Source organism: Aggregatibacter aphrophilus ATCC 33389 (genome assembly GCF_900636915.1).
GTDB classification, from domain to species: Bacteria; Pseudomonadota; Gammaproteobacteria; order Enterobacterales; family Pasteurellaceae; genus Aggregatibacter; species Aggregatibacter aphrophilus.
The window spans coordinates 1,900,894-2,016,236 of sequence record NZ_LR134327.1 but is presented as its reverse complement, the minus strand read 5'-3'; the positions used below and the strand labels follow the sequence as shown (position 1 = coordinate 2,016,236).

108 protein-coding genes, 1 tRNA gene and 1 pseudogene (2 of these 110 only partly in view) are annotated in these 115,343 nt (G+C 42.6%); 65 read left to right on the top strand and 45 right to left on the bottom strand.

Features of this window, described 5'->3' with window-relative positions; genetic code table 11:
• The 5 genes from EL144_RS09675 to EL144_RS09655 form a co-directional block, all read right to left on the bottom strand.
• Positions 1-1,429 carry the 5' portion of a hypothetical protein gene (locus EL144_RS09675; RefSeq protein WP_005703944.1) on the bottom strand. It extends 779 nt beyond the left edge of the window, so only the first 1,429 of its 2,208 coding nucleotides appear in the window; the start codon lies at positions 1,427-1,429; its stop codon lies off the left edge, out of view.
• Positions 1,430-1,642: 213 nt separating this feature from the next.
• Positions 1,643-2,689 carry a ferric ABC transporter ATP-binding protein gene (gene fbpC, locus EL144_RS09670; RefSeq protein ID WP_005700953.1) on the bottom strand — a complete coding sequence of 349 codons (1,047 nt, stop codon included), beginning with the start codon at positions 2,687-2,689 and terminating at the stop codon, positions 1,643-1,645.
• A 30-nt stretch (positions 2,690-2,719) separates the two neighbouring features.
• Complete coding sequence (locus tag EL144_RS09665; protein ID WP_050332809.1) at positions 2,720-4,777, bottom strand: ABC transporter permease; 2,058 nt, start codon at positions 4,775-4,777, stop codon at positions 2,720-2,722.
• 65 nt (positions 4,778-4,842) lie between these two features.
• Entirely contained in the window at positions 4,843-5,877 is a 1,035-nt protein-coding gene (locus EL144_RS09660) for an ABC transporter substrate-binding protein (protein ID WP_005700950.1), read from the bottom strand.
• A gap of 154 nt (positions 5,878-6,031) precedes the next feature.
• Positions 6,032-7,072 carry an ABC transporter substrate-binding protein gene (locus tag EL144_RS09655; protein ID WP_005700949.1) on the bottom strand — a complete coding sequence of 347 codons (1,041 nt, stop codon included), beginning with the start codon at positions 7,070-7,072 and terminating at the stop codon, positions 6,032-6,034.
• Between the two features lie 270 nt (positions 7,073-7,342).
• Here EL144_RS09655 and udk point away from each other — a divergent pair, with 270 nt between their 5' ends.
• From udk to EL144_RS09630, 5 genes are read left to right on the top strand one after another with little or no spacing between them, the layout of a single operon-like run.
• Complete coding sequence (udk, locus tag EL144_RS09650; protein ID WP_005703950.1) at positions 7,343-7,993, top strand: uridine kinase; 651 nt, start codon at positions 7,343-7,345, stop codon at positions 7,991-7,993.
• 9 nt (positions 7,994-8,002) lie between these two features.
• Positions 8,003-8,587 carry a dCTP deaminase gene (gene dcd / locus EL144_RS09645; protein ID WP_005700947.1) on the top strand — a complete coding sequence of 195 codons (585 nt, stop codon included), beginning with the start codon at positions 8,003-8,005 and terminating at the stop codon, positions 8,585-8,587.
• Positions 8,588-9,790, top strand: coding sequence for an AsmA-like C-terminal region-containing protein (locus EL144_RS09640; protein WP_005703952.1), 1,203 nt, complete (start codon positions 8,588-8,590; stop codon positions 9,788-9,790). It begins immediately after the preceding gene.
• A gap of 2 nt (positions 9,791-9,792) precedes the next feature.
• Positions 9,793-10,983, top strand: coding sequence for a sugar transporter (locus EL144_RS09635; RefSeq protein WP_005703953.1), 1,191 nt, complete (start codon positions 9,793-9,795; stop codon positions 10,981-10,983).
• 18 nt (positions 10,984-11,001) lie between these two features.
• Entirely contained in the window at positions 11,002-12,825 is a 1,824-nt protein-coding gene (locus EL144_RS09630) for a DUF4153 domain-containing protein (protein ID WP_005703954.1), read from the top strand.
• Positions 12,826-12,865: 40 nt separating this feature from the next.
• On the opposite strand, the gene der is transcribed toward EL144_RS09630, so the two are convergent.
• Positions 12,866-14,395 (bottom strand): ribosome biogenesis GTPase Der, encoded by a 1,530-nt coding sequence (gene der / locus EL144_RS09625; RefSeq protein ID WP_005703955.1) that lies wholly within the window; start codon positions 14,393-14,395, stop codon positions 12,866-12,868.
• 279 nt (positions 14,396-14,674) lie between these two features.
• Here der and hscB point away from each other — a divergent pair, with 279 nt between their 5' ends.
• Positions 14,675-15,634: a Fe-S protein assembly co-chaperone HscB gene (gene hscB / locus EL144_RS09620; RefSeq protein WP_050332811.1), complete on the top strand. Its 960-nt coding sequence runs from the start codon at positions 14,675-14,677 to the stop codon at positions 15,632-15,634.
• A 22-nt stretch (positions 15,635-15,656) separates the two neighbouring features.
• On the top strand, positions 15,657-15,947 hold the full coding sequence (locus tag EL144_RS09615) for a chaperone modulator CbpM (RefSeq protein WP_005700939.1): 291 nt from the start codon (positions 15,657-15,659) through the stop codon (positions 15,945-15,947).
• A 284-nt stretch (positions 15,948-16,231) separates the two neighbouring features.
• Here EL144_RS09615 and lysS read toward each other — a convergent pair whose 3' ends face one another.
• Together lysS and prfB are read right to left on the bottom strand one after the other, a co-directional pair.
• Positions 16,232-17,740, bottom strand: a complete 1,509-nt coding sequence (gene lysS / locus EL144_RS09610) for a lysine--tRNA ligase (protein ID WP_005703958.1) — start codon at positions 17,738-17,740, stop codon at positions 16,232-16,234.
• Positions 17,741-17,795: 55 nt separating this feature from the next.
• Positions 17,796-18,894 (bottom strand): peptide chain release factor 2 gene (gene prfB / locus EL144_RS09605; RefSeq protein ID WP_187146683.1). Its coding sequence is split into 2 segments (ribosomal slippage): positions 17,796-18,818 and positions 18,820-18,894, totalling 1,098 coding nucleotides; the frame shifts between segments, so codons are not numbered across the junction.
• A gap of 167 nt (positions 18,895-19,061) precedes the next feature.
• Here prfB and dsbC point away from each other — a divergent pair.
• From dsbC to EL144_RS09535, 13 genes are all read left to right on the top strand, one after another.
• Entirely contained in the window at positions 19,062-19,745 is a 684-nt protein-coding gene (dsbC, locus tag EL144_RS09595) for a bifunctional protein-disulfide isomerase/oxidoreductase DsbC (protein WP_005703959.1), read from the top strand.
• Between the two features lie 12 nt (positions 19,746-19,757).
• Positions 19,758-21,479 carry a single-stranded-DNA-specific exonuclease RecJ gene (gene recJ / locus EL144_RS09590; protein ID WP_005703960.1) on the top strand — a complete coding sequence of 574 codons (1,722 nt, stop codon included), beginning with the start codon at positions 19,758-19,760 and terminating at the stop codon, positions 21,477-21,479.
• A gap of 8 nt (positions 21,480-21,487) precedes the next feature.
• Positions 21,488-22,162 carry a thiol:disulfide interchange protein DsbA/DsbL gene (locus EL144_RS09585; protein WP_005700933.1) on the top strand — a complete coding sequence of 225 codons (675 nt, stop codon included), beginning with the start codon at positions 21,488-21,490 and terminating at the stop codon, positions 22,160-22,162.
• A 12-nt stretch (positions 22,163-22,174) separates the two neighbouring features.
• Entirely contained in the window at positions 22,175-22,867 is a 693-nt protein-coding gene (locus EL144_RS09580) for a 5'-methylthioadenosine/adenosylhomocysteine nucleosidase (protein ID WP_005703962.1), read from the top strand.
• A gap of 160 nt (positions 22,868-23,027) precedes the next feature.
• On the top strand, positions 23,028-23,723 hold the full coding sequence (locus tag EL144_RS09575) for a DUF4198 domain-containing protein (RefSeq protein WP_005703963.1): 696 nt from the start codon (positions 23,028-23,030) through the stop codon (positions 23,721-23,723).
• A gap of 6 nt (positions 23,724-23,729) precedes the next feature.
• Positions 23,730-24,236, top strand: coding sequence for a hypothetical protein (locus tag EL144_RS09570; RefSeq protein ID WP_005703964.1), 507 nt, complete (start codon positions 23,730-23,732; stop codon positions 24,234-24,236).
• Positions 24,236-24,889 (top strand): cobalt transporter CbiM, encoded by a 654-nt coding sequence (gene cbiM / locus EL144_RS09565; RefSeq protein ID WP_126379419.1) that lies wholly within the window; start codon positions 24,236-24,238, stop codon positions 24,887-24,889. The genes EL144_RS09570 and cbiM overlap by 1 nt, the downstream gene beginning before the upstream one ends.
• The gene (locus EL144_RS09560) at positions 24,886-25,551 is read left to right on the top strand and encodes a CbiQ family ECF transporter T component (protein ID WP_050332813.1); all 666 of its coding nucleotides are present in this window, start codon (positions 24,886-24,888) and stop codon (positions 25,549-25,551) included. Before cbiM ends, EL144_RS09560 begins: the two co-directional genes overlap by 4 nt.
• Positions 25,548-26,171, top strand: a complete 624-nt coding sequence (locus tag EL144_RS09555) for an energy-coupling factor ABC transporter ATP-binding protein (RefSeq protein ID WP_032995195.1) — start codon at positions 25,548-25,550, stop codon at positions 26,169-26,171. Before EL144_RS09560 ends, EL144_RS09555 begins: the two co-directional genes overlap by 4 nt.
• Positions 26,172-26,249: 78 nt before the next feature.
• Entirely contained in the window at positions 26,250-27,056 is an 807-nt protein-coding gene (gene hypB, locus EL144_RS09550) for a hydrogenase nickel incorporation protein HypB (RefSeq protein WP_005703970.1), read from the top strand.
• Positions 27,057-27,081: 25 nt separating this feature from the next.
• Positions 27,082-28,194, top strand: coding sequence for a hydrogenase formation protein HypD (gene hypD, locus EL144_RS09545; RefSeq protein ID WP_005700924.1), 1,113 nt, complete (start codon positions 27,082-27,084; stop codon positions 28,192-28,194).
• Positions 28,194-29,207, top strand: coding sequence for a hydrogenase expression/formation protein HypE (gene hypE / locus EL144_RS09540; RefSeq protein WP_005703971.1), 1,014 nt, complete (start codon positions 28,194-28,196; stop codon positions 29,205-29,207). Before hypD ends, hypE begins: the two co-directional genes overlap by 1 nt.
• A gap of 381 nt (positions 29,208-29,588) precedes the next feature.
• Complete coding sequence (locus tag EL144_RS09535) at positions 29,589-29,888, top strand: helix-hairpin-helix domain-containing protein (RefSeq protein WP_005703972.1); 300 nt, start codon at positions 29,589-29,591, stop codon at positions 29,886-29,888.
• 135 nt (positions 29,889-30,023) lie between these two features.
• On the opposite strand, the gene EL144_RS09530 is transcribed toward EL144_RS09535, so the two are convergent.
• The 4 genes from EL144_RS09530 to hypF all read right to left on the bottom strand — a co-directional run bounded on the left by EL144_RS09530 (position 30,024) and on the right by hypF (position 35,019).
• A complete protein-coding gene (locus EL144_RS09530) occupies positions 30,024-30,509 on the bottom strand; it encodes a hypothetical protein (protein WP_005700919.1) in 486 nt (161 codons plus the stop codon).
• Between the two features lie 297 nt (positions 30,510-30,806).
• Positions 30,807-31,628 carry an aminoglycoside 6-adenylyltransferase gene (locus EL144_RS09525; protein WP_005703974.1) on the bottom strand — a complete coding sequence of 274 codons (822 nt, stop codon included), beginning with the start codon at positions 31,626-31,628 and terminating at the stop codon, positions 30,807-30,809.
• A 113-nt stretch (positions 31,629-31,741) separates the two neighbouring features.
• Positions 31,742-32,557: a shikimate 5-dehydrogenase gene (locus EL144_RS09520; protein WP_005703975.1), complete on the bottom strand. Its 816-nt coding sequence runs from the start codon at positions 32,555-32,557 to the stop codon at positions 31,742-31,744.
• Between the two features lie 173 nt (positions 32,558-32,730).
• Positions 32,731-35,019 carry a carbamoyltransferase HypF gene (gene hypF, locus EL144_RS09515; protein ID WP_050332815.1) on the bottom strand — a complete coding sequence of 763 codons (2,289 nt, stop codon included), beginning with the start codon at positions 35,017-35,019 and terminating at the stop codon, positions 32,731-32,733.
• 291 nt (positions 35,020-35,310) lie between these two features.
• Here hypF and EL144_RS09510 point away from each other — a divergent pair, with 291 nt between their 5' ends.
• The 11 genes from EL144_RS09510 to hycI all read left to right on the top strand — a co-directional run bounded on the left by EL144_RS09510 (position 35,311) and on the right by hycI (position 46,859).
• A complete protein-coding gene (locus EL144_RS09510; RefSeq protein ID WP_005703979.1) occupies positions 35,311-35,910 on the top strand; it encodes a 4Fe-4S dicluster domain-containing protein in 600 nt (199 codons plus the stop codon).
• Between the two features lie 37 nt (positions 35,911-35,947).
• A complete protein-coding gene (gene hyfB, locus EL144_RS09505; protein ID WP_005703980.1) occupies positions 35,948-37,969 on the top strand; it encodes a hydrogenase 4 subunit B in 2,022 nt (673 codons plus the stop codon).
• Between the two features lie 10 nt (positions 37,970-37,979).
• Positions 37,980-38,942, top strand: coding sequence for a respiratory chain complex I subunit 1 family protein (locus EL144_RS09500; protein WP_005700910.1), 963 nt, complete (start codon positions 37,980-37,982; stop codon positions 38,940-38,942).
• An 11-nt stretch (positions 38,943-38,953) separates the two neighbouring features.
• Entirely contained in the window at positions 38,954-40,399 is a 1,446-nt protein-coding gene (locus tag EL144_RS09495; protein WP_005703981.1) for a hydrogenase 4 subunit D, read from the top strand.
• A gap of 15 nt (positions 40,400-40,414) precedes the next feature.
• Positions 40,415-41,053 carry a hydrogenase 4 membrane subunit gene (gene hyfE / locus EL144_RS09490; protein WP_005700907.1) on the top strand — a complete coding sequence of 213 codons (639 nt, stop codon included), beginning with the start codon at positions 40,415-40,417 and terminating at the stop codon, positions 41,051-41,053.
• Positions 41,054-41,057: 4 nt separating this feature from the next.
• The gene (locus tag EL144_RS09485) at positions 41,058-42,596 is read left to right on the top strand and encodes a hydrogenase 4 subunit F (protein ID WP_005703983.1); all 1,539 of its coding nucleotides are present in this window, start codon (positions 41,058-41,060) and stop codon (positions 42,594-42,596) included.
• A gap of 19 nt (positions 42,597-42,615) precedes the next feature.
• On the top strand, positions 42,616-44,346 hold the full coding sequence (locus EL144_RS09480) for a hydrogenase large subunit (protein ID WP_005703984.1): 1,731 nt from the start codon (positions 42,616-42,618) through the stop codon (positions 44,344-44,346).
• A gap of 12 nt (positions 44,347-44,358) precedes the next feature.
• Positions 44,359-45,006: a formate hydrogenlyase complex iron-sulfur subunit gene (locus EL144_RS09475; RefSeq protein WP_005703986.1), complete on the top strand. Its 648-nt coding sequence runs from the start codon at positions 44,359-44,361 to the stop codon at positions 45,004-45,006.
• Positions 45,003-45,779 carry an NADH-quinone oxidoreductase subunit B family protein gene (locus tag EL144_RS09470; RefSeq protein WP_005700903.1) on the top strand — a complete coding sequence of 259 codons (777 nt, stop codon included), beginning with the start codon at positions 45,003-45,005 and terminating at the stop codon, positions 45,777-45,779. Before EL144_RS09475 ends, EL144_RS09470 begins: the two co-directional genes overlap by 4 nt.
• Positions 45,780-46,003: 224 nt before the next feature.
• Positions 46,004-46,411: a formate hydrogenlyase maturation HycH family protein gene (locus EL144_RS09465; protein ID WP_005700901.1), complete on the top strand. Its 408-nt coding sequence runs from the start codon at positions 46,004-46,006 to the stop codon at positions 46,409-46,411.
• Entirely contained in the window at positions 46,401-46,859 is a 459-nt protein-coding gene (gene hycI, locus EL144_RS09460; RefSeq protein WP_032995198.1) for a hydrogenase maturation peptidase HycI, read from the top strand. The genes EL144_RS09465 and hycI overlap by 11 nt, the downstream gene beginning before the upstream one ends.
• Positions 46,860-46,959: 100 nt before the next feature.
• Here the strand turns inward: hycI and EL144_RS09455 are convergent, their stop codons facing one another.
• The gene (locus EL144_RS09455; RefSeq protein WP_005703988.1) at positions 46,960-48,057 is read right to left on the bottom strand and encodes an ATP-binding protein; all 1,098 of its coding nucleotides are present in this window, start codon (positions 48,055-48,057) and stop codon (positions 46,960-46,962) included.
• Positions 48,058-48,316: 259 nt separating this feature from the next.
• Between EL144_RS09455 and fdhF the strand changes: the two genes are divergently transcribed.
• Positions 48,317-50,470 (top strand): formate dehydrogenase subunit alpha, encoded by a 2,154-nt coding sequence (fdhF, locus tag EL144_RS09450; RefSeq protein WP_080987871.1) that lies wholly within the window; start codon positions 48,317-48,319, stop codon positions 50,468-50,470.
• A gap of 113 nt (positions 50,471-50,583) precedes the next feature.
• On the opposite strand, the gene EL144_RS09445 is transcribed toward fdhF, so the two are convergent.
• The 4 genes from EL144_RS09445 to EL144_RS09430 form a co-directional block, all read right to left on the bottom strand.
• Complete coding sequence (locus tag EL144_RS09445; protein WP_005703990.1) at positions 50,584-51,342, bottom strand: iron ABC transporter ATP-binding protein; 759 nt, start codon at positions 51,340-51,342, stop codon at positions 50,584-50,586.
• Between the two features lie 11 nt (positions 51,343-51,353).
• Positions 51,354-52,295, bottom strand: coding sequence for an iron chelate uptake ABC transporter family permease subunit (locus tag EL144_RS09440; RefSeq protein WP_032995200.1), 942 nt, complete (start codon positions 52,293-52,295; stop codon positions 51,354-51,356).
• Entirely contained in the window at positions 52,285-53,250 is a 966-nt protein-coding gene (locus EL144_RS09435) for an ABC transporter permease (protein ID WP_005703992.1), read from the bottom strand. Before EL144_RS09435 ends, EL144_RS09440 begins: the two co-directional genes overlap by 11 nt.
• A gap of 76 nt (positions 53,251-53,326) precedes the next feature.
• Entirely contained in the window at positions 53,327-54,226 is a 900-nt protein-coding gene (locus tag EL144_RS09430) for a siderophore ABC transporter substrate-binding protein (protein ID WP_005703993.1), read from the bottom strand.
• 242 nt (positions 54,227-54,468) lie between these two features.
• On the opposite strand from EL144_RS09430, the gene cpdB reads away from it, so the two are divergent.
• From cpdB to EL144_RS09395, 7 genes are all read left to right on the top strand, one after another.
• Entirely contained in the window at positions 54,469-56,445 is a 1,977-nt protein-coding gene (gene cpdB, locus EL144_RS09425; RefSeq protein ID WP_005703994.1) for a 2',3'-cyclic-nucleotide 2'-phosphodiesterase, read from the top strand.
• A gap of 130 nt (positions 56,446-56,575) precedes the next feature.
• The gene (locus EL144_RS09420) at positions 56,576-58,903 is read left to right on the top strand and encodes a hypothetical protein (protein ID WP_005703995.1); all 2,328 of its coding nucleotides are present in this window, start codon (positions 56,576-56,578) and stop codon (positions 58,901-58,903) included.
• 8 nt (positions 58,904-58,911) lie between these two features.
• Positions 58,912-59,589: a hypothetical protein gene (locus tag EL144_RS09415; RefSeq protein ID WP_005703996.1), complete on the top strand. Its 678-nt coding sequence runs from the start codon at positions 58,912-58,914 to the stop codon at positions 59,587-59,589.
• Positions 59,590-60,230: 641 nt separating this feature from the next.
• The gene (locus tag EL144_RS09410) at positions 60,231-61,157 is read left to right on the top strand and encodes an SPFH domain-containing protein (RefSeq protein WP_005703997.1); all 927 of its coding nucleotides are present in this window, start codon (positions 60,231-60,233) and stop codon (positions 61,155-61,157) included.
• 20 nt (positions 61,158-61,177) lie between these two features.
• Complete coding sequence (locus EL144_RS09405) at positions 61,178-61,630, top strand: NfeD family protein (protein WP_005703999.1); 453 nt, start codon at positions 61,178-61,180, stop codon at positions 61,628-61,630.
• Between the two features lies 1 nt (position 61,631).
• The gene (locus EL144_RS09400) at positions 61,632-62,243 is read left to right on the top strand and encodes an NAD(P)H-dependent oxidoreductase (protein WP_005704000.1); all 612 of its coding nucleotides are present in this window, start codon (positions 61,632-61,634) and stop codon (positions 62,241-62,243) included.
• Positions 62,243-62,815: a TorD/DmsD family molecular chaperone gene (locus tag EL144_RS09395; RefSeq protein WP_005704001.1), complete on the top strand. Its 573-nt coding sequence runs from the start codon at positions 62,243-62,245 to the stop codon at positions 62,813-62,815. The genes EL144_RS09400 and EL144_RS09395 overlap by 1 nt, the downstream gene beginning before the upstream one ends.
• A 47-nt stretch (positions 62,816-62,862) precedes the next feature.
• On the opposite strand, the gene EL144_RS09390 is transcribed toward EL144_RS09395, so the two are convergent.
• The gene (locus EL144_RS09390; protein ID WP_005704002.1) at positions 62,863-63,798 is read right to left on the bottom strand and encodes a Kdo(2)-lipid IV(A) acyltransferase; all 936 of its coding nucleotides are present in this window, start codon (positions 63,796-63,798) and stop codon (positions 62,863-62,865) included.
• Positions 63,799-63,926: 128 nt separating this feature from the next.
• On the opposite strand from EL144_RS09390, the gene hldE reads away from it, so the two are divergent.
• Positions 63,927-65,357 carry a bifunctional D-glycero-beta-D-manno-heptose-7-phosphate kinase/D-glycero-beta-D-manno-heptose 1-phosphate adenylyltransferase HldE gene (gene hldE, locus EL144_RS09385; protein WP_005704003.1) on the top strand — a complete coding sequence of 477 codons (1,431 nt, stop codon included), beginning with the start codon at positions 63,927-63,929 and terminating at the stop codon, positions 65,355-65,357.
• 59 nt (positions 65,358-65,416) lie between these two features.
• Here hldE and EL144_RS09380 read toward each other — a convergent pair whose 3' ends face one another.
• Genes EL144_RS09380 through EL144_RS09370 form a run of 3 tightly spaced genes read right to left on the bottom strand, consistent with a single transcriptional unit; the run spans position 65,417 to position 67,497 of the window.
• A complete protein-coding gene (locus EL144_RS09380; protein ID WP_050332817.1) occupies positions 65,417-65,797 on the bottom strand; it encodes a SufE family protein in 381 nt (126 codons plus the stop codon).
• Positions 65,794-66,993, bottom strand: coding sequence for a cysteine desulfurase (locus tag EL144_RS09375; protein WP_005700873.1), 1,200 nt, complete (start codon positions 66,991-66,993; stop codon positions 65,794-65,796). Before EL144_RS09375 ends, EL144_RS09380 begins: the two co-directional genes overlap by 4 nt.
• 3 nt (positions 66,994-66,996) lie before the next feature.
• Positions 66,997-67,497, bottom strand: a complete 501-nt coding sequence (locus EL144_RS09370; protein ID WP_005704006.1) for a thermonuclease family protein — start codon at positions 67,495-67,497, stop codon at positions 66,997-66,999.
• A gap of 368 nt (positions 67,498-67,865) precedes the next feature.
• Here EL144_RS09370 and EL144_RS09365 point away from each other — a divergent pair, with 368 nt between their 5' ends.
• The gene (locus tag EL144_RS09365; protein WP_005704009.1) at positions 67,866-68,081 is read left to right on the top strand and encodes a hypothetical protein; all 216 of its coding nucleotides are present in this window, start codon (positions 67,866-67,868) and stop codon (positions 68,079-68,081) included.
• A gap of 39 nt (positions 68,082-68,120) precedes the next feature.
• Here the strand turns inward: EL144_RS09365 and EL144_RS09360 are convergent, their stop codons facing one another.
• The 7 genes from EL144_RS09360 to EL144_RS09330 all read right to left on the bottom strand — a co-directional run bounded on the left by EL144_RS09360 (position 68,121) and on the right by EL144_RS09330 (position 71,957).
• Positions 68,121-68,648 carry a hypothetical protein gene (locus tag EL144_RS09360; RefSeq protein ID WP_032995204.1) on the bottom strand — a complete coding sequence of 176 codons (528 nt, stop codon included), beginning with the start codon at positions 68,646-68,648 and terminating at the stop codon, positions 68,121-68,123.
• Positions 68,638-69,009 (bottom strand): STAS-like domain-containing protein, encoded by a 372-nt coding sequence (locus EL144_RS09355; RefSeq protein WP_111297367.1) that lies wholly within the window; start codon positions 69,007-69,009, stop codon positions 68,638-68,640. The genes EL144_RS09360 and EL144_RS09355 overlap by 11 nt, the downstream gene beginning before the upstream one ends.
• Positions 69,010-69,011: 2 nt before the next feature.
• Positions 69,012-70,001: a hypothetical protein gene (locus EL144_RS09350; RefSeq protein WP_005704012.1), complete on the bottom strand. Its 990-nt coding sequence runs from the start codon at positions 69,999-70,001 to the stop codon at positions 69,012-69,014.
• An 86-nt stretch (positions 70,002-70,087) separates the two neighbouring features.
• The gene (locus EL144_RS09345; RefSeq protein WP_005704013.1) at positions 70,088-70,312 is read right to left on the bottom strand and encodes an excalibur calcium-binding domain-containing protein; all 225 of its coding nucleotides are present in this window, start codon (positions 70,310-70,312) and stop codon (positions 70,088-70,090) included.
• Positions 70,313-70,314: 2 nt separating this feature from the next.
• On the bottom strand, positions 70,315-71,202 hold the full coding sequence (locus tag EL144_RS09340; protein ID WP_005704014.1) for a BRCT domain-containing protein: 888 nt from the start codon (positions 71,200-71,202) through the stop codon (positions 70,315-70,317).
• A 226-nt stretch (positions 71,203-71,428) separates the two neighbouring features.
• On the bottom strand, positions 71,429-71,560 hold the full coding sequence (locus EL144_RS11710; RefSeq protein ID WP_005704017.1) for a hypothetical protein: 132 nt from the start codon (positions 71,558-71,560) through the stop codon (positions 71,429-71,431).
• Positions 71,561-71,871: 311 nt separating this feature from the next.
• A tRNA-Leu gene (locus EL144_RS09330) sits at positions 71,872-71,957 on the bottom strand.
• Positions 71,958-72,210: 253 nt separating this feature from the next.
• On the opposite strand from EL144_RS09330, the gene EL144_RS09325 reads away from it, so the two are divergent.
• From EL144_RS09325 to EL144_RS09295, 6 genes and pseudogenes are all read left to right on the top strand, one after another.
• A complete protein-coding gene (locus tag EL144_RS09325) occupies positions 72,211-72,621 on the top strand; it encodes a CidA/LrgA family protein (protein ID WP_032995209.1) in 411 nt (136 codons plus the stop codon).
• Positions 72,621-73,313, top strand: coding sequence for a CidB/LrgB family autolysis modulator (locus tag EL144_RS09320; RefSeq protein WP_005704019.1), 693 nt, complete (start codon positions 72,621-72,623; stop codon positions 73,311-73,313). The genes EL144_RS09325 and EL144_RS09320 overlap by 1 nt, the downstream gene beginning before the upstream one ends.
• 8 nt (positions 73,314-73,321) lie before the next feature.
• A complete protein-coding gene (locus EL144_RS09315) occupies positions 73,322-74,674 on the top strand; it encodes an anti-phage deoxyguanosine triphosphatase (protein WP_005700863.1) in 1,353 nt (450 codons plus the stop codon).
• A gap of 102 nt (positions 74,675-74,776) precedes the next feature.
• Entirely contained in the window at positions 74,777-76,720 is a 1,944-nt protein-coding gene (locus EL144_RS09310) for an ABC transporter ATP-binding protein (protein ID WP_005704020.1), read from the top strand.
• Between the two features lie 139 nt (positions 76,721-76,859).
• Positions 76,860-77,612: pseudogene (locus EL144_RS11735) on the top strand (HipA family kinase).
• Positions 77,609-78,436 (top strand): DUF3037 domain-containing protein, encoded by an 828-nt coding sequence (locus tag EL144_RS09295; RefSeq protein ID WP_005704024.1) that lies wholly within the window; start codon positions 77,609-77,611, stop codon positions 78,434-78,436. The pseudogene EL144_RS11735 and the gene EL144_RS09295 overlap by 4 nt, the downstream one beginning before the upstream one ends.
• Before the next feature lie 106 nt (positions 78,437-78,542).
• Here the strand turns inward: EL144_RS09295 and EL144_RS09290 are convergent, their stop codons facing one another.
• Positions 78,543-79,295, bottom strand: a complete 753-nt coding sequence (locus tag EL144_RS09290) for a DUF4336 domain-containing protein (protein ID WP_005704025.1) — start codon at positions 79,293-79,295, stop codon at positions 78,543-78,545.
• A gap of 366 nt (positions 79,296-79,661) precedes the next feature.
• Between EL144_RS09290 and EL144_RS09285 the strand changes: the two genes are divergently transcribed.
• The 4 genes from EL144_RS09285 to EL144_RS09270 are packed head-to-tail and all read left to right on the top strand — an operon-like array spanning position 79,662 to position 83,097.
• A complete protein-coding gene (locus EL144_RS09285) occupies positions 79,662-79,931 on the top strand; it encodes a PTS sugar transporter subunit IIB (protein ID WP_032995211.1) in 270 nt (89 codons plus the stop codon).
• A gap of 35 nt (positions 79,932-79,966) precedes the next feature.
• On the top strand, positions 79,967-81,328 hold the full coding sequence (locus EL144_RS09280) for a PTS ascorbate transporter subunit IIC (protein WP_005704028.1): 1,362 nt from the start codon (positions 79,967-79,969) through the stop codon (positions 81,326-81,328).
• A 10-nt stretch (positions 81,329-81,338) separates the two neighbouring features.
• Entirely contained in the window at positions 81,339-82,163 is an 825-nt protein-coding gene (locus tag EL144_RS09275) for a transketolase (RefSeq protein ID WP_032995213.1), read from the top strand.
• Entirely contained in the window at positions 82,153-83,097 is a 945-nt protein-coding gene (locus EL144_RS09270; protein WP_005704030.1) for a transketolase family protein, read from the top strand. Before EL144_RS09275 ends, EL144_RS09270 begins: the two co-directional genes overlap by 11 nt.
• 116 nt (positions 83,098-83,213) lie before the next feature.
• Here the strand turns inward: EL144_RS09270 and EL144_RS09265 are convergent, their stop codons facing one another.
• From EL144_RS09265 to argR, 10 genes are all read right to left on the bottom strand, one after another.
• Positions 83,214-84,587: a sodium-dependent transporter gene (locus tag EL144_RS09265; RefSeq protein ID WP_005704032.1), complete on the bottom strand. Its 1,374-nt coding sequence runs from the start codon at positions 84,585-84,587 to the stop codon at positions 83,214-83,216.
• 24 nt (positions 84,588-84,611) lie between these two features.
• Positions 84,612-85,247 (bottom strand): endonuclease III, encoded by a 636-nt coding sequence (gene nth / locus EL144_RS09260; RefSeq protein ID WP_005704033.1) that lies wholly within the window; start codon positions 85,245-85,247, stop codon positions 84,612-84,614.
• 211 nt (positions 85,248-85,458) lie between these two features.
• Entirely contained in the window at positions 85,459-86,175 is a 717-nt protein-coding gene (locus EL144_RS09255) for an electron transport complex subunit E (protein ID WP_005704034.1), read from the bottom strand.
• Complete coding sequence (gene rsxG / locus EL144_RS09250) at positions 86,175-86,786, bottom strand: electron transport complex subunit RsxG (RefSeq protein ID WP_005704035.1); 612 nt, start codon at positions 86,784-86,786, stop codon at positions 86,175-86,177. The genes EL144_RS09255 and rsxG overlap by 1 nt, the downstream gene beginning before the upstream one ends.
• Before the next feature lie 10 nt (positions 86,787-86,796).
• Positions 86,797-87,876: an electron transport complex subunit RsxD gene (gene rsxD / locus EL144_RS09245; protein ID WP_032995215.1), complete on the bottom strand. Its 1,080-nt coding sequence runs from the start codon at positions 87,874-87,876 to the stop codon at positions 86,797-86,799.
• 10 nt (positions 87,877-87,886) lie between these two features.
• Positions 87,887-90,580 (bottom strand): electron transport complex subunit RsxC, encoded by a 2,694-nt coding sequence (gene rsxC, locus EL144_RS09240; RefSeq protein ID WP_050332819.1) that lies wholly within the window; start codon positions 90,578-90,580, stop codon positions 87,887-87,889.
• Positions 90,581-91,174: an electron transport complex subunit RsxB gene (rsxB, locus tag EL144_RS09235; protein WP_005700849.1), complete on the bottom strand. Its 594-nt coding sequence runs from the start codon at positions 91,172-91,174 to the stop codon at positions 90,581-90,583. It abuts the gene before it with no gap.
• Entirely contained in the window at positions 91,174-91,755 is a 582-nt protein-coding gene (rsxA, locus tag EL144_RS09230; RefSeq protein WP_005704042.1) for an electron transport complex subunit RsxA, read from the bottom strand. Before rsxA ends, rsxB begins: the two co-directional genes overlap by 1 nt.
• Before the next feature lie 163 nt (positions 91,756-91,918).
• Positions 91,919-92,803: a TIGR01777 family oxidoreductase gene (locus EL144_RS09225; protein WP_005704044.1), complete on the bottom strand. Its 885-nt coding sequence runs from the start codon at positions 92,801-92,803 to the stop codon at positions 91,919-91,921.
• Positions 92,804-92,821: 18 nt separating this feature from the next.
• A complete protein-coding gene (gene argR, locus EL144_RS09220; protein WP_005704045.1) occupies positions 92,822-93,289 on the bottom strand; it encodes a transcriptional regulator ArgR in 468 nt (155 codons plus the stop codon).
• A gap of 269 nt (positions 93,290-93,558) precedes the next feature.
• Between argR and mdh the strand changes: the two genes are divergently transcribed.
• Positions 93,559-94,494 carry a malate dehydrogenase gene (gene mdh, locus EL144_RS09215; RefSeq protein WP_005704046.1) on the top strand — a complete coding sequence of 312 codons (936 nt, stop codon included), beginning with the start codon at positions 93,559-93,561 and terminating at the stop codon, positions 94,492-94,494.
• Between the two features lie 123 nt (positions 94,495-94,617).
• Here the strand turns inward: mdh and EL144_RS09210 are convergent, their stop codons facing one another.
• Positions 94,618-95,637, bottom strand: coding sequence for a branched-chain amino acid aminotransferase (locus EL144_RS09210; RefSeq protein WP_005704047.1), 1,020 nt, complete (start codon positions 95,635-95,637; stop codon positions 94,618-94,620).
• Positions 95,638-96,101: 464 nt separating this feature from the next.
• Here EL144_RS09210 and EL144_RS09200 point away from each other — a divergent pair, with 464 nt between their 5' ends.
• The 6 genes from EL144_RS09200 to yfbR all read left to right on the top strand — a co-directional run bounded on the left by EL144_RS09200 (position 96,102) and on the right by yfbR (position 101,419).
• Positions 96,102-96,995: a transcriptional regulator GcvA gene (locus EL144_RS09200; RefSeq protein ID WP_005704049.1), complete on the top strand. Its 894-nt coding sequence runs from the start codon at positions 96,102-96,104 to the stop codon at positions 96,993-96,995.
• A gap of 4 nt (positions 96,996-96,999) precedes the next feature.
• Positions 97,000-98,088, top strand: a complete 1,089-nt coding sequence (gene rlmM, locus EL144_RS09195; protein WP_005704051.1) for a 23S rRNA (cytidine(2498)-2'-O)-methyltransferase RlmM — start codon at positions 97,000-97,002, stop codon at positions 98,086-98,088.
• Between the two features lie 112 nt (positions 98,089-98,200).
• Complete coding sequence (gene nrdR / locus EL144_RS09190; protein WP_005700838.1) at positions 98,201-98,656, top strand: transcriptional regulator NrdR; 456 nt, start codon at positions 98,201-98,203, stop codon at positions 98,654-98,656.
• Positions 98,653-99,777, top strand: a complete 1,125-nt coding sequence (gene ribD / locus EL144_RS09185) for a bifunctional diaminohydroxyphosphoribosylaminopyrimidine deaminase/5-amino-6-(5-phosphoribosylamino)uracil reductase RibD (RefSeq protein WP_005704052.1) — start codon at positions 98,653-98,655, stop codon at positions 99,775-99,777. Before nrdR ends, ribD begins: the two co-directional genes overlap by 4 nt.
• Before the next feature lie 7 nt (positions 99,778-99,784).
• On the top strand, positions 99,785-100,813 hold the full coding sequence (gene degS, locus EL144_RS09180) for an outer membrane-stress sensor serine endopeptidase DegS (protein WP_005704053.1): 1,029 nt from the start codon (positions 99,785-99,787) through the stop codon (positions 100,811-100,813).
• Positions 100,814-100,822: 9 nt separating this feature from the next.
• Positions 100,823-101,419 (top strand): 5'-deoxynucleotidase, encoded by a 597-nt coding sequence (yfbR, locus tag EL144_RS09175; protein WP_005704054.1) that lies wholly within the window; start codon positions 100,823-100,825, stop codon positions 101,417-101,419.
• 71 nt (positions 101,420-101,490) lie between these two features.
• Here yfbR and EL144_RS09170 read toward each other — a convergent pair whose 3' ends face one another.
• Positions 101,491-102,270 carry a TOBE domain-containing protein gene (locus EL144_RS09170; protein WP_005704055.1) on the bottom strand — a complete coding sequence of 260 codons (780 nt, stop codon included), beginning with the start codon at positions 102,268-102,270 and terminating at the stop codon, positions 101,491-101,493.
• A 234-nt stretch (positions 102,271-102,504) separates the two neighbouring features.
• Between EL144_RS09170 and modA the strand changes: the two genes are divergently transcribed.
• The 3 genes from modA to modC all read left to right on the top strand — a co-directional run bounded on the left by modA (position 102,505) and on the right by modC (position 105,113).
• Entirely contained in the window at positions 102,505-103,269 is a 765-nt protein-coding gene (gene modA, locus EL144_RS09165) for a molybdate ABC transporter substrate-binding protein (protein ID WP_005704056.1), read from the top strand.
• 67 nt (positions 103,270-103,336) lie between these two features.
• Positions 103,337-104,065 (top strand): molybdate ABC transporter permease subunit, encoded by a 729-nt coding sequence (gene modB, locus EL144_RS09160; protein ID WP_032995219.1) that lies wholly within the window; start codon positions 103,337-103,339, stop codon positions 104,063-104,065.
• Positions 104,052-105,113: a molybdenum ABC transporter ATP-binding protein ModC gene (gene modC / locus EL144_RS09155; RefSeq protein ID WP_005704058.1), complete on the top strand. Its 1,062-nt coding sequence runs from the start codon at positions 104,052-104,054 to the stop codon at positions 105,111-105,113. The genes modB and modC overlap by 14 nt, the downstream gene beginning before the upstream one ends.
• 106 nt (positions 105,114-105,219) lie before the next feature.
• On the opposite strand, the gene EL144_RS09150 is transcribed toward modC, so the two are convergent.
• From EL144_RS09150 to fdnG, 3 genes are read right to left on the bottom strand one after another with little or no spacing between them, the layout of a single operon-like run.
• Positions 105,220-105,933, bottom strand: a complete 714-nt coding sequence (locus EL144_RS09150) for a formate dehydrogenase subunit gamma (RefSeq protein ID WP_005700830.1) — start codon at positions 105,931-105,933, stop codon at positions 105,220-105,222.
• Complete coding sequence (gene fdxH, locus EL144_RS09145; protein WP_032995221.1) at positions 105,926-106,852, bottom strand: formate dehydrogenase subunit beta; 927 nt, start codon at positions 106,850-106,852, stop codon at positions 105,926-105,928. Before fdxH ends, EL144_RS09150 begins: the two co-directional genes overlap by 8 nt.
• A 1-nt stretch (position 106,853) precedes the next feature.
• Complete coding sequence (fdnG, locus tag EL144_RS09140) at positions 106,854-109,943, bottom strand: formate dehydrogenase-N subunit alpha (RefSeq protein WP_151212339.1); 3,090 nt, start codon at positions 109,941-109,943, stop codon at positions 106,854-106,856.
• 235 nt (positions 109,944-110,178) lie between these two features.
• Here fdnG and fdhD point away from each other — a divergent pair, with 235 nt between their 5' ends.
• Together fdhD and gntR are read left to right on the top strand one after the other, a co-directional pair.
• Positions 110,179-111,003 carry a formate dehydrogenase accessory sulfurtransferase FdhD gene (gene fdhD / locus EL144_RS09130; protein ID WP_005704063.1) on the top strand — a complete coding sequence of 275 codons (825 nt, stop codon included), beginning with the start codon at positions 110,179-110,181 and terminating at the stop codon, positions 111,001-111,003.
• Positions 111,004-111,053: 50 nt separating this feature from the next.
• Positions 111,054-112,052 (top strand): gluconate operon transcriptional repressor GntR, encoded by a 999-nt coding sequence (gntR, locus tag EL144_RS09125; protein ID WP_005704064.1) that lies wholly within the window; start codon positions 111,054-111,056, stop codon positions 112,050-112,052.
• A gap of 212 nt (positions 112,053-112,264) precedes the next feature.
• Here the strand turns inward: gntR and EL144_RS09120 are convergent, their stop codons facing one another.
• The gene (locus tag EL144_RS09120) at positions 112,265-112,783 is read right to left on the bottom strand and encodes a gluconokinase (RefSeq protein ID WP_005704065.1); all 519 of its coding nucleotides are present in this window, start codon (positions 112,781-112,783) and stop codon (positions 112,265-112,267) included.
• A gap of 214 nt (positions 112,784-112,997) precedes the next feature.
• Here EL144_RS09120 and EL144_RS09115 point away from each other — a divergent pair, with 214 nt between their 5' ends.
• Positions 112,998-114,347, top strand: coding sequence for a GntP family permease (locus EL144_RS09115; protein ID WP_005704067.1), 1,350 nt, complete (start codon positions 112,998-113,000; stop codon positions 114,345-114,347).
• Positions 114,348-114,514: 167 nt separating this feature from the next.
• On the top strand, positions 114,515-115,343 hold the beginning of the coding sequence (gene uvrD / locus EL144_RS09110; protein WP_005704070.1) for a DNA helicase II. It continues 1,346 nt past the right edge of the window; the window shows 829 of its 2,175 coding nt (coding positions 1-829); its start codon is at positions 114,515-114,517; the stop codon falls past the right edge of the window.

The window sequence follows — 115,343 nt, the reverse complement described above, 5'->3', positions numbered from 1 at the left end:
GGGCTTCAGGCAAGCTCAGTTTTTTGAAAGCAAAAGTTGAATTGCCGGTATATTGTCCATCTTCTTCCTTCGCTTCACCTTTGATAGCCAAGGCTTCTAGGGCAACATCGCCATAATTGAAAGACTGCAACGTGATTTCAGAACTGCCGTTACCACCGGACTCTTTTACCCATCTGTCTTTGAGTTTTAAGAGTTCTTTATTGTCTTCTTTCGGTGGATTTTTGGCAGCAAAAGCGTCTAAATAAAACGGGATAACGGCTAATTCATTTTCTAAATTCATGCCACTTAATTGATAAGATACTTTTGCCCCTTTTGCCTCCCATTGTTTGCTTTTTTCTTCCGGCGTCTGTTTCACACCGCCAACACTCAGTTGCAGGTTTATAGCTGCTTGGGAAAGCGCACGATTATCTAATTCGAGGCTAAGTGTCGTATCATTCAAATTGAAATAAGGCTTTTGATTTTTCGGCACCTCAATGGATTTCACGGAAAGGGAACCATTAAATGCTTGATTTTGGGTCAACACCGCCACTAAAAAATTGACGGCATTTTTTATATTTTGGTTTTCACCGGTGAGCTTTTTAAATTCATCAGCAAAATTAACCGCACTTGGCACACCTTGTTGTTTAATATTGAGCGATAAACCATTAATGATGGTTTGGCTTTCTTCCGTGGTGCGTTCTTTATTGGCGGCGCGAAGAACATCGCTGTTGAATTTGGTCATTAAATCGCGTTGCTGCACTTCTGCATTTTTCTTAACATCAAGCTGATATTTTGCATTTTTAAGTTGAAATTTGCTATTTTCACCGTTCATTAAACCCAATTCGGCGCTTTTAGCGTTTAGTTCAATGTTGTAAATATCATATTGATTGGTATCAACCTGAACGAGTTTGAGCTGTCCGTTAATTTGTTCTAATTTACTGTTTTTGTCGTAATTGAAGCCACTTAAATTGGTTTTGATATTAACGTCTTTGTTTTCCGCATTGAAATCCAGTGTTAGGGAAAGATTTTGTGATTTATTGGTAAAATCACGAAATTCGGTTAAGACATCCGATTGCAAATAATCACCCACGGGGGAGAATTTGCTGTTGATGGTATTTTTATCAATGGTGATATTGAGATCTTTATTTAATTGGCGTACCAATTGATCGGAAAGTTTGGATTCCGCCTTAATAAAAAAGGGCAGAGGAGTGAGTTTGGTTGAAATCACGTCGGTGTGTTTACCATCGTGGTTTTCAAGACTAAAAATTAAATCACGGCTGAAAAAGTTTTTGGCGGTTTCAGTAACTTTGAGGCTGAGTTGATTATCTAAAGAATAAGGGAATTTTTGTAAAACTTTATCCACTTGCTGATTAGTATAAAACTGCGCGCCCCCACCAATGGCGACGATAATAGCAGCGAGTGTTAAGGTAATTTTTCTTTTTTTACTCATGTTGTCCTCAAGTTTAGGTATAAGGGGAGGTTTTGTATATTCGGCATACAATTTAACCTACAGGATAAACAGTTTTCTTTCCTTCGTAAACGGAGGGAACAAAGGATGTCTCTGCAGTTTTTATTATTCAACGTTTAAAAAATACAACAAATAACAACCGCACTTTAATCTTTTGAATACAAAGTGCGGTTAAAATTTCAATTATTTTTAATTTTATTCATTTTTTAGTAGGAAAACACCTTGCTCGGAAAGTTGCACATAGGCTTCCTGTAATGCCGGGTTAAAATGTTCCGGACGACTGTTCACCAGCAAATCTTTGCCGTGCCATTGTGCCACAACTTCCCAGTGATTTCCCATATAAACTGCACTTTTTATTGTACAACGTTGTGCTTCAGTGCCATTTTCTTGAAGATAAACCGCCTCAGGACGAATTCCTACCAGGCAATCACCATCTGCTAAATTGAATTGATCTGCGTTCGTGAGTTGAACTTCATAACCCCCGATATTGACCGTATTTCCCTGCAAGGTCGCCGGGAGAATGCTGGACTCACCCATGAAGTTGGCAAGGAATAGCGAATTCGGGCGTTGATATAACTCTTTCGCCGGCGCTTTTTGCATGATTTTGCCTTTGTTCATCACGATAACCTCATCTGACACCGCAAAGGCTTCAGTTTGGTCATGGGTGACGTATAAAGAAGTGATACCAAGGCTTTGTTGTAATTCACGGATTTTTTCCCGCATAGCGCGGCGCAAGTTAGCATCCAGGTTACTCAACGGTTCATCAAACAGTAATACTTTTGGTTTGAGAACAAGCGCACGAGCAAGTGCCACACGCTGTTGTTGACCGCCGGAGATTTGGTCCACATAACGATCTTCAAATCCGGCTAAATCCACCAATTCCAAGGCTTCTTTGATACGCTGTTTGCGCTCTTCTTTATTTACGTTTTGCATCCGCAAACCATAACCTACGTTATCGCCGATACTCATGTGCGGAAATAATGCATAAGATTGGAACACGATACAAATGTCGCGGTTTTGAATAGAAGATTTGGTGACATCTTCACCATCAATGAAAATTTGACCGGAGGTTGGGTTTTCTAAGCCGGCAACCAAACGTAACACCGTGGTCTTTCCGCAACCGGAAGGACCAAGCAAGGTCACCATGGTGCCACGTTTAATGGTTAAATCTAAATTATCAATTACCACCGATTTACCAAAGGATTTGGTGATATTTTTTAGTACTAAGAAATCGTTGTTCATTTTATTACCTACATCTAAATGTTAATAAACTTAATTCATTTTTTTCGCTTTGGAACGGGAAATGCGGGTGTCACCGACAATCCAGTCGAAGAATAAAATAATCGCCATCATCACCACGATTAAGATGGAACCATATGCAATGGCTATCCCGTATTCGCCGTCTTCTACGCGGTTTAGGATGTATGCTGTTGCTACGCGGGTGTCGGCAGTAACCAAGAAGATAATTGCACTCACTGTCGTCATGGCACGTACGAAACTGGTGACCAAGGCGGACAATAACGCCGGTTTTAATAGCGGCAACACGATATACCATAATGTTTTCCAGGAGCTACCTTTCAAGGAAAGTGAAGCTTCATCTAGGGATTTATCGAGTTGTCCTAAACCTGCAATCGCCGCACGCATACCAATTGGCAAATCACGCATGACCATGGAAATCACCACAATGATGCTAGTACCGGTGATATACATTGGCGCATTGTTAAAGGCAAGAATGTAAGACACCCCGGCAACGGTGCCCGGTACGGCAAAGCAAAGCATGGTTAAGAATTCGAGGGATTTTTTTCCTTGGAAATCTTTACGCACCACAATATAGGCGATTAACAAGCCAAAAATGGCAGTGAGCGGCGCGGCGATACCGGCATAAATTAAAGTATTGATTAAGGAAGGCCATGCACCATCACTCAATCCTTGTCCGAACAACATAGCGTAGTTTTTCAAGGTTAAGGTGTAATCTACCCCCCAGTTTACGGTGAAGCTACCGTAGAAAATACTACCGTAAAGTGCCAAGTTGAATATAACCCAAAACGCGAGCATGAAAATGATCGTATATTTCAAGCCGGTTGGTAGATCTTGCACATCCCCGCGGTAGGATTTACCGGAAACAGTCACATAGGAGCGGTTACCAATCCATAAATATTGGATGATGAAAATCGCTAAGGAGAAGATTAACAACATGGAACCAAGGGTACTGGCGGAGGCGTAATCTAATTGTGATCCGGCAATGTAGAAGTAAATTTGTGTTGCGATCACGTCAAAACTACCGCCTAACACCAACGGGTTACTGAAGTCTGCGAGCGATTGGATGAACACGATGAGGAACGAGTTTGCTAAGGCCGGACGCAGTAACGGGAAAATGATGTTATAGAAAGTTTGGTAACGGTTGGCGCGTAAAGTATAAGACGCTTCTTCAATGGACGGATGCACGGATTTTAATGCACCGTCTAAAATCATGAAAGAAATTGGTGCGAACGCTAAAATTTGTGCAATCGCGATACCGTTAAAACCATATAACCAGTTGTGATTGGTGAAACCAAAATAGGTGGATAAAAACTCGGTGACATAACCGGAGCGGCCGAGCATTAAGGTTACCCCTAAACCAACAACGAAAGGCGGTGTGACAATCGGCAAAATAGAGAAAATTTTTCCGATAAACGCAGTACGGCGCGCAATTCGTGTTGTGTACAGGGCAAATGCTAAACCAAACACCGTGGAAACAAGACCGACGAAACCTGACAAGAAGAGCGAGTTGCTGATGACGCGTACAATATAGCTTTGCGTCAAAATACGCATTACCTGTTGCGGCGCAAAGGTTTCACCGTCGTAGAACATGGAGACGAAAATCGCCAATGTCGGATACACGATGAAGAAGAAAATCAGCAAAATAATGCAAAGCAGGGACGCGATAATAAATTTATCGCCTTGCATGATTTTCAGCTTGGCAAGCGATAGCGTGGCAAGTGCGGTGAAACCGATGAGTAAAACGATGACCGAATAACCCATACTGATTTTTAACACGCTCGCACTGATAAAGGTGAATAGTGTGGCAATTGCCAGTAAGTAAAGTTCCGCTTTAGCTTGGGTGTTGGCGGGTAATTTCAGACACGGCAACAAACCGTACAAAATCACCGGCAAGAACCAAAAGACGGTAATGTTAAAAGACGACCAACCCATGGCATCGTAGAATTCATCAGCAGTGCTGTCGAACAAGCCGTAATCTAAGGCATGGGAAGGGAGAACAAGAAATGCAATAATGGATAAGATTATCCAAAAATTGGCAGAATGTGTTATTGGAAGTTTATTTGCGTTCATACAACCTCGCATAAGTAGAGAAGTGAAGCAATGCAATAGGCATTGCTTCTTTATCTAACAACGGTTTATTTGGCTAATTTAACATCATCAACCCATTTAGTGATTAAACGTTTGCGCAAGTCGGTTGCCCCGTATTTGTCAAAATCGTAATTAATCAAATTAACGGATTTAAAATCCAACGCATAAGGCGATTGTTGCGCGGTAGTGTTGGTTAAAATGGAATAGGCTTCGCCTTTTTGCCACGTTAATTCCTGCGCTTCTTTGGATAACGCCCAATCTACAAAAAGTTTTGCATTTTCAAGGTTACGGGCACCTTTGATCACGCTTACACCGCCAATTTCATACCCCGTACCTTCACAAGGCACCACTAATTCAACAGGGGCACCTTTGGCTTTTTCTAAAGAATATTCATGTAAAAAGCCGATACCAATTGCGGTTTCACCACGCGCGGTATTACGGGTTGCAGTGTTGCCTGATTTCGTGTATTGCGACACGTTTTTATTTAAGGCTTTAAGATATTTAAAGGCTTCTTCTTCTCCCCAAAGCTGCATATAAGTGGCTAACTGAGTGTAGCCCGTACCTGAACTTTGTGGATCTGCCGCTTGTATTTCATTGCGATACATCGGATCAGCTAAATCTTTCCAACATTTTGGTGTTGGTAAGTTAAGTTTTTTCAAGCGTTCCGGGTTGACGCCGAAACCTAGCACACCAAGATAAATGGCGGAAGAGTAATTGCCTTTAACTTTTGCCGGATCGCGGAATTGTTCAACAATTTGTGCAAGATTAGGTGATTTATAAGGCTCTAATAAACCCATTTCGCCCGCTTGGGAATGCGGATCCATTGTGCCACCATACCAAACGTCCCCTTGCGGGTTGTCTTTTTCGGCGTCGATCTTGGCTAAAATCGTGCCCGTACCGCCGCGAATAAAACTGGTTTTCACATCGTATTTTTTCTCGAAAGCCATGGCTTCTTGCTCGCACATGGTGTTTTGTGCACTACAATAAATTACCAAACGGCCTTTTGCGGCAGCGTTGCCGCTTAACAACATCCCACTGAGTACAACACCTGAAAGCGCTACCGCAATTTTTGAGAGTTTCATTTGAACACTCCTGTGTTTTTTATTTTATGCTGGCGCGCGTCGTTTGACGCGAGTCCCTTATGATAGTGATAAGCATGCGTTGGAAGATGCATGCTATTTAAACAACAAAAGTGCGGTTAAAAAAACACATGGATTTTCAACCGCACTTTTAGCGTTATTTCGCCAATTTCACGTCTTGTACCCATTTTTCAATTAAGGCTTTGCGTTGTTCGGTAGCACCGTATTTCTCAAAGTCGTAATTGATTAAGTTAAGTTTGTTCGGGTCAAATGCTGTCGGAGATTGCTCTGCAGTAGTATTGGTTAAGATTTGTAAGGAATCGCCTTGTTTCCATGCCAATTCTTGACCTTCTTTGGATAACGCCCAATCCACGAATAATTTCGCGTTGTCCATATTACGTGCACCTTTTAAGATGCTCACGCCGCCTAATTCGTAGCCGGTGCCTTCACATGGAACAACGAGTTCTAATGGTGCACCTTGGCGTTTTTCAAGCGCATAGTCGTGTAAGAATCCGATGCCCACTGCGGTTTCACCACGGGCAGCGTTACGGGATGGGGTGACGCCGGATTTGGTATATTGGGAAACGTTCGGATGTAAGGCTTTTAAGAAATCAAAGGCTTTATCTTCGCCCCAAAGTTGAACGAAAGTCGCTAATGCTGTGTAGGCAGTACCGGCACTTTGCGGGTCTGCAATTTGTACTTCACCTTTTAAGCGTGGATCTGTTAAGTCTTTCCAACATTTTGGTACTTCTTTAATACCTAGTTTGGCCAAACGTTCGGTATTCACGCCAAAGCCTAAGATCCCCATGTAAATAGCAGAAACATAGTGACCTTTGGTTTTGGCCGGATCGCGAAAACGTTCTACGATTTCATCAATATGTTTGGATTTGTATGGTTCGATCAAACCAAGCTCTGCAGCTTGGGCTTGTGGGTCAAACGTGCCGCCAAACCACACGTCTGCTTGCGGGTTATTTTTTTCTGCTTCTACTTTGGCAAAGGTACTGCCTGAGCCGTTACGAATAAATGAGGTTTTTACATCATATTTTTCACCAAAGGCTTTGGTAGTAGTTTCACATAAGATGTTGGTGGCACTGCAATAAACGACTAAGCGACCTTTTGCAACAGCCGCTTGGCTCGCCATTAATCCGCCGGCTAAAAGTGCGGTGGAAATTGCAAGAGAAAGTGATTTTAATTTCATACAGATAACCTCTTTATTGTCCATGATTTATAGAAATATTATATTGAGCGTGACTAGCTCGTGGTTTTAGGTTGGGGGCATCTTACCCAAAATTGTTAGAAATTAATGTGAGAATTCTCACAAAAATAATAATTTTATGGCCTAGTTGTCTTACGTGGCGAATTATCCGTAGAAATTTCATCGATTCTCAGTGTTATTTCTATAAATATGCCGCGTTTTTCTTTATAATTCCGCCAATTTATTCACGTCTATAAGAGAAAGGGAAACGGCATGTCAGAGAATCAAACTTCATCTTGTATTATTATCGCCATTGCAGGCGCTTCGGCTTCAGGTAAAAGTTCTATTGCTTCTACGGTACACAAAGAGCTGTGTAATGAATTGGGCTGTGAAGAAATCGGCATCATTGCGGAAGATAGTTATTACAAAGATCAAAATCATTTAGAAATGTCCGAACGGGTCAAAACCAATTATGACCATCCCAATTCCATGGATCGTGACTTGCTTATCCAACATTTGAAATCTTTAAAAGCTGGCAAGGCCGTGGAAATTCCTGTTTATAGTTATGTGGATCACACTCGTACCAACGACGTCACTTATTTCACCCCAAAACGTATTGTTATTTTAGAAGGTATTTTGTTGCTTACTGATGAACGCGTACGTCAGTTAACGGATATTTCAGTGTTTGTGGATACGCCGTTGGATATTTGTTTTATTCGTCGTTTACAGCGTGACATGGAAGAACGCGGACGTTCCCTTCAATCGGTCATTGATCAATATCGCGCCACTGTGCGCCCAATGTTCCTACAGTTTATCGAGCCTTCTAAACAGCACGCCGATATTGTGATTCCGCGTGGTGGCAAAAATCGTATTGCCATCAATATGCTAAAAGCCCAAATCATGCAGCTATTAAGTAAAAAATAGGAGCAGATGATGAGATTATGTGATACTGACATTGAACGTTATTTAGACGAAGGTTTAATTTCTCTTAGTCCGCGTCCATCAAATGACAAAATTAACGGCGCTACTATTGATGTCCGCTTGGGTAATTCTTTCCGTGTGTTCCGTGAACATTCCGCACCTTACATTGATTTAAGCGGTCCGAAAGAAGAAGTGTCGGCGCAGTTAGAATCAGTGATGAGCGATGAAATTATTATCGGCGATGATGAAGCCTTCTTTTTACACCCCGGTGTGCTTGCTCTTGCCACCACTTTGGAATCGGTAAAACTGCCGGCCAATATTATCGGTTGGCTGGATGGACGTTCTTCTTTGGCTCGTTTAGGTTTAATGGTGCATGTGACCGCACATCGCATTGACCCAGGCTGGGAGGGCAAAATTGTGTTGGAATTTTACAATTCCGGCAAGCTGCCGTTGGCGTTGCGCCCAAATATGATTATTGGTGCATTGAGTTTTGAAGTGTTAAGTGGCCCAGCTGCACGCCCTTACAGCAGTCGCAAAGATGCTAAATATAAAAACCAGCAAAATGCTGTTGCCAGCCGTATTGACGAGGACAAATAAATGAAAAAGATCGCAATCATTACTTTGGTCGTGATATTGGCGATCTTTGCATTTTTTTATGTCCAAATTCAGAAGTTGGAAACCAAGGTCACCGCTAAACTGGCGCAACATGAAACCACTTTCCAAGAGTTTAATATTGGCGTTTTTCCGCAGCCTTATTTGGCTTTTGAAAGCGTTAAACACAACCAAATTAGCATTGAAAAACTGACAGGCAAATTTCCCTTATCGGCAATGTTTTTTGGTGATGTCAAATTGCAGGAAGTCGACATTCAAAATGTTAAGCTCTCTGAAAACGCGCAAAACTCGGCAAATATTCAAATGCGTTTCTCTGATTTTTCCCTTGATAACATTACTCCTGACAATATCGCGTTGAGTGGTGATAGTCAGATTGTGGTGGAATTAGCAAAACCACTGTACGGTAACAATAGAATTTTTAATTTTCGCTTTATCAAAGGCGGAATTGAGCGCAGTAATGAGAGAAAACTTGCAGCCTATTTTGATCATGTTGTTTTAAATGAAGAGAAGGTAGGTTTTGTTAAAACGGAGTTGGATTTATCCCAATACACCAAACATCTCACTGCAGATATTGATTCCGGCTGCCTACCGAATTTGCCTTGTACTGCGCACTTGGATTATGTAAGCGAGCCGGAACAAAGTGCGGTCGCTTTTTCCGCTAGAAATTATCCTATTGAACGTTTGTTGATGTGGCTGACTTTCCCGAAAACTATTACCGGTTCCGCTGATGTAGAGATTGCCGTGCAGTTTGCCCATTCTCAAATCATTAACGGTGAATTCTTTTTCGATGCTAAAAACGGCGAATTATTGGGTTTGAATCTGTTGGACTTAGCAGGGCAGTATTTACCGATCAATTGGAATGATGCAGAACTTAAAGAGAAAGTCAGCTTAAACACCAAATATGATCAAGCGACCAGCCTTTTCCGACTCAATGGGCATCAACTGGACATTGAAAAAATGTCGTTAAAAACCACCGCACTTTTAGGTGAGGGAAAGGGCATTGTGGATTTACAATCTATGCAATGTAACGTTGATTTAAATCTGCATCCGACCGATGAAAAATATGCGGAGTTCACTTTGCCAATTCGCTTTTTTGATAGCTGCTATTCACCGCAATATGAAGTGCAATTTGACAAAAACTTGCGCAGTAAAATTAAAGATCTTATTAAACGTAAATTAAAACAATAACGATGGTTGCTTTAAGAATTGTTCGACGCCTAAAATTTTTCCGCGTCGTTTTGTTGGCTTTTGCCGCTTTTGTATTTAACACCACCGAGTTTTTACCGGTGGCTTTACTTTCAGACATTGCTCACAGTTTTCAAATCCCCGTGGCGCAAACCGGGCTGATGATTACCATTTATGCTTGGATTGTCTCCCTCATGTCGTTGCCGTTTATGTTGATGACGGCAAAATTGGAACGGCGTAGCCTGTTAATTAAATTATTCATTATTTTTGTTGCCAGCCATATTTTGTCGGTATTGGCGTGGGATTTTTGGGTGTTGTTGCTTTCCCGTATCGGCATTGCGTTTACTCACGCAATTTTCTGGTCGATTACCACATCCTTGGCTGTGCGTGTGGCGCCGAAAGACAAAAAAGCGCAGGCCATCGGGCTATTGGCGATGGGCAGTGCGTTGGCGATGGTGTTAGGTTTGCCGCTCGGACGGGTTATCGGACAGTTTTTAGGTTGGCGAGAAGCCTTTGGCATTATTGCTTTTCTTGCGTTTTGTATCCTCTTATTGCTTTATCGATTCCTACCGCACTTGGCTAGTCGCAACGCCGGTTCACTAAGTAGCGTGCCTTCTTTATTTAAGCGCCCGTTATTAGTGGGACTCTATGCATTAACTATACTTATTATCTCAGCGCATTTTACCGCTTATAGTTATATTGAGCCCTTCATCATTCGCGTTGGAGGAATGAGTGATGGTGTGGCCACTGCAATTTTATTGATTTTTGGGTTGTCAGGGGTAACCGCAAGCCTTCTCTTTAACCGCTTTCACCGTTTTGCGCCGGCCAAATTCTTGTTGGCGTCCATGGCTATTTTAGTACTTTCTTTGATCTTGCTATTACCATTCAGTCATAGCGAATTTTCCATGTATTTACTGGCATTCGTATGGGGTGTTGGTATTTCGGGTATTGGACTGAGTTTGCAGGTGCGGGTGTTGCAACTGGCGCCGGATGCGACGGATGTGGCCATGGCCATTTATTCGGGGCTATATAACATTGGTATAGGAGGAGGTGCGTTGTTTGGAAATCAAGTGATGCAACATCTTGGTTTAGCCAATATCGGTTTTTCCGGGGCGGCCTTTGCAGCGATGGGGCTACTGCTGTTTATTTATATTCATTTTCGCTATGGAAAAGCCAATAGCGGAAATAATCTCTAATAAAAAGAAGGAAATTTTATGAAAAAATGGCTCTTGCAATTTGTTCAACTTGCGAAGCAGGCTTTGATTCGACACCCGGTTGAGCTTTTATTGGTGGCAATTTGTGGTGCAATCCCGATTTTTGCCCCTGAACCCAAGGCAATGATGGAGCGTTATGCCGACTTTTTGCTATGGGCGCCAATGGCGTTTATGTTGGTTAATTTGACCCATGGAAATAAATATTATCGTTTGAGTATTTTTATTCCTATCGCGTTTGGAGTGTTGGCGACATTGGTTGATCTTAACGATTTCATACAAAGTGCGCGTTTCGGTATTTTAAACCTTGCCGTATTAGTAATTTTCTTGTGTAAAAACCTGGCAAAAAACAACCGCACTTTTATGAGCATCTTGCTCAATAATATGCTCAATGCTGTGATTGCTACATTGTTTGCGCTGATCATCGGTGGAATAGGCAACGGATTGGCAGCAGCCATTCAAGCATTATTCCATGTGGATATGTATGCCTTGTCGATGTATTCTCGGATTTGGTTAGTGACGTGGTGGTGGATTTTCCCACTGGCATATTTAAGTTTGTCGCAACGAGAAAATCTCTTTAGCGGGCGTTTTAATGAATTAAGCAAGATTCTGCTAAACTGGATTTTATCCCCTGCGTTGGTGATTTATACTCTGATTATTTACGCTTATGCAGTATCGATTTTGATCCAAGGTAAAATGCCGGAAGGCATGATCGCCAATGTGGCATTTCCTTATTTGATGATTGGCATTGTGCTTTATGCCTTGCAAATCCTGTTGGATAACGAAAAATGGCAGAAGTTTTATCGTCTGTTGCCGTGGCTCAATTTATTGCCGTTGGTGATGTTGTGGTATGCCATGTCTATTCGCATTCAGTATTATGGCTTGACTCAAGATCGCGTGTATTTACTCATGGGGGCTATGGTTCTTGCATTATGGAACTTCATTTTGCTCGTGCCGAAAATCAGACAATATCGTCTTCTTGCCGGCGTGTTGTTGCTAGCGTTATTAAGTAATGTTTTTGTGATTGACGCAAACCAAATCGCTTACCAAGATCAATTGGCTCGTTTTGATAATTTTGTAAAAACTCAACAATTATTAGATAGCAATGGCAAATTAACTGAAGAGCACATTAAACAATGGACAGCGACTCGAGGAAATGATGCTAAATTGTCTGATGAATTTCGCAATAGAACTTATGCAGTGTTGTTACGAGCAGATGAACAATGGGTTGAGGAATTCAAACAACATTATGGTATTTCGAAAGAAAAATCGCTTTATGAATGGTTGCCTGAATCGAATGGTTATCAAGAGGAATTGGTGTCTTATTTTGAGATTGAAAATAAACAAGAGCAGTTTATGGACATTCAGAATTACAACCGTTTCCTGTGGCTTAACGGTGAAGTAGCAGATCGTCGATTTACCATTAGTGAGCTTAATTCAAAAGAAGAGGATTGTCAGATTGGATTGGAAGCGGTTTTAGATTCGCACGGCAAATTAAATGGTGCTTATGTCAAATGCGGAGATTTCTTGCGCAACAATAACCCGCCGGATTTTTTGTTAAAAATACAACGAAAAGAGGGTGGAGAATACGTTACATGGAATCTTGATGCCTATTTGCGTGATTTGTTTGTTCGATACAATTTGGATATTCACAAAAAATACACTAAAAATGAGTTGGCAATCTTAACAAAAGACGCCAAACCTTATGTAGTGTTAGGTGACGTAGTGGTCTTTTTTGATTATTTAACTATTGAATATGACGAAAGAGGTGACTACAAAGGTTATGCCGCACAACGGCTATCCATTAACGGCGTATTCTATAAATAGAAGATAAAAAAGTGCGGTGATTTTTCACCGCACTTTTTGTTTATCGTTTTGCTTTCTTAATAAACTTCATCAAACGTTTACGTTTACGTAATTGGTTCGGCGTGAGTTTATTGCGTCTGCCGGCAAATGGATTATTGCCTTCTTGGAATTGCAGACGAATTGGCGAACCGATAATTTTCAAGCTACGACGGAAATGGTTGGATAAATAACGCTTGTAGGAATCCGGCAGTTTATCCACTTGGTTGCCGTGAATCACAATAATCGGCGGGTTGTAACCGCCCGGGTGGGCATATTTCAATTTCACCCGACGACCGCCAATCATCGGCGGTTGATGCTCATCCACCGCAATTTGCAGAATGCGGGTAAGCATGGATGTGGTCATTTTCTGCGTGGCGCATTCATAGGCTTCTTTGACAGATTCAAATAAATTGCCGACACCGCTGCCATGCAAGGCTGAAATAAAATGCACACGGGCGAAATCAATAAAATCCAAACGGCGATCAAGTTCCGATTTCACGCGATCTTTCACCTCTTGATTCAAACCGTCCCATTTATTCACCACGATAACCAAGGAACGGCCGGCATTTAAGATAAAGCCAAGCAGTGATAAATCTTGGTCGGAAATGTTTTCCCGTGCATCAATGGTGAGCAATACCACATTAGCGTCTTGAATGGCTTGTAGCGTTTTGATGACGGAGAATTTTTCCACCGCCAAATGCACCTTACCGCGTTTACGCACACCGGCAGTGTCGATTAAGGTGTATTGTTGGCCGTCACGTTCCATCGGAATATAAATACTGTCGCGGGTGGTGCCCGGCATATCGTAAACCACCACGCGATCTTCGCCTAAAATGCGATTAGTCAGCGTGGATTTGCCCACGTTCGGACGTCCTACAATGGCAATTTTGATATTTTCACTGTCCGGTGTTTGTTCCTGCGCCAATTCTTCATCTAAAAGCGCGGTGTCTTCTTCATTTGAAAAATCGAAATCCTCATCCCATTCATCGTGTTGAGCCATTTCAGAAACATCATCATTTTCTACCGCACTTTCTTCCTCTTTTTCCGCCATTTTTTCCGCTAACGGACTTAATACTTGTTCCATCAGGTTGGCGATACCGCGTCCTTGAGAAGCCGCAATTTGGGCGATTTCACCTAAGCCTAATTGATAAAACTCGGCACAGTGGGAGTCAGCGTCAATGCCGTCCACTTTATTGGCGACTACCACAGTAGTTTTATTTTGGCGTTGGCGTAAATAGTTGGCGATACCAATATCCGCTGACGTTAAGCCGGCGCGGGCATCTACTAAAAATAACACAATGTCCGCTTCTTCAATGGCAAGTAATGATTGCTCCGCCATTTTTTCTTCTACGCCTTCTTCCGTGCCATCGATACCGCCGGTGTCAATAACAATAAAGTCATAACCTGCGAGGTGGGCATGGCCGTATTTTCGGTCACGGGTTAGGCCGGGGAAGTCGGCGACTAACGCGTCACGGGTGCGGGTCAGACGATTGAATAAGGTGGATTTGCCCACGTTCGGACGGCCAACCAGTGCAACAACAGGAGTTGTCATAAAAACCTCTTATAAATGAAATGTGCCATGGAAACGTCGAAATCGGCACCGGAAAAATGGCTCGCATTATAGCGGATTTTACCCGCAATGAGAAATGACAAGGCGTTGCTTGAGGTAATTAAATGATGAAAAAACTACTTTAAAAAATTCATATTGTTATTATATTAAACAGAACAAAATTTACTCAAATTATGATGAGTTCATTAGTTGTTGCTTGTGAGTGAGGAACGACAACAACAATAAACCGAATGACAAACATTAACATTTAAAAGGATAACTATGGCAAAACAAACCTATTATGAGGTATTGGGCGTTGAAAAAAACGCCGACCTCGACAGCATTAAAAAAGCGTATCGAAAATTGGTGCGTAAATATCACCCTGATGTGAGCAAAGATCCTGATGCAGTGCAGAAAACCGCGGAGGTGAATGAAGCCTATGAAACCTTAAAAGATCCGCAAAAACGGGCAGAATATGACGAAATGTTGGCAAACCCGTTTGGTCGGGCGCAAGCTCAGGGTAACCCATTTGAAGGTGCTTACGGCAATGCCAACGGTTTCCGCCACTATGAGTTCCATTCTGGTGACGGCGAGCCGTTCGGACAAGAAGATTTTCATTTTGAAGATCTGTTTTCTGCCTTCGGGCGTGGTGGACAGCAACAATCCCGTACTCGCCAAACAGGGCCAATGAAAGGTGAAGATCAGTACGCAGAACTCAGTATTGACATTGCCGCCGCTTATGATGGCACGGAGCGTTCTTTGAGTTTAAATGTGCCAACCATTGACGATTATGGAAGAATTATCCAACAAAATAAAACCTTAAATGTGAAAATTCCAAAAGGTATTACCGAAGGACAGCAAATCCGTTTGGCGCGCCAAGGTTTACCCGGTATTAACGGCGGCGAAAACGGCGATTTGTATTTGAAAATTCGTTTCCATGAACGCCCTGATCTTTATGTAAAAAATAAAAAAGACGTTTGTCAAACTATCGATGTGTTTCCGTGGCAGGCAGCATTAGGTGGTAAGATTCAGGTTACTACCCTTGGCGGACGCCTACAAATTAACTTACCGGCAAACAGCCAAAACGGTAAAAGCATCCGCTTGAAAGGTAAAGGCATTCCGGCCAAAGAGGCAGGCGACTTATATTTAAATATTCGTATTGTAGTGCCGACCATCGAGAATGATGCCGACCGTGTTGCATGGGAGCAATTAGCGGCACACTTTACTGCCAAACAGGTATAAGACAGAATAAGGAATTGAAATGATGAATCAAGATATTGATATTAAATTGAGCTTTAATGAAATGTTGAAAGTGTGCTCTGCTGATCGCCAGTGGCTACTGGAATTGATAGAAGAAGGCGTGATTTCTGTGGATGGGCGGCCCGAGCAGGCGGTTTTCAGCGGTTTCCAAATGGCTCGTGTGCGCCGCGCTCACCGCTTAAGCCATGACTTTGATGCCAGCATCCCCGCTTTAAGCCTCATTATGCGTCTGTTAGACGAAGTAGAAGAACTTCGTAAACAAACTCGCCCGATTTCATTACTGGATGAGCGTTAAAAAAACATTGGAAAAAATTACTTACAAATCACAGAGGTGACTTGTTCGCCCCTTTGGGGCCGTTAGTAAAGCCAGCGTTCGAAATTCAATGGATTTTGTGACCGCACTTGAAAAAAGTGCGGTGCTTTTTGGGGACGTTTTTCTGAATAGTCTCTTCGGCAGTGAGGTTCGACCAATGGATTAAGAGCCTAATGTATTATTTTTAAGCGCCTACTTGTCAGTGATCGTTCGATAGAGGGAGAAAAAAAGGAAGTCGATCGACTTCCTTTTGGATTTTATTCGGATTATTTCTGACGCATAGCCGGGAACAAAATCACATCACGGATGGATGGGGCATTGGCATAAAGCATGGCTAAGCGGTCGATACCCAAGCCTTCGCCGGCCGTTGGTGGAAGACCGTGTTCAAGGGCCACAACGAAATCTTCGTCTTTAAACATCGCTTCGTCATCACCGGCTTCTTTGGCAGCTACTTGGGCGTCAAAACGTTCATTTTGATCTTCGGCATCGTTTAATTCGGAGAAACCGTTACCGATTTCACGTCCGCCGATGAAGAGTTCAAAGCGATCTGTCACTTCCGGGTTTTCATCGTTACGACGGGCGAGCGGTGAAATTTCAGCAGGGTGAGCCATTAAAAAAGTCGGCTGAATTAAGTGATGTTCTGCCACTTCTTCAAAGATGGCGTTCACAATGCTGCCTAAACCCCAGGATTTTTGCACCTCAATGCCTAAACGTTCTGCGGTGGCTTTGGCGCGGTCGAAATCGTATAAATCTTCTTTCACAATGCCTTTTTCGGCGCCGTATTTGATGATGGCGTTGTGTAAGGTGATACGTTCGAACGGTTTGCCGAAATCAAATTCTAAGTCGCCATATTTCACGATGGTGGTGCCTAAAATATCAATCGCCAATTTGCGCAATAATTCTTCGGTGTTGTCCATTAAATCATGGTAATCGGCGTAGGCTTGGTAGTATTCCAGCATGGTGAATTCGGGATTGTGACGTACGGAAACGCCTTCGTTGCGGAAATTGCGGTTCAATTCGAATACGCGTTCAAAGCCGCCTACCACTAAACGTTTTAAGTAAAGTTCCGGTGCGATACGCAAATACATATCCACGTCTAAGGCATTGTGATGTGTGACAAACGGACGAGCCGCTGCACCACCCGGAATCACTTGCAACATTGGGGTTTCCACTTCCATGAAGCCTTTGGAAAGGAAATATTCACGAATGCCGGCGACGACTTTAGAACGAATGATGAAAGTGCGGCGGGATTCTTCGTTAGAAATTAAATCCAAATAACGTTGACGATAACGCACTTCTTGGTCGGTTAAACCGTGGAATTTGTCCGGCAGCGGGCGAAGGGCTTTGGTTAATAACTGAACTTTGGTGGCTTTCACGGTGAGTTCGTCGGTTTTGGTTTTGAATAGCGAACCTTTAATACCGACAATGTCACCCAAATCCCAGTGACCTACATCATCTTTATACACGCCTTCAGGCAAGTTATCGCGCGCCACATAAAGCTGAATTTTGCCGCTCATATCTTGAATGGTGATAAAGGTGGCTTTACCCATGGCGCGACGAGTCATGATACGTCCGGCAACGGTAACTTCAATGTGTTTTTCTTTTAATGCTTCGCCCTCTTCGGCATCATATTTATCGTGCAAATCCTGTGCAAGCGAATCGCGACGGAATCGGTTCGGGAAGGCATTGCCTTTGGCGCGCAAGGCCGCGAGTTTTTCACGGCGTACTAACATTTCACCGTTGAGATCTAACTCTTTTACTTCTTGTTCTGACATTTTATTTACCTTTAATTTTCAATTTTAAAAAACGTTTTTAAAAACGACCGCACTTTTACAATCCGGCTTTGAGACTGGCTTCAATAAACCGATCCAAGTCGCCGTCTAACACTGCTTGCGTATTGCGATTTTCTACGCCGGTGCGCAAATCTTTAATACGGGAATCATCCAACACATAAGAACGAATTTGGCTGCCCCAGCCGATGTCGGATTTATTGTCTTCCATGGCTTGTTTGTCGGCATTTTTCTTTTGCAATTCCAATTCGTACAACTTCGCTTTAAGTTGTTTCATTGCCTGATCTTTGTTCTTGTGTTGGGAGCGGTCGTTCTGACATTGCACCACGATACCGCTTGGCATGTGGGTGATTCGCACCGCACTTTCGGTTTTGTTCACGTGCTGACCGCCCGCACCGGAGGCGCGATAAACGTCAATACGCAAATCGGCAGGATTGATTTCGATATCAATATCGTCGTCAATTTCAGGATAGACGAAAGCTGCGCTGAATGAGGTATGGCGACGGTTATTGGAGTCAAACGGGCTTTTGCGCACCAAACGGTGAATGCCGGTTTCCGTGCGTAGCCAGCCGAATGCGTATTCGCCGCTAACACGAATGGTAGCAGATTTAACACCGGCCACATCGCCATCGGAGACTTCCATTAATTCGGTTTTGAATCCTTTGCTTTCTGCCCAACGCAAATACATACGAAGTAACATTTCTGTCCAGTCTTGCGCTTCGGTACCGCCGGAGCCTGCTTGCAAATCTACATAACAATCGCAGGCATCGTGTTCGCCGCTGAACATACGGCGGAATTCCAGTTTGGCGAGTTGTTGTTCCAGTTCGTCTAATTCGGCAACGGCTTCGTTGAAGGTGGCTTCGTCTTCCGCTTCCACGGCAAGTTCCAACAAACCGTCTACATCTTCCAAGCCTTGCTCTAAATTTTTAATGGTGTTAACTACCTGTTCTAAAGAAACGCGCTCTTTGCCGAGTGCCTGCGCCTTGTCTGCGTCATTCCATACATCAGGCTGTTCTAACTCGGCGTTAACTTCTTCTAAACGCTCCGTTTTAGCGTCGAAGTCAAAGATACCCCCGAAGCACAGAAGTGCGGTCGGTTAAATCGGTGATTTTATTTTTGATAGGATTAATTTCAAGCATGATAATGAATGTCGTAAAAAGGTAAATTAAGTGCGGGATTATAAGGGATTTTGCGGGAATTGGGTAGAGTGAACGAAACTCCAACTGTGAAATTCTGTGAATTTTGCATAACGCGTCAATTACTTTTATAATTTACGCTCAATTTCACTTATTTAGGAACAACAGAAATGAAAAAAATTATTACTACGCTTTCTCTTTTGGCTATATCTATGAGTGTAACGGCAAATGATGCTGCACTGAAAAGTAAATTGGAAAAGCTAGGTGTGAAAGATATTGATATTCAAACTTCACCGATTAAAGGCTTGAAAACTGTCGTAAGCGACCAAGGCATTTTTTACGCAAGTGAAGACGGCGAATATTTATTACAAGGAAAAATCTACAAATTAACCGATAAAGGCATTAGCAACGTCACTAATAAAGTGTTGCTGGATAAATTAAATGCGCTGAAAAACGAAATGATTGTATATCCGGCAAAAAATGAAAAACATGTCGTCACCGTGTTCATGGATATTACCTGCCACTACTGCCATTTGTTACATCAACAAGTGAAAGAATATAACGACTTAGGCATTACCGTACGTTATTTGGCGTTCCCGCGTGCAGGTATGGAGAGTCAAACGGCAGGGCAAATGGAAGCGATTTTTACCGCAAAAGACCCGACATTCGCTTTAAACGAAGCGGAAAAAGGCTATCTTCCAAAAGAATTGAAGACCCCGAATGTGGTGAGAAAACATTATTTGCTTGGCGCTCAATTTGGTGTAAACGGAACGCCGACTATCATTACCAGTGAAGGCGAAGTTATTGGTGGTTATCTAAAACCTGCTGATTTACTTGCGGCATTAGAAGGATAATACAGATCAGCTGTGCAAAAACAAATCTTACGCCGTGAAGTGCCGGCAGGTAATAAACTCTGTGACGATCCGCTCTTGGATCGTCTCTATCGTTCGCGGCACATTAAAAACGCTTGTCAATTAGACCGCACTTTAGCCGCCATTCACAACCCGAATCTGATGTCCGGTTTGGATGATGCTGTGGCGCTTTTGCTGGAAGCCTACGAAAAACAGCAAAAAATCGTTATCGTCGGCGATTTCGATGCGGACGGAGCGACAAGCACAGCATTGGCAGTGTTGGCGTTGCGTCAGCTTGGTTTTGTCAACGTCGCTTATTTGGTACCGAATCGCTTCGAGCAAGGTTACGGTTTAAGTGTTGCAGTGGCGCAAGAGGCATTGGCGCTGGATGTTGAACTGCTTATCACGGTGGATAATGGTGTATCTTCTCATGAGGGCGTGGCGTTTCTAAAAGAACAGGGTGTGAATGTTATCGTTACCGACCATCATTTGCCGCCGGAAAGCTTGCCGAGTGCCGATGCCATCATCAATCCGAATCTTGCCCATTGCGGTTTTCCGTCGAAAAGTCTCGCCGGTGTGGGCGTGGCGTTTTATCTTATGCTTGCTTTGCGGGCGAAATTTCGTGAATTGAGCATGTTTGACGCCAAAAATCAGCCGAATTTCACCGAACTGCTGGATTTGGTGGCGTTAGGTACGGTGTCTGATGTAGTGCCGTTGGATCAAAACAATCGCATTCTGGTGTATCAGGGCTTGGCGCGTATTAAAGCGCAGCGTTGCCGTTTTGGTATTCGAGCTTTGGCAGAAGTGGCAAAACGGGATTTAACGGGATTTTCCGCATCGGATTTGGGTTTTTCTATTGCACCGCGATTAAATGCGGCGGGACGTTTGGATAATATGTCCGTAGGCGTTGAACTATTGCTGGCGGAAAACATGGAAAACGCCCGTGCCTTGGCGTTAGAATTAGACGGCTTAAATCAAGCGCGCAAAGAAATCGAGCAGGGCATGAAGCTGGAAGCTTTAAAAATATGCCAAAATCTCACCGCACTTGAAAACCAATTGCCACATTCCATAGTGCTGTATCAGGCGGATTGGCATCAAGGTGTATTGGGCATTGTGGCATCGCGTATTAAAGACCAATTTCACCGCCCAGCGATTGCCTTTGCACAGGAGCAGGATGGCATTTTAAAAGGTTCTGCACGCTCTATTCCAGGCTTGCATATTCGTGATGCGCTGGAACGAGTCTATTCGCAATATCCTGATTTAATTTTAAAATTTGGTGGTCATGCCATGGCAGCAGGTTTAAGTATTCCTGAACCCTATTTGGCGGATTTTCAACGTATTTTTAATCAAACTGTTAGCGAGTTGTTGGCGCAAGATCAGCTACAAGGTACGATTTGGACGGACGGTGAATTAAGTACGGATTTGTTAAATCTCGCTACGGCGGAGACTTTACAGCAGGGCGGTCCTTGGGGACAGGCGTTTCCTGAACCGATGTTTGACGGTGAGTTTAAGATTTTGCAACAACGGTTAGTAGGTGAAAAACACTTAAAAATGATGGTGGAGCCCAAACTGGGCGGACCATTATTAGATGCTATCACCTTTAATGTAGATACGCGGTATTATCCTGATTTATCAATAAAAAACGCGAAACTGGTGTATAAATTAGATATCAATGAGTTTCGTGGCAATCGAGGTGTCCAGTTACTAGTGGATTATATTGAGCCTTTAGGAAATTAGCACAAACCATGTTACGGGTCGGGTCATTCATCATATTGTTATGTATTGGTCATGTTGCCTTCGCGCAACATGAAGAGGCATTTTCTACCGATTCCCCGAGACAATTATTGGACGACGAAACCATTCAATTTGAAGACGGCAAAGACTATTTTTCTTATGTGGAGCCTGTTTCATTTCCACCGCGTAGTGATCACAAAATTCTCATTGAGTTTTTCTTTGATTATGACTGCCGTGTATGTTCTTCTGCACAAGATGTGTTAGATCTCTATGAGCAAATTAATCGCGATAAAGTCGCGCTGGTAGAACATCCCGTCGCTACTGCCAAAGCCCGCTTTTCAGCGAATGTATTTTATACCCTACAACATTTAGATGCTGAAAATGTTTCATCCGCTTTGATGTTCGAAACATCGGAAAAAACTAATTATATTCGATTGTCACAAATGGATAATTTACTGCCTTGGTTGGAAAATCAAGGTGTTGAGCGCAGTAAATTCTTACGGACCTATCATTCCGAAAAAGTAAAACGTGACGTAGATTATGCTATTCATTTAACGGAAGATTATGGTGTGTTTACTTTCCCTTATGTGGTGATTAACGGCAAATATGTATTGACCGCCAGCACCTTGTATAACGATGATTATGCCCTTGCGGTGTTGGATTATTTAATCAATAAAAAAGAGTAGTTAAGGAAACAAATGAAAATCGGTATTGTGGGCGCCATGGCGCAGGAAGTGGATATTTTAGTGGGTTTAATGACCGATAAAAATGTCACAAAATTGGCGGCATGCACTATATATGAAGGCAATATTCAAGGTAAACAAGTCGCCTTGTTGCAATCCGGTATCGGCAAAGTTGCCGCTGCCATGGGGACGACAGCCTTATTGCAATTAACCAAACCAGATATTGTAATTAATACCGGTTCTGCCGGTGGCGTGGCTGAAGGATTAAGTGTCGGAGATGTCATTGTTTCCACTGAAACGCAATATCACGATGCTGATGTTACTGCTTTCGGTTATGCCAAAGGACAACTTCCTGCATGCCCTGTCACTTTTGTTTCCGATGCAGCATTGGTCGAATTGGCGGAACAAACAGCCCAACAGTTAGGGCGGCATGTAAAACGCGGTTTAATTTGTTCCGGCGATAGCTTTATTCAAGGCGGTGAACGTTTAGCACAAATCAAACGGGATTTCCCGAATGTTATTGCTGTGGAAATGGAGGCGGCTGCAATCGCGCAAGTTTGCCACGCTTTTAACGTGCCTTTCGTGGTCGTGCGCGCCATTTCCGATGCGGGTGACGACAAAGCCAATATGTCTTTTGAAGAATTTCTTCCGCTCGCTGCCAAACAATCCTCCGCCATGGTTGTTGCCATGTTGGCGAAATTGAATTAAATATTTTCTCTCTCCGCGTGCAGTATTAGCGCACGCGGAATCTATTTTCTTCTTCATCTATCTTCCTCATTTTTCGTATATTTCTTTAAAAAACACTTGACTCTAAAGTCGCTTCAGATTTTATCATTGGACAAAATTCAACGATAAAAGGAGAGATCAAATGAAATTTCTAAAAACAAGTGTAATTTGTACCGCACTTTTTGCTGCATCTATTGCCAATGCCCACAACGTGTGGCTAGAACCTGTCAAAGAGGCTAATTCTGCTGGGCAATATGTCGTGAAATTCGGTCATGAACAGACCGAAACTTACCCCGAATACAAATTGAAAGCCGTTAAGTTGCTAGATAATCAAGGTAACGTTTCTAACGCAACATATCAATTTAAAGAAGGTGAAGCCTATCTCAATGCCGATAAAGCATCACAAGTGTTTATCCGTTTTGATAACGGCGTTTGGTCAAAATTGCCAAGCGGCAAATATGTAGAAAAAACTAAACAACAAGAACCAACCGCAGTATCTTCTGTGAATCCGGTGAAATTCGGTAAAGCCGTATTACACTGGGACGAGCAAGCAACGAAAACACATGGCATGGAATATGAACTGGTGCCACAAGCGCAACCAAAAGCCGGAAAACCGTTGCCGATTTTAGTATTGCACAACGGCAAGCCGGTGAAAGATATTAAAGTGGGATTGGGTGAAGACGCGCCGTTTAACTTAACTGACGACAAAGGTATTGCTGAATTTACTCCGCAGGCAGGTTACAACAAAGTTTGGGCGGAATTTGAAGAAAAGGTGAAAACCAATCCGGATTACGATCGCCGCTCTGTAGAATATATGCTGACCTTTGATGCTCAGTAGGCGACAATGAAAAAAACGTTGCGTATTCTGACTGCACTTTTCCCCTTGTTATTGTCTGCCCCTCATGCCTTGGCGCACGCACTTTATGTGTTTGCCCAGTATGATGGGCAGGCCGTAACAGGGAAATCCTACTATTCCGATATGACCCCCGCCGCCGAAACCTATGTGGAAGTGGTGCGCCATGGGGAAAATCAGCCGTTGTTGACGGGGAAAACCGACAATAACGGTTATTTTTACCTTCCGTTAAAAGTAGAACCGAATATCGCTTTAAAAGTGGTGGTAGAAGGGGAAGAAGGTCATCGTGCAACGGTGGTGGCGGATCGCATCACCGCGAAGCCAAGCACGGCAACTCAAACGAGCGATGAAAGTCTGCTGTTACTGCGTGGCGATATTGCACAGTTGCGCGATAAAATTTATCTGCACGATATTTTAGGGGGCATCGGTTACATTGTGGGCATTGCGGGTATTGTCGCTTGGTTAAAAGCCCGCAAATTAAGAAAAGGACATCAATAATGCATTTATCGGAAGGTGTATTGCATACACCGGTGTTATTGGCAGGCGTTGCTTTAGCTGTGATTGGTGTCACTGTTGGATTGCGCCGTTTGGATAGCGAACGTTTGCCTTTGACCGCATTGTTTGCTGCGTCTTTTTTTGTCGCGAGTACTATCCATGTGCCCGTAGGCATCGGTAGCGTTCATTTGATTTTAAATGGCATGGCAGGGTTGTTTCTTGGTTGGGCGGTATTCCCGGCCTTTCTAATTGCCTTGTTGTTACAGGTGCTGTTTTTTTCCTTCGGTGGCTTTACCGTATTGGGCGTAAACTTGTGTGTGATGGCGTTGCCTGCAGTGGCGGCGCATTACTTATTACGCAGTTATTTGCAGCCTGACATGGGGCTCATGGCGAAACTGTTCACCGGTGTGGGTGCCGGCGTAATTGGCGTAGGCGGCGCGGGGGCGTTAGCCTCTCTTGTCTTGTCGTTGGATGGTGGCAAACATTATCAGGATTTAATCGCCTTGTTGTTGCTGTCTCATCTGCCTGTATTTGTGTTGGATAGCATTATCAGCTACGGCGTGATTTCCCTACTCGGTAAAATGTATCCCGCTGCGTTACAACCTGTTGTTGCCTCACCGAAAACCATTGGCTACAACGAACGGTGTGAGCAATGATCTCCGCTTTTCAGCGTTTTTTTACACCGCACTTTTTTGCACCTCACTTGCGCCTGATTTACCTATTCCTTTGGGGGTTGGTGATCAGCGCCTTGTCGAAGCCCTCCTTGTTGCTATGGTTAAACGGAATCACCTTAATCTTATTGGTGATCTTGATTTATCGTAGTAGCGATCCTTATTTTCCTTATCTAAAACGCTGGCTGGTATTCAACATTTTTACTTTATTGCTTTGGGTGGCATTGAGTTGGCGTATTGGCGCTGATGGTGTTGAACTTAACCCGTCAGGCATCGATACGGCGCTGTTAATCAGTTTACGCATGAACCTGTTGTTGTTTTCGTTATGGTTGTTGCTGTGGAAAATGAACGATGCGATGTTGGTACAAGCCATCGGGAAATTGCCTTTGCCACCCAAATTAATTTGGCTTTTTGTACTCACGGTGCGTTATATTGCTTTGTTAAGTGAATTACGGCAGAAAATGGATTTGGCGATGCGTGCACGGGGTTATCATGCGGGATGTAATCGACGCACTTTATATGTCACTGCGCAACGGGTGGCTCTCTTATTGGTTCATGCTTTACTCAAAGCCGAAACAGCGCAAATTGCCCTTAAATGTCGTGGGTTTCGTTTCGGCGAAAAAACAAAATTAAGCGGGAAAAAATGACGGTTTTACAAGTCAATGGATTGCAAATTAAACGGGGTGAACGACGGATTATTGATAATCTGTCTTTTCAAATTGAAGCAGAACAACGTTTTTTCGTGCAGGGAGAAATCGGTACAGGGAAAACCACCTTATTGTTTGCTTTGTTAGGCTTTGTCCCTGTTACTCGCGGTGAGATTCGTCTATTCGGGCAGTTGTGTCGGGAAGAAAAAGATTTTGCGCCTTTTCGTGGCACGGTGGGGTTTTGTTTTCAGCATGCCGATGACCAACTGTTCGGACCAACAGTGCTGGACGATGTAGCATTTGGTCCTTTAAATCAAGGCTTGCCGCGTCAGCAGGCGTACGCTATTGCTTTGCAGCAACTGGAACGCTTTGGTATCGCCCACTTGCAGAACCGAACCGTGCATACGCTGTCCGGTGGCGAAAAAAATTTCACCGCTTTAGCGGGCGTATTGGCGATGCAGCCGAAAATGTTATTGTTAGATGAGCCGACTAACGGGTTGGATAGCAAAAATACCGAAAAACTGACCGCACTTTTGCGCGACTTGTCGTTGCCTATGTTGGTGGCGTCTCATCATCGGGGCTTTACCGCGCAATTGGCGGACGATATTCTGACTTTATGATCTCAATCAAAACCCCACATTGATGTTGTGCTATCCTTAGCATGTTCTTATTTTATAGCGATAAATCAGGGGGATATTATGTGTACGACTTGTGGTTGTGGTCATCCGGAACAGGTCAGAATTGGTGAAGTAGGACATTCTCATCATGATCATGACGGCACAAAAAGTGCGGTCAAAAATCCAAACTTTTCTCATTTCAAATTTCATGCGGCGGAATCTGCTTCCGACGCAACTGAAACGCAAAAACGCCTGTTAAAAGTAGAGCAGGATGTCTTAGGTAAGAACAATCAAATCGCGGCGCACAACCGCTTTCTTTTCCAGCAACAACATATTCTTGCATTGAATTTGGTGTCTAGCCCGGGTTCCGGCAAAACTACTTTACTCACCACCACGTTAAACGCGCTGAAAAATGACCGCACTTGTTATGTCATTGAAGGCGATCAACAAACGGAAAATGATGCAGATCGTATTCGCGCCACCGGTGTGGCGGCGATTCAAGTAAATACCGGCAAAGGGTGCCATTTAGATGCGCAAATGATCAATGATGCCCTGTTCAAACTTGAACCGAAACAAAACAGTCTGCTGTTTATTGAAAACGTAGGCAATCTGGTTTGCCCGTCAGAATTTGATTTAGGTGAAAAAGCCAAAGTAGTGATTTTGTCTGTCACCGAAGGCGAGGATAAACCGCTGAAGTACCCACACATGTTTGCCGCTTCTAAGTTAATGATTTTAAATAAAGTCGATCTATTGCCATACCTTAATTTTGACGTGGAAAAATGTATCGCTTATGCCAAACAGGTGAGTCCGCAAATTGAAGTGATTCAACTTTCTGCCACCACAGGCGAGGGCTTAGAAGAGTGGTTGGCGTGGTTACAGGCGCAATAAACAATGAAACAGTAAGGAGACTGTTATGCAGTTCATTGATGAATTTCGCGATCCGAAATTAGCCAAAAGTTTGGTGGAACACCTCGAACATCTGATGGCGCAACTTCCACAATATACCCCGGAAAATCCGTTATATCTCATGGAAGTCTGTGGTGGACACACCCATACCATTTTTAAATTTGGCTTAGATCGTTTGTTGCCGAAAAGCATTGAATTTATCCATGGTCCCGGTTGCCCCGTGTGTGTGTTGCCGATGGGACGCATTGATGTGTGCATTGAAATTGCGCAAAAGCCTGGCGTGATTTTCTGCACCTTTGGTGATGCCATGCGCGTGAAAGGGCGCCGTGGTTCCTTGTTGGAAGCCAAAGCGAAAGGCGCCGATGTACGCATCGTGTATTCACCGTTGGATGCGATGAATATCACAGTGAACAATCCTGACAAAAAAGTGGTGTTCTTTTCTCTTGGTTTTGAAACCACCATGCCGAGTGCCGCGGTGACTTTGCAGCAGGCGAATAAATTAAATATTCAAAATTTCTGGGTGGTCTGCCAAAACATTACCATCATTCCAACGCTACATAGTTTGCTTTCACAAGATTATGTAAAAATTGACGGCTTCCTTGCCCCGGGGCATGTGAGCATGGTGATCGGTACTTCGCCTTATCAATCCATTGTGGATAAATACCACAAACCTTTCGTCATCACGGGCTTTGAGCCGTTAGACATTTTGCAAGCCATCGTGATGTTGGTGCAGCAATTTGTGGACGGACGTTGCGAAATTGAAAATCAATATAAACGTATCGTGCATTCCGAAGGTAACTTGCTGGCGCAACAAGCCATGCGCGAAGTGTTCCAACTGAAAAAATCCAGCGAATGGCGTGGCTTAGGTGAAATTGAAGAGTCGGGTGTAGAACTGACCGATGCTTATAAACGCTTTGATGCGGAAGTGTATTTCCACAGCCAACCGCAACAAGTGGCGGATGACCCGAATTCTCGTTGTGGCGACGTGCTCACCGGCAAATGCAAGCCTTCAGATTGCCCGTTATTTGGCACGCAATGTAACCCGGACAATGCCTATGGCGCTTTGATGGTGTCCTCGGAAGGGGCGTGTGCCGCCTATTATCAATATCGGAGAGAATAATGACAGATTTCATCACCATGGCACACGGCAACGGTGGCGGTGCCATGCAAAAGCTCATTCAGGATTATTTCGTTGAAGCCTTTGATAATCCCATTCTTGCGCAAGGGGAAGACCAAGCCCGCTTGCCATTAGCTGAGCTCATGGCACAAGGGGAGCAGCTTTCTTTTAGTACCGACAGTTTCGTTATCGATCCGATTTTCTTTCCCGGTGGCAATATCGGCAAACTCGCTGTGTGTGGCACATTAAACGATGTGGCAGTGTGTGGTGCCGTGCCGAAATATCTCTCTTGCGGTTTTATTTTAGAAGAAGGCTTGCCGCTAGCCGAACTCAAAGAAATCATTCAAGCCATGGCAAAAACCTGCCACGCTGCCGGTGTGCAAGTGGTGACGGGCGATACCAAAGTGGTGCAAAAAGGCGCGGTGGATAAAATCTTCATTAACACCAGTGGCATTGGTGTTATTCCGCAAGGCATTGATTGGGGTATGCACCGTATTGAAGCGGGTGACAAGATTATCGTCAGTGGCACTATCGGCGAACATGGCGCGACCATTCTCAACTTGCGTGAAAGCCTGGGGATTCAAACGGATCTCAAAAGCGACTGCGCGGTTCTTTCGCCACTCATCGATTTATTGCGAACGATTGAGGGCGTAAAAGCCGTACGCGATGCCACTCGTGGTGGCGTAAATGCGGTATTACACGAATTTGCCGCCGCCCAACAATTAGGCATGCAAATCAACGAAGACGATTTACCCATCCGCCCTGAGGTGCGCGGAATTTGCGAATTGCTTGGGCTGGAAGCTTTAAACTTTGCCAACGAAGGCAAATTGGTGATCATTGCCTCTCCTGAAAAAACACCCGAAATTCTGACCGCACTTCATTCCCACAAATTAGGTAAAAATGCTGCCGTGATTGGCGAAGTGACGACGGATAAAAAAGTAAGATTATTAGGCAGTTTCGGTCAGTCAAGGTTGTTGGATTTGCCGATGAATGAGCCGTTGCCGAGGATTTGTTAGGGATCTTACTTTCTTTGCTTGCACAAAAGAAAGTAAGCAAAGAAAAGTGTACCCCTGCTTTACCGCGATTCCTCGCTCACTTGTAATTTTCTTAACGAAAATTTTCGAACTCGCTACGCTCAAACAGACGAAAATTTCCTAAAAATTGCAAATCGCTCGGGCGGTTCAGATGGGGCCCATTTTATTTGAGCGTTATTAGTTAAAAGTGCGGTGATATTTTGGATTGTTTTTTGCGGTGAAAAACGTTTGGGATTTCAACCGCACTTTTTCGCTTTAAATTCCCCAAAGGGGAATGACTATGCTTAACCTAGGGTAACTTGTTACCCTAGGCAAAAAATGGCCAAGGCGTCCACGCTTAGATCAAAAGAGGAGCTATAAAACATGAATCCGTCCAAAGTTCAACGAGACAAATTGCACCAACTAACGGATTTGCCGAATGTAGGAAAGTCCGTTGCGGAGGATTTGCGGAAACTGGGGATTAACACACCGCAGGATTTGTTAGGGCGTGACGCCTATGCCATGTATTACAAGCTCTGTGAATTAACCAGTATGCAGCATGATCCTTGTATGATAGACGTCTTTTTATCTTTAACTGATTTTATCCAAGGAAACGATCCAAAGCCTTGGTGGGTATTTACCGCACAGCGTAAGGCTTATTTATCGCAATTAAACAGACAATAACGGCATTTGTTTTGATGCGATTATCTTTTACTGACGCGCGTCCTGTGTTTTTGTTTTGCACGCGTCGGGAGACGCGCGCTATCGAGGGCTATTAGGGACTATGAGGTAGTTTTACTACATCACCGATTTGGATATTTACCCCCGCCTAAAAATCACGGCCAAATCATTCGGGCTAAATCGCCATCCGTCTAGGTCACCATCAGCCAATGCGTTATAGCACCATTCGGAACAAAAATATTTTGACCGTTTTTGTTTGATGCCAATAACCACACCGATAGCTCCCCACCAGTCGTATTTCATGCCTTTTGTTTGGTTGAAATAATTCAGGATTTGATTTGGATCTCTGTTACGTAATTCAATTAAGTCCCACTTACCGCTCATCATGTCGATTTCTTTACAGCGCACACCGCCATCTTGTACAGACGACGAAAAGCACTGGTATATTGTCTCCTGTTTATGGTGGTCGCCACCGGTGGGTTTAATTTTCTCAATAACAAGCTCACAATGAGAATATTTGCCCTTTGTAAGAAAGCGTGTTATTGCGTCAGTCGCCGCTTTTAGAGGTTCTTTTCGAAAAGAACGTTTGTGTTTGTATAACGCCAAATACACTTTATCAGTCATATTGTAATCCTCCATTAGGTTATCCATTTGTTTGCTAGTATCGCGATAAATTGTCTGCATTTGCTCAAGCGTTAAATTTTTGTGCCGAAACTTATATTTCCCTCTCTGCCGGCATGTGGCCATAAGTGCTATTTATAATCAATGTTATCAAAATACCTCTAAAAAACCACCGCACTTTACGCATTTTTTCTTGCATAATCTGCCGCTCCCCGATAGCGCACGCTTCCCAGCGTGTGCTGTAACACATTGATATTAGGGAACGCGTTAGGAAATATGCGTTATCTCTAGCGCTGAAAATCAATCTATCAGATCTAACTTTTCCTTGGTATATTCCAGCATTTTTTCTGCTGTTTCTTTGTCATAGGAGAAACCGGTTTTGTGAGCGAAGGACTGGGCTTCTTGGTGGAAGAATATTTGGGTAGCCAACAGGGATTGAGTGAGATTCTCTTGGTTGGGGAAGTCAAACAGCGCTGCGAGAGCCTTCTCTTTTTCAGCAGGCAAATACTGAAAGAGGTATTTGTAATTTTTGCCGACATCTACCAGTCCCTTATCTGCTGCTACCTGCCAGGCTAAAAGTTTGAACAATTCTTTCTGACAAATCTCATAGAGATGATCCGCTGCATAGATTAATTGATGGCGGCGAATGCCTTTGACCACATAGGCTGATACCCACCAAAATTCATTGCAGGATTTTTCAAAATCAGTCGCAGTCGCTGGTGCTGTCCAATAGCGTCGGGGAGCAGATGCATGGGCCTGAAAGAGCCCGTGTGGGTCGGTCAGCACTGTGAAATCCGCTTCGCTATCCAGCCACTCTTTAATATGTTCCTTGGGACAGAGAGTCAGATCAATCCGATTGCCATCTTCAAAGAGCATAAGAAAGAGCTGGCGATGTTCTAGGGAAACATGCTGCTCAATCATCCGTTTACCAAACCGGTCTAGCCAAGCGAGGTCGGCTACGAGGCCATCCAAATTTTCTACGAGGTAGACTACATCATAGTCTTGGAACTCATCCTTTAGTGCCTTGGGAGTGGCCCGCGAACCGGACAAGGCGACGGTGTCAACTTGCAAGACCTTGGCGGTCTGTAAAATCACATCAAGTATTTCAGTTTCAGTTCTCATGTAACCCCTCCGATGGCGCGACCTTCCGACGTGTACCTTATTTTTTGTTTTCAGTACGCGTCAGGAGGTATGCACTATCAAAATGATAAAACATCACTAAACCTCACCGCACTTTACGCATTTTTTCTTGCATAATCTGCCGCTTCGGCAATAAGTTCTTCGCTTGGTCTTTTACCGGTGTAGAGTTCGAATTGCTCAACAGCTTGTAACACAATCACTTCGGCGCCGGAGATGGTTTGTTTACCTAAGGCTTGGGCGGTTTTGATTAATGGGGTGTCGGCAGGTTGAGCGACCACATCAAATGCGGTTTTCGCTTGACGGATCATGGCTTCTGGGAAGGCGAGATCGAATGCCTCTTTGCTACCTTTCATGCCGATTGGTGTAACGTTAATGAGAATGTCTGCAGTTTGGTTGTCGAGGGAAGATATGTAATCGTAGCCATAAAGTGCGGCTAAATATTTGCCTGTTTTTTCGTTACGGGCGAAGACGTTGAGTTTTTCAAAGCCTGAATGCTTAAACGCCGCCACGACCGCTTTTGCCATGCCGCCGCTGCCGTGCACGATCACGCGGTCGTTCTTATTTAATTGGTATTTCTCGATAAGCTTAACAATGGCAATGTAGTCGGTGTTGTAGGCGCGTAAAACACCGTTGTCATTGACGATAGTATTGACCGATTCAATGGCTTGCGCGGAGGGTGAGATCTCGTCTAAAAACGGCATGCAACTTTCTTTGAACGGCATAGACACGGCACTTCCACGAATGCCTAAGGCACGAATGCCTTTTACGGCGTGTTCGATGTCATCGGTGGTGAAGGCTTTGTAAATGAAATTCAAGCCAAGTTTTTGATAAAGATAATTGTGAAATGTGGTGCCGAAGTTGCCGGGACGACCGGAGAGGGACATACAGAGTTGGGTATCTTTGTTAAGCATAGGAAGCCTCCCGTTTATAGATAAAGAAATGATGTGATGAGTATAGCAGATAGCTGGTAAAACGTTTGGAAAACCGACCGCACTTTTACGAATTATGATCCCATTGATGCTTCTATAGATGGCGCGCGTCTCCTGACGCGTGCCCTTTACTGGCTTACTTCGGCACGCGTCAGCTATGCGGTTTCTATCTCATTGAATTGAAAACTTGCGATGACTGCCTGTCCTAAACTTAGTCCCCCATCTCCCATCGGGAACTGGTGCGCACTCAACACCTGAAATTCTGCTAAATTTTCTTTAACCAATCGCCGTAGTAATTGGTTGTGCCAAACGCCGCCGGATAACACGATAGTGTTGCAATGATGTTGATTGGCTTGTTGGCGGGCGAGACAGGAAAGACCTTGAGCGAAGGCATAGTGAAAGATGAATGCTTTGTCGGCCGGGGAGGCATTAAGGGCGATCCAGGCTTGCCAGAAGGTGGCGAGATCCAACTTGTTGTCTGCGTTAATCGGCATGAGTGTCGGCAACTTTATATCTTGTTGATGTTGCTCGCTGAGATCCGATTGAGTGGCCAAGACTTCCAATTGGCAGGCAGCTTCACCTTCCCAACTCAGTTGTGGTGGGGTGATACCTAAAGAGAACGCCACAGCGTCAAATAAGCGTCCGGCGGAGGAAATTCGTGGGCTATTGAGGTTGCGCTCAATGGCTTTGGCGAGAAGTTGCCAGTCGTAGTCAGCGCAAGTTTGGGCGGCGATTTCCTGCCAGTTTGGTACGAATTGATGTAAATGAGCTAGCCAATTACGCCAAGGTTGTTTGGCGGCAAGATCGCCACCGGGTAGAGCGACGGCAGGCAAGCCGCCTAAATAGCGATAATGTTTTTCATCTACCAGCAGGCATTCTCCCCCCCAAAGTTGCCCGTTTTCGCCCATGCCGATACCGTCTAACGCAAGCCCGATAACCTGTTCATGGCAGTGCTGTTCTGCCATCACACTGACAATGTGGGCGTGGTGGTGTAGCACTTCCACATAAGGAATCTGATAGTGTTCTGCCAACCGTTTACCAACTTCATGCGTGAAATAACCCGCGTGCGCGTCAATGGCGATAAGCTCCGGCTTGAATTGATAAATTTGACAAAATAGCGCGATATTCGCTTCTAATTGAGACCGCACTTTTTCGTTCGATGTGTCACCGATGTGTTGGCTGACGATGGCTTTATTTTGGCGTAATAAACAGAAAGTGTTTTTTAAGTCGGAGCCTAGCACTAGTACATTGCGCGGGCTGTGGTGATCCAACAGGGTTTCGTCAGGTACATAGCCTCGGGCGCGGCGTAGTGTTTCTACTCCGTCAAATGCTAGTCGTACGAGGGAATCGTCGGCACGTTGTAAAATATCGCGGTTGTGGCAGAGGAAATAATCCGCCAAATCACTTAAATTTTCGACCGCACTTTGATTGTCCAATACTGGCGGTTGGCCGCTTGGGTTAGCAGATGTCATTACCAAGGTGCGATCGGCTTCTTTGAGTAATAAATGTTGTAACGGATTGCTCGGCAACATAACGCCGATTTCGTTGAGTTTCGGTGCAATTTGCTCGGCTAATGGTGGCGCTTTGTGTTTTGGCAATAATACGATAGGTGCGGCAGTGCTTGTAAGCTGCTCAATTTCCTGCTCGGTTAAATCTGTCAGCACATTTAAATTCGGTACCATGACGGCCAAAGGCTTACTTGGACGGCGTTTTCGATCGCGTAATAATTGTACGACTACCGGATTGGCTGCGTCACAAGCTAAATGGAACCCGCCGATGCCTTTGATAGCGATGATATGGCCTTCGTGCAGCAAAAGTGCAGCTGTTTTTATGGCTGTTTTTTTGTCAATGAGACGGCCTTTTTTGTCTATTAGCCAAATGTGTGGGCCGCAGACGGCACAGGCGTTGGGTTGGGCGTGAAAGCGCCGGTCGGCCGGATTTTTGTATTCTTCTGCACAATCAGGACACAACGGAAAATCGGCCATAGATGTATTTTTGCGGTCGTAGGGAATGGCTTTAATAATGGTAAAGCGCGGTCCGCAGTGGGTGCAGTTGGTAAAAGGGTAGTGGTAGCGACGGTTAGTTGGGTCAAATAAATCTGCCAGGCAGGCAGGACAGGTTGCCGCATCGGGAACAATTTGGGTATCCATTGCGTTATTCTCACTTTCGCGGATTTCAAAGCCTTCAAAGTGCGGTGGATTTTCCCAGTGTTTTTCGTGTTGTTGAATATCGGTAATTAGTGCAAGAGGAGGTAGTTTATGTTGCAGATCGTGTAGAAATTGTTGCAACTGTTGTGCTGTCGGTTCTAATAGCCGAATTAATACGCCTTGTCCATCATTGTTAACATCGCCGCGAAGGGCATATTGTTTTGCTAACAGCCAAACAAAAGGTCGGAAACCGACCCCTTGTACCTTGCCTTTTATGCGTAATTCAATCCCTTTCATATTGCTTTCCGAGAATTTTGCTGAGTCATTATCTTTTAGTAGTTTAATTTAACAGTACGTTTTGATTTTCTGTAAACGTTACAAAATTGTCATATTATTAACAGCTTATTCATTTTCACAAGTGATATTTTACTGCGTTTATCTGCTTGTAATTACTGTATTTTATAAAAAATGAAAAAATCATGATCTCCGTCAAACAATAATCCTTTTGAGGTATAAATTATTTTGGGGCGGGAGTATCCTTATGAAAAGGGTGGTTATTTGACTAACTCTTTTTTATAGGGGGAAAATATGAATCGTTTTGTTATCGGTGATCCGAAAGATTGCATTGGATGCAACACCTGTATGGCCGCTTGTAGCGAAGTGCATAAAGCCTTCGGATTACAATCTTTTCCACGATTACAAGTTATGCGTAATGACGATGTAACCGTGCCAATTCTCTGCCGTCATTGTGATGATTCACCATGTGCTACTGTATGTCCGGTACATGCTATCACGCATATTAATGACACCATTCAACTTAATGAAAGTCTTTGTATCGGTTGTAAACTTTGTGGTATTGCTTGCCCATTCGGCGCGATTACCCAACATGGTTCCTCACCGATAGACGCACCTACGTATTACGAGGGATTCTCCTTCACTGATGCGGTAACACGGGATATTCGCACCGCACCGGATAATACGGATTTACACAATATGCTGGCATGGCAACCCGGAGTGAAAGCCATTGCAGTGAAATGCGATCTTTGCTATTTCCGTGAAGATGGTCCGGCTTGTGTGCAAACCTGTCCGACCAAAACGTTATTTATTATCAGTGATGAGAGTATCAAACAGGCTAACCAAAGAAAACGTGAAATGGCGATGGTCTCTTCGCCGGCCATTCCAAGATAGTTAGTTTGTTTAACTCGTTAATCAATGGAGTGAAATTATGAGTTTACCAATTAATTTACTCATCACGACCCTGTTGATTTATGTCGTCGGTGCGTTTATTTCGCTTGCGGTTAGACGAAATGAACAACTTTCAATCAATATATCCGGCGTGACCGGTGTACTTGCTGGAGTGTTAGGTATTGTTGCCTGCATCCCCGTTCTGATCAGCAGCGACACAGTCGTTGATGTCTTCCAAACCCCATTTGAATTTGCCCCGTTCTCAATCCGCATTGACGGATTAGCCGCGTTTATGGTGTGCGTGATTTCTTTGTTAGTGATTGTGACCGCACTTTATTCTTTCTCTTATGTAAAAGAATACAAAGGCAAAGGCGCAGGTTCCATGGGCTTCTTTATGAATTTATTTATCGCTTCAATGGTCGCTTTAGTCACCAACGATAATGCCTTCTACTTCCTTGTATTCTTTGAAATGATGTCATTGGCATCCTATTTCTTAGTGCTTACCGAACAAGATGATAACGCCGTAAATGCAGGCTTGCTGTATTTCTTTATTGCACATGCCGGTTCGGTGTTGATTATGATCGCCTTCTTCATTTTCTACTGCTATGTGGGTAGCTTTGAATTTAGTGCATTCCGTCAAACCAACTTGCCGGTGCCGCTTGCCTTTACCGCCTTTATTTTGGCATTTTTGGGATTTGGCGCAAAAGCAGGGATGATTCCGTTGCACAGTTGGTTGCCGAAAGCTCACCCGGCTGCGCCTTCTCATGCGTCTGCCATGATGTCCGGCGTGATGGTGAAAATTGGTATCTTCGGGATCATTAAAGTAGGCGTTGATCTTCTCGGTTCTACCAATGTTTGGTATGGCGTCATCGTGCTTGGTTTCGGTGCGGTGTCTTCTGTACTCGGCGTGCTTTATGCGTTGGCAGAACATGACATCAAAAAATTGTTGGCTTACCACACTGTAGAAAATATCGGCATCATTATGATGGGTGTTGGCGTGGGTATGATTGGTATCGCGACACACCATCCTGTGTTGGCTACCGTGGGTTTGCTTGGTGGGTTATACCATTTGCTTAACCATGCCGTGTTCAAAGGCTTATTATTCTTGGGCGCGGGCTCTATGATGTATCGTTTGCATACCAAAGACATGGACTTAATGGGTGGCTTAGGCAAACTTATGCCTTACACTGCGTTCTGTTTCTTAATCGGTACCATGGCGATTTCCGCATTGCCACCGTTTAACGGTTTCGTCAGTGAATGGTTTACTTATCAATCCTTATTCACATTAAGCCAAAGTGATGATTTCGTATTAAAACTTGCCGGTCCGATTGCCATCATTATGTTAGCGTTGACCGGTGCGTTGGCGGCACTTTGTTTCGTGAAAGTGTATGGTATCAGCTTCGGTGGTGCACCGCGTAGTGAAAAAGCCGCTAATGCCCGTGAAGTACCAAAACCAATGGTTATTGCCATGGCTGTGTTGGCATTATGTTGTGTGTTGTTAGGTGTTGGCGCTTCTGTAGTGACCCCAATTATAGCGAAAATTTCCACCGCACTTGCTAATACTGAACCGTTAACGTTGGCGCAAAACGGCGTGGTGGTAGCGCAAGCTGAACCGCATACAGTGCTTTCAACACCAATGGTCACTATTATGCTGTTGGCGTTCTTCTTCTTGCCGTTTATCTATTATGCCTTCACCAAAAATCAACGTTTGTCCGATCGTGCGAAAGGCAATCCATGGGCTTGTGGTTATGCTTATGAGCAAGATATGGCAGCCTCTGCGGGCAGTTTCACCCGCCCGTTACGCACGATTTTTAAACCGCTTTATACCTTGCGCGAAGTGTTGGATCCTGCGCCTTTAGGTGATAAAGGCATCCAAGCGGTGATCAAAGGAGCGACCAAAACCGAACCGTTCTGGGAAGAAAAGGTGACCATGCCGATCGCCCATTTTATTCCTTGGTTAGGGACAAAACTTCAATGGCTGCAACAGGGCGATTTCCGCGTGTATTGCGTGTATTTCGTGATTGCCTTGGTGGCAGTACTGCTTTCCATTGCGTTGATGTAGGAGGTTGAAAATGATTACGTTACCTTCAGAAATTGCAACATCTGCCGGAATGTTTGTATTTGCCATTGTGCAAGCCTTGATTCTACTTGCCCTTGCACCGTTATTTTCCGGCATTTCACGCATGATCCGCGCCCGTATTCAGTCCCGTCGTGGTCCGGGCGTGTTGCAGGATTATCGCGACATCGCGAAATTAATGAAACGCCAAAATATTTGGCCGGACAACGCGGGCTGGGTCTCCAAAGTCATGCCTTACGTGTTAATCAGCACTGTCATGGTGGTGGCTATGAGTTTACCGTTGTTTACCCGCGTGGCGCCATTTGGTGCAGGCAGTGATTTAATCACGGTAATTTATTTATTCGCCTTGTTCCGTTTCTTCTTTTCCATTGCCGGTTTAGATTCTAACAGTAGCTTTTCAAGTTTAGGTGCCAGCCGTGAAGTGACATTGGGCGTGTTGGTGGAACCAATTTTAATGTTGGCATTCCTTGTGATTGCGTTAATTGCGGGTTCAACCAATTTAGCCGTTATCGGTAATGCACTTTCGGAAAACAGCTGGCAATACCCAGTCGCTACAGTGATTGCTATCGCCGCCGCGTTCTTCGCCGTGTTTATTGAAATGGGTAAAATTCCATTTGATTTGGCAGAGGCAGAACAAGAATTACAAGAAGGTCCGTTGACCGAATATTCTGGCCCGGGACTCGCCTTATTAAAAGTCGGCTTAAGCTTAAAATCTATGGTAGTTGCTTCCATTTTTGTGAGCGTATTGCTTCCATTCGGTATCCCTACTGAGATGAGCTTAAGTGCGGTTGTTTTGGGTGGCGTTTTATTCTTCGTAAAATTGTTGGTGGTGTTCGTGTTGGCTTGTGTCTTTGAAAACACGCTTTCCCGTACCCGCTTTATGTTAACAGGACGTTTAACCGTGGTCGGCTTCGGCATTTCTGTGTTGGCGTTTGTGTTTTACTTCACAGGGTTGTAAGGAGGACAAATATGGAACGTTTAGCTCTGATTACAATCATTTTACCTTTCGTCGGCGCGTTTATTGTCGGTTTGAACAAAAAACACTTTGCTCAAATTGCCACTGTATTTGCTGCACTTGCTACGTTGGGAACAATGTTAGTCGCTGGGCAATGGTTTGCTGATGGGCATCAAAGTGTCACTTATGACATTGTGGCTTTTGATAAAACCGCCATCTTCGGCATTACTCTTGATGCGGTAAGTACCTTAATCGCCTTTGCCGTCGTGGCCCTAGGGTTCTTAATCTGCTTATATTCTTGCGGTTATTTAACCGATAAAAACCGTGAACATCCACATAACGGGTTGCCACGTTTTTACGCATTCTTATTAATCTTTATTGGTGCTATGGCCGGCTTGGTGTATTCCTCCACTTTGGCAGGACAATTGTTGTTCTTCGAAATTACTGGGGGATGTTCTTGGGCGTTAATCAGTTATTACCAAACACCAAAAGCTCAAGCGGCAGCAATGAAGGCCTTGATTATCACTCACGTGGGGGCAATCGGGTTATATATTGCGGCAGCCTATCTGTTCAGTCAATCCGGTACGTTCTCCATTACTGCGTTAGAACATTTGGATCCGAGTGCGAAAACTATCGTGTTATTTGGTGTGATGTTTGCAGCATGGGGTAAATCAGCGCAATTGCCAATGCAAATTTGGTTGCCGAACGCCATGGAAGCGCCGACACCGGTGAGTGCGTATTTGCATGCTGCGTCTATGGTGAAAGTTGGGGTCTATATCTTCGCTCGTTCTGTTATGTCCGCCGGTGATATTCCACATATTGTGGGTGAGGTGGGCATCATCATGGCGATGATTACCTTAATTTACGGTTTCTTGATGTACTTGCCACAAACAGATTTAAAACGTTTATTGGCGTATTCAACCATTACCCAACTTTCTTATATTTTCATTGGGATTTCTCTGGCTGCACTGGGTTCTAAACTTGCCTTTGTTGCAGCGATTAGCTACATCTTCAACCATGCTTTCGCGAAGAGTTTGTTCTTCTTGGTAGCCGGTTCGTTAAGTTATGCCACCGGAACCCGTTCTATGCCGTTGTTGCAAGGCATTATGCGCACTATGCCAGTGGTTGGTGCAGGATTCGGTGTTGCGGCTTTGGCTATTGCTGGGGTTCCACCGTTTAACGGATTCTTCAGTAAATATCCGTTATTCGCTGCCGGGTTTGAATTAGGCCATGAATATGGCTGGATCACTTGGTTGATGGTGCTTGCTTTAATTGAATCTACCGCGACATTCGTGTGGTTGTTGTATAAATTCGGACAATGTGTCATCGGTAAACCGTCAGAAGCAGTAGCCAAAGCACAACCAATAACACTTTCAATGAGCGTTGTATTGGTAGTTCTCATGGTGATGTCCGTCTGCTCTAGTTTTATTGCCGCATATTGGCTGGGTTTGGCCGGTTAGGTTAAGGAGGAATCTATGTTAATGATAAATGGTCTTGCGTGTTTACTCATTATTACCTCTCTTTGCGTAATTATGGTGCGAACCGCCAAAAAAGCTGCGTTATTTTATAGCTTGCAATCTTTGGTATTGGTATTGCTGTTTGTATATCTTGCCTATGAAATGCAAGCCCATGAACTTTATATGTGGTCAATCAGTGCATTTATTACCAAAGTGATTTTAGTGCCGATGATTTTAGTCTATGCCATGAAAAAAATTGACGAAAATCAAACACCTGTCGGAATTAATGTCGCTTGGTTGATCCCGATCACAGCAGTGATAGTGACATTGTGCTATTTTGTAGTCATCCCAATCGATTTGCCGTTGGTTGCACATCTTAAACCGGCGCTGTCCGTGTCATTAAGTCACTTCTTGTTAGGTTTGGTGTGCATCGTCAGCCAACGCAATATCGTGAAACAAGTGTTCGGTTATTGTCTGATGGAAAACGGTTCTCATCTCACATTAGCCTTATTGGCAAACAAAGCACCTGAGTTAGTGGAAATCGGAATTGCCACAGATGCTATCTTTGCCGTCATCATAATGGTGGTGTTGGTGAACAAAATTTACCGTACATTCCATTCATTAGATGCCAAACAACTTATGAGTTTGAAGGGGTAACGCTATGTATGAACAATGGATAATCGCGTTATTAATCGCACCTTTAGCAATATCACTTGCCAGTTTTGCCTGCAGCGTGACAAAAACGCGTACAATTTGTACCGCACTTCATGTTACAGGGCTCATCTTAATGTTTGCTTTCTCATTGCAGGTTATCACCGGTGTGCTTACACAAGGTGAAATCAGCAGTTTGGGAAACTGGATTCATGTTGACAGTTTGTCAGCTATCTTCTTAGCCTTAATCAGCGTTGTCGGCGGTCTGGCCGGTGTTTATTCTATCGCTTATATCAATCGTGAATTTAACGAAGGCCACATTGATCTTAAGACCTATTGTAATTACTACGGATTTCTACATCTTTTCTTCTTTACGATGATTTTATCCGTAACAACCAATAACTTAATTTTAATGTGGGCAGGTATTGAAGCGACTACCTTAAGTTCCGCTTTCTTGGTGGGAACCTATAAGCAAAAGACTTCGCTTGAGGCAGCTTGGAAGTACATTATTATTTGTTCTGTTGGGGTGGCCTTTGGATTGTTTGGCACGATTTTAACTTTCTCTAACGGTACCAACCTCTTGGCGGATCCTAGCCAAGCCATTTTCTGGACAGCAGTCAATCAACAGGCTTCTGACTTACACCACGGTTTGATGTATCTTGCCTTTGCGTTTATTTTGGTTGGTTTCGGCACCAAGTGCGGTCTGTTTCCGATGCATACTTGGTTGCCTGACGCTCACAGTGAAGCGCCAAGCCCAGTCAGTGCGGTACTTTCCGCTGTGTTATTGAATTGTGCCATGTTGGTGGTATTGCGTTATTACATTTTGGTTTCTAAAGCCGTGGGTAGCGATTACCCGCAAACCCTCATGTTAGTGTTTGGCTTGCTTTCCACCGGTGTCGCATCGTTCTTTATCATCATGCAACATGATATTAAACGTAAATTGGCGTATCACAGTATTGAAAACATGGGCTTAATTAGCTTTGCCTTTGGCTTAGGTGGTCCTGTTGGCGCCTTTGCAGGATTACTGCATACCATCACTCACAGTTTGGCAAAAGCCTTATTGTTCTGTGCTTCCGGTAACATTTTATTGAAATACCGTAGCCGTGATATTCATGAAGTGAGCGGTTTATGGCGCACCATGCCGTTTACTGCCGTGTTATTCGCCGGTGGTGCGTTAGCACTGGGCGGTATGCCACCATTTGGTATGTTTACCAGTGAATTTGCCATTGCGGTTGCCGGTATTTATGCCGGTAAAACATGGTTAATCGTTTTGTGTTTAATCTTCTTAACTATCGCGTTGGCAGGGTTAACCACCATGTTATTGAAAACGGTACTAGGCAAACCGAAAGAAGGCATTGAAGTCGGTGAGTTGAATAAATCCTCGGTTGTCATTTTGGCAACGTATTTGTTACTTCTTTTATTCATGGGGATTTATATTTCTGAACCGATTTTACAGCTTTTGACAAATGCGGTGGGCATTGTGTTAGGACAACCTAATGTGTCTTTTGGTGATATGTTAGTTTTACCTTGGCAAAGTTTAGCGCAATGATCGACAAGAGGGGGAATATATGGAATTAACGAAAAATACATCGGTCGATCCAGCCAAAATGATTGGCAAAAATTATATTGAAGCAATTAATGCGAAATTTCCAAATACAATTTTGGACGAGGAGTGGTCAACACCGAATCAGGTCACACTAACCATTAAAACCAATATGTTGCCCGATGTGGTGGAATATCTTTATTACCAACATTATGGCTGGTTACCTTTGGTGTTTGGGAATGATGAGCGTTCGATTCATGGCAATTATGCGGTGTACTATGTACTTTCTATGGAAGGGGAAGTGAAAACCTTTGTCACCATTAAAGCCTTAGTCGATCCTGTGACCTTGGAGTTTCCGTCCGTTACACCGAAAGTCAAAGCGGCTGTCTGGGGTGAGCGCGAATTGTTCGATATGTACGGCTTAAAAGCGGTCGGCTTGCCTGATCAACGCCGTTTGGTATTGCCGGACGATTGGCCGGATGATCTTTACCCGTTACGTAAGGATTCTATGGATTATCGCTTACGTCCTGATCCGACAACCGCGACAGAAACATACGAGTTTATTAACGAAAAAGGCGAAGCACGCATTGTGCCAATAGGGCCGTTACATATCACCTCTGACGAACCGGGACACTTCCGTTTGTTTGTGGATGGGGAAGATATTATTGACGCGGATTACCGCTTGTTCTATGTCCATCGTGGTATGGAAAAATTGGCGGAAACCCGTATGGATTACGACCAAGTGAACTTCCTTGCTGACCGTGTGTGCGGGATTTGCGGTTTTACTCATAGTGTAGCCTATGCCAATTCCGTAGAAAGTGCTTTGGGTATTCAAATTCCGCAACGTGCTCAGTGGATTCGTGCCATTTTGTTGGAAGTAGAACGGTTGCACAGTCACTTATTGAACTTGGGGCTTTCCAGCCACTTTACCGGCTTTGATACCGGCTTTATGCAATTCTTCCGTGTGCGTGAAAAATCCATGACCTTGGCAGAAGTACTCACCGGTGCCCGCAAAACGTACGGTATTAACCTCATCGGCGGTGTGCGTCGTGACATGTTGAAACATCAACGTGAGCAATGTATCAAGCTGATTGGAGAAATGCGCGAAGAAGTTAAAACCTTGTCGGATATTTTGTTGAATACGCCAAACATGGAACAACGCACTGTTGGCGTGGGTATTTTGGCAAAAGATATTGCCCGCGATTTCAGCCCGGTTGGCCCGATGGTTCGTGGTTCCGGCTTTGCCCGTGACGTGCGTAAAGTGCATCCGTTCTCAGGCTATGGTGATGTTCCTTTCAATATGTTCACCGAGGCCAACGGCGACGTGTTATCCCGCGTGAAAGTGCGGATTAACGAAGTGTTTGAGTCCATGAATATTATTGATTATATGGTGGATAATTTGCCTGGTGGCCCTATTTTAAAAGAAGGTTTTAATTATACGCCGGGACGTTTTGCCCTCGGTATTACCGAAGCACCGCGTGGCGAAGATATTCACTGGTCAATGCTAGGAGATAACCAAAAACTTTTCCGTTGGCGTTGTCGTGCAGCGACTTATGCTAACTGGCCAACCTTGCGTTATATGTTACGTGGTAATACAGTGTCTGACGCACCGCTTATTATCGGTAGCCTTGACCCTTGCTATTCCTGTACCGACCGCGTTACTGTGGTGGATGTACGAAAACGTAAGGCACAAACCGTAGATTACAAAGAAATTGAACGCTACGGTATTGAGCGTAAAAATTCACCATTGAAATAAGCGAGGTGGAAAATGTTTAAGTTACTTAAAACCGTGTTTAAAACTGGTGATGCGACAACGAAATATCCGTTTAAACCTTACGAAGTCGATGAGGATTTTAGAGGCAAACCGGATCTCAATTCCGATCAATGTATAGTATGTGCCGCCTGTACGATGACGTGTCCGGCTAATGCGTTGACCATGCGAACCGATCCAGTCACAGGCGAACGTACATGGTCGTTGTTCCTCGGCCGTTGTATTTTCTGCGGACGTTGCGAAGAGGTTTGTCCAACAAAGGCTATTCGGTTGACGCAAGATTTTGAATTATCGGTGGCTAATAAACAGGATCTTTTCCAAGAAACCACTTTTGCTACAGTGACTTGTCAGGAATGTGGCAAACCGTTTATTTCTTATAAAGAGCTGAATTACACCATTGATTTATTTAAACAAAGTTTGGGCGACCCAGAATTAGTCAAACAAAAATTGACGGTGCTGCATACTTGCCCGGTTTGCAAACGGCAACACAGTTTGGAAAAAACCGCAAACATGGAATCCAATATGCGGATGAAACTTATCGATTTTAAAGAGCCGGTTCGTCTGAATTTCAAACAAATGATCGAACAGCGGGAAGAAAGTGCGGTTGGTTTTTCTAACGTTTTAGCAGGAGGCGAAAAACGATGAATACACAAATTCCAATGCCGGTAAACGGTATTTCAACGCCATTCAGTATTGATGAAAATATCGCCAAAATGAAACAAGCCCTGTTGAAGAATATTCAACGTTCGGCGTATGTATATCGTGTGGACTGTGGCGGTTGTAACGGTTGTGAAATTGAAATTTTTAGTACTATCACACCGGTTTTTGATGCAGAACGTTTCGGGATCAAGGTGGTGGCGTCACCGCGCCATGCGGATATTTTATTGTTCACCGGCTCAGTTACCCGAGCCATGCGAACTCCGGCTATGCGTGCTTACCAAGCCGCACCGGATCCGAAAATTTGTATTGCCTACGGCGCTTGCGGTTGTGGTGGCGGAATTTTCCATGATCTTTACTGTGTCTGGGGTGGCTCCGATCAAATCGTTCCAGTTGACGTGTATATTCCGGGCTGTCCTCCAACACCTGCAGCCACCATTTATGGTTTTGCCATGGCACTCGGTTTGCTCGATCAAAAACTCAAAGGTAAACAAGAAAAAGCCGACCCGAATGCCGAAGCCAAATTGCGTTTCCCAACGATTCCGTTGGATTTGCGCATTAGTCTTGAGCGCGAAGCTCGTCGTCTTGCTGGTTATCGTCAAGGTGGTAATATCGCCAATCAATTTATGGCGATGATGTCGGAAGATGATAAGGTGCCATTTGGTGTGCGTTTAGGCGAATATCTAGAACGTGAAGCAGATCCACGTTTAAGCGAAATCATCAATCGCTTGCATGCGATTAGTTTGCCGTTTTCGGGATGATTTCACGTTATAGAAGCAGTAGCGCACGTCTCTGATGTGTTGCTGATAGTTAAATCAAGGCACGCGTCGGGAGACGCGCGCCATCCTTTAGTTATCCTAGATTGTGTATAATTTAGCCCCTTGGGAGCTAAATATGGTCTTCTCTCAGCGTTTCTTAACGGGGAATGAGTATGCTTAACCGATGGTAATTTATTGCCCATGGTTAACGGTTATAAGGATATACCATGACAACCAAAGTCTTTTTTTATTTATTAAATGAGCGTTTCGTGGAAAACGATGAGCAAGTGCCGGAGCAAGCGCAGCAAGTGATGTATTACTCTTTGGCGATTGGTCACCATGTGGGCGTGATTGATTGCTTTAAAAAATTGTTAGTTTGCGACTACGATGACTATCAACGTTTTGTCGAAAGTTTTCCGGAAGGGGAGGCACGGCGCAAATTTTCCGGTCTAATGAAATTCGGCGAAATTGTCATTGACTCTAGTCATGTGAATCTGCTTGCCAAAGCTATTGACGAAAATAAAGGAAATTTCACTGCTCAACATCAACAATGGGCTGATATTTTAATGGATACGTTAGCCTCCATTCAGCGTGAGCCGGTGATGTATATTATGGTGAAACGTCGTGACGAATAATGTGATTTTAACTGTTGGCAACAGCATGATGGGAGATGACGGCGCAGGGCCTTATCTCTATCAATTATTGAACGAAAATCCATTGCCAAATTGGACCGCACTTGACGGCGGTTCCGCGCCGGAGAATGTTGCTCACATTGTGCGTGAACTCAATCCTAAACTCTTACTTATTTTCGATGCCGCAGACATGGAATTGGCGCCGGGTAAAATACGCATCATCGAAAAAGATGCCATCGCCGAGATGTTTTTCATGAGTACGCATAATATGCCACTCAATTTCCTCATTGAACAGCTGGAACAAGACATTGAAAAAATCGTCTTTGTTGGTCTTCAACCTGATCTCGTTTCTTTTGGTTTTCCGATGACTGACACCGTAAAAGACTCAGCCCAATTTATGTATGATTTTTTGAAAGACGGACGGGATTTGGCGGAGATTCCGGTGTTGTAAAGAAGTGCGGTGGATTTTCTGAACGTTTTTAAAAATACGACGAAAATGGACCGCACTTTTTGTAGAAAAGAGAGCGGTTAACTTAAAAGCAGGATATTCACTATTCCTCTTTCCCCTTCTTCAACACATGATCCACTATCCACTGATTAAATAGTCCGCTATTCAGTGCCAATTGGCCATCCATTTGTTTGGTAACTAATTCTTTATTCATGAGTTTCTTAATGTTTGTTTGCACCGTACTGGTGGAAATAGCTGAGCTTAATCCTAGATTGTTAGCAATTTGTCGACGAATTTCTTGTTTGTATAAACTTGATTCGCCACGCTGTATGCAAAGTAGGATTTGTTGTTCCAAGGAAGTTAAATGTTGCCACTCTTTGCTATAGTCCGAGCGTTCATGAATTAGGCTTAAACGAGATTCAGCAGCTTCTTCAAGAGGCAGGCTTGGGTCTATGATCATATCTTGTGTAATAGCCCGTAGATATAGCGGAGTGAATTGAAGTTTTTCAAATAAGTTAAAAAACATAGCCTTATCAATTTTATTTCCTGTTCGGTTTTGATAAATATCGGCTAAATAGTCAGTAAATTTTCGATCTAACATCGGAAATTTTATGGTGTGGGAAAAATGAAAAAAAGGCGCTTTGATGTCGTCAAAAATTTCCCGTAAACCGTTGGTGGAAGAACCGGTGAAGATGACTTTTACCTTGGTTTTATTGGTATCAAGACCTGTTCGTAAAGAACGAATCAGTCCTTCAGTTTTAGGAATGCGTGCCAGCTCCTGTACTTCATCAAGCAGCATTAAAGTGGGTTTGTTATCTTTGGCGATTTCATCAATGAGAACATTTATGGGAAATTCCGGCATATCGGTTTCATTTTTTTCAATGCCAACACCAAAGACGTTTATGCTTTTGATTTCTTTTAATGCGGAAGTGGGGCTGATTTCACTTAAGAATTTTATGAGTGCCTGACGAAATTCGCTTTGAATGGACTCTCTGTGTTCATTCATAAAACTGAAATAGAACACATTAAAATTATGTTCTTTGGCCGATTTGGTGACGTCATTAAGCAGAAATTGCGTTTTTCCCATACGACGAGGCGCAAACAGGGTAAAGGCTGAGCTGATGCCTTCTTCAAGATTACGAACCAACAAATCAGCCAATTCGGTTCTTGGATAATAAAGTGGATCGGATTTTACTTTCATTATATTGCCTCATTATGTTTTATTATGCTTAATTTCCATAATTATGTTTTTAATGCATAATTTTACATAGTTATTATGAGAAAACAATATCCGTATAATCCTTAAAAGAATTTACTGAAAACCTGTTCTATATCAATAAAACCATAGTTTTTGTGAGCCTATAAGTAGATTTTAGGGGTAGTATATACCTAAAAATAATTATTCTAAATTTGAATCTCTAACCTCGTGTTGTATCTCAAATAAGGACATTACTATGGCTATTAAAAAAGTGATTACTGTATGTCCGTATTGTGCCTCAGGTTGTAAAATCCATCTTTTGGTGGAGAACAACAAAATCGTGGGAGCTGAGGGTGCAAACGGCAAAACAAACGAAGGGGAGTTATGCCTGAAAGGATATTATGGCTGGGACTTTGTGCATGACACAAAAATCCTGACTCCTCGCCTGACTCAACCGATGATCCGCTACAAACGTGGCGAACCGTTCACTCCGGTGAGCTGGGAAGAAGCAATTTCTTACACCGCTAACCGCCTTAGAGAAATCAAAGAAAAGTACGGCAACGAATCTATTATGGTAACGGGTTCTTCCCGTGGACCAGGCAACGAAGTAAACTTCGTGATGCAAAAATTCGCCCGTGCGGTATTAGGAAATAACAACATTGACTGTTGTGCGCGCGTATGACACGGCCCTTCTGTAACAGGTCTGCTCAAATCGGTCGGTAACGGCGCAATGTCTAACTCAATCGTTGAGATTGAAGATACCAAATGCGTATTCATTTTTGGCTATAATGCCTCCACTTCACACCCTATTGTGGCGCGTCGGATTAACCACGCCAAAGCAAAAGGGGCGAAAATCATTGTTTGTGACCCTCGTAAAATCGAAACTGCCCGTATTGCGGATATTTATGCGCCGCTTGCTAACGGGTCTAACGTAGCATTTTTGAATGCTATGATGAATGTGATTTTGGAAGAAGGGTTGCAAGATCAAAAATTCATTGACGAAAACACCGAAAACTTCGATGCGTTCTATGAAACTGTGAAAGCCTACACACCAGAATCCACTCAACATATTACCGGTATTGAACCAGAAATGTTGCGTGAAATTGCCCGCACTTATGCGAAAGCGGAAACCGCCACTATCTTGTGGGGCATGGGAGTATGCCAATTCCGCCAAGGGGTGGAAACCGTGCGCGCATTGGCAAGCTTGGCAATGCTCACCGGCAATCTCGGTAAACCAAATGTTGGGGTGAATCCAGTACGTGGTCAAAACAACGTACAAGGCGCTTGCGACATGGGTGCGTTATTCAACACATTGCCTGGTTATCAAAGTTTTGCGAACCCTGAAATTAACGCGAAATTTGCGAAAGCTTGGGGCGTGCCGTCTATCCCAACCAAGCCGGGCGTGCCGTTAAGTGAAGTGCCGGAAGCTATCATGGAGGATAAAATCAAGGCATTCTATATTATGGGCGAAGATACATTACAAACTGAGCCTGATATTAATGCCGTTAAAAAAGCCTTTGAGAAAGTAGAATTCTTAATTGTGCAAGATATCTTCATGACACAAACTGCCGCTGAAGCTGATGTGCTCTTACCGGCAACTTCTTGTGCGGAGCATGAAGGCGTGTATAGTGCTGCCGACCGTGGTTTCCAACGTTTTTATAAAGCCGTTGAACCGGTAGGTGATGTCAAGGACGACTGGGAAATCATAAGCCTTATCGCGCAAGCAATGGGATATCCAATGCACTACAACAACACCAAAGAAATTTGGGATGAGTTGCGTGAGCTTTGTCCGATTTACAAAGGGGCGACTTACGAAAAAATGGAAGGCTTGGGTTATATTCAATGGCCGTGTACTGATGAAGGTCCTGAAGATCAAGGTACGCAATATTTGTATAAAGGCCAAATCTTCGACCGTCCAAACGGTAAAGCCGAATTCTTTGCCTGTGACTGGGAACCGCCTATGGAAGATCTTTCCGAAGAATTCCCATTGGTGCTTTCTACCGTACGCGAAGTGGGTCACTATTCCTGCCGTTCAATGACCGGTAACTGCCGAGCACTTGCCGCGCTTGCCGATGAGCCGGGATTCGTACAAATGAACGATCAAGATGCCAAAGAATTAGGCATTAAAAACAATGACCTGGTTTGGATTGCCTCATCACGCGGTAAAGTTATTTGCCGTGCCGATGTCAGTACCCGTACCAACAAAGGTGCTTGTTATATGACCTATCAATGGTGGATTGGTAAATGTAACGAATTAACTGCCGAACATTTGAACCCGGGTTCTAGAACGCCGGAATACAAATACAGCGCGGTTCGCATTGAAAAAATTGACGACCAAGCTTGGGCAGAACGCTATGTGGTAACGGAATATACCAAACTCAAAAACCGCTTGAAACAAACCGCATTAGTGGCTTAGGGTTTGTATAAATTTAGCTAAAATAATGACCGCACTTTTAAGAATGAAAGTGCGGTCGTTTTTTCGAGTGTTTTTTGAATGGCTTTTTTGATGAAGTCAAGACGCACCATAGGTTACATATGGTGCACTACCAATTGTTTCCCTTGATAATCCAACACTTCTGCCTCTAAATTAAATACCGTTTTTAAATTCTCCTTGGTAATCATCTCTTCCGGCGTGCCGATCATGGCAATTTCACCGTTTTTCATAGCGACAATGGTGTCGGCATAGGCGGCAGCCATATTGATGTCATGTACTACCATTACCGTTGTCAGTGCCAGTTCATCGGTAAGTTGGCGTAGCAAGCGCATGAGCTCGCGGGCATGGAACATATCGAGGTTATTTAATGGTTCATCAAGTAGTACATGATCGGTTTTTTGACAGAAGGTCATGGCAATCAAGACGCGTTGACGTTGACCGCCGGAAAGTTCGCTAAGAAAACGATTAGCTAAGGGGGCTAATTCAAAACGTTGTAAGGCATCGCGGATAATGGCATTGTCTTCTTCCGTCGGGCACCCCTGATGGTGCGGATAACGGCCGAAAATCAACAAATCTTTTACCGTAATGCGACTATGAATCACGTTATCTTGGGTCAGAATTGCCAGGTTTTGGGCAATTGTGCGTGATGGCGTGGTGGCAATATCCATATCATTTAGCCAAATTTGCCCTTGTTGAATCGGATTTAAGCGGGCAACTAAAGAGAGTAGCGTGGATTTACCGGCACCATTAGCGCCGATCAATGCGGTAATGCCACCGTTTGGGATGGTGAGATTAATATTATTTAAAATCGTCGCCTGATTAATTTTATAGGTTATATTTTCAATTTTTATCACAAGAAATTCCTTTATTTTGCCCGTCTTAACATCAAATAGATAAACACCAATCCACCGACAAATTCGATAACTACGCTAAGCACACCCTGCATCTTCATTACCTGTTCGAACACGGCTTGACCGCTTACTAATGTGATGGCCGACACCATAAACGTCATTGGGATGCGAATGTTGTGATGCATGGTTGGGCTGATGGCATTGATGATGGCACATACCAATAAGCCTAAAAACAGAATCGGTCCCACAAGTGCGGTGGAAATTGACACTAAAAATGCGCAGCAAATGAGTAATTGGCGGCTGAATTGATGATATTCCAAGCCTAATCCGATAGCGCGTTCACGCCCCAGTAGTAGTACATCTAATTTAAAACGTTGTTGCCAAATCCACAGGGCGCTGACCAATGTAATGATAGTACCAATCCATAATAAGGTTGGGTTCACCGTGTTAAAACTGGCAAAGGAAGATCCTTGTGCAACGGCGAATTCATTCGGATCGATCATGCGCTGTAGCAGGTTATTTACACTGCGGAAAAGCACACCGAAAATAATCCCCACCAAAATCATACGGGCGAGATCGCTGTTGTTTTTGCTGAGTGTACGGAATAACAGGAGTGCGCCAAGTAGCATAAGCAAGGTTTCAAAGGCAAATTTGCCGGCCACATTGAGTTGTGTAAATCCAATCCCGCCGAAGAGAAACACTAAAATGCTTTGCACCAATAAATATAAGGAGTCAAAGCCTAAAATGCTGGGTGTCAGAATCGGGTTATTGGTTAAGGTTTGGAATAGCAATGTAGATATGCCAATGGTGTAGGCCATCATCAGCAATAACAACAGTTTCTTTCCACGAAACGGCAAAATGAAATCCCAGTTACCATTGGCGTGATAGGTCATAAAAAAGACGCAAGCAAACGTGAGTAGGGCACCGAGTAATAACATGACGCGATTATTTTGCATTGGCTTTCCCCTTAAATAACAAATAGAGGAAAATCAATGTGCCGACAATGCCGAAAATGGTCGAAATCGGTACTTCATAAGGTGCGTTAATGACTCGACCTATAATGTCGCAAATCAAGACCAAATTGGCGCCGAGCAACACAACCGAAGGCAGATTTTGGCGTAATCGGTCACCGGCTAAGCGGGAAATAATATTTGGTACAACCAGGCCGATAAAGGGAATTTGCCCGACGGTGACTACGACTACCGCGGTAATCATCGCCACTACAATTAACGCAAACCACGTCATTTGACGATAATTAATCCCTAAGCCGGTACTGATATTTTTCCCCAGTCCGGTAATGCTCAGACGATCGGCCATAATATAAACCACCACAGCAAGGGCGGCGGTAAGCCATAATAATTCATAACGTCCTGCCAAAATGCCGGAAAAATCGCCGGAAAACCAAATGGACAAGGTTTGTAAGCTGTCTGTTTCGTAGGCAAGAAAGGTGGTCATCGCCTCAATAATATTGCCGAACACAATCCCCACCAACGGCACCATGAGACGTTGATGTGGCGGCAATGGCTGTAACAATAAGGTAAAAATGCCCATGCCAATGAGTGCGGAGACGGTGGCGACGGACATTTTGAGAAGCAAGGCGGCGCTTGGAAATAACAGGCTGGTTAATAAAATCCCCAATGCCGCGCTTTGAGTGGCGCCGATCATGCCCGGCTCAATAAAGCGATTTTTTAAGACAATTTGTAATACCATGCCAGCCACGCCAAGAGTCGCCCCCACTAAAATCACGGCGAAGGTACGAGGCAATCGACTGACTAACAGGACTTGCATTTGTTCCGGTTGAGAAAAAAATTGAGACCAATGGAAATCGGCTACGCCCACGGTAATACTTAATGCGGCGAGTAATACAAGAATTAAAAAATTAATCCGATTTAACGTGAAAATTCCAGACATGATGTTTTTTTAAGTAATAAAAACGTTCTCTCCGCTTGGCATGAAGGCGATACAACGGAGAGAACGATAAGCATGATTATTTTTTCTCGAAAGCGGTTTTAATCGCGTTTAAGTCCGTTTTTAATTGTTCCGCACCGCCCGGCGCTAAGTAGGAAGCGCTACTGAGATAAACGACATTACCGTTTTTCCAGGCTTTAGTGCGACGAACCAATTCATTATCCAACACTTCTTTGGCGGTTTTACCTTCTTCGCCAATAGCAGAAATGCGATCTAACACAAACAACCAGTCAGGATTGGTTTTTTCAATAAACTCAAAGCTTGCCGGTTGGCCATGACCGGTACCTTTAATGCTCGGATCCGCCATTGGTACGCCAAGTTCATCATGAATAAAACTTAAACGATAACCGCTACCGAATGCGGAAATTTTGCCACCGTTGACTAAAATAATTAAACCGTTGCCTTTGTCTTTCACGGCAGCTTTAGTGTCTTTTAATAAGGTTTCCAATTCACCTTTTAACTTATCTGCAGCCGCTTGTTTATCAAATAAACGGCCGAAACTGTCAATGCGTTGAATGCCGCTTTCCACCAATTTATTGCCGTTATCGGTTAAATCGATCGTTTTTGCAATAGCGCTGACATCATCAAATTTTTTCGCCGTGCGGGTGCCGACAATAATTAAATCAGGTTTAAGTTCATTTAAGGCTTCAAGGTTTGGCTCAAAAATGGTACCGACATTTTTTGCCGAATCTAAGGTTGGTTTTAGATACGGAAGGAGTTTTGCCACATCCGCTGCGCCATCGACTTTCACACCCAAGGCTTGCAAGGTATCAAGGCTTCCCGTATCAAATACTGCGATTTTGGCTGGCGGTGCTGCTAATGTCACTTCTCCTCGTGCCGTTGGAATCGTAATTTCTTTTGCGCAAGTAGAGACAGCGATGGTGATGCAACTTAATGCTAATAATGTTTTTTTCAACATTCTAAAACCTCTTTATTTGAAATTGAAAATTATTCTCATGCATTCTATCTCAATTTAGTAAAAGGTAAATGTAAATGTTGGAAAAAATCGTTATTTCTCAATGCGGAGAAGAAGATGGAAAGATAAAAGTGCGGTTAAAAAAACGGACATTTTTCTGACTGCACTTTTCCTTTCAAAGCCCCTTTAATTTCCTTACAATAACGTCAACTTTTAACCCATTTTCCCTAATGAAGGAGTTTATTATGATGAATAGAAGACGTTTTATTCAAATCGGTGCAACCAGCGTGTTGGCGCTCAGTTGCCATCGCATGGCGTTCGCGAAAAGCGATAACCAAGTCGATTTACGCATTATCGGTACCACCGATATTCACAGTTTTTTGACGGATTTTGACTATTACAAAGATGCGCCGACAGAGAAATTCGGATTTACTCGTGCAGCAAGTTTGATTCGTCAAGCTCGTGCAGAAGTGAAAAACAGTGTGTTGGTGGATAACGGCGATTTGATTCAAGGCAACCCGATTGCTGATTATCAAGCGGCAGTGGGCTATAAAGAAGGTAAGCCAAACCCAGCGGTGGATTGCTTGAATGCCATGCATTATGAAGTAGGCACATTGGGTAACCACGAGTTTAACTACGGTTTGGATTATTTAGCCGATGCCATCAAACAGGCGAAGTTCCCGATTGTGAACGCCAACGTGGTGAAAGCGGGCAGTGAGGAGCCTTATTACACGCCTTATGTGATTCAGGAAAAAACAGTGGTGGACAATAAAGGCAAGTCACATAAGCTAAAAATCGGTTATATCGGTTTTGTACCACCGCAAATTATGGTGTGGGATAAAGCCAATTTAACGGGCAAAGTGGAAACCCGCGACATCGTAAAAAGTGCGCAAAAGTATGTACCGGAAATGAAGAAAAAAGGCGCGGATATTATCGTTGCATTAGCGCATACCGGCCCATCTGACGAGCCGTATCATGAGGGCGCAGAAAACTCCGCGTTCTATCTTGCGGATGTGCCGCACATTGACGCGGTGATTTTCGGTCACTCCCACCGTTTGTTCCCGAATAAAGAATTTGCCAAATCACCAAATGCGGATATTGCCAAAGGCACCGTAAAAGGCGTGCCGGAAAGTATGGCGGGCTATTGGGCGAACAATATCAGTGTCGTAGATTTAGTGTTGAGCGAGCATAACGGCAAATGGATTGTCACTGACGGCAAAGCGGTATTGCGTCCGATTTATGATGCGGAAAACAAAAAGGCGTTGGCAGAAAATGATCCGGAAATGACCGCACTTTTAAAAGAAACCCATGAAGCGACCCGTAAATTCGTATCACAGCCGATTGGTAAAGCCACCGACAATATGTATAGCTATTTGGCATTGGTGCAAGACGACCCGACCATTCAAATTGTTAACCAAGCGCAAAAAGCCTATGTGGAAAAAGTTGCCCCAAGCGTACCTGCCATGGCGGGCTTGCCAATTTTAAGTGCGGGCGCACCATTTAAAGCGGGCGGACGTAAAAACGATCCGACAGGCTACACTGAAGTGAACAAAGGCGAGTTAACGTTCCGCAATGCAGCGGATTTATACTTGTATCCGAATACCTTGGTGGTCGTGAAAGTCAGCGGTGAACAATTGAAAGAATGGTTGGAATGCAGCGCGGGGATGTTTAAGCAAATCGATCCTGCCAGCGACAAACCACAATCTTTATTGGATTGGGAAGGCTTCCGCACCTATAACTTTGATGTGATTGATGGCGTAAATTATGAATATGATTTAACTCAACCGCCACGTTATGACGGCGAGTGTAAGTTAATCAATCCGGATGCTCACCGCGTGGTGAATTTGACTTATCAAGGCAAACTGGTGGATCCGAAAGCAGAATTCTTAATCGCCACCAATAACTACCGTGCTTATGGTAATAAATTCCCGGGCACCGGCGACAAGCACATTGTTTACGCTGCGCCGGATGAAAACCGTCAAGTGTTGGCGGATTACATCAAAGCCACCAGTGAAAAAGACAGTGCAGTGAACCCAAGTGCCGACAAAAACTGGCGCTTCGTGCCAATCAAAGGCAACGATAAATTAGATGTCCGCTTTGAAACTTCACCAAGTGAGCAAACGGCGCAATTTATCAAAGAAAACGCCCAATACCCAATGAAACAGGTGGGCACTGATGAAGTGGGATTTGCGGTATATCAAATTGATTTATCGGGCAAATAAATTTTTAATAACAAACCACACGTTTTTGTGTGGTTTGTTATTTTGTTTATTCTTACGGGTTAATTAGTAAAATAAGTTTTTAATTTTTGATTTTACATGTTTTTTTATTTACCTCTTGAGAGATAGTTACATGTCAGAAAAACAAAAGAATTCATTACAAGATATTCTGCAAATACCTCAAATTCCAAATGTAGCGTATCCTCTGAAAGCTAAGAACGGCGCAAGTATCTTGCAACAATATTTTAATCACCTTGTCGGTGATGAAAGCGCCCGTTTTCTGTTTAATAACAGCGGACTTTGGCACCAAGGTATTCATTTGCGGGCTTCAAAGTTTCCGAGTAGCGAATTTGAGAATGATAAAATCTGTGTTATTGCCGATGGTAAACTGATTGCCTATAAAGTGGATAGTGAATATAAAGAAGATGGCAAAGCCGAAGTGCCCATGAAAAGTGCGGTATATTCTACGGGCTATTTTCTATTGAAACATGAAGTGACATATCCGAAAGACAATGTGCTGACTTTCTACTCTCTTTATCGGCATACGGCAAAAATGGATGATTATCAGTCATCGGGGGAAGAGATTTTGGCATTAACCAAATCAGCAGATAAATTTCCGGTGGCAATCAGAGAAGATAATAAGGTGATTGCCCGGTTGCCGAATGGATTGGCGTTATTGGTCAGAAAATATCAGAGCAACAAAACTAAGTTTGATGAAGTGACTTGGTATAAGGATGTTAATGGTGTTGAACATAAACCGAAAGCAGGTAAACATTGGAAAGTGTTTAGCGGCTCTTATGAAACCATGATGAGCCAACCGATAAGTGGCATTCCATTCTTGACCCGCCACAATATTGAAACTCTGGTTGACAGTGAAGTAAAACTGGCTGAACCGATAGAGATTAAAGCGGGAGAAGAACTGGGTTTAATGGGCGAATATAACCAAATGGGCGAAAGTGGCGAAAAGCTGTTACACCTTGAAGTATTCACATATGACAACATTGAGCAATTTAAAGCCAAAGCACAAGCCGCTTACAAGCAAGACCGAGACAAGAAAGGCATCAAAGACAACTTTTTATATGTAGCAAGAGGAAGTCAGCTTTACACCCTGCTCAATGACGAAGCGGTAGATCTGGAGACAACGGAAGTCGAAATCATGGTGCCACTGTCCGATGTAGAAAAGAAAACCGTGAAGAAGAAAACGGCTAAAACGGGCAAAGATTACTACAATGTACAATCGTATCTTTATCAACAGGTACAAAGTAATAAAGACGGCGGCATTTATGTGGATAGCAGTCATCTAACCCATGGATTATTATTCCCCGGTGTAAATGTGTTTACTCAAGCAGGCAATGGACTTTGCATCTTCAAACACGCGTTAGATCAGAATATCGACCCAAAAAGTGATTTGACGATTGAGCAGAAAAATGAATTAGACCCGATGTTCAAATCCATTATGGACGAATTGGACTTAGATGTGGATAAAAACACACCGGCGGTATTTGAGGCGGGGAAACTCAAGGATTTATTATTAAATCCGATACAACAAAGAAGACTGACGGGCATTGTTGCCAAGCATGAAAGTGAATGGAAGAAAACAAAATTAGCCGATTTTAAACAAGTCTGTGATGTTTATCGAAATCATGGCAAGGAAGACAGCGCCGCTCGAATTGAGAAACGGGTGGCAGATTTGTCGATAAAATTGGAGGTGGATGGGTTTAATACGGATAAGCAGGCGTATTATTTTCATCCGTTAGGGGTGGTTGGGTGGTTGGCAGCTACCGCGGGTGAGTTTGATTGGTTTGAAACGCCGTTGGTTCAGTTGATAGTTTCAAAAGAATCTAAAGGTTCTTTTAATGCCTACAATATAACTGGTTGGGATGAAAAAGGCAGAAATAGAGTTTATGAAAGTCATTTTGAACCTACAGCGCAGTATTATTTAGAAAAAATGACAATTGCAGAGATTAGGAAAGCACAAACAACAGAGATAGGACCAAATAGAAAACATATGTTAGCAGTTGGTATATTTCAAATGACACCGCCTACATTGAATCTATTTTTAAGATGGTTAAACGGATATAGATCTATTAATAAGGATACTCAATTATTTAATAAAGAATTTCAACAATTAATGCCACTATATTTTTGGGAAAGCAAGAGATCTGATATTTCAGAATATTTTAAAAATCGTAAAACTGTTAAACAAGCAGCATATGCTGTAGCCCAAGAATGGGCATCAGCCGCTGTTCCTGCAGGAGAGCCACTAGTTAAGAAGAAAGGGGATAAAGAAGCAAGAAAATCTGACGGTACAATGAGTTATTATGATTCAGATGGACTAAATAAGGCACATTATTCAGCAGATAAAACTATGTCAGCATTAGAAGAAACAAAAAAAATGATAGAAGATGCTGGCGGTTATGAAAAAGTAAGAGAAATTATTCTATTAAAGCTATCTAATTAGGAGGTAGTATGAAAAATTATATTTATTTATTGTCAGTTTTTGTTTATATCCCTTATGCATATTCAGAGTCATGCTTAGGTGAGAAATATAATGAGGTAATAACTGAATATTTATCAATAATGAATGAGTCGTATTCAAGGGTAAAAAATATTTCAGACTGTCAAGTTAATTCTAGTTTAAATAATTTAGTTTGCTCTAATGATAAATTAAAAAATGAAATGCATTTATTATCAATAGGAGAAATTTATGCCTATGAAAATGCAACGCATACTCCGGTAGCTGACTATTCAACCTATAATAATGATTTTAAAGATTGGTTAAATAATTTAGTAAAGTCGGAAAAAAACAAAGATATTGCTCTGCGTAAGCTATGTTATGTCATAAAGACTAAACTTTCTGATGACTTTGGCAGTGACTTTTCTTATACACCTGATATTTATGAGGTAATATCCAGTAAAGCGAATTCAAATGGTGTGGTTGTTTATAATTTGAGTTCTATAATTTATCTAGGAAAATCTTGCGATGCGGTTGTGTCAGGTTATAAAGATATTAAGAGTATATGGTATAACGATGGTGATCAATTTGTGATAGCTCAATCTGATAAAAATGGAAAATTTGAAGAAAAGTATCGATTTAATCATGATGATAAGGTTGCCAAATTGAATTGTGAAAAACCAAAGAATTAGTCTCTTTAGATTACATTTAAAAGTGCGGTTGATTTTTCAGTATTTATAAAATAAATTGAAAAAAGATCGTACTTTTTTATTGGTTTAATGAACTGAAAATGCTTTTAAACATAAACGCATCTATCTAAATAAACCTATAGAGATTAAAACGGGTGAAGAACAGGACTTAATGGGTGAAGATAACTAACCAGTTGAAACATTAAGAAACTTTTACACTTTGAAGTATTTACTTATATAATATTGAACAATCTAAAATCGAAACAGAAGTGGTGTGCAAACAGAATAAAGCAGGGCGTTGATATAAAGATAAGTTTGTTATCGTGTTAAATAACTCTAAATATAGAGTTATTTATGATAAAAAATTTTTGGTCATTAGTAATGAAGCTATCTCGATAATTTAATATGAAATCTGATTATGCTTTGAGTTTATAAATAAAGCTAGATTAAATTATTAAAATAAATTTATCTATATAGTATATTCTTTAAATTATAACATGTTATCAGTAAATCAAATAAAAACTATATAATTAAATATATTGTTAATATTGGAGTTGGTTAATAAGGTTTATCTTTTCCCTATACAAGCCTCTTTCTACTTGTTAGACTTAACGCAGTAATTACCTATATTCTAAGGAGAAATTATGTATTTTTTAGATGACTTGCCTGTTGCCGCTATTATCTTTGTGGTTTTAGCCGTTGTTGTTCTTTATTCTACATTAAAGACTGTGCCTCAAGGGTATAACTGGACCATTGAGCGTTTTGGTCGCTACACCCGCACCTTAATGCCCGGGTTGAATTTTGTGGTTCCGTTTGTTGATCGTGTTGGTCGTAAAATTAACATGATGGAACAGGTTCTTGACATCCCTTCACAAGAAGTCATTTCAAAAGACAATGCTAATGTGTCTATTGATGCCGTGTGTTTCGTACAAGTGATTGATGCACGAAATGCGGCTTATGAAGTAAATCATTTAGAACAAGCGATTATCAATTTAACGATGACCAATATACGTACGGTTTTAGGCTCAATGGAATTGGATGAGATGCTATCACAACGTGATTCTATCAATAGCCGTTTGTTATCTATTGTGGATGAAGCGACGAATCCTTGGGGAATTAAAGTAACCCGTATTGAGATTCGTGATGTGCGTCCTCCGCATGAGTTGATTGCTGCGATGAATGCGCAAATGAAAGCTGAACGTAATAAGCGTGCCGATATTTTGGAAGCGGAAGGGGTCCGTCAGGCGGAAATTTTGCGGGCGGAAGGTGAGAAACAATCCCGTATCTTAAAAGCGGAAGGTGAGCGACAAGAAGCCTTTTTGCAAGCAGAAGCACGTGAGCGTGCGGCTGAAGCTGAGGCGAAAGCAACGCAAATGGTATCTGATGCGATTGCCAATGGTGACACGAAAGCCATTAATTATTTTATCGCACAGAAATACACGGAAGCCCTAAAAGAAATTGGTGGTGCAGATAACAGCAAAGTGGTTCTAATGCCGTTAGAAGCAGGTAATTTGATGGGATCTATTGCGGGTATTGCAGAACTACTCAAAGGCGATAAAAAAACTAATTAATTGAAGATGCAGAGGTAAATATGGAATGGTTTGTTAATTGGGGCATTTGGCACTGGCTTATTTTAGGGTTTGTTTTGCTCATTGCCGAAATTGCAATGCCGGGAGTGTTCTTGCTATGGTGGGGACTTGCGGCAATTGTTGTTGCGGGAATAATGAAACTGTTTCCAGCTTTACCTCTTTCAGCTCTAGTAGTAATTTACGCCATTATTGCCATCATTTTGAGCGTAATTTGGTGGCGTTATCAGCATAGTAAAGATCAAGCAGACCAATCCCAAAGCGTATTAAACCAACGGGATCATGCGATGATTGGTGCGCGAGGAAAGGTGTTAGAAATGGCCGAAAATGGCATTGGTCGTGGTGCTTTTGGCGATACTACTTGGCGTATTAAAGGGCACGGCTTATCGGTGAATGACCTTATTGAAGTGACTGGTGTTAACAGTATTACATTGAATGTTATCAAAATTAAGGAATAGTATGAAACATTTGATTATTTCTGCGCATCCGAATCCTCAGAGTTTTAACCGAGCTTTAGTTGAGGAAGTTATAAAAGCCACTCGACAAGTGGGGGCGGAAACGGTTGTTCGTGATCTTTATACTTTAGATTTCAATCCGGTGTTGTCTTGGAGTGAGCTAAATGCCACGATGGAAGGCATTGTTCCTGCTGAGATTAAATTTGAACAAAAACTAATTGCGGAAGCAGAGTTAATTACGTTCATTTATCCTCTTTGGTGGATGGGATTTCCAGCAATATTAAAAGGTTATTTAGACCGTGTTTTAAGTTACGGCTTTGCCTACCAAAATGAAAATGGTGTTTCCGTTGGTTTGCTTGGAAACAAAAAGATGCAACATTTTATTACCATGGGAAATGGTATTGAAAAATATCAACAACTTGGCTTTGATAAAGCCTTGCAATCCTGTTTGGTTGATGGGTTGTTTAATTTTTGTGGAATAACAGACATCCAACATGAGGTTTTTGGAAATATTCATTTATTAGATGAGGCGGGGTATCAGTCAGTTTTAACCTCCGTCTTTGAAAAAACATTGGAAAATCTGACCGCACTTTTGCCTTCTGAGAGTGAAAATTAATGCAAGAAAAAATCCAATTAAATCATTTTTCTTTAATTAGCCGATTGTTTGGTAATTTGTTTTATCGACAACCTACTGATAACTTACTTTCCGGTGTATTGACTTGGTTAAAACAAAGCCAATTGTCTGAAGTGTGGCCATTAAGCGAAGATGTAGAAAGTAACAAAGCCTTAGCAGCATTACAAATGCCAATTGATTTAGAAGTATTGGCTCAAGAATATCAAAAGTTATTTGGTGAGAAAGGCACAGTAGCAACTCAAATTTCTGCTTACGATATTTCAGTGGATAATTTTGATAATTTCCGTCAAGTCCGCAATTTACCGCCAAGCGATAACATTGATCATTTTGCCATGTTGCTTTTAACAGCATCATGGTTGGAAGATAATGCCGATTCGTTGTCTGCACAGCAGGAACTGTTTGAACACTTTTTATTGCCTTGCGCAGCGAAGTTCTTAAACAAAGTGGAACAGTCAGCTGGATTACCGTTCTATCGCTCTTTGGCTTATCTTACGCGAGAAATTTTATCTGCTATGGCTGATGAATTGGATGCTGTAGAGTGTATAATACATTGAGTTAAAAATAAAAGGTGAGTTTTAAGCTCACCTTTTTTATTTTATTCCTATATGTTGTACAGATCTGTTTTTTCATCAGGCTGTGTTTTAAAACGACGATGTAACCACATATATTGTTCAACCCCTTTCATAATTTCCGTTTCAATTACTTGATTCATTCGGGTAGCAATCTCGGTTTCATCGTGCAAATCAGAAAAATCTACCGGTGGCGAGATGATAACCGTATAGCCTGAATTATCTGCATTTCTGAGTGGCGAGAAGGGAATAACTTTGCTGTTTGGTGAGGATTTTAATAAATAATAGCTTCCTGTTGTGGTTGCAGCGTAAGGCACGGCAAAAAACGGCACGAATACAGCGTTTTTTCTGCCGTAATCATGGTCGGGTGCGTACCAAATAATATCGCCATGACGAATAGCTTTAATCATGCCGCGTAAATCTTTGCGATCTAGCATATCTTTGTTGGAACGCAATCTGCCTTGAGTTTGAATCCAATCAAATAATGGGTTGTCGTTTGGCCTGTAAACGCCAATACCCGGCTGGTGAATACCGACGATACGAGCCCCTAATTCAAGGGTTAAAAAGTGCACTCCAACGAAAATAATGCCATCTTTCAGATTGTCTTTTAAATATTCCAATCCTTCGATTTTTGACCATTTCTTTATTCGTTGATCCGACCAAAACCATGCCATACCGGTTTCAATGATCGCCATACCGGTGGAACGTAAATTAGCCTGTAAAATCGCTTCAATTTGTTGCGAGGAGTAATCGGGAAAGCAAAGTGCTAAGTTACGTCTGGCAATTTTTGCCCGTCGTTTGCCTACACCTGTTTTCGCGAATAACCAGCCCAACCCATTGCCGATTTTGAGCAATACGGAATAAGGTAAGAGCAAAATTAAGCGAAAAATACCAAGAGCAAACCAAAAGCCCCAATGTTTTGGGTGGAGAAATTCAATTTTAAAAGTAGGAAGAGCGGATTTTGACATAAGGCGTTAACATAAGTCATTAGTAGGTACTTCAATTAGGTTTAGTTTAACGGAATTTTTAGGAAATAGCATTTCCCCTGTGGTAATATTAGCGAAATTTTTTGTTCCTTATTTAAGAGAAAAATCAAATGGCTCAATATTCTGCACAATTTAATCATGCAAAAGTTTTGGTTCTTGGCGATGTCATGTTGGATCGCTATTGGTTTGGTGCGACGAATCGTATTTCGCCGGAAGCCCCGGTGCCTGTGGTACGTGTACAACAACATGAAGAACGTGCAGGCGGTGCGGCAAACGTGGCAATGAATATTGCTTCCTTAAATGTGCCTGTAACATTACTGGGCTTAACCGGTCAGGATGAAGCGGGTGCGGCGTTAACGGCCTTGTTACAAAAACAAAAAATCGATTGTGATTTTGTTCAATTAACCACTCATCCGACTATTACGAAATTACGTATTTTGTCTCGCCATCAACAATTATTACGTCTTGATTTTGAAGAAGATTTCCAAAATGTGATCAGTGAATCCTTGTTGGGAAAATTAGAAAGTGCGGTCAAAAATTACGGTGCTTTGATTCTTTCCGATTATGGCAAAGGTACTTTAAATGAAGTGCAAAAAATGATTCAAATTGCCCGCAATGCCAATGTTCCTGTGTTAATCGATCCGAAAGGTACGGATTTTGAGCGCTATCGTGGCGCGACATTATTAACGCCGAATATGTCTGAATTTGAAGCGGTTGTTGGTAAATGCCATTCTGAGCAAGACGTCATTGATAAAGGTTTAAAATTAATTTCCGAGATAAATTTAACCGCACTTTTAGTAACTCGTTCGGAAAAAGGTATGACGTTATTACGTCCGAATCAGCCGGTTTATCACTTACCAACAGAAGCGAAAGAAGTGTTTGATGTGACCGGTGCAGGCGACACGGTAATCAGCGTGCTTGCGATCGCCTTGGCAGATGGTCGTAGTTTTGAAGAAGCCTGTTATCTCTCAAATGTGGCTGCCGGCATTGTGGTGGGCAAATTGGGTACATCCACGGTTTCTACCGTCGAATTAGAAAATGCGATTCATGGGCGAACCACCACCGGTTTCGGCATAATGACAGAAAGTGAACTTAAGGACGCGGTTAAATTAGCGAAAGATCGTGGAGAGAAAATCGTGATGACTAATGGGTGCTTTGATATTTTGCATCCTGGTCATGTGTCTTACTTGGAAAATGCACGCAAGTTGGGTGATCGTTTAATTGTTGCAGTGAATACGGACAATTCTGTAAAACGCTTAAAAGGTGAAGAGCGTCCAATTAATCATCTGAACTCAAGAATGGCTGTCCTTGCAGGGCTTTCTTCTGTAGATTGGCTGGTTGCGTTTGATGAAGACACGCCGCAACGCTTAATTGGTGAAGTATTGCCTGATTTGTTGGTGAAAGGTGGCGACTATAAACCGGAAGAGATTGCCGGTAGTAAAGAAGTTTGGGCAAATGGCGGCGATGTGAAAGTGCTTAACTTTGAAAACGGTTTTTCTACATCAAATGTGATTAAGAAAATTAAACACTTGGAAAAATAATGACCATATAGAAAGTAAAAAGAAAGCGTAGAAAGTGAGATTTCCACGCTTTTTTGTTTTTATAAATTATTTAAAATCTGTTCAATATGTTTTAAACCGTTCAGGCGTGTTGTGCTTAAGCGTTGTGCAATGCCAAGTTGGGTGAAATAGGCAGTTAGATCAAAATGGCGTAATTGTTTAGCACTTTTGTTTTCAATGTGTTGCAACAAAATCCATAATAAACCGTTCATAATCCGCGCTTCACTGTAGGCCTGAAAGTGAAAAGTGCGGTCGTTTTTTTCGGTGAATTTAAACCATACCTGCACCTCGCAACCCGGAATGATTTCCATCTGGGCTAATTCATTTTCATTTGGTATGGGGAGATTCTTGCCTGCCTGAATAATCAAATGGTAGCGTTCTTCCCATGTTATGGCGTTGAGTAATTGTTGTTCAATATTCATCTTAATAATTCTAAGCTTTTATCTAAAGCATTAAAAAATGCTTCAACGTCTGAGGCGATATTATAGGGTGCAAAAGATAAGCGCAGGATAGCGGCCTGTCCTAATCTTGCTAAATAAGGCTGTGCACAATGTTCACCAACGCGTAAAGCGATATTTTGTTCGGCTAATAGCGTGGCTAAATCGAAGGCGTTAATATCCTCAAATACAAAGCTGACGACCGAACTTGGTTGTGGTGAGTTAAATAATTTGCATTGTTGATAAGAGGATAAACGTTGACGGGTCATTTCTGCCAAGCGTACGGCGTTTTCTTCCATTTCGCCAATATCCCATTGGCTTAACCATTCTAGCACGGCGTTAAAGCCAATCACGGCAGCAATATTCGGCGTGCCGGCTTCCAACCGATAAGGCAGTTCGGCAAAGGTGATTTGTCGTTTGCTGACTTTGCTAATCATCTTGCCGCCGTACTGCAAGGGCTGTAATAAATTTAACGCTTCCAATTTTCCGCTTAACACGCCAAGCCCGGTCGGACCGTAAATTTTATGGGCGGAAAAGGCAATAAAATCGGCATCCAATTCTGTTAAATTAATTTTGATGTGGCTAATGGCTTGTGCCGCATCCACTAAAACAAGAGAGGAACTTTGTGCACGAATAAACTCAATCAATTGTTTGACAGATTGCTGTGTGCCGGTGACATTAGACGCAAAATTTAGCGCTACCAATTTCGTGCGTGGTGTGAGTTTTTTCAATAACGCATCGGCGTCAATCAGCCAATTATCCAATATCGGCAACACATGAATAATGGCGCCGGTTTTTTTAGCCACTTGGTGCCACGTGACGAAATTAGCGTGATGATCTGCTTCACTGATAATGATTTCATCACCGGCATTTAAATACGGCAATAAACCATTTGCTACGGTATTAATAGCTTGGGTCGTGCCTGATGTCCAAATCACTGCCTGTTTGCTTTCGGCATGAATTAACTGCTTAACCCGGCTACGTGCCTGTTCATAAAGTGCGGTCTGTTTTTCGTCATATTGACTGCGATGCACCGAGCCGGCTGATTGATAAAAATCCACCGCTGCCTGGATTAAGCACTGCGGCTTGAGGGTTGTCGCGGCGTTATCAAGATAGACCACTGCATCTGCGTGAGTGAAATAGGGAAAATATTGACGAAATGTTTGGGGATCAAAATGCATTTTTTACCTTCTTTGTTGACGCCATAAGTGGGGTTCGACAGGGGAACGATCGCGCCACAAACCTCGTCGATTTTCTCTTGCCGTTTGTTCAGCCTGTAAATAGGCAACATCGTGCAAATATTGTCGATAAGCCCATGCCATGCCTTGTTGTACCATAATTAAATTGATGTTTTGCCCCTGCTTATCATACACCGTTGCCAAGGTGCGCTGATAGCGATCGTAACCTTGAATATTTAATGAAACATTGCGTTTGTGGATAAGCGAGCCAAGCATTTGACGGGATTTTTTACCGAAGGGTTGTGTTTTTTCCGGTGCATCGATTTCGGCTAACCGCACTTTAATGGTTTTACGATTGGCAGTTAAACAAGTGAAAGTGTCTCCGTCGCTAATACCCACCACACGGCAATCTGTTGTTCGTGCTTGAAGGGCGGGAGCCAAGAGCAATAAGATAAGGCAGAGAAGTCGTTGCAACATAACATATAAAACCGCCAAAAGTGCGGTCATTTTTCTCGGTAAATTTTAGAAAAACATAAAATTTAGTGACAAAAAAAGCTGCTTTTTACAGCAGTTTTAGGCGTCTTGAAGCTTATCATTGGTACCTTAGGGTAAGAAGGTTGCCGTTGCTTCAACGGGTTGCATTATATCAACCTCAATAATTTGTTCCAAATTGCGTATAAAAAATATTTTATGGCTTATTTTAAACTATTTTTTGTTTTTTGTGACATTCATCAAAAAAGATCTGATTTTTGTGTTTTCTTGCGTTGTTTTGCGTTAAAGGATCTGAATGATTTGATCTCAACAGCACCAATATTAGCAAAGGTTTAAAGTGATAATGCAATTTAGGTTGAAATCGCTATATTTGATGCGAGGGCGTGGCAACCTTCACCATTGATTTAGCCTACGGCGACCCGATGTTGATGCCGGAAACCCCACTGGAACTTTCAGGCTTTAAATCGGAAATCGACGCGGCAAATTGGCTTATCACCAGAGTGACCCACACCATTGCTGGCAATGGTTATGTGTCACAAGTGGAGTGTGAATTGAAGGTTGAGGATAATGGGGGAGAGGTGAGGAAGGATAAAAAATAAAGCGGTCAGATGACCGCTATTTTTAGATGTTAAATAAAATTATTGATTTTTTAGCCAAGAATTATAATTATCTTCAATATCTTGATATAAAGAGTTCTTTAATTGATTTAATTGTTGGTTTAATTCTTTATAATTAGAATGACTGTTTTCAAAAATATCTATTGGTTTAGAGCGTAGTTCTGTTAATGATTCATTAGAAATAAACTGACAATTTTCTTTGAAAATTTTTTCTAACTGATTGGCTTTAAACTCAATTATGGTTACTCTAGTAGTTATAAAATTGTCTATATCCTCTATTGATGTTGAGCGTTTCTCTGCTAATTCTAATAACTCACGAAATAAGGCATCAATAAGATTTGTAATATGATCTTTGTTTTTTATAATTTCACTACGTTGAAAACTACGAGTGTTCAAATATGAAGATATAGACCAACCTACAGCAGTTATTACAGATGATGATATAATTGCAAAATGCTCGTCTATACTGGTGTTTTGAGTACAGATCCGAATAAAATAAATAGTGACTAAAATTACAAATGAAATCAATAAGAATGACTTAATCTTCATTAATTTGCCCCTTATCTAGGGCCGCTTTCTTTATACGTTCCCAAGATAAATCAACAATAGATTGTACATCTTTGTGTTCAATATCCAAATAATCTTCCAACTGCTTATAGGTGAACCCATCATCTCGAATTAAACCACCAAAAGCCTCATCTAAAAAAGAACGCCCATAACGGTTATATCCAGTTAATATAACTCTTAACTTATTCCTTTTTGATATACAATCAGTTAGACGAGGTGCAAGCAGTTTTTCTCTAAAAACCAACCCAGTATCATTCTCTTCCCCTTTCATCACTTTTTCAGGTGATCTACCATAGGGTTTTTTAGAGAAGTCTTTGATAACATTTATTTCATTTATGGTCATATTTAAACCTTTATATTCCATTGTATCAATGTACCATTAATTGGTATAGGTAAATCAACTAATTCTGGAAGAGTGTCATCATTAAGATATTTCATTAGTCCTCCGCAGCTAAACACCCACAGAGTACCATTTTCGTGAGATGATACAAGTTTTTTTATACTTTTGCTGCCTTGCCCGTGTTTTTCTTCATCTTTACCGGTCATTCGAGTTATGTCATCGGTCATAGCTAGATGAATAGCTGTAGATTCTGATGTTGATATTGCTTCAATAGAAGGGATAGATATATTTTGAGATAATCCAAACTTATCAATTAACTCTGTTAAAACTTGTTTAGCTTCATCACTTTCCCAATCTATACTATCAAAAAGCTTGTTTCCCTTACAAAATGTTTTTGGTATTCCAGAACCTTGGTCATAAAGTACTAAGTATAATTCATTCTCAAATAAATCACACATTAGCCACCATGGACGGTGACAAGCGTCATGTTCTGGGTAAGCATGCAAAGTAACATTATTTATTGCTTCATAAATAGCATCACTTAAAATATGTTCTTGCTCAGGGGTTAATTTATTTTTATAAATTTGATATTGTATGAAATCAATTATCTCATCTCTAAATTTCCCTCCAACTCCACTAATGATCGGCATTCCTTCTTGCCCACGTTCAAGGTTATTTTTAGACTTTCTGTGTTTTAGCAAATAAGCGAATCCAGATTTTTTTAACAAAAGCTGCAAATCACCATAAAAAGGCGAAAATAAAAAATGGATTTTAACATGACTGCTCGCAAGTATGGTTTCTAATTTAGAATAAAGTAACACCATGGCAGCAGCTTTTATATCAATGCAAGAAAAAAAGCTAATAGTTACTTCAGTAAGATTATTTTTTATAATTAAATCTAAAGAATTTATAAAGGCTAGAGATTCGTTCCTGTATTCATTGTTATATATAGTAAAAATCCTAGGGCATCTAAAAATATTTTTTCTTTTTTTCATAGAACCTCAAAAATAAATAAAAGTAGCGGGTTAATTTATAAACTTTTAATTTATTACTTTGCTAAATTTTAGGTTTATTTCTTCCATTACCCACAAATACTCTCACACGGTACACCGTCTCTATCCCTATCCAGTTTCTGCATGCCGCATTCTCTCAAATGAAATTTGGCATCGGCACAACTATCCATATCTTTGCAGGTGCGTTTGCCATCGTCACAGCTAAACTGTTCTGCGTCGGCTTTTTTGCCTTTGGCAAGGGTGGGGGCGTAAATCAAACAAAGTGCGATTAAAATTAAGAGTAGTTTTTTCATTATCAGCTCCCCATAACATTACTAAGCCACTGTTCCTCAGTGATCACCTTTACCTTATGCCCCTGTTTTTGATATTCTTTTGCCTTTTCAATTTTTCGACCGAAACTTTGATAAATCCAATCGCGAGAATTGAGAGTGCCAACAATTAAATAATCTAAATCAGTTCGCCAATCTTTTATTGGAAGGCTACCAAGTTCATGTGCTTTTTCTTCACATTTTGCACGTGAGCCATAAACAAATTTTCCGGTAAAGCAAAGCACCTTATTAGCAAAATCAATATCAGACACATCATCAAAAAATGATTTTCCCATAGATAACCCGTCAACTACGCCATTTTCAGGATCGCTACCGGTAAAATCAGTGAGCATATATTTTAATTGGAGACGTTCTTCTTCCGTGATAATGCCATCGGCAAGAATATCTGTGACTAGGCGATATAGTTCACTACCCGGATAGTTATTTTTTAACAAGCCATTTTGGCTTAGCCACCAGTTCAGATAGCGAATTTCATCATCGTTTAGTTTATTGTCGGAAATCATCCCTTTACACAAACCGGACAATAAGTGCATATCGGATTCTTTTGAGTAAAGGTCAATGTTTGGAAGGTCTAGAATGTCGCGTTGAATGAGAAGTAGTGTGGATTTGAGTTCTTTTAATTCATCTTTTGTCACTTTACCATCAAAACGAATATCGATAATGTGATCGCGGATTTGTTGAAAAATGACATTGTCCTGTAGAGATTTGGCTTCAAGTAGCCAAGTATCAAGATAAAGCAATTCTTGTTCGGTAATCTCACCATCACAGGTAATACCATCAATAATACTGATTAAGTTTGCAAACAATTTATTGCGATTCCGCACATAATTGTAGCTATACAATTCGTCTTTCATGGTTAGTTCCAAAGTTAAAAAATTATAAATATTTCGGTTTTAATTCCACCGCTTTAATAAACTTCCAAATAATCTTTGCGGTGTCGAATAAGTCTTCTGTTATTTCAAACGGACGATAAGGCGGGTTGTCGCTTAATACCATAATCCCCCCAGCCAGTAGGCCTTGCAAACGCTTAGTGCGTGTTTCACAGTTTAAGTTGAATGAATAAGCGCCCTCGCCAATATATTATTTCACGTTGGTATTGGTGAACACGATATCGCTTTCTGTAATGGTGGAGTATCCGTTATCGGTGGTCATTTTGCCTAAAATACGTTGTTTATACAATTTATCTTGAAGTTGAGTTGCTAAATTAGACATGTGAATCTCCTGTTTGTGAAGATACAACTTTAGTTATATAAAAACAAGCAGATAATCGTTGCAAAAGACTTAACCAAGATATCGATGTCTTCTATAGCTAACCTGATTTTTTGGGGAGATATTTTTGGTACAAAATTGGTACAAATTCACTCCATTTATGTTCTAAACATATAATAAATGAACGGTGAATATATACAGTGATTTTGCAAGAATAGAATTTTAGATTTGTTATAACTTATTAATTTTTTAATTATTTTTAAAATGAAAAAGCCGCTTCGGAAAGCGGCTTGATGTAGTATGAAACTTATCATTGGTGCCTAGGGTCGGACTCGAACCGACACGTTTATTCAACGGCGGATTTTGAATCCGCTGCGTCTACCAATTTCGCCACCCAGGCAACACTGATAAGTTTCATGTGAAAACGGGCGGTATTATAAGGATTTATATTGCAGTTGCAAGTAAAAACTTTGTAATTTTGTTTAACTGTATAAAATTCAACACGTTTGATGGTTTTTTATCTATGAAATTTTTACTGCATTTACCCCTTGCGCCGTCTTCATAACATCATCAATTTTGAATAAAAAATTCCCCTACTAACTAAATGGGAGTAGAATTATTTTGAGGTTTAAACAAAAGTTGAGTTTTTTATTATGTATCGGAAAGTTTTTGACTTAGTCAGGTCGCTGTTTTTGTTGTATCTCATGTTGTATTTCGGAGAATTGATCGCGCATTACGTCCCTATTGGCATTCCATCGAGTATTTGGGGATTATTGCTGCTGTTTACCTGCTTAATGTTACGTATCGTCAAAGTGGAGTGGGTGATGTTTTCCTCCCGTCTTTTAATTCGTTACATGGCGTTATTATTTGTGCCGGTCAGTGTGGGAATTGTCAAATATTCCGGCTTGCTCATGGATCAAATGAAAGAATTATTAGTGCCGAATATTGTCAGTACTTGCGTGACCTTGGTTGTTATCGGCATACTGTCTGACTATCTGTTTTCCCTCAAATCCTTTACTCATCTTAAACATAAAATCATGAAAAAACGGGCGAAGGAGGAATAATGTCTTATCTTATTTATGCTTATACCATTTTGACCATCCTTGCCTTTGCCTTCGCGGTAACCATTAATAAACGCTGGAAATCGGTAGTGCTAAATAGCTTTGTGTTGACGGTGATTATTTTAGTGGTGGTGCTGCTTGCATTTCATGTACCTTATGACACCTATATGGCCGGTAATGCGCCGCTCAATAATTTATTGGGGGTGAGTATTGTTGCATTGGCGGTGCCGTTATATGAACAAATTCGTCAAATTGGTCGTCATTGGCAAATCATTTTGATTACCACCGTGTCTGCTTCCCTTTTATCTATGATTAGCGGCACAGTATTGGCATTACTTCTGGGTGCGAAACCGGATATTGTGGCCACCATTTTGCCGAAATCTATTACTACGCCGATTGCTATGGCCGTGTCTGAAAATTTAGGCGGGATCCCTTCTGTTGCTGCGGTTGGCGTAGTGGTTGCCGGTTTGCAAGGTTCGATTTTTGGGTATCTGCTCTTAAAAAAAATCGGCTTGAAAAATCAAGAAGCTATCGGCTTATCCGTCGGGGCGATTTCTCATGCCTTAGGTACGGTGAGTTGCATGGAAAATAATGCAAAAGCCGGTAGTTACAGTTCCATTTCCTTAGTATTGTGCGGTATCATTAGCTCAGTTTTGGCACCTCTTGTCTTCAAATTGATCTACGCAATGGTATAAAGTACATCATGAAACAATCCATCGATCCGCGTTGGCAACAACGTTTTGTCGCCGATCAACCTCGGGAAAAAGATCATCGTCCGCCGTTTCGTCGCGATCGCGGACGTATTTTACATTCTGCCGCCTTCCGTTGCTTACAGGCAAAAACTCAAATTCATGCCGTAGGCGAAAATGATTTTTATCGCACCCGCTTAACTCATTCTTTGGAAGTGGCGCAAATCGGCAGCAGCCTTGTGGCACAACTAAAATTTGCCGAAGCCTTTGCCACCTTAGCGCAGCAACTTTCTACCGATACAAGTGAGTTGAAACAACAACTTAGCCCTTTATTACCGACCAATGATTTAATCGAAAGTTTGTGTTTTGCGCACGACATCGGCCACCCGCCTTTCGGCCACGGTGGTGAAGTGGCGCTTAATTATATGATGCGCAACAACGGTGGTTTTGAAGGCAATGCGCAGACCTTTCGTTTGCTCACCAAACTTGAACCTTACACCTTAAATGCCGGTATGAATTTAACCCGTCGTACCATTCTCGGCATAGTGAAATACCCGACCATTTTGGACGAGTCCTCCGCTCAATATGCTCAGCTAGCCGAAAGCCAACATAGCGATCCCCGTTATGTCAAAATTGCCGACTGGCGGCCGGGGAAAGGATTATTCCGTGACGATCTTCACATGTTTAACTGGTTGCTCGAGCCGCTTTCTGAAAGTGATCGTGCGTTATTCGGTTCACTCCAAAAAGTGCGGTCAAATCCGCAAGAGATTTTAAAGACCCGTTTTAAATCCCTCGACTGTAGCATTATGGAACTGGCGGATGACATCGCTTATGGCGTGCATGATTTGGAGGACGCCATCGTCGTCGGCGTGGTCAATGTTCAACAATGGCAAGAGGCCTTGGATGAACTGAAAAACGGCCAATCGGATTGGATGCGACAACATATCGAGGGCATCAGCAAAAACCTATTTTCCGATCAACATTACTTACGCAAAAACGCTATCGGGGCGTTGGTAAATTATTTCATCACCAATGCGCGTTGGAAAATTCAACCTGAGTTTAGCGATCCGCTATTACGTTATAACGCCGAATTGCCCTCGGAAGTGGTGGGCGTGTTAAAAGTATTTAAAAAATTTGTGCAGAAATACGTGATCAATAATGTGGAAACGCAACGCGTGGAATACAAAGGTCAGCGCATTTTGACGGAAATGTTCCAAATTTTTGAATCAGATCCGCAACGCTTGCTTCCAACCAACACCGCCAATCGCTGGCGAAATGCGGAAGAAAACGGTAAAAAACGCGTGATTTGCGATTACATTGCCGGAATGTCTGACGCTTACGCGCTGAAAGCCTATCAGCAACTTTAAAGTGCGGTCGTTATTTATCATAAATGTGAAATGGCGGTTGCTGAGCTTGTCGAAGCATAAGTCATTTCATTACTATTTTTTTTCATTTTTAAAGGATTTTTTGTGGCACTTATCAGCTTAACCAACGGATATCTTTCTTTCAGCGACGCCCCTTTATTGGATCATGCGGAGTTACATATCGAACCTAACGAACGCGTCTGTTTAGTCGGGCGCAACGGCGCAGGCAAATCTACGTTGCTTAAAATCATTGCCGGCGATGTCATCATGGATGACGGCAAAGTACAGTATGAAAAAGACTTGGTCGTGTCCCGTTTAGAGCAGGATCCGCCACGCCATGCGGAAGGCAACGTGTTTGATTATGTGGCGGAAGGCATTGAGCATTTGGCGGATTTATTGAAGGAATACCATCATATTTCCGTGCAGCTAGAGCAGCATTACAGCGATCAGACGTTAAATCAGCTTGCCCAAATTCAAGCGAAATTGGAATACGCTAACGGTTGGCAATTTGAAAATAAGATTAATGAAGTATTACAAAAACTGGAATTAAATCCGGAAACTAAACTTGCCGATTTGTCCGGTGGTTGGTTGCGCAAAGCCGCTTTGGCGCGTGCCTTGGTGTGTAATCCGGATGTGCTGTTGTTGGATGAGCCGACTAACCACTTGGACGTAGATGCCATCGAATGGTTGGAAAATTTCCTGATGGAATTTGGTGGCAGCATTGTGTTTATTTCCCACGACCGTTCTTTCATTCGCAAAATGGCGACCCGCATTGTGGATTTGGATCGCGGCAAATTGGTTTCTTATCCTGGTAACTACGATTTATATCTCACCACTAAAGAAGAAAACTTACGGGTAGAAGCCTTGCAAAATGAGCTATTTGATAAACGCTTGGCACAAGAAGAAGTATGGATTCGCCAAGGCATCAAAGCCCGTCGCACCCGTAACGAAGGACGCGTACGCGCGTTAAAAGCCATGCGCGAAGAACGTCGCCAACGTCGTGACGTGATGGGCACCGCAAAATTGCAATTAGACACCTCCAGCCGTTCCGGCAAAATCGTGTTTGAAATGGAAAACGTCAGTTACGACATTGACGGCAAACAATTACTTAAAGATTTTAGCACCACTATTTTACGCGGCGACAAAATCGCTTTAGTTGGTCCGAATGGTTGTGGCAAAACCACTTTTATCAAATTGCTACTCGGCGAAATTCAACCCACAAGCGGCTCCATTCGTTGTGGTACCAAATTGGAGATTGCCTATTTTGATCAATATCGCGCTGATCTCGATCCGGAAAAATCCGTGATGGATAACGTTGCCGACGGTAAGCAGGACGTGGAAGTCAACGGCATCAAGCGCCATGTGTTGGGCTATTTGCAAGATTTCTTGTTCCCACCGAAACGCGCCATGACGCCGGTGAAAGCCCTTTCCGGTGGTGAACGCAATCGTCTGTTATTAGCAAAATTATTATTAAAACCGAATAATTTATTGATTCTCGACGAACCAACCAACGACTTGGACGTAGAAACCTTGGAGCTCTTGGAAGAAATCCTCACCGACTACCAAGGCACATTGCTCATCGTCAGCCACGATCGTCAATTCATCGACAACACCGCGACGGAATGCTACATCTTTGAAGGCGATGGTGTGTTGAATAAATATGTTGGTGGCTTCTTCGATGCCAAGCAGCAACAAGCCAATTATTTTGCTCAAAGAGCCGAACAGGATGCGGTAAAACAGAAAAAAGTTGAGCCAAAAAAAGAAGAAAGTGCGGTGGAAAATAAAGCTGTTTCTAATAAACCAAAATCCGTCAAACTTTCTTACAAAGAACAGCGCGAACTGGAACAGCTCCCGCAACAGCTGGAAGATTTAGAAGAAAAAATCACTGCACTTCAAACCGAAATTGGTGACCCGAATTTCTTCCAACAATCCCACGACGTGACTGATGCCAAACTGAAAGCCTTGGCTGACGCCGAAGCCGAACTGGAAACGGCGTTTATGCGTTGGGAAGAATTGGAAGAAAAGAAAAATTTAGTGGAAGGGAAGTAGATAATAACTTTCTATTTATTCGATATATTGATTTTTTATTTTGTCGAATTAAACAATTTATATATCAGACTAGAAAGATAATGAATTAAAACGCTATAATGACTAGCGTAAGCAAACAATAAATAACCTAAGGAATGAAATGACTATAGAAATACTTGCTGTTAAAGATCGTTTTAATGTTGCAAGCGGAATTACTCGTCCTTATCTATGTGAAGCCAGTAATGGTAAGACCTATGTTGTCAAAACCAAATTATCTTTAACTCCTAAACATATTATTGCTGAATATGTGGCGGCTTGCCTTGCAAAAACATTAGGTTTACCAATACCAAGTTTTGAAATTGTATATATTCCTGATTTTATAGCGAAAAGTGTTCGCCCTGAATGGCGCGACGGTATAAGTGAAGGGGTTGCTTTTGCCATAGAATATATTGAGTATGCATCCGTAGTGAAATTCTAACAAGCCTATCAATATTGTAGCTTACCCTTGCAAAAAGAGATTTATCTTTTTGATTTATGGATAAATAATTCAGATAGAACTCTATCTGATAAAGATACTGGTAACGTAAATTTACTTTTTAGTCGCTCTCTTAAAAAATTATTTCTAATTGACCACAACCTTGCTTTTGATTCAAATTTGTCAGATACTCAGTTTACTCATCATATTTTCTCTAGGGTAAATAGATCTAAGACAAATGCAAATTGGTCTTTTGATTTAGTAGATCGTCCTTACCTACAAGATAAATTTAGCGAAGCGATTCAATGTATTGATGAAGTATTTAGTGAAATTCCTGAAGAATGGCAGCCTTCCGATGATTATGACAGCTACTTGGAATCAATCAGAAATATACTCAATCGCATATTAACAAATGAATTTTGGAAAAACATAGTATGAAAACGCCAATTCTATACAGTTTTGTCAGATTTCTTCCTTTCTTTGAAAGTGGGGAGTTTGTGAATATTGGCTTATTGATGTGTGAGCCAAATAGAAAAAAACTAACTTATCGGTTGGTAAAAAGAAATGATCCTCGTGTAAATCATTTTTTTCGTAACAGCAAAATTTTTTATGATGTCCAACCAATCATTGATGAGCAATTGAAGTATATTGTCGACAGAATATCTGTTGATACATTCAATACAAACGAAGAGATAATTAATTTTTTTCATAGTTATACAGAACAAAGAGATGGATTGTTTCAGTTCAGTAATGCAGCTGTCGCTTTAGTAGATAATCCTATGATGAAATTTGATGAAATTTATGAAAGATTTATTAGAAGTGCTTGCGTTCCGTCAGAGAACCAAGAAAACAGAATGATTAAGCACTATAGAGAAATGTTTAAAAATGATCAGGTTTTATCTCTTTATAAATCTCATCTAGTACAAGGGGGGACGGCTAAGTTTACCTTGCCTTTAGCGATTAAAGATGGGAATACTCCCTATATTTTGAAAGGTATTAAACCATTGGCTTTTGATCAATCAGAAAGCGCTAGCATGATTGAACATTGTGATAGTTGGGTTGCTAAAATTAACCGTGCCTCTGATGAAGGGCTTATATCAAAAGATAAGGTTCTCTTTACCCTTGATACAGCAAATTCTAAAAAAGAACTTAAAATATTAAAGACAATCAAAGATACGTTTGATAAGTTTGGTATTTACCATACAGATTGGAAAGACAATTTTCACATTCTGTCTTTTGCTAGAAATATAAAAGTATTTTAGGTAATAAAACTATCCTCGATGGCGCGCGTTTCCTAACGCGTGCTGGTAATTAAATTAATCCAATAGACAGCACACGCTACGAAGTGTGTGCTATTAGAGAGTATTCTTAATCTAACCATCTAAAAGCTCTTCGTAATTCTTCCATGGCATTGTTTTCGTAGCAGCGTCCGTGAGCCAAAATGATTTTTTCCGGTTGCCATGCCAAAATTTGTGCCAAACTTTCCCTTGCGGCGGTTTTATCTTTAAATGTAGCTCGCCAATCTGCGGGAGCTTTTCCATCCGGGGAGGAAATGCCGGTAAGTTTCATGATATTTGCCCAAAGGCAGCTGCCGAATTTGTCTGTTTCAAAGTTTTCAATGAGATCGGCAAGAATTAGGGTGCGACTGAGACGATGAAAGAACATAGTTTCTTGCATGACTTGACTGCCTTTGAATATTAATTGCTCAATATCGTGATGCCATTGCGGTGGTGCGGTGTCTTCTAACGTTGCATTAAAGTCAACTTCGATATGTTGTGAACGTGCTCTTTCCTGAACACCGATACTTGCCCAGGCAATGGCTTGTGGGTATTTCTTTTTCCAGTCTGCAATATAGGCATAGTGAATTTTGTTCGGTGAGATTAAATGGCTGACTTTGCCCAACGTGTTAATTTCCTGTAATAAATCTGGGTGTGGGGCAATGAGGGAGTGACACCATAAGCTACCGTCCTGCAAACGTACGATTGTCATACGCGTGCTAAAGGGCACTTTTATGCCTAATGGAAAACTCATGTGAATAATATCGCCATCGACAATCCAAATGTCTTTAGCAAAGGGCTTTAACGTATTCAGTGGATGATACAGATAAATTTTATCGGTCATTTTTCCTCCCTAAATAATATTCTTCATGATAAGGCGCGTCTCCCGACCTGCGCTGACAGAATTATTATAAAAGTGCGGTCATTTTTTCAAATATTTTTCGATCCCAAAAACACGTCTAAAATCCACCGCACTTTTAGCACGATCAAAATCTCCCTGATAGCGCAAGCGTCCACGCTTGTGCTGACTTTGGTACAAGCGTGGACTCTTGAACCATCAATATGTTGATAATAATTTATCCTACCAAACACCGGTTCCTCAAAATGCCACCCCGATCACAGTTTTAAAACCTGCACATTGATTAGGCTATTATTCCGTCATAGACTGAATTTGATTGTGCAATCAATACATCCCAATAGGAGAAAAATTATGAAAATAATGGCGGTTTGCGGTTCCGGTTTAGGAAGCAGTTTTATGATGGAAATGAATGCCAAAAAGGCATTGGCGAAATTGGGCATTGAAGCAGAGGTGAACCACACGGATTTGGCATCGGTATCGGTGAATGACGCCGATGTGTTTATTATGGCAAGCGATATTGCCGAGAGCAGTTCCATTCCGGCTGAGAAGATCGTGATTGTGAAAAATCTGGTAAGCGTGGCTGAATTTGAAGAAAAACTGGCGGCGTATTTTAATCGGTAATTCCTATTTTAATCGGTAATGAAAGGAGCATAGCGATGGACTCTATACTTTTCTTTATTTTAGATATTCTCAAAGTGCCTTCTGTATTGGTCGGTTTGATTGCTTTGGTAGGGTTGTTGGTACAGAAAAAACCGTTTTCTGAAGTAGTAAAAGGTACGATTAAAACCATTCTTGGTTTTATTGTGTTGGGCGGTGGTGCAGGCGTGTTGGTCGGTTCGTTGACACCGCTAGGCGGTATGTTTGAACATGGTTTCAACGTGCAAGGCATTATTCCGAACAATGAGGCGATCGTATCTATGGCGGTGGAAAAATACGGCACGGCGACCGCACTTATCATGGCTTTCGGTATGGTGGCGAATATTTTGGTGGCGCGTTTTACCCGTTTGAAATTTATTTTCTTAACCGGTCACCACACCTTTTATATGGCCTGTATGATTGCGGTGATTTTAACCGTTGCCGGCTTAGAAGGCGTGGAATTAATTTTCACCGGCTCCGTGGCTCTCGGTTTGGTGATGGCGTTTTTCCCGGCGCTTGCGCATTTTCATATGAAAAAGATCACCGGTAGCAACGATGTGGGCTTTGGGCATTTCGGCACCTTGGGTTATGTGCTTTCCGGTGCCATTGGTCAGGTCGTTGGCAAAGGTTCTAAATCTACAGAGAAAATGGATTTACCAAAAAATTTGAGTTTCCTGCGTGACAGTTCTATTTCGATTTCGCTAACCATGATGGTGATTTATTTTATTCTTGCCATCGCTTCCGGTAGCGAATATGTCACGACGCAATTCAGTAATGGACAACATTATTTGGTGTATGCCGGTATTCAAGCCATTACTTTTGCGGCGGGTGTGTTCATCATTTTGCAAGGTGTGCGTTTGATTTTAGCGGAAATCGTGCCGGCGTTTACCGGGATTTCCGAGAAATTAGTACCGGATGCCAAACCGGCGTTGGACTGTCCAATCGTCTTCCCGTATGCGCCGAATGCAGTGCTTGTCGGTTTTCTGTCCAGTTTTGTGGGCGGCATTGTCGGCCTTGCATTGTTAAATCAATTAAACTGGGTGTTAATTTTACCTGGTGTCGTACCGCACTTTTTCTGTGGTGCAACGGCAGGTGTATTTGGTAATGCAACGGGCGGTCGTCGCGGGGCGATTTTAGGCGCCTTTGCGCATGGCGTGTTGATTACCTTCTTGCCGGTATTCTTATTGCCTGTGTTAGGCTCTTTAGGTTTTGCTAACACCACATTCTCCGATTCTGACTTCGGTGGCATAGGCATCATGTTGGGGTACATGGCGCAATATTTCTCCAAAGAGATGATTTTATTCTCGGTGTTGGGTATTTTCGGCGTGTTGGTGGTGTATAACTACATCGCGAAGAAACCGACTCACACAGACATAAAATAAGGTGAAGAAAATGAATATAGCAGAACTTCAACGGTTTGCTCAGAAAATTCGTCTTAACACATTAAAATCGTTGGTGCATTTAGGCTTTGGCCACTTCGGTGGCAGCCTTTCCATTGTGGAAACCCTTGCCGTGCTATACGGCAAGGTTATGCGCCTGAAACCGGAAGATCCCCACTGGGAAGAACGCGATTATTTTGTGTTATCCAAAGGCCACGCGGGGCCTGCTTTGTATGCCACCCTTGCCTTAAAAGGCTATTTTCCTCTCGAGCAACTTTTTACTTTAAATACCGACCGCACTTTTTTGCCAAGCCACCCCGATCGTTTGAAAACACCGGGCGTGGATGCTACCACAGGATCTTTGGGGCAGGGTATTTCCATCGCGGCGGGCATTGCCCTTTCTTATCAATTACGCGGTAAATCAAATCGCACGTTTTGTATTGTCGGTGATGGTGAATTGAATGAAGGGCAGTGCTGGGAAGCTTTCCAGTTTATCGCCCATCGTAATTTGACGAATTTGTGCGTGATTGTGGATTACAACAAATTGCAATTAGACGGCTGCCTGACGGACATCATCAATCCATTCAGTTTGCAGGAGAAATTTGCGGCCTTTGGTTTTGCTGTGGAAACGGTGAAAGGAGATGATATTGAAGCGCTTTGTCGCGTACTTTCCGCCCATTCAAACCGTCCGTTGGCAGTGATTTTAGATTCTAAAAAAGGCCAGGGCGTGCCTTATATCGAAAATCTTGCCAACAATCACCACTTGCGTTTAAACGATGAAAGCCGTGCGCAGATTCTGTTGGCAATAAATAAATTGGAGGCGGAATATGGTGATTAAGTTAGAGCGCGATGCGTTGGAAATGCGCAAAATTTACGCCGACACCTTGCAGGCATGTATGCAGGAAAATCCGTTGGTGATTGAACTAGACGCCGATTTAATGAGCTGCATGACTATGGATACCGTGCAGAAAAAACTGCCGAATCAAGTGATTAACTGCGGCATTATGGAGGCCAATGTGGTAGGCATGGCTGCCGGACTTGCCATTGCCGGACATATCCCGTTCTTTCATTCCTTCACTTCTTTTGCTAGTCGTCGTTGCTTGGATCAACTGTTTATGTCGGTGGATTATCAACAGGCGAATGTGAAAGTGATTGCGTCCGATGCCGGCGTCACGGCGGTGTATAACGGCGGTACGCATATGTCTTTTGAAGATATGGGAATCATCCGTGGGTTGGCGCATGCCAAGGTGTTGGAAATTACGGACGGCGCCATGATGAAAAGTCTCGTTCGGCAGCTGGTGGCATTAAACGGCTTTTATTGGGTGCGGACCATCCGTAAAAGTGCGGTCAAAATTTATGATGAAAATGAGACGTTCACCATCGGCAAAGCGAAAGTGCTCCGTGAAGGCAAAGACATTACGTTAATCGCCAACGGCATTATGGTGGCGGAAGCCTTGCAAGCTGCGGCAATATTGGCAGAACAAGGCATTGAAGCCACAGTGGTGGATATGTTCACGCTTAAACCATTAGATCAGGCGTGTGTCATTCAATGTGCTAAGAATACAGGCAAGATTGTCACTTGCGAGAATCATAGCATTCAAAACGGCTTAGGTTCGGCTGTGGCGGAAGTGTTAGCGGAGCATTGTCCAACCCCAATGCGCCGAATTGGCATTAAAGAACGCTATGGACAAGTTGGCTCGTTAGACTTTTTGATGAATGAATACGAACTTACGGCAGAGCATATCGTACGGCAGGCGTTGACGTTGTTTTGAATTGTTTATATTAAGAAAAAAGGCACGCGTCGGGAGACGCGCGCCAGCAGGGTGTTAACGTTGTTTTAGCCATGATAAAAGAAAAAAGTGCGGTGAATTTTCACCGCACTTTTTCGTTAAATCAGGTTGCTAATAAAAATCACCAAAATAATAAATGGCACCACAAATTTCACATAGTTAAACCAAACTTTGGTAAAGGTGGAATTAGGTGTTGGGGACAGTTCTTTTTTGGCGTCGTCTTTTAACACAAATCCTACGAAAATCGCGCAACCAAGCGCGGTGAGCATGAACAGAATGTTGCCACTGACAAAATCAAAGGTATCAAAAATACTTTTACCGAAGAAGGTAACGTCTTTCCATAGGTTGTCACCGAGAATTGCGGGCACGTTACCTAAGAGGAAGATGCCACTAAGAGTCAAGATAATGGCTTTACTACGGCGCATTCTGAGTTTTTCTTGCAACGCGGTGATAAGCACCTCGTAGATCGTAATAGATGTGGTTAAGGCTGCGATAAGTAATAAGCCGAAGAAGATAATCGCAAAGAATTTACCCGCCCATAAATGGGAGAACACAATCGGCAGGCTTTGGAACACTAGGGTTGGGCCGGTATTCGGTTCAATACCGAAGGTGAACAATGACGGGAAAATCATAAAGCCCGCCAATACGGCGATAATAGTATTAGTGAAACCGGTGATGACGGCGGTTTGAATTAGATTTTCTTCTTTATTTAAATAGCTAGAAAGGGTGATTAGCACGCCAAAACCTAGACTTAAGGCGAAGAACACTTGCCCTAACACAAAAACAAATAATTTCGGGGTGATTTTGGAAAAATCCGGTTTGAGGTAGAAAGTGATACCTTCCATAGCTCCGGGCAACGTCACATTACGAATGACCATGCCAATTAAGAAAATAAACAGCAATGGCATTAAGTATTTCACTGAACGCTCAATGCCACCGATAATGCCTTTGGCGAGGATAATGTAATTGACGAATACGAAAAGACCAGTGTAAATAATGATTTCAAACGGGCTGTTGCTGATGTGTAAATCGTAGAAATTTTTTGCGACGTCTTTGGTGATAGGCGTGGAAATATCGAGAGTGCCGTTGATGAGATTTACGATATAGGTAATTACCCAACCACCAAGCACCATATAATAGGCCATGATTCCGAAGGCACCGAGCAGCCCCATATAACCGAATACTTTCCAATATTTGGAAATACCTTTGCCTTTATCTAAGATTTTATCGCCGAAGGCATCAATGGAGTTAACACGTAAACGACGGCCGATAACATTTTCCACTAAAATCATAGGAATGCCGATGACAATCATGGCAATGCAAAATAGCAATACATAAGCACCACCACCATTTTCTCCCACCAAATAGGGGAAGCGCCAAGTTGCGCCGAAACCCACGGTTGCGCCGGCAACGGTAAGCACATAAGTTAAACGACTAGACCACGTTTGTCGTTCCGGTTTTTTTGTTGTCATAAGTTTTCCTGTATTTCTCAAATTTTAATAGTCGGTTTTTTCTTTATATTCGCACAAGTCTTCAATTATGCACGCACCGCAGCGCGGTTTGCGCGCTACACAAGTGTATCGCCCATGTAAAATTAACCAGTGGTGTACATCCACTTTAAATTCGGCAGGAACGACTTTAATCAATTTTTCTTCCACCTTCACCACATCTTTGCCGGGAGCAAAACCGCTACGGTTACATACGCGAAAAATATGGGTATCCACGGCGATAGTCGGGTGCCCAAATGCCGTATTTAATACCACATTGGCAGTTTTTCGTCCTACGCCTGCAAGGGCTTCCAATGCTGCACGATCTTCTGGTACTTCGCCGTTGTGTTTTTCAATTAAGTCACGGCAGGTTTTGATGATATTTTCGGCTTTGCTGTTAAATAGCCCAATGGTTTTGATGTATTCCTTTAAGCCATCCACGCCCAATGCCAAAATCGCTTGTGGTGTATTGGCGACGGGAAATAGTTTATCCGTCGCTTTATTCACACCTTTATCGGTAGCTTGCGCCGATAAAATTACCGCAATTAATAATTCAAAGGGCGAGTTGAAATTCAGTTCTGTTGTTGGGTGCGGATTGGCGGCACGCAGACGTTTTAGAATCTCAATTCTTTTTTCTTTATTCATACTTTTCCTTCTACTTTTTTGCTTGTGCAAAAAAGTAGCAAAAAACACACCCCAAGCTAATTTGCTTGTCTGAGCTTGGTTAGAATTTTCTTTACGGAAAATTTAGAACTCGCAACTAGGTTGCTTAAACAAGCTAAATTTTCCTAAAAATTCTCAGTCGCTCAGGCAAATTAGATGGGGACGAATTATCTGAGCATTATTTATTTTTAAACTACTTTTTTGTATCTATGATGTTTTTTAAGGCTAATAACAATGCCAGTCCAATAAACGCTCCTGGTGGAAGAATGGCAAGTAGCAGATTACTGTCGTTATGGAAAAACTCAATTCGCATGAATTTCGCCCAATCACCCAGTAAGTTTTCAATGCCGTCGAATAATGTGCCGTTACCGATGATTTCGCGGATACCGCCGAGGGCAACTAAGCCAAGCAACATGCCTAACCCCATAGAGAAACCGTCAAATGCGGAATGGGAAATGCTGTTTTTGGAGGCAAAAGCTTCCGCGCGACCAATAACGATACAGTTGGTGACGATAAGCGGAATAAAAATACCGAGCGATTGATAAAGCTGATAGGTATAGGCGTTCATCAATAATTGCACCACGGTCACGGTGGTCGCAATGATCATGACATAAATCGGAATCCGAATTTCGTTTGGGATATGTTTACGGAAAATGGACACCACCGTATTTGTACAGGTTAGCACCAGCATGGTGGCCAAGCCTAAACCAAGGGCATTAGTGGCGGTGTTAGAAACGGCAAGTAACGGGCACAAGCCAAGAAGTTGCACCACCGTGGAGTTGTTGGTCCAAATGCCTTGAACGAAAATGGTTTTCCAAATGCTTTTTTCATTTGAAATATTTACCGCACTTTTATTTTCGGTAGATTGACCATCTGCGGTTACTTCTGTGATGTCGTTTACTTTATCCATTATTCTTTCTCTTTCGGTAAATTACCCAACATAGCAAGTGCTGAACGTCTCACTTGGTTTACCACGGCGCGAGGGGTGATTGTTGCACCGGTGAATTGGTCGAACTTGCCGCCGTCTTTCTTCACTGCCCATTCCGTTAAATTATCTTGCTTAATTACTTGATGATCAAAACCTAAAATCCAGTCGGAAATGCGGGTTTCGATTTTATCACCCAAGCCGGGCGTTTCATGGTGCTCGGTAATGCGCACGCCGAGCACTTCGCCGTCCGGTTTCATACCCACTAAAATACGAATATCGCCGGAATAGCCGTCATGTGCCACGCTCTCAAAAGCATAAGCGGTGATATCGCCGTCTTTTTTTGCCATACAGATTTTTTGAATATCCACGTTTTGCAATGCCTCGGTTTTCGGGACATAGCAATCTTGAGTTAAATCGTTAGTAAAATAGTCCTGCGGAATGACTTGCAACAATAGTTCACGCTGTTGTGCGATCATAACTTGTTCGATTTTATCTTTGGTTAAGAAATAAACGCCGCTGGAAATTGCCGTGCAACAGAATGCCACGAACGCCAACAACATACCGGATCTTGAGGTGATTTTTATGGTTTGCATGGCTGAGTCCTTATTTCCGATGGCCGGCAACGCGCGGACGGGTGTAATGGTCAATTAACGGCACGCAAATGTTGCTAAGCAACACGGCAAAAGCCACCCCATCAGGATAATTGCCGTGAAAACGGATTAAATACAACAGGCTTCCCACTAAGGCGCCGAACACCAGTTTGCCACGAGGTGTGATGGAGGCGGTAACAGGATCGGTGGCAATAAAAAACGCACCGAACATCATGGCGCCACTAAATAATTGGCTCACCGTGCTTAAGTGCCCGCTACTTGAAAATAATTCGGTTAAAAGACTCAATACGGCAAAACTGCCTAACATGGCGACGGGAATGTGCCAGTGAATGACTTTTTTTAGAATTAGAAAGATTCCACCAAGCAAAAAGGCCAAGTTAATTTGCCACCAACCATGTGCAAGCTCCCAACCGTTTTGCATGAAAATCGGTAATTTCACTAAGTCGTAATAAGCCACATCAATGTTGCTATCCGAAGCGAGGGTAGAATAAAATAACTTGCCGGTATCTAGCGGCGTGGCTTGTGTAATACCGTCAATAGAAGCGGTTAATTGGTGCAAGCTGAAACCATCGGTGGTTAAACCGCTAAAAATCAGTTGAGAGGCATCGGCAAAGGTTGGTGGTTCCGCTAAAAGTTGAATGGCCGGCATCCACGTTGTCATTTGTAACGGGAACGACGTGAGCAGCACCACATACCCTACCATAGCAGGATTGAAGGGATTTTGTCCCAAGCCGCCATAAACATGTTTGCCTAAAATCACCGCGCAAAATGTGCCGATGAGAATGATCCAATAAGGCGCATAAGGCGGAATGGCCACGGCGAGAATAAGTGCGGTCAAAATTACGCTAAAATCGGAAATGTAAGCAAAAGTTGATTTTTTACGCAAAAATGTCACCAATAATTCCAACGCCAAAGCAAAACTGATTGCCAATGCAGATTGAATAAGCACACCAAAGCCAAAGTAGTACACCTGCAGTCCAATTGCAGGAAGCATGGCAAACATCACCCAAAGCATAATTCGCATGGTGAGCTTTCCCGAATGGGTATGAGGTGAGCTTATCATCTTAAACATTTATTGTTCCTTAATGCTGTTCATTTTGTTGAGCTTGCTGCGCCGCTTTCTTGGCTTTCGCACGAGCGATAGCGGCGGCAATGGCAGCTTTGCGTGGATCCGTTTCCGCTGTATTTTCATCGGCGTTTTTATTCATAAGCTCACTTGTTCGCTTATTAACCCCTTCGGGGCCGTTGGCAGAGCCAACGTTCAAAAAACGTTGTTTTTTGTCAACCGCACTTTCTGTGGTTTTAGGCTCGGCTGATGTTACGGATTCGTCTTGTTGCGCCGCTTTCTTCGCTTTAGCACGAGCGATAGCCGCGGCAATGGCGGCTTTGCGTGGATCGGCTTCCGCTGTATTTTCATCAGAGTTTTTATTCATAAGCTCACTTGTTCGCTTATTCACCCCTTCGGGGCCGTTGGCAGAGCCAACGTTCAAAAAACGTTGTTTTTTGTCAACCGCACTTTCTGTGGTTTTAGGCTCGGCTGATGCTACGGATTCGTCTTGTTTTGCCGCTTTCTTAGCTTTCGCACGAGCGATAGCCGCGGCAATGGCGGCTTTGCGTGGATCCGTTTCCGCTGTATTTTCATCAGAGTTTTTATTCATAAGCTCACTTGTTCGCTTATTCACCCCTTCGGGGCCGTTGGCAGAGCCAACGTTCAAAAAACGTTGTTTTTTGTCAACCGCACTTTCTGTGGTTTTAGGCTCGGCTGATGCTACGGATTCGTCTTGTTGCGCTGCTTTCTTCTCTTTTGCGCGAGCGATAGCCGCGGCAATGGCAGCTTTGCGTGGATCCGTTTCCACTGTATTTTCATCGGCGTTTTTCACCGCACTTTCTATCGTTTTAGGCTCGATAGTGGTTGTGGGTGCGCCTTGCTGTGCGACTTTTTTGGCTTTTGCACGGGCAAGGGCAGCCGCCACAGCCGCTTTTTTATCTTCAAGTGTGGTCGTTTTTGTACTTGTAAATCCTGAAGATTTGCTCTCTTCTTCGGAACCGTTGGCAACGCCAACGTTCAAAAAGCCTTGCTTGTTGTCAGATGTTTTTTCTGTTTCCTGAGAGGATGAATGTTCTGCCTGACGGGCTAATCGACGGGCTTTGCGTTGCGCCATGATGTCGCTGTTATCCGGCAGTACTTGTCCTTTTTCATCAACGATAGTTTTCACTTCACTTTGATCGATCTTAGGTGTTTCGGCTTTTTTCGCTTTTAAGCGTTCCAATGCGGCGGCAACCGGATCCTCGCCGTTTTGTTGCGCGAGTTCTTCTCGGCGTGCTGCAGCGGCACGTTGCGAGCGTTGTTTCCGTTCTTGTTCTTCTCGTTCTAAACGGGCTTGACGTTGTTCAAAGCGAATTTTTGCTTCTTCCGCCAATTTGGCTTTGTGTTTGATTTCCCAAATTTTCGCTTTTTCTTGACGGAAATATTGAATAAGTGGAATGTGGCTTGGGCAAACATAGGCGCAAATACCGCATTCAATACAATCTTTTAATGAATATTCTTCCGCTTTTTCGTGATCTTCACTGCGGGCAAACCAATAAAGTTGTTGCGGCATGAGTTTCACCGGGCAAGCGTCGGAGCAGGCGGAACAACGGATACAGCTTTTTTCTTCTTCCGGTGGTGCGTATTCAAAATGATCCGGTGCTAATAAACAGTTGCTGACTTTTGTTAACGGCGCATTTAAATCAGGCAGAATAAAGCCCATCATCGGGCCCCCCATAAAGACGGGAAAGCGCTCATCATATTGATAATCCGCTTGTTGCAATAAATGATAAATCGGCGTGCCGAAACGCGCCCAATAATTGCCTTTGTGTGGAATTTTATCACCGGTGAGGGTGACCACGCGTTCAATGAGCGGCTCATCGTTAATGACGGCGCGTTTTACCGCAAAGGCGGTTCCTACGTTTTGCATGAGCACGCCAATGCTGGAAGAACGCTGACCGCTCGGCACTTCCATGCCGGTCAGCACTTGGATTAATTGTTTAGCGGCGCCGGACGGGTATTTGGTCGGGATTATACGGATTTCAATATCATTGGCGCCATGTAATGCGCGTTCTAAGGCCGACACGGCTTCAAGTTTATTGTCTTCTACGGCAATCACCACTTTTTCAGGGCGTAAAATGTAACGAATAATTCGTATGCCTTCAATAATTTCATCGGCATAATCACGCATTAAACGATCGTCACAGGTGATGTAAGGCTCACATTCTGCGCCATTGATAATCAGTAACTTAACTTGTTTTTCTGCCGAATGAATTTTGGCCGCCGTTGGGAATACGGCGCCGCCAAGGCCTGCAATGCCTGCCTGATAAATTTTTTCGACTAATTGTTCCGGTGTTTGGGTGAGAAAATCGTCCATTGGGTTTTGCTCACGCCACTGATCCAAACCATCGGCTTTAATGTGCACGCTAATCTCGGGCAAGCCGGATGGATGTGCGGCAACATAGGGGAACACATCAATTACCGTGCCGGAGGTCGGTGCATGAACAGGCAGGGAACTCAGACCGTCACCTTGTGTGAGCGGTTGACCTTTTAGCACATGATCACCACGTTTTACCAATACACTTCCGGCACTTCCCGTATGTTGTTTAATTGGCACATAGAAATCTTGTGGTAACGGCAGAGTAGAGATCGGCTTCTTGTTGGATTGGGATTTCATGTCCGGCGGGTGAATGCCACCGTCGAATTCCCAAAGTTTGCCACTATTGAAACGGGTTAATACATCAGCCATTTATTTGCCCACCACAATTTTTTTCTCGGCCGATGTGGTATCAACAATCGGAATCACTAAATTAGGATCAAATTTCCAATCCCAGGTATCAATATTTTTTTCTACTTTAATCATGGAAATACAACTAGTTGGGCAAGGCGCAACGCAAAGTTCGCAGCCGGTACATAAATCGGGAATAATAGTGTGCATAGCTTTGTTGCTACCAATAATCGCATCTACCGGACAGGCTTGAATACACTTGGTACAGCCGATACACATATCCTCGTGAATAAACGCGACTTTCGGGGCAGGATCTTCTGCTAAATCTTCTGTTTCCGGCGGTTCAACACCAAGTAATTCGGCGATTTTGATGACCGTCGGTCTGCCGCCCGGAATACATTTGGTAATCACATCACCGTTAGCGATGGCTTCTGCGTAGGGTTTACACCCGGGGTAACCACATTGACCGCATTGGCTTTGTGGCAAAATAGCGTCGATTTTCTCTACGATAGGATCTGCCTCGACCTTCAACTTTACTGACGCAAATCCCAAAATCGCACCGAAAATCAATGCGAGTACAACAATGGCAAGGAGAACATAGTAGAACGTGGTCATTATAGTTTTACCAACCCGGTAAAGCCCATGAAAGCAAGCGACATTAACCCCGCCGTAATTAAGGCAATGGAGGCGCCGCGAAACGGCATTGGTACACTGGCGGCAACTAAACGTTCACGCAAGGCGGCAAATAACACCAATACCAACGCAAAACCTGCCGATGCACCGAATCCATAAGCCACGGATTCCGTTAAATTATGAGCGAGGTTGACGTTTAATAACGCCACGCCTAACACGGCGCAGTTGGTGGTAATTAATGGTAAGAAAATGCCCAATAAGCGATATAACGTCGGGCTGGTTTTATTGATGACCATTTCGGTAAACTGCACTACCACGGCAATCACTAAAATAAAGACTAAAGTGCGCAAAAAGGTTGCATTTAACGGGGCGAGAATATAGTGATCTACTAAATAGGAACAAAGCGCCGCCACAGTCAGTACAAAGTTCGTTGCTAGCCCCATACCGATTGCGGTTTCAATTTTTTTGGAAACACCCATAAACGGGCAAAGCCCGAGGAATTTGACCAACACAAAGTTGTTAATCAGCGCCGTGCCAATGATCAGTAAAATATAATGTGTCATAGAGTTCGATTCGTTTGCGTAAGCCGTATATTATCGCTATTTCCGTCTTTAAGAACAATAAAAAAATAAGTGCAAATTATGAACAAATTTTACCAAAAACTACCGCACTTTTTTATCCACCGAAAAGTGTATTTTGAAAGTGTGGTTGATTTTTTTGAGTGAATTAGACTTCTTCCACTAAACATTGGGAGAGATCAAGGTGTTGAAATTGGAAGCCATGGGCGAGGAGATTTTGTGGAATCAATTTTTGGCTGTCGAGCAATAAGCAGGCGCGTTCACCGAGCATGAATTTGAGTAGGAAGGCCGGTACGGTGGCGAAATGCGGGCGTTTGAGAATGATGCCCAATATTTTATTGAATTTGGTATTACGCACGGCGTGTGGTGCAGCAAAATTGAAAGGACCATTGCAGGCAACGTTTTCCAATAAAAATAAAATGCCGTTTACCATGTCCGTTAAGGAAATCCAGCCCCAATATTGTTGACCGGAACCTAGTTTGCCTCCAAGACCGCAGCGATATAACGGCAACATTTTAGCTAGCGCCCCACCTTGGCGGGCTAGTACTAAACCGGTACGAACAACGCAGACGCGTGTGTTAGCTTTTAACGCGGCGGCTTCCCAATGTTGGCAAAGTTGGGCGGCAAAATTATTGGCGGGAGAGGTGTTTTCATCAATGGACTGTTCTCCGCAATCTCCGTAGTAGCCGGTTGCCGAGCCGGAAATAAAACAGACCGGCGGTTCATCGCTTTGGTTGATGAGTTGTGTCAGTTTTTCCGTTAAAGAAATACGGCTGGATTCTAACCGCACTTTTTGTTTGTTCGTCCAACGACGGTCGAAAATCGGCTCACCGGCCAAATTAATCACCGCGTCAAATTGATTAAAATGCTGAAAATAATCCAGCGTATTGATCAGTTCAACCACATGGGGGAGTTGCTGTTGCGCTTTTTCAATATTGCGCACCAGTGCGGTGATTTGGTGATTTTGAGAGAGTAGTTGAGGAATTAATGCGGTTCCGATAAAGCCGGTAGCACCGGTTATAAGAATTTTCATAATATTCCTCCGATAAAATTAAAGTGAATTATCAAATAATTGCTGAATTCTTTCTAAGAGAGTTTTGATATTCGTGCCTTTGGTTGGTGTAACGAAAATTGTATCGTCGCCGGCAATATTGCCCAAAATGCCTTCTTTTTTGCTGACTGAATCTAATAAGCGGGCGATTAATTGTGCTGCACCGGGACTGGTACGAATGACGATAAGCATGTCGTTATGATCAATATCTAACACCAAATCTTTTAATGAGCTACCGGTGTTTGGTACGCTTAAATCGCTTGGCAGACAATAGACCATTTCCATTCGCGTGTTGCGGGTGCGAACGGCACCAAATTTACTCAACATACGAGAAACTTTGGATTGGTTAATGGTATGAAAACCGAGTTTTTGCAATTCGGTGACGATCTCGCTTTGTGAACCGAATTTTTCTTGACGCAGTAAATCTCGGAAAGTTTTGGTTAAATTGTCCGCAGTGTCATTTAACATGATTTCTTCTCTTGTTTGATTTAGATGCAGAAATTTTGCATAAAAATAGCAGATTTGGCAAATAATTATTATTTAGGCTTTGCAAAGTGCGGTCAGAAAAAATAATGTTTTTTTATTACTCAGTCTTGTCCCCTTCAATGTAAAGATCAATTAAAAATTTGAGTGAGATCTCACATTTGCATTTGCGGGTTTGAATTTACCTGTCGATAATCGTACAATCTTCTTTAGATTTTTTACTACCCATTTTTAATTATATTAAGGAGAACTCAATGAAAGTTGCAGTATTAGGTGCCGCAGGCGGTATCGGTCAAGCATTAGCGCTGTTGTTAAAATTACAGTTACCGGCAGGCTCCGAATTATCATTGTATGATATTGCCCCTGTTACCCCCGGTGTTGCTGCGGATGTCAGCCACATTCCGACCGCTGTCAAAGTGGAGGGTTTTGCCGGTGAAGATCCGATTCCTGCGCTAAAAGGCGCGGACGTGGTATTAATTTCTGCCGGTGTAGCGCGTAAACCGGGTATGGATCGTTCAGATCTATTCAATATTAACGCTGGCATCGTGCGTAATTTAATTGAAAAAATTGCTGTAACCTGCCCGAAAGCTTGTATCGGTATTATCACCAATCCGGTAAATACTACTGTGGCTATTGCTGCTGAAGTGTTGAAAAAAGCCGGTGTGTACGATAAACGTAAATTATTCGGTGTGACCACACTCGATGTGCTTCGTTCCGAAACTTTTGTTTCCGAGTTAAAAGGTCTAAATGCATACCGTACCGCAGTGCCAGTGATCGGCGGTCATTCTGGTGTAACTATTCTACCTTTATTATCTCAAGTGCAATATGTTGAATGGAAAGAGGAAGAAATCGAACCGTTAACCAAGCGTATTCAAAACGCTGGTACCGAAGTGGTGAATGCTAAAGCTGGTGGCGGTTCTGCAACCTTGTCCATGGCACAGGCTGCAGCTCGTTTTGCGAATGCTGTGGTACGCGGATTACAAGGTGAAACTGTGGTTGAATGTAGCTATGTAGAAGGCGATGGCAAATACGCCCGCTTCTTTGCCCAACCGGTTCGCTTTGGTAAAGAAGGTGTGGAAGAAATCCTGCCGATCGGCAAACTTAGCGCTTTCGAGCAACAAGCCTTAGATGCGATGTTGCCGACATTGCGTGCAGATATTGAATTAGGCGAAAAATTCGTTAATCCATAATTCAGCCAAAAATAAAAAATCCCCGTAGCCCTGAGGTTGTGGGGATTTTTTATAGGATACAAACAAAAAGTGCGGTCGAATTTGACCGCACTTTTATACTTTGTATACTTTGGAAAGCAGAAATTAATCCACTTTTACAATCCAGCCTTCAGGCGCCTCTATATCACCGAATTGAATGCCGGTGAGCTCGTCGTAAAGGCGTTTGGTGATTGGACCAACTTCAGTTTCTGAATAGAAAACGTGGAAGTCATCGCCATATTGAATGCCGCCGATAGGTGAAATAACTGCAGCAGTTCCGCACGCTCCGGCTTCGGCGAATTGATCTAATTCGTTGATATATACGTCACCTTCAATGGTTTCCATGCCCAAGCGTTCTTTTGCTAAATAGAGCAATGAGTATTTGGTGATACTTGGCAAAATGGATGGAGAAAGTGGCGTGATGAATTTGTTATCATGAGTTATGCCGAAAAAGTTTGCTGCACCCACTTCTTCAATTTTTGTGTGGGTTTTCGGATCAAGATAAATGGCATCGGCAAATTTGCGTTCTGCGGCAAGTTCGTGTGGTAATAAACTTGCGGCATAGTTTCCACCAACCTTAACGCCACCGGTACCGTGTGGTGCAGCGCGGTCATAATCAGTTACCAAGAAATTGGACGGTTTCATGCCGCCTTTGAAATAGGCGCCTACCGGGCAACAGAAAACACAGAAAATATATTCCGGTGCAGGGCGTACGCCAATATTTTCTCCTACGCCGATAACGAATGGTCGAAGATAAAGTGTAGCACCGGTGCCGTAAGGGGCAACCCAACGATCATTGGCTTTGACCACTTCTTTACACGCTCGAATAAATAATTCTGTCGGCACTTGTGGCATTAACAGGCGATCGCACGTGTTTTGCATACGTTTCGCGTTTTGATCCGGGCGGAAAAGGTTAATCGAACCGTCTTTGCAACGGTAGGCTTTTAAACCCTCGAAACATTGCTGACCATAATGCAGTGCAGTGGACCCTTCGTGAATGTGCAATGTGCTGTCAGTGGTTAATTCACCGCTATCCCATTTGCCGTCTTTCCAGCGGGCGATAAAACGATAATCTGTTTTGATATAACTAAATCCGAGATTTTTCCAATCAAGTAAGTCTGACATGGTTTTTCCTTATAACTATATTGTGATTTAAGTGATTTTTAATCTACACCATTCTCTAAGGATTTAAAATATTTTAATGAGAAGAATAAAATGAATTTTGGGAATAAGAGAGGCGTTGTTTTTTGAGTTTTGTGAGCTGAAGCAAGAAATAAGCGGATAACTATGATAAAATTTTCTATAAAAAACACCGCTCTTTGTGGAAGCGGTGTTTGGCGAAAAAGCCGAATATACAGGAAATGAAAATAGTAACTTTCGTTACTTTGCTTGGAAATTCCAAACAATATGCAAACACAACATCATACTTAATCCGAAAATCTTAACCAATAAGAAATACAGCTTCTTAAGTATGGTCTCATTTTATGGAGAAGTGTCGTGATAGACAAAAGAGATTTTTTAATTAGATTTATAAAAAAAAATAATCTGAATTTAATTCATTGTTAAATTATTACTCATTGGGAAAAAACATGTATAAACGTTTGCCACCTTTAAATTCACTGAAAGCATTTGAGTCTGCCGCTAGATTTTTGAGTTTTACCAAAGCAGCCAATGAGTTGTTTGTTACCCAAGCGGCAATTAGTCATCAAATCAAAATTTTGGAAGATTTTCTAGGCGTCGAATTATTTAAACGGAAAAATCGCGCCTTGGAATTAACGGAATTCGGTAAGGCTTATTATGTTGATATTACAAAAATCCTGCACCGTTTAGTAGAAGCTACTGATAAATTACTTTCCCTAAAATCTGATAAACACTTGACTATCAGTGTGCCGCAAACCTTTGGTATTCAATGGTTAGTACCGCGTTTAAGCGAATTTAATAAATTGCATCCCGACATTGAAGTACGTTTAAAAGGGGTAGATCAAGACGAAGGCCTACTTAGCCAAGATATCGACATTGCTATTTATTATGGTCGGGGGAATTGGGATAACTTGCAAGTGGATCGTTTGGTGGAAGAAAAACTACTTGTTTTGGCCGCGCCGAAATTACTTGCGGAAAAGCCGATTCATGATTATCAGGATTTGAAACATCACACGCTATTGCATATTCATACTCGTGATAACTGGCAGTACATGGCAGATTATTTGCTTTGCGATGAGTTGAATATTCAACAAGGTCCGATTTTTAGTCATACCTTTATGGCATTACAAGCTGCCATTCATGCCCAAGGCGTTGTATTGGCAAACCGAATATTGGCGCAACAAGAATTAGATAACGGCAATTTAGCTTTAGTATTTGATACCAATTTGCGTGATCCTAAATCATTTTATGTGGTGAATCATCTCGATAATAGCAGTGACGAGCGTATTATTGCGTTCCGAACTTGGATTATTCAAACTATGAACCAGGAAGAAAATAAATAATTAAATGAATAAGTTAGCTTTATATTGCCGCATGGGGTTTGAACGTGAAATGGCGGCGGAAATCACCGATAAAGCGGCCGAAAAAGGCGTATTTGGTTTTGCCCGCGTGATAGAAAATAGCGGTTATGTGATTTTTGAATGCTACCAGGCAGACGAAGCGGATTACTTAGCCCGCGAATTGGATTTTCAACAATTAATTTTTGCCCGTCAAATGTTGGCGGTTTCCGATTTATTAACGGATTTACCGCAGCAAGATCGTATTACGCCGATAGTGCAACAATATCAACAAATCGCAGATAAAATCGATTTAAAACAGAGCACGGAATTGTTGGTGGAAACAGCAAATACCAATGAAGCCAAAGAATTGCTTGGTTTTTGTCGTAAGTTTACGGTGCCGTTGCGTCAAGCCTTAAAAAAACAGGGCTGGCTGAGTGCGTCAAATCATGCAAAGTGCGGTCTGTTTTTACATCTTTTTTTCTTACGTAATAATGCTTGTTATGTTGGTTATTCTTACAACCATAACCATTCTGCCCATTTAATGGGCATTCAGCGCTTAAAATTTCCGGCAGATGCGCCAAGTCGGTCCACGTTAAAATTGGAAGAAGCCATTTTGACTTTTATTCCACGTCAAAAAGAAGCGGAATGGCTCAATGAAAATCAGTATGCCGTTGATCTAGGCGCTTGCCCGGGCGGTTGGACCTATCAACTGGTGAAACGTGGCTTGTTTGTGTATGCAGTGGATCACGGTAAAATGGCGGCAAGCCTGCATGAAACCGGTCGTATTGAACATTGTGCGGAGGACGGTTTTAAGTTTCAACCGCCAAAACGACAGAAAATCGATTGGTTGGTGTGTGATATGGTGGAAAAACCAAGTCGAATTGCCGAACTGATGACCAAGTGGTTATTGAATGGTTGGTGTCATAGCATGATTTTCAATTTAAAATTGCCGATGAAAAAGCGCTATGCAGAAGTACAGCAATGTTTGCAATATATCGCCGATAAGCTGACGCAACGCGGCTTAGCATTTCAGTTGAAAGCCAAGCATTTGTACCACGACCGAGAAGAAATCACGGTGTATTTACGTCTGTTATAAAATTTTTATTTTTTCTACCGCACTTTGCGTCAATACCTTGTAAAATAATCGTTCGACGATTTACCGCGCAAAGTGCGGTCATTTTTTTCGCTATTTATAAATGGGAGGCGAGATGCATTGTCCTTTTTGTTCCACAGAAGAAACCAAAGTGATTGATAGTCGTTTGGTGTCTGATGGTTTTCAGGTTCGCCGCCGTCGTGAGTGCGGGCAGTGCCACGAACGTTTTACGACTTTTGAAACGGCCGAATTAATTGTGCCGAAAATCATTAAAAATAACGGTAATCGAGAGCCTTTTAACGAAGACAAATTGCGCCGAGGCATTCAACATGCGCTCGAAAAACGTCCGGTTAGCTCTGATGATGTGGAAAAAGCTATTAGCCGTATTATTCACCAACTGCGCGCCACTGGCGAGCGTGAAGTGCCGAGTAAATTGGTTGGAACCTTGGTGATGGACGAGCTGAAAAATTTAGATAAAGTGGCTTATATTCGTTTTGCTTCCGTCTATTTAAGTTTTGATGATATTAATGAATTTAGCCAAGAAATTGAGAACTTAAAGGATCATAAATGACATCTCAATTTAGCCTAAAAGATGCCGAGTTTATGCAATTGGCGTTAGATTTAGCCAAACAAGGTGAGTTCACTGCTACACCGAATCCTGCGGTAGGTTGCGTGTTGGTTAAAAATGGTCAAATTATCGGTAAGGGTTTTCATGCCAAAGCGGGAGAACCCCATGCAGAGGTGATGGCATTGCGTGAGGCAGGTGAGAATGCCCGTGGAGCAACCGCCTATGTCACCCTTGAGCCTTGTGCCCATTACGGTCGAACCCCGCCTTGCGCCAAAGGTTTGGTGGATGCCGGTGTGCGGAATGTGATTGCCGCAATGTGTGATCCGAATCCGTTGGTGGCGGGTAAAGGGCTAGGAATTTTAGCCGATGCCGGCATTGAAAGTGCTGTGGGTTTATTAAAAGAAAATGCCGAGGAACTCAACAAAGGCTTCTTGAAACGTATGCGAACCGGTCGACCTTTCGTGCAGCTAAAATTAGCCATGAGTATTGATGGCAAAACGGCTATGGCAAATGGCGAAAGTAAGTGGATTACCGGCGCACAGGCGCGAGCAGATGTACAACAATATCGCGCGAAAGCCTCGGCAATTTTATCCACATCACAAACCGTGTTGGCAGATAATCCAAGCCTGAATGTGCGGTGGGCAGAATTACCGCAAGAGGTGCAAGCCTGTTATGCCGAGCAGCATTTGCGTCAGCCCGTACGGGTGATTTTGGATTCCGCCCATAAAGTGCGGTCGGATTTTAATTTGTTTTTAACGGATTCACCTGTTTGGTTGATAGGCAAGGATAAATTTCACTTAGATGGTTTTCCTGCGTCCACGGAATATTTACAATTAATCCCCAATCAGGTGGAAAGCCACTTACAGGCATTGATGAGCGAATTAGGTAAGCGCCAAATAAATACCTTTTGGGTAGAAGCCGGTGCGACCTTAGCCGGTGCGTTAATCGCAGAAAATTTGGTGGATGAATTGATTATTTATATGGCACCTAAATTATTAGGCGATCAGGCACGTGATTTATGTCATTTACCTAACTTAACTAAACTTGCCGATGCCCCATTGTGGGAATTACAATTATGCGAACCTGTCGGCAACGATCTTAAATTAATTTATATAAGAAAATGAGGAACAAATGTTAAAGAAAATTTTACATTCGGCAATTGTCGGCCTGGTGTCTGCTGCCGTGATACTCTTTGTTTTGCCGAAAATAACCGAGGAACCTGTTACACCTGAGGCGCAGATTGTCTCCTATAAAGATGCAGTGCGCATTGCCTCGCCGGCGGTCGTGAACGTATATAATCAAGCGTTTACATCTTCTTCTACACAGTTGCAAGTGAATAACTTGGGCTCCGGTGTGATTATGTCGAAAGATGGTTATATCTTAACCAATAAACACGTGATTCAAAATGCCGATCAAATTATAGTTGCATTACAAAACGGGAATATTTTTGATGCTGCATTAATTGGTTCCGATTCTTTAACGGATTTGGCCGTGTTAAAAATTAAAGCTGAAAATTTATCGACTATTCCGCAAAACCCAAGCCGCTCGGTTCATGTAGGCGATGTGGTGTTAGCCATCGGTAATCCATACAACTTAGGACAAAGCGTATCACAAGGGATTATTAGTGCCGTTGGCCGTAATGCTGTTGGAGAAGCGCTAGGACGTCAAAACTTTATTCAAACAGACGCACCTATTAACCGTGGTAATTCCGGTGGTGCGTTAATTAATTCTGCTGGTGAATTACTTGGTATCAGCACCTTGAGCATTGGTAAAAACTCTAATGAAATTGCTGAAGGCTTAAATTTTGCTATTCCGATTGATTTAGCTAGTGATGTGATGAAAAAAATTATCCGTGATGGTCGGGTGATTCGTGGTTATTTCGGGGTGCAAACAGATATTTTATTCAGCAATGGACAAGGCGCTTCCGACCAGGGGATTTTAATTACCAGCGTGATTCCTAATAGCCCGGCAGCTAAAGCAGGTTTGCAGTCGGGCGATGTGATTTTAAAAATCGATAGTAAAGAAGCCCGTTCACCAACGGAAATGATGAAATTTATTGCTGATGTGCGTCCAAATACAAAAGTGCAAGTAGAAATTTCCCGTTTAGGCAAAACTTATAAAATCCCGGTGGTGATTGAGGAATATACGTTTAATCAATAAGGTTGTGTGATGAAAGAGTTAAAGACTAGTCATTTTTTCGCTTGTTTGGATCGTTTAAGATTGATTCAGCGTTGGTCGTTAATGCGAAATATTGAACGGGAGAATCTAGCGGAGCACAGCTTGCAGGTTGCTTTTGTAGCACACGCGTTGGCATTGATTAAAAATAAATTTTATGGTGCCGCGTTAAACGCAGAGCGTGTTGCGGTATTGGCGATGTACCATGACACATCGGAAATTTTTACTGGAGATTTGCCGACGCCGATTAAATATTTTAACGATGAGATTACTCACGCTTATAAACAAATTGAAACGGCCGCTGAGTTGCATTTGATTAGTTTATTGCCGGAAGAATTACAGGCGGATTTTTTACCTTATTTGGATAGCCAATATTTTTCTGAAGAAGAGAAGCATATTGTGAAACAGGCCGATTTAATCTGCGCTTGTATTAAGGTGAAATTTGAACTGGAAAATGGCAATCAGGAGTTTAAATCAGCCAAAGTGCGGTTAGAAAATTTAATGGATCAATGGCACAGCCCTGAAATGGATTATTTCTTACATGTGTTTGTGCCGAGTTTCGGTAAGTCTATTGATGAAATTACATTATAGAATATTCATAAAATTCCCCGTAAACGAATAATTTACGGGGAATTTTTTTTACTTAAAAGTAGTACGTTGAATTAATAAAGTGTGGCAAGAATCACTTGCTCGGGATCGACTGATACCCAAACTTGTTGGTTCGGTTCCAAATGTTGATCTTTTGAGAGCGTCGCGCAAAATTCAATGTTGGAATCTTCTAACATTAATATGGCCTCACCTGCATCACCTTTGTCAGTGATGGATTTCACTGTTGCGCTAAATTGGTTGGCAAGGTTTCTTTTTTGTTTTTCGGTAATTTTTACCCAAGGTGCTTTAAACATCAGCATGACTTCTCTGTCAGATTCAAGTTTTAAACGCACCGCACTTTTTTCTGTAATGGACACCATAAGCGGTTTGGAAAAACCTTCTAGGGCAATATCCACAAAGCAGTGAACATCTTCAAAGCGTAATGTCTGTACTTTGCCGAAGAATTGATTACGCGCGCTGGATTGGAGTGAAAATCGTGCGGTGGCTGATAACAAGCTGTTGAGCGGGACTTTTTCATCGCGCAAAATATCAAAGGCTTTTTCTTGGGTTTGTTCCAACAAATCATAAAGCTGTAATAAGCGTTGCGCATAGACGGTTAATGCTGTGCCGCCACCATTTCTGCCGCCAATATTGCGTTCAAGTAACGGCTTCGGACTGATTTTGTTCATGGCTTCAAGGTGATCCCAGGCGCTTTTATAGCTGACTTTGGCATTTTTAGCTGCTTGGTTGATGGAACCGCATTTTTGAATTTCTTTTAATAAACGAATACGTTTAGGATCGGCGAAAAGTTGTTGTTTTAGTTTAATGGTAAGTAAAATTTCCGTGCCACGCATTTTTTTCTCTCCTACATTTTCAAATAAGTGTCCATCCTTGTAACACCTGTGAGTTATATGGGCGGTATCATACAATATTTTAGTAAGAATAAGAATGTTTCAACGCTAGCTTTTATTCTGCTTTTCAACATTTTATTGAATAAAATAATATTTTTTATATCGCCTTTACTTTTATTTTCGTTGTATAATTTGTAATATATATAACTTATTAGTCAACCAAAATGGAGTTTTTCTATGTTTAAATATTCAAAAATCGCTGCCGGCTTAGCTGTGGCTTGCTTGGCTTTCTCTCTTTCTGCGCAAGCGAAAGTGACTGTGTTTGCAGCGGCTTCAATGACCGACTCATTAAAGCAAGTTGCTGAAGATTACAAAAAAGTGAATCCCAAAGAGGAAATCGTATTTTCTTTTGCCTCTTCTTCAACCTTAGCGAAACAAATTGAAGAGGGCGCACCCGCCGATTTATTTATTTCCGCCAGCACCAAATGGATGAAATACCTTTCTGACAAAGGGTTAACCGTTAAAGAAACCGAAAAATTATTAGTGGGTAATGAACTTGTTTTAATTTCACAAAAAGACAGCAAATTACAAAACGTTGATATTGCGAAAGGCGAATGGATCAACCAATTAAAAGACTCTTATTTGTCTGTTGGTGACCCGGCTCACGTGCCAGCCGGTCAATACGCGGAAGAAGCGTTAACCAAATTAAACTTATGGGATAAAGTAAAAGACAAATTAGCCCGCGCCAAAGACGTTCGTGCGGCATTAGCCTTGGTTGAACGAGGCGAATCTCCATTAGGTATCGTGTATGCCACCGATGCGAAAGTGAGCAAAGAGGTGAAAGCAATCGGCGTATTCCCACAAGATTCTTACAAACCGGCTGATTATCCGGTTGCGATCTTAAAAGATCATAACAATGCAGAAACCCAAGCCTTCTTGAAATATCTAGAATCGCCTGAAGCGAAAAAAGTATTTGCGGATTACGGTTTCTCTGTAAAATAAGCAAACTAACTTTGACTCATTAAGCGTAGCCATTGTGCTACGCTTTGTTTATATAGGAAATTAAATTTTGCTTACACAGTTTCTGCTGTTATTAGGTTTGAGCCCATTAGAAATCGATGCCATTCGTCTGAGCTTGGAAGTCTCCGTCAGTGCCATTTTGTGGAGTTTGCCTTTTGCTATTTTAGTTGCATGGATTTTGGCTCGGAAAAATTTTTATGGTAAATCCATTGTGGGGGGGATTATTCATCTGCCTTTAGTTTTACCACCAGTCGTGATTGGTTATCTTTTGTTGGTTGCCATGGGACGCAATGGCTTTATCGGTAAATATTTGTATCAATGGTTCGGTTTAACCTTTGGATTTAGTTGGAAAGGTGCTGTGTTAGCTTCAGCGGTGGTGGCCTTTCCTTTGGTCGTACGTGCCATTCGATTATCGTTGGAAAATATCGACTTGAAATTAGAGCAGGCCGCCAGAACCCTTGGTGCGTCTGCTTGGCGGGTATTTCTCACGATCACCTTGCCTTTATCCTTACCGGGTATTTTAGCCGGAGTTGTGCTTGGTTTTGCCCGCTCTTTAGGGGAATTTGGCGCGACTATCACCTTTGTTTCCAATATTGCCGGTGAAACCCAAACTATTCCCTTGGCAATGTACTCTTTTATTCAAACACCGGGGGCGGAAGAACAAGCCGCACGTTTATGCGTTTTCGCCATCATATTATCGCTACTGTCATTATTATTATCGGAATGGCTGGCAAAACGAATGCAGAACAAATTAGGACAAAATAATGCTACACATTGATGTTAAAAAACAATTAGGCAATTTATCCCTGCAGGCAACGTTAGACATTCCATCCCAAGGCGTGACCGCACTTTTCGGGTTATCCGGCTCAGGTAAATCTTCGTTAATTAATTTGGTCAGTGGCTTAATTAATCCCGATGAAGGCTGTATTACATTAAACGACAATGTGTTATTTGATGCTGAGGAAGGGATTTGTTTGCCGCCTAACCAACGCAATATCGGTTATGTATTCCAAGACGCGCGATTGTTTCCTCATTACACCGTAAAAGGCAATTTGCGTTACGGCATGAGAAACACCAGCAAAGAAGAATTTGATTACATTGTAGAATTGCTTGGTATCGGTCATTTATTAAAGCGATATCCGATCACCTTATCCGGCGGTGAAAAACAGCGCGTGGCTATTGGGCGCGCATTATTGACAGATCCTGAAATTTTATTGATGGATGAGCCGCTTTCTGCGTTGGACTTACCGCGTAAACGGGAATTGCTCAATTATTTGGAACGCTTATCCAAAGAAATTAATATCCCGATTTTATACGTTACTCACAGCCTTGATGAATTATTGTGTCTTGCAGAACGGGTGGTTTTGTTAACGGATGGTAAAGTCGAATCCTATGATGTCTTGGAAGCGGTTTGGGACAGCCCTTTATTCTTGCCTTGGAAACAACAAAACCAACAAAGTGCGGTGCTTTCTTTGCCTGTTTTTTTGCATAATCCATCTTATAAAATGACCGCACTTACGCTAGGTGATCAACAGATTTGGGTCAATGCCTTGGCAGCCGAGGTGGATGAGTTTGTTCGGATTTGTATTCATAGTTCTGATGTTTCCATCACACTGACGAAGCCGGAAAAATCCAGTATTCGTAATATTCTTTATGGTCGGATCGTGAAAGTTCAAGAGCGGGATAATCAGGTCGAATTGCAGTTAGATATTGCCGGCAAGCACATTTGGGCAGGGATCAGTAAATGGGCATTTCAAGATTTGGCACTACGTCTTGGACAATTAGTATATATTCAAATTAAAGCTATTTCGGTCATGATCTCTTAATTCCACGCTGTAAACACATAAAAAAATAGCACCTCGATTAGTGCTATTTTTTGTATCAAAGTGCGATTAAAAAACGTAGTGAATTTTGACCGCACTTTATCATCAATTAACTGAACTTCTTGAAGACAGCCTTAGTAGGTTCACCTTTTTCTTCCCGCTCAACATCTTGTTCTAATACAGGAAGTACTTCTTCGCGGAACCATTTCGGGTGGTGTTTTTTCGCCCAACGAACAGTTACCCAACCTTCAACAATACCAGTAATAGAGCCTTTCACCCAGAATGCCATGTACATGTGCACTAAGATACCGGTGAACAACATAAAGGCACAGGCAGAATGTAGCAAAATGGCGATACGCAACACCGGAATAGAGAAGTGGTGCGAGAAGTATTGACGCCACATAATGATGCCGGAAGCCATTAAGGTGAACATGGCAAGGATCAATGTCCAGAAGAGCATTTTTTGACCCAAGTTATATTTACCGTTATCAGCAACAGCGTGCTCATTACCTTTTAAGACTTCAAGAACGCCCTTCATCCAACGAATATCGTTTTTCTCCGGAATGTTATGGTGCCAGTAGAGTGAACATAAGAACACAAAGGCAATAAACATTAAAATACCGGTGAACGGGTGAATTGCACGGGCAAGTTGTGGTGTACCAAGAATTTCCGTTAACCATGCAAAATCAGGGAAGAAGAACGCTACCCCGGTAAACATGGTTAAGAAGAAACTGATTACCAAGAACCAGTGACTTAGACGCGCTGGGAGTTTATGACGAATGATACGGGTATCATTGGTAATCTCAAGTTTACCTTTATTCATCTTTTTTGCCTCCCTCTACATCTTCAAATTCTTTGTGATGATCTTCTACATCTTCTTCCTCATTCGGACCTACGGTGAGATAGTGACCGATTTCGGCAAGTGCAAGACCACCCATTGCCACTGCAGCAACCGGTTTCAGAATGTCTTTCCATAAGGTAATGGTTGTGTCGATATGCGGATCTTTCGGAAGACCGGAATACAATTCAGGTTTATCTGCATGGTGTAATACATACATGACATGTGTACCGCCTACGCCTTCCGGATCGTAAAGACCTGCATTTTCATAGCCACGGGCTTTTAGATCGGCAATACGTTGTTCCGCATAGACCTTCATTTCTTCTTTGGAACCGAAACGAATTGCGCCGGTCGGACAAGTTTTCACACAAGCCGGTTCCTGACCTACAGAGACACGATCCACACAAAGGGTGCATTTATACACACGATTATCTTCTGGATTCATGCGTGGAATATTGAACGGGCAGCCAGCAATACAGTAACCGCAGCCGATACACTTGTCGGATTGGAAATCCACGATACCGTTGGCATATTGGATAATTGCACCCGGTGCCGGACAGGCTTTCAAACAGCCCGGTTCGGTACAGTGCATACAGCCATCTTTACGGATTAACCATTCTAAACGATCGTTTTCTTCTACTTCATTGAAGCGCATGACCGTCCAGGCTTTTGCATTAAGGTCAACAGGGTTGTCATAAATCCCTACGCATTGGGCATTGACATCAGAGCGGATGTCATTCCACTCCGAACAACCAATCTGACAGGCTTTGCAACCGATACAGGTCGTTACGTCAATGAGTTTTGCTACTTCAACTTTGTGATCACGCGCATGTGGTGCCGGTGTTAAACCGGAGGTTGCGGAGACCTTAATAATGTCTTGCGTTTGTACATCCATTGATCTCATCTTATGCTGCCTCCGCTACTTTTTCGATATTCACAAGGAAAGTCTTATATTCAGGGGTTTGTGTGACGGATTCCCCCCATGATGGCGTTAAGGTATTGGTGGAGAATCCACGGTTGCCTTTGCCATTTAATACTTTCATATTCCAGTGAATCGGGATACCTACATGGTGTACTGTTTTTCCGTCAACTTCCAACGCTTTCAAACGTTTTGTGACCACAGCAACAGCTTTGATATAGCCACGACGAGAAGTGATTTTCACCATGTCACCTTTTTGAATGCCTTTTTCTGCTGCTAATGCTTCACCAATTTCCACAAATTGTTGTGGTTGTGCGATGATGTTTAGAGCAGATTGCGCAGTCCAACTGTGGAAGTGTTCGGTTAAACGGTAAGTTGTCGCTACAAACGGGTATTCTTTATTTGAACCGATAAACTCACGGTCTTCTTTATAGATACGTACCGTTGGATCCGTCACAACATTTGGGTGTAACGGGTTAGTATCAATCGGACTTTCAATCGGTTCATAATGTTCCGGCACAGGTCCGCTATTGATTTTATCAACGGCGAATAAACGACCGACACCTTCGGCGGACATGATGAATGGACCGGTATCAGAACCCGGAGGCTGTGTACCGTAGTCGGCAATATCAAACCAGTTCCAGTTTTTACCGTTCCACTTGATTAATTGACGGTGTTTATCCCATGGATTACCGTTAATGTCTAAAGAAGCACGACTGTAAAGTATGCGACGGTTCGCAGGCCATGCAAAGCTCCAACCTAAATTACAACCTAAACCGGACGGATCAGAATTATCTCGATTTTCCGTTTGGTTGCCTTTTTCAGTCCATTGACCTACATAAATCCAGTTTCCGGAACTTGTCGTACCGTCATCACGCAAGTGTGCGAAGGCGTTGAGCAGTTGACCTTTCTTATACATCAGGTTGCCGTTAGCATCATATAGATCTTCTAAAGCGTAGCCGTTTAGCTCTTTAGCTAATTCTGCTGAAGATGGTGCATGAGGAATATCATAGCTCCATGTCATGGCTTCAAAAGACTCAATACCCCGACCGCCTTCTTTCTTATAAAGCTCATGCATTTCTTCACGGAGCATAGACAAAATCTCTACATCCGGTAACGCTTCACCCGGCTGGTCACAAGATTTTTGGTGCCATTGCACCCAACGACCGGAGTTAGCGATAGAGCCATCTTCCTCCGCAAAACAGGTGGTTGGTAAACGGAATACTTCAGTTTGGATTTTGGACGGATCTACGTCATTGGATTCCCCAAAGTTTTTCCAAAATTCGGAGCTTTCGGTTTGTAGTGGATCCATAATGATTAAGTATTTCAACTTACTCATACCGGCAACGGTTTTGTTTTTGTTCGGTAATGAGTTCAGTACGTTGAAACCTTGTAAAATCCAACCGTTCAATTCACCGTCATGCATCATTTTGACATGCGTAATTGGGTCATAGACGCGATCGACTTTTGGCAAGAAATCAAAACCCCAACTATTTTCTTTCATCGCTTTATCACCATAGAATGTCTTCATCATACTGATGAAGAATTTTGATGTATTGCGATAGTAGTTTGTTTGATTTGGCACGATATCTTTTGGCGTAATCGCATTGATGAATTGTTCGAATGACGTTTCTTTTTCTGTCGGCAAACGCATATAGCCAGGTAACATTGTCGGTAACAAGCCCATATCGGTTGTACCTTGAACGTTAGAGTGGCCGCGTAATGCGTTGATACCGCCACCCGGCATACCAATATTACCCAAGAGCAATTGGATCATCGCCATTGAGCGAATATTTTGTGTACCGATTGTGTGTTCGGTAAAGCCGAGCGCATATAAATGCGTCATGGTTTTATTCGGAGCAGAAGTTTTACCAATTTCTTCACAAATTTGTAAGAAGAGTTTTTGTTTTACACCGGTAACCTTTTCAACCATTTCCGGGGTGTAACGAGATACGTGTTCTTTTAATACGTTAATTACACAACGAGGGTGTTGTAACGTCATATCACGTTTGGCATTACCATTTTCATCAAATTGGTAGTTCCAAGTTGATTTATCATACTTACCTTTGGCCTCGTCAAATCCGGAGAATAAACCGTCTTCAAATTTATAGCCTTCATCCACCAAGAAGGATGCATTGGTATAGTGTTTAACGTATTCGTGTTGAATTTGATTGGTTTCCAGTAAGTAACGGATAACCCCCATTAAGAAGGCAATATCAGAACCGGAACGAATTGGGGCGTGAAGGTCAGCTACGGAAGCTGTACGATTGAAGCGCGGGTCAACCACGATGATTTTTGCACCGTTTTTCTTTGCTTCGATTGCCCAACGGAAGCCAACAGGGTGGGCTTCAGCAGGGTTACCGCCCTGAACAATAATAAGGTTGGCGTTTTTGATATCAACCCAGCTATTTGTCATGGCACCGCGACCAAATGATGGAGCAAGACTTGCTACCGTTGGTCCGTGTCAAGTATTCGCTTGGTTACATACCGGAAGCATCCCCAACATTCGAATCCACTTCTGGGTTAGCAGCGCGGCTTCATTACTGATTGCTGACGCTGTCATGATCCCTGTGGTTGTCCAACGGTTGACGATATTGCCTTCGGCATTTTTCTCAACAAAGTTGGCATCGCGGTCATCTTTCATCAAGCGGGCAATGCGTTTAATGGCATCTTTCCAAGAAATGCGCTCCCATTTATCAGAGCCCGGTGCACGATATTCCGGATATAAGGTCCGGCTTTCGCTATTTACGAAGTCTAAGGCAGCTGCACCTTTAGGGCATAAAGCACCACGGCTGATCGGATGATCAGGGTCGCCTTCAATATGGAATAATTTAGAACGGGTATTTGTAGCGGTGTGACCACTTAATGTGTTGGATGGCGTACCTGTACTGTACATCAACATACCGCAACTTACCGAGCAGTATGTACAGGTTTGACGAGACTCTTTCGCACGCAATAGTTTATATTCGCGTGGCGCAGCTAAGGCCGTAGCCGGAGCAAAGCCTAACATCGTAACCGATGTTCCTGCCATACCGCCGGCACAGACCTTGAAGAATTTTCTTCTACTGATCTGCATAAATACTCCCCACATCAACAAAATGGATTGTTGATTTCTATTTGATAGTTATAAATTCGTATTTGAGTAGATAATCTGGTGGTCGATTTTGTTAAAATAGTATTACAATTAAACGCAATCGATATAAAACCTAACGTGATATATAAATATTACTTACTTATTCGTTAGCGGGGCTAGAATACCTATTTTTTGTACAGAAATCTATAATCACTAATAATTAAAAAGGATAAAAAAGTTGAGCTGGATCACAAAAAGAACAATTAGTTTTATCAAAAAATTAACAAATACTAAACCAATAGGAAACAGCATTACAGTTTCCGAAAAACAGGATAGTTTGGCAAAAGAAGTTCCAGTTGCCTTGGTATATAATGGTATCTCCCACACAGTGATGATGTGTTCTCCGCGGGATCTAGACGATTTTGCCATGGGTTTTTCCCTTACGGAGGGCATTATCGATAAGCCAGCCGACATTTATGGCATTGATATTGAAGAGGTTTGTAATGGCATAGAAGCCAGAATTGAGTTGGCAACCCGCTGTTTTGTGGCATTGAAAGACCATCGGCGCACTTTAACCGGCCGTACCGGTTGTGGTATTTGTGGTGCGGAACAAATACAACAAGTCTATAAAAACATAGCAAAATTAGACCGCACTTTAACGGTTAATGCCGCCCAATTAGATTCTTGCTTGCAAAAATTATATGACGCACAAGAACTCGGTAAACAAACCGGCTCAACTCACGCGGCGGGGTTTTTCTCTATAGCAGGCGAGTTATTGGCGATTCGTGAAGATGTAGGACGCCATGTGGCATTAGACAAACTGCTTGGTTGGCATGCCAAAGCAGGAAAGCCTCGGGGGTTCGTATTGGTGACCAGTCGTGCCAGCTATGAAATGGTGCAAAAAACCGTTTCATGTGGCATTGAAATGCTTATTGCTATTTCCGCTGCAACGGACTTAGCCGTGCAAATGGCGGAGCAGTATGATTTAACCCTCGTTGGTTTCGCCAGAGAAGGGCGGGCAACGGTGTATAGCGGCAAAGAACGTTTGGCAATTTGTGATTGATTCTGCCTTAGTCTAAAATCATCTCGTGTATTTATTAGGCTTTCCTTATTATGACAAAAAATAAACGCCCGACGTTACAAGATATTGCCGATTACCTTGGTATCACGAAAATGACCATCAGCCGCTATTTGCGCAATCCCGATTCTGTGGCGAGTGGCACACAAGCGCGCATTGCGGAAGCCATTGAACGCTTCGGCTATATTCCTAATCGCGCACCGGATATTTTGTCCAATGCTAAAAGTCGGGCGATTGGTGTGTTGGTGCCGTCGTTGACTAATCAGGTGTTCGCCAATGTGATTCGCGGTATTGAGCAAATTACCGATAAAGCAGGTTATCAAACCATGTTGGCGCATTACGGTTACAGTGAAAAGAAAGAGGAACGACGTATTGAAAGCCTACTGTCTTATAACGTAGACGGCATTATTTTGTCAGAAAGTCAGCATTCTGAAAAAACTAAAAAAATGCTTAAAGTGGCGAATATTCCGGTAATTGAAATCATGGATACCACCGAGGTTGGTATCCAACAGGTTGTCGGTTTTGATAACATCGCCGCGGCACAAGCGATGGTGGAAACTATGATTAATCGTGGGTATCGCAACGTAGTCTATTTTGCGGCACGTCAAGATAAACGCACGCGTTTACGTCAGCAAGGCTATGAATACGCCATGGCAAAGCATCAGTTAACACCACATGTGATCGCCACTAAAGAACATTCTTCTTTTACGCTAGGCGGCGATTTGTTGCATCAGGCACTTGAAACATTTCCGCAAATTGACGGTATTTTTTGTACCAATGATGACATTGCCATTGGCGCTATTTTTGAATGTCAACGGCTAGGCATTCAAGTGCCCAAGCAAATTGCTGTTGCCGGTTTCCACGGACATGATGTAGGTCAATCTATCACGCCGCAACTTGCTACGGTGATTACACCTCGTTTAGACATTGGGCGTGTTGCTGCACAGGAATTACTGGCGCGAATTGATAATATTCCCGCGCAAAGCGCTATCATCAATTTAGGCTACCAGATCCATTTAGGGGAAAGCATATAAAAGTGCGGTGGTTTTTTTAGACGCTTTAAAACACTTGCAGTATTACGGAGCAAATGTACAAAACGCTTGCTGAGCTTGTCGAAGTATTAGTTTTGTGCATAGGAAAAGCTGAAATTACTTACACTTCGACAAGCTCAGTGACCGTAATTTCAGCTTTGTGCAACTGCTACATAATTTCGAACACTTGAAAAAACAGACTGCACTTTTTTGTTTTAAGAGAGATAAGGCTTCAGCGCCTGAATACAACGTTCAACCACTTCGTCAAAAGACGTATTAATATCAATAGGAATCACATCAGGTTCATCTGCACCCGGTACTTCCAGCGTTTCAAACTGACTTTTCAGCATACTTTCTTTCATGTAGTGCCCTTTGCGTTGGCGCATACGTTCCAAAATTACATCATAAGAACCGTGTAAAAATAGGAATTTTACATTGCTGTTGCCGTCACGAATTTGATCACGATATTTCTTTTTCAGTGCCGAACAAACAATAATGCCAATCTCGCTTTTATGTTCCAAGCTAAACGCCGCATCCCGAATGCGCTCCAACCAAGGTGCGCGATCTTCATCGTTCAATGGATGGCCTTCTCCCATCTTAATGATATTGGCGCGAGGATGCAGATCGTCTCCGTCAATCAGTTTTATCCCCAGACGATGCGCGACTTCCGTCCCCACGGACGTTTTACCGGTGCTGGATACCCCCATTAAAATAAAACTTTTACCTGCCGCCATGTGTTTCTCCTTCTCTGATTTTTAATAGACTTAGCTTAGCGCAAAAATGTTATCGGTAACAATCTTTTTGGACTATAAAGTGTCCGTTTTTGAAGATGAATTAAGCATAAATATATTTTTTGTGATTGTGATCACAGTTCTTAATGATGTCTATTTACCAATATTGCCATAAAAGGTATGTTACCAGTAACATTTTTTAGCATGAGGACGAATTATGTTAATTTTCATCATGATCGCAGCTGTACTTTTATTACTGCTACTCATCATTAAATTTAAAATGCACGCCTTTGTCGCATTGGTGTTAGTCAGTTTATTGACCGCAATTGCCGCGGGTATTTCCGTTGACAAGATTTTACCGACGCTATTAACCGGCTTCGGCAATACGTTGGCATCGGTTGCCTTGTTGGTTGGTTTGGGGGCCATGATTGGGCGTTTACTTGAAGTGACCGGCGGAGCAAAAGTGCTTGCCGATACCTTAATCAATAAATTTGGCGAACAAAAAGCGCCTTTTGCCCTTGGGGTTGCCGCCTTATTATTCGGTTTCCCGATTTTCTTTGATGCCGGTTTGGTGGTGATGTTGCCAATCGTCTTTAGCGTGGCAAAACGCTTTGGTGGTTCCGTCTTACGTTACGCCTTTCCGGTCGCCGGTGCCTTCGCCGTCATGCACGCCTTTTTACCGCCGCATCCCGGCCCGGTTGCTTCCGGAGATTTGCTTGGTGTAAATATGGGGTTGATGGTGCTTGTCGGGTTAATTTGTGCTATTCCAACTTGGTATATCGGGACATATTTGTTCAGTATGTACATCAGCAAAAAATTCTTTGTGGAACTGCCGAAAACCTTTTTGAATAGTTCTGCTATTAGCGAAACTTCCGTTCAAAACCCGCCACCGTTTGGACGCGTATTATTTATCTTGGTTTTACCGATTTTCTTAATTTTGTTTGATACCGGTTTAAATACGCTCAGCGTAGCAAAAGTCATCGACGGTTCAGCCTTGTGGGTGCAAAGCTTGCGTTTAATTGGTAAAACGCCCATTGCCTTATTGATTACGTTGTTAATCGCCATTGCTTTATTGCGTGGTGAACGTAGCTACGAACAAATCGAAAGCCTCTGCAACAGTGCGCTCGGACCAATTTGCTCCATTATTTTGGTCACCGGGGCTGGCGGTATGTTCGGTGGCGTATTACGTGCCGGCGGTATCGGCGATGAATTGTCCGCCATGTTATCCAATACCGGTATGCCAATTATTATTGCCGCCTTTATTATTTCCATGGCATTGCGCGTGGCACAAGGCTCGGCAACGGTAGCATTAACTACCGCCTCCGCATTAATCGCACCGACCGTTGCTGCGGCGACTGATCTTAGCCAATTGGATTTATGCTTTATCGTGATCTCCATAGCCTCCGGCGCCACGGTGTTCTCTCATGTGAATGACAGCGGATTTTGGTTAATGAGTCGCTTTTTGGAAATGGACACCAAAACCACGTTAAAAACCTGGACTATGTTGGAGACCTCAATCGGCTTTGTCGGTTTTATCATTGCATTAATCGGCAGCATTATTTTCTAATTCTTCCTGTTTTACTAAAGCGCATCTTTTACGGTGCGCTTTTTTATGGAAAAACATCGGAAAAAACCACCGCACTTTTTCTTCTTTTCCCTTTCCTTCATTGAGTTTTTACCAAAACTCGTTATAATTTCGCCTGTACAAAAAAACAGTATTTGTGAGTAAAAATAATGGATTTCGCAGAATTATTAGATGGTTTAAACGATAAACAACGGGAAGCGGTGAGTGCGCCGTTGGGCAATTATTTGGTGTTGGCGGGCGCAGGGAGTGGTAAAACCCGTGTTTTGACGCACCGAATCGCATGGTTGATTGGTGTTGAAGGTGTCTCCGAAGGGAGCATTATGGCGGTGACCTTCACCAACAAAGCTGCCGCAGAAATGCGTCATCGTATTGAATCCGTCTTGTCCGACGGCAATCAGCGTTTGTTTGGTATGTGGGTCGGCACCTTTCACAGTATCGCTCATCGACTTCTGCGTGCCCATCATCTTGATGCGGATTTGCCGCAAGATTTCCAGATTTTAGATTCGGAAGACCAATTGCGTTTACTCAAACGCCTCATGAAATTACATCATTTTGACGAAAAAAGTTTCCCGCCAAAACAAGCCGCTTGGTATATCAATAATAAAAAAGACGAAGGCTTGCGCCCGAATCAAATTGACGATCATCACGATCGTCAAGAACGCGAGTGGATTCGAATTTATCAGATTTATCAAGATGCTTGCGATCGTGCAGGATTGGTGGATTTTGCTGAAATTTTATTGCGCTCGTACGAATTGTTTTTACATAAACCACTGATTTTACAACGTTACCAACAACGTTTTCAGCATATTTTGGTGGATGAGTTTCAAGACACCAACAAAATTCAATATGAATGGATTCGTTTGTTGGCGGGCAAAACCGGCAAAGTAATGATTGTGGGCGATGACGACCAATCTATTTATGGCTGGCGTGGTGCAAAAATCGAAAATATTCAGTTATTTTTAAAAGAATTTGCCAATG

Coding starts and splice junctions, on each gene's coding strand:
- EL144_RS09295 (WP_005704024.1), top strand. CDS start 77,609: ATGAAAACGCCAATTCTATACAGTTTTGTCAGATTTCTTCCTTTCTTT.
- EL144_RS09315 (WP_005700863.1), top strand. CDS start 73,322: ATGAAACAATCCATCGATCCGCGTTGGCAACAACGTTTTGTCGCCGAT.
- EL144_RS09350 (WP_005704012.1), bottom strand. CDS start 70,001: ATGAAAAAAAGAAAAAATATTTTTAGATGCCCTAGGATTTTTACTATA.
- EL144_RS09380 (WP_050332817.1), bottom strand. CDS start 65,797: ATGAATATTGAACAACAATTACTCAACGCCATAACATGGGAAGAACGC.
- nrdR (WP_005700838.1), top strand. CDS start 98,201: ATGCATTGTCCTTTTTGTTCCACAGAAGAAACCAAAGTGATTGATAGT.
- hypD (WP_005700924.1), top strand. CDS start 27,082: ATGCAGTTCATTGATGAATTTCGCGATCCGAAATTAGCCAAAAGTTTG.
- EL144_RS09115 (WP_005704067.1), top strand. CDS start 112,998: ATGTTAATTTTCATCATGATCGCAGCTGTACTTTTATTACTGCTACTC.
- EL144_RS09430 (WP_005703993.1), bottom strand. CDS start 54,226: ATGTTGAAAAAAACATTATTAGCATTAAGTTGCATCACCATCGCTGTC.
- EL144_RS09345 (WP_005704013.1), bottom strand. CDS start 70,312: ATGAAAAAACTACTCTTAATTTTAATCGCACTTTGTTTGATTTACGCC.
- rsxA (WP_005704042.1), bottom strand. CDS start 91,755: ATGACACATTATATTTTACTGATCATTGGCACGGCGCTGATTAACAAC.
- EL144_RS09555 (WP_032995195.1), top strand. CDS start 25,548: ATGACGGTTTTACAAGTCAATGGATTGCAAATTAAACGGGGTGAACGA.
- EL144_RS09525 (WP_005703974.1), bottom strand. CDS start 31,628: ATGAGAACTGAAACTGAAATACTTGATGTGATTTTACAGACCGCCAAG.
- EL144_RS09470 (WP_005700903.1), top strand. CDS start 45,003: ATGAATACACAAATTCCAATGCCGGTAAACGGTATTTCAACGCCATTC.
- EL144_RS09570 (WP_005703964.1), top strand. CDS start 23,730: ATGAAAAAAACGTTGCGTATTCTGACTGCACTTTTCCCCTTGTTATTG.
- EL144_RS09120 (WP_005704065.1), bottom strand. CDS start 112,783: ATGGCGGCAGGTAAAAGTTTTATTTTAATGGGGGTATCCAGCACCGGT.
- EL144_RS09585 (WP_005700933.1), top strand. CDS start 21,488: ATGTTACGGGTCGGGTCATTCATCATATTGTTATGTATTGGTCATGTT.
- EL144_RS09485 (WP_005703983.1), top strand. CDS start 41,058: ATGTATGAACAATGGATAATCGCGTTATTAATCGCACCTTTAGCAATA.
- hyfB (WP_005703980.1), top strand. CDS start 35,948: ATGAGTTTACCAATTAATTTACTCATCACGACCCTGTTGATTTATGTC.
- EL144_RS09200 (WP_005704049.1), top strand. CDS start 96,102: ATGTATAAACGTTTGCCACCTTTAAATTCACTGAAAGCATTTGAGTCT.
- EL144_RS09375 (WP_005700873.1), bottom strand. CDS start 66,993: ATGCATTTTGATCCCCAAACATTTCGTCAATATTTTCCCTATTTCACT.
- EL144_RS09325 (WP_032995209.1), top strand. CDS start 72,211: ATGTATCGGAAAGTTTTTGACTTAGTCAGGTCGCTGTTTTTGTTGTAT.
- hypE (WP_005703971.1), top strand. CDS start 28,194: ATGACAGATTTCATCACCATGGCACACGGCAACGGTGGCGGTGCCATG.
- EL144_RS09575 (WP_005703963.1), top strand. CDS start 23,028: ATGAAATTTCTAAAAACAAGTGTAATTTGTACCGCACTTTTTGCTGCA.
- fdxH (WP_032995221.1), bottom strand. CDS start 106,852: ATGAGATCAATGGATGTACAAACGCAAGACATTATTAAGGTCTCCGCA.
- modA (WP_005704056.1), top strand. CDS start 102,505: ATGTTTAAATATTCAAAAATCGCTGCCGGCTTAGCTGTGGCTTGCTTG.
- EL144_RS09660 (WP_005700950.1), bottom strand. CDS start 5,877: ATGAAACTCTCAAAAATTGCGGTAGCGCTTTCAGGTGTTGTACTCAGT.
- udk (WP_005703950.1), top strand. CDS start 7,343: ATGTCAGAGAATCAAACTTCATCTTGTATTATTATCGCCATTGCAGGC.
- EL144_RS09360 (WP_032995204.1), bottom strand. CDS start 68,648: ATGAAGATTAAGTCATTCTTATTGATTTCATTTGTAATTTTAGTCACT.
- EL144_RS09475 (WP_005703986.1), top strand. CDS start 44,359: ATGTTTAAGTTACTTAAAACCGTGTTTAAAACTGGTGATGCGACAACG.
- EL144_RS09265 (WP_005704032.1), bottom strand. CDS start 84,587: ATGACAACAAAAAAACCGGAACGACAAACGTGGTCTAGTCGTTTAACT.
- EL144_RS09280 (WP_005704028.1), top strand. CDS start 79,967: ATGGACTCTATACTTTTCTTTATTTTAGATATTCTCAAAGTGCCTTCT.
- EL144_RS09560 (WP_050332813.1), top strand. CDS start 24,886: ATGATCTCCGCTTTTCAGCGTTTTTTTACACCGCACTTTTTTGCACCT.
- EL144_RS09270 (WP_005704030.1), top strand. CDS start 82,153: ATGGTGATTAAGTTAGAGCGCGATGCGTTGGAAATGCGCAAAATTTAC.
- EL144_RS09405 (WP_005703999.1), top strand. CDS start 61,178: ATGGAATGGTTTGTTAATTGGGGCATTTGGCACTGGCTTATTTTAGGG.
- EL144_RS09400 (WP_005704000.1), top strand. CDS start 61,632: ATGAAACATTTGATTATTTCTGCGCATCCGAATCCTCAGAGTTTTAAC.
- EL144_RS09510 (WP_005703979.1), top strand. CDS start 35,311: ATGAATCGTTTTGTTATCGGTGATCCGAAAGATTGCATTGGATGCAAC.
- EL144_RS09495 (WP_005703981.1), top strand. CDS start 38,954: ATGGAACGTTTAGCTCTGATTACAATCATTTTACCTTTCGTCGGCGCG.
- EL144_RS09210 (WP_005704047.1), bottom strand. CDS start 95,637: ATGTCAGACTTACTTGATTGGAAAAATCTCGGATTTAGTTATATCAAA.
- EL144_RS09320 (WP_005704019.1), top strand. CDS start 72,621: ATGTCTTATCTTATTTATGCTTATACCATTTTGACCATCCTTGCCTTT.
- rsxD (WP_032995215.1), bottom strand. CDS start 87,876: ATGTTTAAGATGATAAGCTCACCTCATACCCATTCGGGAAAGCTCACC.
- EL144_RS09580 (WP_005703962.1), top strand. CDS start 22,175: ATGAAAATCGGTATTGTGGGCGCCATGGCGCAGGAAGTGGATATTTTA.
- EL144_RS09390 (WP_005704002.1), bottom strand. CDS start 63,798: ATGTCAAAATCCGCTCTTCCTACTTTTAAAATTGAATTTCTCCACCCA.
- EL144_RS09415 (WP_005703996.1), top strand. CDS start 58,912: ATGAAAAATTATATTTATTTATTGTCAGTTTTTGTTTATATCCCTTAT.
- fbpC (WP_005700953.1), bottom strand. CDS start 2,689: ATGAACAACGATTTCTTAGTACTAAAAAATATCACCAAATCCTTTGGT.
- EL144_RS09500 (WP_005700910.1), top strand. CDS start 37,980: ATGATTACGTTACCTTCAGAAATTGCAACATCTGCCGGAATGTTTGTA.
- EL144_RS09410 (WP_005703997.1), top strand. CDS start 60,231: ATGTATTTTTTAGATGACTTGCCTGTTGCCGCTATTATCTTTGTGGTT.
- degS (WP_005704053.1), top strand. CDS start 99,785: ATGTTAAAGAAAATTTTACATTCGGCAATTGTCGGCCTGGTGTCTGCT.
- EL144_RS09285 (WP_032995211.1), top strand. CDS start 79,662: ATGAAAATAATGGCGGTTTGCGGTTCCGGTTTAGGAAGCAGTTTTATG.
- hyfE (WP_005700907.1), top strand. CDS start 40,415: ATGTTAATGATAAATGGTCTTGCGTGTTTACTCATTATTACCTCTCTT.
- EL144_RS09665 (WP_050332809.1), bottom strand. CDS start 4,777: ATGAACGCAAATAAACTTCCAATAACACATTCTGCCAATTTTTGGATA.
- EL144_RS09340 (WP_005704014.1), bottom strand. CDS start 71,202: ATGAAAGACGAATTGTATAGCTACAATTATGTGCGGAATCGCAATAAA.
- cbiM (WP_126379419.1), top strand. CDS start 24,236: ATGCATTTATCGGAAGGTGTATTGCATACACCGGTGTTATTGGCAGGC.
- EL144_RS09170 (WP_005704055.1), bottom strand. CDS start 102,270: ATGCGTGGCACGGAAATTTTACTTACCATTAAACTAAAACAACAACTT.
- EL144_RS09150 (WP_005700830.1), bottom strand. CDS start 105,933: ATGAATAAAGGTAAACTTGAGATTACCAATGATACCCGTATCATTCGT.
- EL144_RS09440 (WP_032995200.1), bottom strand. CDS start 52,295: ATGCAAAATAATCGCGTCATGTTATTACTCGGTGCCCTACTCACGTTT.
- EL144_RS09615 (WP_005700939.1), top strand. CDS start 15,657: ATGAATCAAGATATTGATATTAAATTGAGCTTTAATGAAATGTTGAAA.
- EL144_RS09355 (WP_111297367.1), bottom strand. CDS start 69,009: ATGACCATAAATGAAATAAATGTTATCAAAGACTTCTCTAAAAAACCC.
- EL144_RS09225 (WP_005704044.1), bottom strand. CDS start 92,803: ATGAAAATTCTTATAACCGGTGCTACCGGCTTTATCGGAACCGCATTA.
- gntR (WP_005704064.1), top strand. CDS start 111,054: ATGACAAAAAATAAACGCCCGACGTTACAAGATATTGCCGATTACCTT.
- hypB (WP_005703970.1), top strand. CDS start 26,250: ATGTGTACGACTTGTGGTTGTGGTCATCCGGAACAGGTCAGAATTGGT.
- dcd (WP_005700947.1), top strand. CDS start 8,003: ATGAGATTATGTGATACTGACATTGAACGTTATTTAGACGAAGGTTTA.
- der (WP_005703955.1), bottom strand. CDS start 14,395: ATGACAACTCCTGTTGTTGCACTGGTTGGCCGTCCGAACGTGGGCAAA.
- modC (WP_005704058.1), top strand. CDS start 104,052: ATGCTACACATTGATGTTAAAAAACAATTAGGCAATTTATCCCTGCAG.
- EL144_RS09635 (WP_005703953.1), top strand. CDS start 9,793: ATGGTTGCTTTAAGAATTGTTCGACGCCTAAAATTTTTCCGCGTCGTT.
- rsxG (WP_005704035.1), bottom strand. CDS start 86,786: ATGCAAACCATAAAAATCACCTCAAGATCCGGTATGTTGTTGGCGTTC.
- EL144_RS09395 (WP_005704001.1), top strand. CDS start 62,243: ATGCAAGAAAAAATCCAATTAAATCATTTTTCTTTAATTAGCCGATTG.
- EL144_RS09275 (WP_032995213.1), top strand. CDS start 81,339: ATGAATATAGCAGAACTTCAACGGTTTGCTCAGAAAATTCGTCTTAAC.
- EL144_RS09640 (WP_005703952.1), top strand. CDS start 8,588: ATGAAAAAGATCGCAATCATTACTTTGGTCGTGATATTGGCGATCTTT.
- EL144_RS09530 (WP_005700919.1), bottom strand. CDS start 30,509: ATGACTGATAAAGTGTATTTGGCGTTATACAAACACAAACGTTCTTTT.
- EL144_RS09455 (WP_005703988.1), bottom strand. CDS start 48,057: ATGAAAGTAAAATCCGATCCACTTTATTATCCAAGAACCGAATTGGCT.
- ribD (WP_005704052.1), top strand. CDS start 98,653: ATGACATCTCAATTTAGCCTAAAAGATGCCGAGTTTATGCAATTGGCG.
- hldE (WP_005704003.1), top strand. CDS start 63,927: ATGGCTCAATATTCTGCACAATTTAATCATGCAAAAGTTTTGGTTCTT.
- EL144_RS09630 (WP_005703954.1), top strand. CDS start 11,002: ATGAAAAAATGGCTCTTGCAATTTGTTCAACTTGCGAAGCAGGCTTTG.
- EL144_RS11710 (WP_005704017.1), bottom strand. CDS start 71,560: ATGTCTAATTTAGCAACTCAACTTCAAGATAAATTGTATAAACAACGT.
- EL144_RS09255 (WP_005704034.1), bottom strand. CDS start 86,175: ATGGATAAAGTAAACGACATCACAGAAGTAACCGCAGATGGTCAATCT.
- dsbC (WP_005703959.1), top strand. CDS start 19,062: ATGAAAAAAATTATTACTACGCTTTCTCTTTTGGCTATATCTATGAGT.
- EL144_RS09465 (WP_005700901.1), top strand. CDS start 46,004: ATGACAACCAAAGTCTTTTTTTATTTATTAAATGAGCGTTTCGTGGAA.
- yfbR (WP_005704054.1), top strand. CDS start 100,823: ATGAAAGAGTTAAAGACTAGTCATTTTTTCGCTTGTTTGGATCGTTTA.
- EL144_RS09370 (WP_005704006.1), bottom strand. CDS start 67,497: ATGACCGCACTTTTGGCGGTTTTATATGTTATGTTGCAACGACTTCTC.
- lysS (WP_005703958.1), bottom strand. CDS start 17,740: ATGTCAGAACAAGAAGTAAAAGAGTTAGATCTCAACGGTGAAATGTTA.
- rsxC (WP_050332819.1), bottom strand. CDS start 90,580: ATGGCTGATGTATTAACCCGTTTCAATAGTGGCAAACTTTGGGAATTC.
- cpdB (WP_005703994.1), top strand. CDS start 54,469: ATGATGAATAGAAGACGTTTTATTCAAATCGGTGCAACCAGCGTGTTG.
- argR (WP_005704045.1), bottom strand. CDS start 93,289: ATGTTAAATGACACTGCGGACAATTTAACCAAAACTTTCCGAGATTTA.
- EL144_RS09435 (WP_005703992.1), bottom strand. CDS start 53,250: ATGTCTGGAATTTTCACGTTAAATCGGATTAATTTTTTAATTCTTGTA.
- hscB (WP_050332811.1), top strand. CDS start 14,675: ATGGCAAAACAAACCTATTATGAGGTATTGGGCGTTGAAAAAAACGCC.
- mdh (WP_005704046.1), top strand. CDS start 93,559: ATGAAAGTTGCAGTATTAGGTGCCGCAGGCGGTATCGGTCAAGCATTA.
- EL144_RS09420 (WP_005703995.1), top strand. CDS start 56,576: ATGTCAGAAAAACAAAAGAATTCATTACAAGATATTCTGCAAATACCT.
- rsxB (WP_005700849.1), bottom strand. CDS start 91,174: ATGACCACGTTCTACTATGTTCTCCTTGCCATTGTTGTACTCGCATTG.
- EL144_RS09290 (WP_005704025.1), bottom strand. CDS start 79,295: ATGACCGATAAAATTTATCTGTATCATCCACTGAATACGTTAAAGCCC.
- EL144_RS09655 (WP_005700949.1), bottom strand. CDS start 7,072: ATGAAATTAAAATCACTTTCTCTTGCAATTTCCACCGCACTTTTAGCC.
- nth (WP_005704033.1), bottom strand. CDS start 85,247: ATGAATAAAGAAAAAAGAATTGAGATTCTAAAACGTCTGCGTGCCGCC.
- EL144_RS09535 (WP_005703972.1), top strand. CDS start 29,589: ATGAATCCGTCCAAAGTTCAACGAGACAAATTGCACCAACTAACGGAT.
- rlmM (WP_005704051.1), top strand. CDS start 97,000: ATGAATAAGTTAGCTTTATATTGCCGCATGGGGTTTGAACGTGAAATG.
- EL144_RS09480 (WP_005703984.1), top strand. CDS start 42,616: ATGGAATTAACGAAAAATACATCGGTCGATCCAGCCAAAATGATTGGC.
- EL144_RS09520 (WP_005703975.1), bottom strand. CDS start 32,557: ATGCTTAACAAAGATACCCAACTCTGTATGTCCCTCTCCGGTCGTCCC.
- hypF (WP_050332815.1), bottom strand. CDS start 35,019: ATGAAAGGGATTGAATTACGCATAAAAGGCAAGGTACAAGGGGTCGGT.